The sequence below is a fragment of the Aquabacter spiritensis genome (assembly GCF_004346185.1).
GTDB classification, from domain to species: Bacteria; Pseudomonadota; Alphaproteobacteria; order Rhizobiales; family Xanthobacteraceae; genus Aquabacter; species Aquabacter spiritensis.
This window is the reverse complement of record NZ_SMAI01000007.1, coordinates 112521-227863: the sequence shown is the minus strand read 5'-3', so window position 1 is coordinate 227863 and position 115343 is coordinate 112521. Positions and strand designations below refer to the sequence as shown.

Below are 115343 nucleotides of genomic sequence, written 5' to 3'. Positions count from 1 at the left end.
GGCTCGGCGGGTCCGGCGGGACCGGGTCGCAGGGCGGCCAGGTCCTGGTGAATCTCGACGGTTCGATTTCCACCGCCGGGCACGGCGCGGTCGGCCTCCTCGCCCAGTCGATCGGCGGCGGCGGCGGCAATGCCGGCAGCGCCCGCAACACCGCAACCAGCAAGATCGCCCTCGGCGGCGATCTCGGCGGCTCGGGCGGAAGGGGCGGCGTCGGCGGATCGGTCCAGGTCAATCTCCAGTCGGTTGTGACGGTGGCGACCGCGGGCGACGTCGCGGATGCGGTGCTCGCCCAGTCGATCGGCGGCGGCGGCGGCAATGGCGGGTCGGGCAGCGGCAAAGCGGACGGCACCGGCGGAGATGGCGTCGGCCTCAATCTCGCGCTCGGCGGCACCGGCGGCTTCGGCGCGGACGGCGACCAGGTGAATGTCAGGCTTAATTCCGGCGTCACCATCACGACCACCGGCAAGGGGTCGAACGGGGTGGTCGCCCAGTCGATCGGCGGCGGCGGCGGCAAAGGCGGCGCCACGACGTCGGCCGCGGGCGGAAGCGGCATCGTGGCGATTTCGGCGAGCCTCGGCGGCACCGGCGGCCAAGGCGGCGTCGGCGGTCAAGTCATGGTGCAGAATTCCGCCGCCATCAAAACCAGCGGCGACCATGCCGACGGCATCCTGGTCCAGTCGGTCGGCGGCGGCGGCGGCAACGTCATGGCGGCGTCCAGCCTCGCCAAGGACAAGAAGGCCGACGCCAACGTCGCCCTCGCGCTCGGCGGCGCGGGCGGCCAGGGCGGCTATGGCGGGCGCGCCTATCTCACCAATGACGGCACGGTCGTGACCAGCGGCGCGCTCAGCTTCGGCCTCGTCGTGCAGTCGATCGGCGGCGGCGGCGGCAAGGCCGGCGCGGCGAGCGAGACCGGCACGGGCGGCAAGGCGACGGTCGCCTTCGGACTCGGCGGATCCGGCGGCACCGGCGGCAACGGCAATGACGCGGTCCTGACGCAGTCCGGCTCGGTCGCCACGTCCGGCTCCGGGGCGACGGCGATCCTGGTCCAGTCGGTGGGCGGCGGCGGCGGCGCGGCCGGCAGCTCGAACGCGGCCGCCTCCGGCAAGATCGCGCTCGGCGGCGCGGTCGGCGGCGGCGGCGGCGCGGGTGGCAGTGGCGGCAATGCGAACGCCACCCTCTCGGGCACCGGCACCGTCACCACGGCGGGCAACCGGGCCGACGCGGTCCTGGTCCAGTCGATCGGCGGCGGCGGCGGTCTCGCGGCGATCGGCAAAGACACGGCCGACGGGGCGAGCGGCAGCGATGTCAGTCTCGGCGTGTCGATCGGCGGCGGCGGCGGGTCGGGCGGCATGGGCGGCATGGCGACGCTCCAGATCGGCACGTCCGGCAGCGCGGGGCCGTCGATCGGCACCAAAGGCACCGAGTCCGCGGGCGTCGTGGTCCAGTCGATCGGCGGCGGCGGCGGCAAAGGCGGCGCGGCCTCCGCGGCTTCGGCCGGCAGCTCGAAAGTGGCGCTGTCCGCCGCGGTCGGCGGTACGGGCGGGGCCGGCGGCGATGGCGGCACCGTCAACGCCACGATCAATGCCTCCATCGTGACCCAGGGCGCGGGCGCCGACGGCATCCTCGCCCAATCGATCGGCGGCGGCGGCGGCAATGCCGTCCTCGCCAACAGCATCGGCACCGCCGACAAAAGCGATCTCACGCTCGCGGTCACGATGGGCGGCAGCGGCGGCACGGCGGGCTCCGGCGGCACGGTCAACGTGACGCAATCCGGCACCATCTCCACCACCGGCGCGATGGCGAACGGCCTCGTCGCCCAGTCGATCGGCGGCGGCGGCGGCCGCACCTCGGCGGCGAGTGCGAATGCCGGCAGCGGCGGCACCGTTACCGGGGCGCTCACGCTCGGCGGGGCCGGCGGGTCGGGCAATACCGGCGGCACGGTCAATGTCACGGTGAACGGCCAGATCGTCACCGCGGGATCCCAGGCCTTCGGGCTCTATGCCCAGTCGATCGGCGGCGGCGGCGGCACGGTGCTCGCCAGCGCGGCCCAGTCGGGCGGCACCGCCTCGCTGGCCGTGACCCTCGGCAATAATGGGGGAGCGGGCAATGACGGGGGAGCCGTCAATGCCACGGTGGCCTCCGGCGCCGGCATCTCGACCACGGGCGAAGGCGCCGTGGGCGTGCTCGGCCAGTCGATCGGCGGCGGCGGCGGCGTCGTTGCGGGGGCATCGGCGAGCGCTTTGGCCGGAATCTCCTTCGCCGGGGCGGGCGGCGGCGGCGGCAATGGCGGCACGGTGACCTTCACCTTGGACGGCACCATCTCGACCACGGGCTCGGGCGCGCACGGCGTGCTGCTCCAGTCGATCGGCGGCGGCGGCGGCGTTGCCGGCGACTTCTCGACGACGGTGTTCGGCTCGACCACCACCACGACCGGCACCGGCGGCGGCACCGGCGACGGCGCGCCGGTGCTCGCGACGGTGAACGGCACGATCACCACCACCGGATCGGGCGCGGCGGGCATCGACGTGCAGTCGGTCGGCGGCGGCGGCGGCGTTTCGCAGTCCGGCACGACCGCGGTCGCCAGCAGCGCCGGCGGATCGGGCTCCGGCGGCGGCATCGTGCTCACCGTCGGCGGCACCATCACCGCCAGCGGCTCGGGTTCGCCGGGCATCAATGTCTATGGCTGGGCGACGGAAAATCCGATCGCCAATCTGGTCGATCTGAAGAGCGGCGCGACCGTGACCGGCGGCTCAGGCACCGGCAGCGGCATCACGGTGGCCGGCAATGTGCCGACCACCATCGCGATCGAATCCGGGGCCAGCCTGTCGGCGCTCAGTGGCACGGCGATCTCCGGCGCCACCGGCGCTCCGGTCTCCGTGACTGTCGGCGGCACGCTGTCCGGCAGCGTGGTGCTCGGCACCGCGTCCGGGTTCACGGTCCAGTCGGGCGGCCTGTTCAATTCCGGCGCGACCGTCCAGGTCGGCACCGGCGCGGCGCAGATCGCCGGCACGGTCTCGCCCTTCGGCCTCGGCACGATCGGCACCTCGACCTTCAGCGGCAGCATCGCCACGATACCGACCAACATCTTCCTCATGGATCTCGACGGCGTCAGCCTGACCTCCGACCTCGTGGTCGCGGCGGGCAGCATCACCGGCCCGACGATCCAGGTGAACCCGCTGTCTGTGGTGCCCAACACCACCTTCACTCTGCTCCAGGCGAGCACCATCTCCACCAGTCAGGCTTATGCGAACGACAATTCCTTCATCTTCCAATGGCAGCTCGTGCCCGGAACGATGAACGGGGCGAACACGCTGCTCGCCCAGACCCAGGCGAACTTCGCCCCGGCCGGCGCGGGCCTGTCCGGCAACCAGCAATCCACGGCCAGCCATCTCCAGGCGGCCTGGAATGCGGGCGGCAGCGCCGCGCTCACGCCGGTCTTCACCTCGCTGGCGGGGGTCTCCAACGTCGCCCAATATCAGGCGGCGTTGAACGACCTGTCCCCCGAATTGCTGGGCTCGACCGCCTCGACCCGCACCTCGGAAAGCCGCGCCGTGCTCAACCGCACCATGAGCTGCCCGGTCTTCGCCGACAGCACGACCCTGGTGGTCGAGGACCAGTGCGCCTGGGCGCGGCTGATCTTCGGCCGCACCACCCAGACCAGCACCAATTCCTATCAGGGCTTCACCGCCGACACGCTCACCGCGCAGACCGGGGTGCAGGTCCAGGTGGCGCCGAACTGGTTCACCGCCTTCTCGGTCGCCTATCAGGAGAGCTGGACCACCGGGGCGGGCAACAGCAGCTGGAGCTCCGGCGCCGGCTTCGACGTCAGCGCCGCGCTGAAATACCAGACCGGCCCCTGGCTGTTCGCCGTCGCCGCGGACTTCGGATATATGAACTATGACAGCGAGCGGCTGATCGCCGGCCTCGCCGCCTCGCCCGACAGCTCGTCGGACACCTACAATGTCACCGGCCGCTTCCGGGTCGCCTACGACATGCCGTACAAGGACTGGTATCTGCGGCCCTATGTCGATTTCGACGTGTCCTACGTGAACGTTCCGTCTTACATCGAGAACGGCACCAGCGGCGCGGAGCTGGCGATCAACGGGTCGAGCCAGACCACGTTCATCGTCAGTCCGGCGCTCGAACTCGGCGGCCGGTTCGACCTCGCGGACGGCACGGTGCTGCGGCCTTATGCGACGCTCGGGGCCTCTTTCGCCTCGAACGACAGCTGGACCACGACCGCCGCGTTCATCGGCGCGCCGCTCGGCAGCGGCACGTTCGACACCGTCACCTACATGCCGAGCGTGCTCGCCAATTTCGACATCGGCATTCAGGCGCTGACCGCCAAGAATTTCGAGGTCAAGCTCGACTATGGGCTCAGCGTGGGCGACAATTATGTCTCCCAGGCCGGTATGGCACGAATGGCGGTCCATTTTTGATGAGCACACTTTCCGCTCCGGCGGCGGAGGCGGATCCCGCCCCCGCCCCGGAGGCTTCGGTTGCGGCGCAGGCGCCGCTCGGTGCCACCGACATCACCTGTTCGCGCGGTTTCTCGGGCTGGCTCGCCCAGCACCAGCTCAGCCTCGCCTTCTCCTCCTATCAGACCGGGCAATTGTTCCTGATCGGTCGGATCGGCGACGGCGCGGTGTCGTTCCACCAGCGCGATTTCCAGCGCGCCATGGGGCTTTGGTACGAGCCGGGCCGGCTGTTCCTCGCCTCCATGGTGCAGATCTGGCGGCTTGAGAACGTGCTCGGGGAGAACGAGCGGGCGAACGAGCATTTCGACCGGCTGTTCATTCCCCGCGCGGCGCGGATCACCGGCGATGTCGACGCCCATGAACTGGTGGTGGAGGCGGACGGGCGGGTGGTGTTCGTCAACACCAAATTCTCCTGCCTGTCGACCTTCAGCCTGACCCATTCCTTCCGGCCGCTGTGGAAGCCGAAATTCGTCTCCCGCCTCGCCGGCGAGGATCGCTGCCACCTCAACGGCCTGTGCCTCGAGGGCGGTAAAGTGCGCTACGTGACGGCGGTCAGCCGCTCCGACGTCGTCGATGGCTGGCGCGAGAGCCGCGTCGGCGGCGGCGTGGTGATCGCGGTCGACGACGATGCCGTGGTGGCGGAGGGCTTCTCCATGCCGCATTCGCCGCGGCTGCATAACGGCGCCCTCTACGTGCTCGATTCCGGCCGCGGCTATCTCGTGCGGATCGACCGGGCGACCGGCGCGCGGGAGGATGTCGCCTTCTGCCCCGGCTTCATGCGTGGGCTCGACTTCCACGCCGGCCACGCCATCGTGACCCTCTCTTTGCCGCGCAACCTGAACTTCAAAGGTCTGCCGCTGGAGGATGAAATCGCCAAAAAGGGTGGCCAGCCCTGGTGCGGCGTGCAGATCATCAATCTCGCCACCGGCGACATCGTCGAATGGATCCGCCTCGACGGCGCGATCCGGGAATTGTTCGACGTCAAGGTGATGCCGGGCGTCGCCTGTCCGATGGCGGCCCCGCTCCAGGGGCCGGACCTTGCCAGCATCGTGACCTACGAGGCGCCCCCGCGTCCGCTCGATACCCCCGGCTGGGTGTGAGGCCGGCGCCGCTCAGGCCCGCAGGCGGCGCGGCGGCTCCTCTTCGTCGAACGTTCCCTCGAACACCGAGATCAGAGCGCGCCGGATCGCCGACTGGCGCGCCGCGCCGGTGATCTTCGCGCCCATCAGATCGGTGACGTAGAACACGTCCACCGCCCGCTCGCCGAAGGTCGCGACATGCGCCGAGGCGATGTTGAGATTGAGCCGGGACAAGGTCGTCGTCAGCTCGAACAGCAGGCCGGGCCGGTCGAGCCCCGACACTTCGACCACGGTGTGGCGGTTCGACCAGGCATTGTTGACGGTGACCTCCGGCTCCACCGAGAAGGTGCGGCGCCCCTTCGGCAGCTTGCGGGCGATCACGTCCGGCAGGCGCACCTCGCCGGTCAGGGCATGCTCGATCGCGTCGCGCACCTTCTGGGCGCGGCGCTGCTCGTCGTCGTCCCGGTCGAAGGCGCGGCGCAGCGCGATCGTGTCGAGCGCGAGCCCGTCCGTGGTGGTCGAGATCTGCGCGTCGACGATGTTGGCGCCGGTGGCGGCGCAGGCCCCGGCGATCACCGAGAGCAGCTTGGGATGATCGGGCGCGAGCACGGTCAGTTCCGTGATGCCGCGGCCGGTCTCGAGGTCGGCGCGGGTGGCGAGCGCGGCGCCCTGCGCCTCGGTCTCGGCGACGAAGCGGGCATGGCGCAGCTTGGTGTCGAGGTCGGTCCGCAGCCAATAAGGCGGGTAATGGCGCGCCGCATAGCCGGCGAAGTCCGCATCGGTCCAGTCGGCGAGGGCGTGGCGCAACTGGGCCTGGGCGACCTGGACACGCTTGCCGCGATCGACCTCGGAGAAGCCGCCGGTGAGCACCGGCTCGGTCTCGTAATAGAGCGTCTTGAGAAGCTGGGCTTTCCAGCCGTTCCACACGCCCGGCCCCACCGCGCGGATGTCGGCGGTGGTCAGCACCAGCAGCATCTTCATCCGGTCGAGATTCTGCACGACCGCGGCGAAATTCTCGATCGTCTTGCGGTCCGACAGGTCGCGCGACTGGGCGACCGTCGACATGACGAGGTGCTGCTCGACCAGCCAGGCGACGGTCTCGGTCTCGGCCGCCGTCAGGCCGAAGCGCGGGCACAGCCGCCGCGCCATGCGCGCGCCGGCGATTGAATGGTCCTCGGGCCGCCCCTTGGCGATGTCGTGCAACAGAAGCGCGACATAGAGCAGATTGCGCTGCTTGATGCCGGGCATCAGTTCATTGGCGAGCCCGTTCTCGGGATTGGTGCGGCGCTCGACCTCCGAGAGGATGCCGATGCAGCGCAGCAGATGCTCGTCCACCGTGTAATGGTGGTACATGTTGAACTGCATCATCGCGACGACCCGGCCGAATTCCGGCACGAAGCGGCCGAGCACGCCGACCTCGTTCATCCGGCGCAGCACGGTTTCCGGCGCGTTCTTCGAGCACAGGACATCCATGAAGAGGCGGTTCGCCTCGGGATCGTCGCGCAGCCCGGCGTCGATCAGGCTCAGCGAGCGGGCGGCGAGGCGCATCGCGTCGGGGTGGAAGGCGAGGTCGCGCTTGTCCGCGATGTGGAACATGCGGATGAGGTTGATCGGCGCGCGGGCGAAGGCCTGATCGTCGGCGACGTTCAGGCGCTCATGGTCGATGATGAAGTCCGCGCTGTCCTTCAGCTTGGTGCGGCGCGTGCCGCTGCGCAGCCGCTCCACCATGCCCTTGAGGCCGGGCACCGGCTTGTCGTGGCGGGCTTCGAGGGCGGCGGACAGGATCGCGGTCAGATCGCCGACGTCCTTCGCCACCAGGAAATAATGCTTCATGAAGCGCTCGACGTCGCGCTGGCCGGGATGCTCGGTATAGCCGAGCCGCTCCGCCATCTCGCGCTGGACGTCGAAGGACAGCCGTTCTTCCGGCCGGCCGGTCAGGAAGTGCAGGTGGCAGCGCACCGACCAGAGGAAATCCTCGCAGCGTGTGAACAGGCGCACCTCTTCGCGCGTGAACACGCCTTTGGCGACGAGTTCGCCGGTCGAGCGCACGCGATAGACGTATTTGGCGATCCAGAACAGCGTGTGCAAATCGCGCAGCCCGCCTTTGCCGTCCTTGACGTTCGGCTCGACCAGATAGCGCGACTGGCCCGCTTTGCGCAGGCGCTCCTCGCGCTCGGCCATCTTGGCGGCGACGAATTCGGCGGCGGTGCCCTCGACCACTTCGGTGTCGAAGCGGTGCTCCAGTTCCTCGAACAATTCCTGATCGCCCACCAGGAAGCGGGCTTCGAGGATCGAGGTGCGGATGGTGATGTCGGCGCGCGCCTGCCGCACGCACTCGTCGACCGAGCGGGTGGCGTGGCCGACCTTCAGCCCGAGATCCCACAACAGATAGAGGATCGCCTCGGCGACGCTCTCGCCCCAGGCGGTCTGCTTGTAGGGCAGGACGAACAGGATGTCGGTGTCGGATCCCGGCGCCATCATGCCGCGTCCGTAGCCGCCGACCGCGGCGATCGCCATGCGCTCGGCGCGCGATGGCTTGTCGACGGGATAGAGGATCGTGGTCGCGACCGCGTGCGCGGCGGCGATCACCGCGTCCTGAAAGGCGGAGAGACGCTGCGAGCAGCAGCGCCCGCACCCTTCCTCCAGTAAGAGCCGCTCCGCTTCGGCGCGCACGGCGGCCATTTCCTGCTTGAGACGGCCGATCACCGCCCGCTTCAGCTCCGTGTCCCGGCCGGCATGCGCCCGCGCGATCTCCAGGACTTCGGTCTTCAAACGGGTGCCGAGGAACGGCTCGGAAATGGTTCGGGGAAGCCGGGGCATGCGTCGCGGGGCTCTCGGGCGGTTCGCCACTCGGGAAAGGGTTTTGCCCAGCGCGAAACCGGGATCGTCCCCTGTACCCCAATCCGATGGCCCCGTCATGGCGCGCTGCGGCGAAAATGCTCCCGGCCTCTTCCGCCCCATGGGGCCCGCCGGTCGTGGGGGTTTCCCTCGGCCAGTCTTTTCAGGCGGTCGCGACGCGCCAATCCGCCGCGCCCGGGCGGCAGGCGCACGCCTCCCGCTCTTCGGGGTGCCGACCTTCGATTGAAGTGGTTGCCACACGAGATCGATCACGATAGTCATATCGTAACATTTCACGGAGCACGCATGACGCCGCCATCTCTGACGTTTCACGAGGGGTCAGACGCCGACCTGAAGCGGGACGGCGTCTATGAGCAGATCCTGCTGGACATCATCTGCGGCGAGCTGCGCCCCGGCGCACAGATCGACGAGGTTACGTTGGCCGACGCGTATGCCGCCGGGCGGGCCGGGGTGCGCGACGCGCTCTACCGGCTCGCCCTCGAAGGGCTGATCGATCGTCGGCCCCGCCTCGGCTCCTTCGTCGCGGCGCCCGGCTTCGTGGAATTGCAGCAGGTGTTCCGGCTGCGCATCCAGCTCGAAGGCCAATGCGCGACGCTCGCGGCGCAGAATGCCCGCCCCGCCGATATCGCGGCGCTGAAGAACGCCTATCGCGACGCCGAGCGGGCGATCCAGGATCAGGACTGGCGCGCCATCATCCGTTTCGATCGAGCCTTCCACGGCGCGCTCGCCACCGCCGCGCAGAACCGCTGGCTCGCCCACTGCATCCTGACCCTGCACAACAGCGCGCTGCGCTTCTGGCATTACGCGCTGCCGCGGCGGCCGGCAGACGCCGTGCGCAAGGAAGTCGATCTCCATCTGAAGGTCGCCGACGCGGTCGCGGCGCGCGACCCGCTCGCCGCCGAAACCGCGATGCGCACCGTGCTCGGCGAATTCCCCTCGACGGTGAAGGAACTGTTTGCGGAGGATCTTCCGCATGCCGCGGGCGCGGGGCGATGATGGCTGCCGGCGCCCGTGAAACCGTCATCTCGCTGTCCGGGGTGACGAAGGCGTTCGAGGGCAATGCCGGCCACCTCGTCGCGCTGAAGGACATCGGGCTCGACCTCTATGCCGGCGAAGTCCTCGCGCTGGTCGGTCCGTCGGGATGCGGCAAGAGCACGCTGCTGAACATCGTCGCCGGCATCCAATCCGCCGATCACGGGACGGTCACCGTCTTTGGCAAGACGCCGGGCAAAGACGGCTCCACCGCGCTCGGCTACGTGTTCCAGGAGGACCGGCTGCTGCCGTGGCGCACCGCGCTGCGCAATGTCACCTTCAGTCTGGAGGCCGGGAGCGTGCTGCGCTCAGAGCGCGACCGCCGGGCCCGCGAGGCCCTGGCTCTGGTCGGCCTCGCCGGGTTCGAGGCGAGCTATCCGCACCAATTGTCCGGCGGCATGCGTTCGCGCGTCGCGCTCGCCCGGTCGCTGGTCCTCGATCCCCCCGTGCTCCTGATGGACGAGCCGTTCGGCCGGCTCGATGCGATGACGCGCAGCCAGATGCACGGCGAACTGCTCCGGCTCAAAGGCCTGTTCGGCATGTCGATCCTGTTCGTCACCCACGATGTCGACGAGGCGGTGGCGCTCGCCGACCGGGTGATCGTGCTCCAGCCCCGCCCGGGGCGCATCTCCACCGTGCTCGACGTCGATCTTCCGCGTCCCCGCGACACTGCGGGGCCGGAGGGCGCGGCCGTGGTCTCCAGGCTCAAGAGCCTCATCGGCTCATAAAAAGGGGAACATCACATGCACAGGATCAAGGCGCTTGCGGCGGCGGTCGCCATCATTCTCGCTCCCGGCTTCGCCGCGGCCCAGGAGGTTCGCGTCGGCTATTGGGCCAGCGGTGTTTCGGCCGGTCTCGGCTTCGTGCTGGAGGATGGGAAGTTCCTCGAAAAGGAGGGGCTGAAGCCGTCCTGGGTGCAATTCACCAAGCTCGCCGAGGTGAACCGCGCCTTGATCTCGAAATCGATCGACATCGCGGTTGCCGGCGGCACGGTGCCGAGCCTGCGCCTCGGCGCGGAAGGGGTGCCCGCCAAGATCATCGCCTCCGACATCGTCGCGGACGCGAACTTCGTGGTCCCCGAGGATTCGCCGATCAAGACGCTCGCCGATCTGAAGGGCAAGCGGATCGGATCGACCCCGCCGGGCAGCACCGCCTACGCCCTCGTCGCGACCATTCTGAAGCGCAATTACGGAATGACCGACAAGGATTTCCAGCAAGTGCCATCGGGCGAGGCGCAGCTCCTCACCTTCATGCAGCGGGGCGAGATCCAGGCGGCCCTCATGCGCACCATCACGCTGCGCCAGCTCGGCCCCGCCGCGAAGGTCCGCGTGATCGGCACCGTGCCGCAGGAATGGAAGAAGCTGATCAAAGCGGATTCCCCGCCGGTGCTCGGCGTCGCCGTGGTCGATTCCGCCTTCAACGAGAAGAATCCCGAGGTCACCGTGAAATTCATGCTGGCCTTGATGAAGGCGGTGAAGTGGGGCGCCGCCCACCAGGCCGACGTCGCGGCGATCCTGAAGACGCGCCTCAACATGAATGATGCGGAAGCGACGGCCTACGCCTCCGCCTGGACATCGAACTATTTCGCCTCGCTGGAGGAGGCCGACATCCAGTCCCTGCTGCAGATGGCGGAGGTCTTCAAGGCCGAGGACAATTTCCCCGGCACGGTGACGCGCGACGTCTTCCTGCCCGAACCCTATCAGAAGGCCAAGGCCCTCATGGGATCGGCCAAGTGACCGACGTTGCCGTCCCACCGCCCCGCAAGCCGGCCAAGGGCGTTCCGCTGGTCATCCAGCGGATCGCTCTGGCCGGCGGGTTTCTGCTGCTCTGGCAGATCGCGGCCAGCGGTGTGCCGTCTTATGTCTTTCCGCGCCCGGCGGCGACCTGGGCGGCGATCGAGCACTTGTTCACCACCGGCGTGGTCTGGGGCCATCTCGGCGCCACGCTCTACCGCATCGTCGTGGGCTTTCTCCTGGCCGCGGCGATCGGGGTTCCGATCGGGCTGCTGCTCGGTTCGTCGCGCCGTCTCGGGACCTTCTTCAGTCCGGTCCTGCCGGTGATGAATTCGGTGTCGTCCGCCATCTGGTCGCTGATGGCGGTGGTGTGGTTCGGCCTGTCCGACGCCACGCCGATCTTCGTCGTGCTGACGACCGGTTTGCCGCTGATCATCACCAATGTCTGGCAGGGCACCAAGAACGTGAATGCCGACTGGCTGGAACTGGCCTCCTCGGTCCATATGCCGAAGCACAAGGTGCTGGCGAAAGTCTATCTGCCGGCCGTGCTGCCGGACTTCTTCTCCGGCGCACGCCTCGCCTTCGGATTCGGCTCGCGGGTCAGCCTGGTCGCGGAAGCGTTGGGCTCCTCTTATGGCGTCGGCTTCATGATCGTGCGCGCCGCCGACCTCCTGCAGATGAGCCATGTCATCGCCTGGTCCGTCATCCTGATCGCCACCATCGCCTTGATCGAGAGCGTCGTGATCCGCCCGGCCGAGCGTCATCTGTTCCGCTGGCGCAAGGAAGCCGGCCTATGAGCCGGCTCCGCGCCCTCACCGGCGGCGTCGCCGCGATTTCGTGCAGCCATCCCGCCGCCGCGGTGGCGGGATGGGAGATGCTCGCACAGGGCGGCGGCGTGGTCGATGCCGCGCTCGCCTGTGCCAGCGTGCTGACAGTGGTGCAGCCCCAGGCCTGCTCGCTCGGCGGCGACGCCTTCATCATGGTCCACGAGGCAAAGTCCGGGCGCACCTTCGGCATCAACGCCTCGGGCCGCGCGCCGCAGGCCACCGATCCGGACGCCTTCGGCGAGACCATCCCGATCCATGGCGCGCGGTCGGCGACCGTGCCGGGTGTGGTCGCGGGCTGGGACCTGATGCATGCCCGGTTCGGCCGCCGGCCCTGGGCCGAACTGTTCACCCGGGCGATCGCTGTGGCGCAGGACGGGTTCGCCGTCAGTCCCTATCTCGCCGCCGCAACCCGCCTCTATTTTCCGGCGCTGGCGACGGACCCCGGCGCCGCGCGCCTGTTCCTCGACGGCGGGGCCGCGACGCCCGGCGCGCTGCTGCGCCAGCCCGCGCTCGCCGCGACCCTGGAGCGCCTGGCAAAGGCCGGCGCCCGAGATTTCTATACCGGCGAGACGGCGGCCGCGCTCGCCGCCTGCGTCCGGGCACGCGGCGGCTGGATGACGCGCGACGACCTCGCCGCCTGTTCCGCGGAATGGGTCGCGCCTTTGGCGGCGCGTTTCCGCGGCCTTGAAGTCAAGGCGATGCCGCCCAATTCCTACGGCCTCTACATGCTGCTCCAACTGGCGGCGCTGGAGAGCCGGCGGCTCGACGATTTCGATCCGCTCGCGCCGGACCGTTTCGCGGCGCTGATCCGGGCCGCCCATGCGGCGTTCGCCATGGGGGCGCCCTGGGTCGCGGACGGCGGGCGCGACGACGATCCGCTCGCCGCCCCCAACCTCGCCGCGCTGCGTGCCGGCTTCGCCGACGAGATGGCGGCCGGAGCCGACAATAAAGGCGGCACCTCCGTCGTCGCTGTCGCCGACGCCGCCGGCAATGCCGCCGCCATCGTCCAGAGCGTGTTCATGGTCTATGGCGCGGCCGTCGCCGATGCCGCAACCGGCATCCTGCTCAACGACCGGATGATCGGCTTCACCACCCGCGCCGGCCACCCCAACCGGATCGCGCCGGGCAAGCGGCCGGCCCATACGTTGAATCCCTGCATGACCTTCGACGAAGGCCGCCTGCGCCATGTTCTCCTCACCCCCGGCGGGCCGGGCCAGACGCTCACCCTGACCCAGGTGCTCCAGGCGATGACCGACCACGGCCTTTCGCTCGCGGCGGCGGCCGCCCTGCCGCGCTGGAGCATGGATCTGACGGGCGCGAGCGTCGTCGAGGCGGCGATGCCGCAGGCGACGCTGGACGGGCTTGCCGGGCTGGGGCTCGCCGTCGGGCGCGGCGCGGACAATTCGCCCTTCTTCGGCTCGGTCGAGGCGGTGATGCGCGATGCCGAGGGGCGCCTCACGGCAGTCGCGGACGATCGCCGCGAAGCCTTCGCGCTCGCTCTGTGAGGTTTGGAATGTCCGCTGCGTCCCCCGCCGACCTGATCCTGCACAACGGCCGCATCCTGACGTTCGACGCGGCGGACCGCATCGTCGATACGCTGGCGGTCGGCGGCGGCCGAATCCTCGCGGCCGGCAGCTATGAAGAGGCCGCGGCGTTCGCCGGCCCGAGCACCCGCATCCTCGATCTCGGTGGCGCTGCGGTGATGCCGGGCCTCGTCGACGGCCATGCTCATATGGATCGCGAGGGGCTGAAACGGGTCTATCCGAGCCTCGAGGGTGCCCGGTCGATCGCCGACATCAAGGACCGCATCGCCGATCTCGCCCGCGGCAAGCGGCCGGGCGAGTGGATCGTCACCATGCCGATCGGCGATCCGCCTTATTATTGGAACGTCCCGGAAAGTCTCGCCGAAGGCCGCTGGCCGACCCGCCACGACCTCGACGCGGCAGCGCCGCACAATCCCGTCTTCATCCGCCCGATCTGGGGCTTCTGGCGCCACACCACGCCGCTCGTCACCTGCGTCAACTCGCTGGCTCTGGCCCGCGCCGGCATCAGCCGCGACACCCGCTCGCCGAGCGCGCAGATGGAGATCGAGACCGATTCCGCGGGCGAGCCCACCGGCATCTTCCGGGAATGGGAGCTGCAGCCGATCGCGGAACTCCTGTACTTCCGGCAGATCCCCGGCTTCAGCCATGCCGACCGTGTCGCCGCGATCCCGGCCGGGGCGCGGGCCTATCATGCGGTCGGCACCACCAGCATTTTCGAGGAGCACGGCGCGGCGAGCGAACTGATCCGCGCCTATAAGGACGCGCATCGCGCCGGCACGCTCACCATGCGCACGTCCCTCGTCGTCAGCCCGAACTGGCGGGCAATCGGCCCGGTCGATCCCGATGCCTTCCTCGAGGCGTTCGGATGGGCGCTCGGCGAGCCCGCGCTCGGCGACGGCATGCTGCGCGTCGCCGGCCTGTTCGTCGATATCGAGCCGACACTGAACAATGCGCTGCGGGCCGAGGCGCTGCCTTATACCGGCTGGGCCGGGTTCAATTACGACACCGCCGTCGACCGCGAGCGCGCCAAAGCGATCCTTCTGGCCTGTGCCCGCAACGACATCCGTGCGATCGCGATCTGGCCGAACATGATCGACCTTCTGGAGGAGGTCGACCGGGAAATCCCGCTTGCCGGGCGGCGCTGGATTCTCGGCCACATCTCCACCCTGAGCCCGCGCGACATCGAGCGGATCGCACGCATGGGGCTGGTGATCACCACCCACACGAACCGCTACGTCTACAAGGAGGGCCATCTCCTGAAGGGGCGCCTTCCGCCCGAGCGTCACCGCGAGATCGTTCCGTTGCGGGACCTCATCGATGCCGGCGTCACCGTCGCCCTCGCCACCGACAATGTGCCGACCTCGCTGTTCTGGCCGGTCTGGCAGGCGGTGTCGCGCACCAGCCTCTACAGCGAGGAGACGGTGGTGCCGGACCAGGCGATCACCCGCCGCGAGGCGCTGCGCTGCGCGACCGTGAACGGCGCCCGCCTGTCCTTCGAGGAGGACGTCAAGGGCGCTCTCGCGCCGGGCATGGTGGCCGACCTCGCGGTTCTGAGCGCGGACCCGCTCAGCGTCGCGGAGGCGCGCATCCCGGAAATCCATGCATTGATGACCATGGTTGGAGGCCAGATTGTCTATGAACGTCCCGGCTGGACCGCTGCCGAAGGCAGGCCGATCCCTGTCTGAGGAGATCGGCACGCCGGCCTTGCTGGTCGACGCCCGTGGTCTCGACGCCAATATCGCCGCTATGGCCGCGGCGTGCGCGGGCCGCCGCCAGCGTCTGCGCCCGCACGTAAAGACCCACAAATGCGCCGAGATTGCCCGCCGGCAGATCGCGGCGGGGGCGGTCGGCGTGTCCTGCGCCAAGCTCTCGGAGGCCGAGGCGATGGCGGATCACGGCATTGCCGACCTTCTGATCACAACGCCGGTGGTCGGGGCGGGCAAGCCGCGCCGCCTCGCCGCGCTCGCGACCCGGGCGCGGGTGATCGCCGTCGCCGACAGCGAGGCCTGCATCGCTGCTTATGCCGCGGCCGCCGCGGCTGCGGGCGTGGTGCTGGAGACGCTGGTCGAGGTCAATGTCGGACAGGACCGCTGCGGTGTCGCCCCGGGTCCGGCGGCGGCGCATCTCGCGGCCTTCATCGGCGCCTTTCCGGCGCTGCGCTTCGCCGGCCTCCAGGGCTATCAGGGCCGCGCCCAGGGCATTGGCGGATTTGCCGAACGCAAGGCGGCGATCGCGCGGGCGGCCGATCTCCTCACCGTGGCGGCCGATGCGGTGCGGGCGGCGGGCCTTCCGGTTGGAATCCTGACCGGCGGGGGGACCGGCAGCCTCGCCTTCGATCTTGCGGGGGATCTTCTGACCGAGCTGCAGCCGGGCAGCTACGTCTTCATGGATACGAGCTATCTCGGCCTCGATTGGGACGGCGCCGGCGCACCGCCGCCCTTCGCAAACGCGCTCACGGTGCTGACGACGGTGGTCAGCCGCGTACGTCCCGACCGCGCCATCGTCGATGCCGGCTGGAAGGCGATCAGCTCGGATTCCGGCCTGCCGGCCGTGATGGGGCGGGACGACCTCGTGTTCGACTTCGCCGGCGACGAGCACGGGACGCTCGCGCGGCGCGACGGCGGCCCGCTGGATCTCGCCGTCGGCGACACGGTCGAACTGGTTCCGAGCCATTGCGACACCACCGTAGCGTTGCATGACCGGCTTTTTGTCGTCGCCGCCGACGGCGGCATCGCCCGGTGGGCGGTGGACGCGCGCGGCCGGTTCGACTGAGGCGGCCACGCCCCGTGCGGCTCCGGCGGCCATCCGTCTGCCCGGTTTGCGCGCCGCGGTGCCGGCGGGCAAAGTGATGCGGCGCGGCACGTGCCGCGAAGATGGAAACGGCATTCCCATGAATCTGTCCCCGATCGGTGCGGAAGGCGCGCGGCCGCAGCTTTCCACCCTCGATGTCGTCCGCACGGCGCTCGCGCCGGTGGCCGACGCGGCGATCCTCGATGTCGGCTGCGGCGGCGGCGCGCTCGCCCGTGCGCTCGGCGATGCGGGTGCGCGCGTCACTGGCATCGACCCGCAGGAGACCGCGCTCGAGGCGGCCCGCCGCCGGGCGCCGGCGGCCACCTTCCTGCGCGCGACGGCGGAGACTTTGCCGTTTGCAGATGCGCAGTTCGACCGCGTGGTGTTCCTCAATTCGCTCCACCACGTGCCGGAGCAGGACATGGCGCAGGCCTTGGCGGAAGCCGCGCGGGTGGCGCGGGGAACCGTTCTGATCGTCGAACCTTTGGCGGAGGGGCCGTCCTTCCAGACGATGCTGCCGATCGAGGACGAGACCGCGATCCGCGCCGCCGCGCAGGCCGCGATCGCGCAGGCGGTTTCCGCCGGCCTGCTGTCGCCCGTGTCCAGTGGGGACTATGACGATCCCCGCATCGTCGCCGATGTCGATGCCTTCCTTGCCCGGGCGGTGGCGGTCGATCCGGCGCGCGGCCCGCGCGCCGTTCGCGAGAAGCCGCAGGTCGGCGCCCTTCTCGCGCAGTTCGGCGTGCCGGTCGCGGGCGGCTTCCGCCTCTCGCAGCCGCATCGGGTGCACCTGCTGCGGTCCAGCCGCGGCTGACGCCATTCCGGACGCGGCGCCGTCCGTTATAAGGGCGCTCGGCGGCACGCCGCGGCACAGCGTGCACGTCGCGTCCGGCCCGAAGCGGCGATGCGGGAGCGGCGGCGCCAAGAGCAGAACGTTAGGGAGCGATGACGTGACCTCAGCAATGGATGCGGACGACGCCTATGGCGAAATCCGCGCGTCGGTGCGGCGCCTGTGCGCCGATTTTCCCGGTCCTTATTGGCGGGCGCTGGATCGCGATGCGGTCTATCCCACGGCCTTTGTCGATGCCTTGACCGCGTCCGGCTTTCTCGCCGCTCTGATCCCCGAAACCTATGGCGGGGCCGGCCTGCCTTTGTCGGGGGCAGCGGCGATTCTCGAGGAAATCCAGCGCTCCGGCTGCAACGGCGCGGCCTGCCATGCGCAGATGTACATCATGGGTGCGTTGCTGCGGCACGGCAGCCCTGCCCAGAAGGTGCAGTATCTGCCGGCCATCGCCTCCGGCGCCCTGCGCCTCCAGGCGTTCGGCGTGACGGAGCCGACCTCGGGCACCGACACCACCGCCCTCAAGACCACGGCGCGCCGCGAGGGCGACGTCTATGTGGTCAACGGCCAGAAGATCTGGACCAGCCGCGCCGAGCATTCCGATCTCATGCTGCTTCTCGCCCGCACCACGCCGCGCGAGGCGGTGGCGAAGCGCACCGAAGGCCTGTCGATCTTCCTGCTCGACATGCGCGAGGCGCGCGCGGCCGGCGGGCTCACCATCCGCCCGATCCGAACCATGATGAACCACGCCACGACCGAGGTGTTCTTCGACGATGTGCGGGTGCCGGCCCAAAACCTCGTCGGCGAGGAGGGCAAGGGTTTCCGCTATGTGCTGTCCGGCATGAATGCCGAGCGCATCCTGATCGCCGCAGAATGCATCGGCGACGCGAAATGGTTCATCGAGAAGGCGACGGCCTATGCCCGCGAGCGGGTGGTGTTCGGGCGGCCCATCGGCCAGAATCAGGGCATCCAGTTTCCCATCGCGCGGGCCTATGCGCAGATGCGCGCCGCCGATCTGATGGTGCGCGACGCCGCCGCTCTGTTCGAGGCCGGCAAGCCCTGCGGCGCCGAGGCGAACATGGCCAAGATGCTCGCCTCCGAAGCGTCCTGGGCGGCGGCGGAGGCCTGCGTCCAGACCCATGGCGGGTTCGGCTTCGCCGAGGATTACGACGTCGAGCGCAAGTTCCGGGAGGCGCGGCTCTATCAGGTGGCGCCGATTTCCACCAATCTCATCCTCAGCCACATCGCCGAGCATGTGCTCGGCCTTCCCCGCTCCTATTGAGCCGCCCATGCCCGCTCTCGACCTCGACCATCTGCGCCAATGGATCGGCCGCACCGAAACGGCCGACGATCTGATCACCCCCCGCGCCGTGCGCGAGATGCGGGTGATCCTCGACCGCGAGCCCGGCGATCCCGCCGACGGGGAGGCGGCGACTCTGACCGCCCATTGGTGCCTCGCGCCGCCCGCCGTGCGCCCGGCCGGCCTCGGCCCCGACGGCCATCCGGCACGTGGCGGCTTTCTGCCACCGGTCCCGCTGCCGCGCCGGATGTGGGCGGGCGGTCTGCTCACCTTCCACGACCCACTGCGGGTCGGCGACCGGGTGCGGCGCACCTCGCGCATCGCCGACGTCGCCGTGAAGGCGGGGCGGACCGGAAAGCTGTGCTTCGTCACGGTGGAGCACGATTATGCCACCGCGCGCGGCAGCGCCCTGACCGAGCGGCAGGACCTCGTCTATCGCAGTGTGGAGGCCGCGCCCGGCGGTGCCGGCCGGGCGGAGGCGCCGCGCGCGCCGGCAGTCCAGGAGAGCATCGCGACCTCGCCGGTTCTGCTGTTCCGCTATTCCGCCGTGACCTTCAATGGCCACCGGATCCATTACGATCGATCCTATTGCGTCGCGGAGGAGGGCTATCCCGGCCTCGTGGTGCACGGGCCGCTTCAGGCGACCCTGCTGTGCGAACTCGCCGGGCGGCTGCTTGGCCGCGCTCCGGTCCGTTTCGCCTTCCGCTCGGTGCGGCCGGTGTTCGACGGCGCGCCGATGACATTGAACGCGGTGCCGGCCGGGGACGGGTTCGAGCTGTGGACCGCGGACCGGGATGCGCGCCCCTGCATGCTCGCCGAAGCGCGCTGAGGTCTCACCGCCCGCCGGGATGGCCGAGTTCGCTGGAGAATTTGTCGGCCGCCTGGAGCAGGATCGCGCGCTTCTCTTCGACCCGTTGCAGCGTCAGGCGCCAGATCGGCCCGGAAATGCCGAGCGAGCCGATGGTGCGGCCGGTGAAGTCGCGCACGGGGACGGCGATGCACCGGACCTCGGTGTCGAATTCCCCGTCGTCATAAGCGACGCCGTGCTTGCGGACCCGCTCGATATCGGCGCGCAATTCCGCGGGGTCGGTGATCGATTTCGCCGTCCAGGGATCGAGCTTGGCCGTCGCCAGATAGGCCTCGAAGGCCTCCGGCGTGAGCGCGGCGAGCAGCACCTTTCCAAGGCCCGTGCAGTGCGCCGGGCGCAGTCCGCCGGCCCGGTCGACCAATTGGAAGGCGCCCGGCCCGAGCGCTCGCGCCGCCACGACGACGTCGTCGCCGGAGCGGAGGGCGAAATGTGCGGTCTCGCCGGTGTCGCGGGCGATCTGTTCGAGGATCGGGGTGGCGACGCCGACCAGTTCGATCTCGTTCAGCGCATTGGCCGCGAGGCTGAACACCATGCCGCCCAGGTGATAGCGCTTGGTGTCCCGCTCCTGGCGCAGATAACCGAGGCTCACCATGGTCTTGGCGAGATGGAAGGTGGTGCTGTTGTGGAGCCCGATCGCCTTGGCGAGCTCCGCGAGACTGATCCCTTGACGGTGCCGCGCCACCTCTTCCAGGATCCCGAACGCCCGCTCCAGGGATTGGACGCCGCCGGTTTTGGGTTCGGGGTCGGCGGGGGGGGAGGCGGGGGGGCGCAGCATGGGAGCTCCTCGGGCGGCGGGTCAGACGCCGCGCCTTTCACATTATGAAATAACGCATTGCGCCAGGCCGTCAACCCGGCGGCCCCTCCGCGGCGATCGCGCGGGCCGCGAGGAAGGCGAAAGCGAGCGCCGGACCGAGCGTGATTCCCGGCCCGGGATAGCGCCCGCCCATCACCGAGGCGGCGTCGTTGCCGGCGGCATAGAGGCCGGGGATCGGGCGGCCGGCGGCGTCGAGCACGCGGGCCGCCGGATCGACCGCCAGCCCGGCGGCGGTGCCGAGCGTGCCGGGATGGAGCGCGACGGCATAGAAAGGCGGCCGCAGGATCGGCGCGACGCAGGGATTGGGCGTCACCGCCGCATCCCCCATCGCCCGCTGATAGGCGTCGCCGCCGCGGCCGAAGGCCGGGTCAGCCCCCGAAGCGGCGGCGGCATTGAAGTCCGCCACGGTGCGCTGCAGCGCCGCCGGATCGACGCCGATCGCGGCGGCCAGCGCCGCCAGGGTCGCGCCGCGCTTGAGATAGCCGGTGCGCCGTTCGGCGCGGGTCGAGAGCGCGAACGGCTTGATCGTGCCGAGGCCGTAGGTCCACAGGAAATGCGCGTCGCAGACGAGGTGGCAGGGCAAAGTCGGCCCGGCGGCTTCGGCGGCGAGCATGTCCTCGACGAACTGGTGGTAGGAGCGCGCCTCGTTGGCGAAGCGGCGGCCATGGCGGTCCACCGCGATCACGCCCGGCTTGCCGCGGTCGGTGACGGTGTGGGGATGCGGGCGGCCCGCGCCGGCCCCGTCCGGCAGCGAGACCGGCACCCAGAAGGCGTTGCCGTGCGGCCCCGCGCGCACCCTGGCGCCGGCCGCTTCGCCGAGCCGCAGCCCGTCGCCGCCGGCGCCGGGATCGGCCGCCGAGCGGCCCCGCGCGGCCGGCGGCAGCAGGTCCATGCGGGCGGGATCGTGGGGGAAGCCGCCGGTCGCCAGCACCACGGCGCGCCGGGCCCGCAGGGTCCGGCCGTCTTCGAGGACGACGCCCCGCACGCGGCCGTCCGCCTGCACGAGCGCGCGCGCCGAAACGCCGGTTTCGACCCGCCCGCCGGCCGCCAGAACGGCCGCGAGCAGCCGCGCCACCAGAGCATTGCCGAGCACGAGCGAGGTGCCGCGGGGATGCGCGAGGCGCTGGCGGGCATGGCGCAGCGTGAGCCGCGCGACCCGCAGGAAAGCGGGCAGCGAGCGGCCGGCGCGGCGGAAATGCGGGATGTCCGCGCGGTCGACCATCATGCCGCCGAGCAACGTGAAGGCCGGCAGCGGCGGCTTCAGCCGGGCGAACCAGGGGCCGAGCGCGGCGCCGTCGAACGGCAGCGGTTCGAGCACCCGCCCGCCCAAGGTGGCGCCGGGCAGATCGGGATAATAGTCGGGATAGGTCAGGACCGGCCGGAAACGGACGAGGCCGCCGGCCTCCAAAGCCGCGATCGCCTCCGGGCCGGCCGCCAGAACCGCCTGGAGCTGCGGGGTGTCGGGCACGCCGAGGTGCGCGAGATAGCGCGCCGCCGCCGCCGGCGTGTCCGGCCGGCCGTGGCGCGCCATAAGGGGATTGTCGGGGATCCAGACCATGCCGCCGGAAATCGCGGTGGTGCCGCCGATCGCCCGGTCCTTCTCGATCACCTGGACCGAGAGGCCGCTGCGGGCGCAGAACAGAGCGGCGGCGAGGCCGCCCGCGCCGGAGCCGATGACCAGGACGTCGGGTTCGGTCGGGGTGTCAGTCCGCATGGCGATTTTCGGTATTGTGAAACACCGGTTCACGATATCGCGGACCGCGCCGCCTGCAAACCCCGCCGGAACAGCCCCCTTAGTCCCGCTGTTCCGCCCCGAAGACGGGCCGAACAGGCGCATCAAACGCCCGAACCCGGCCGACATCTGTTACGGCTGCGCTGAAACGGCGCTTTTCGGGCGTGGTTTTCGCGATGGGGGGTGGGGTTTCGCGGTGTGAAAGGGGGGCGGAGTCGCCGGAGACAGCCGCTGTGCGGGGCGGGGAGTTTGAAAGTCGCGGCCTCGAAGGGAATGGAATGTGGGCGGCCTGCATGCCACACGGGAGCACGCGTTCGGCCGCGCAAAGGCTGCAATCAATTCTGAGCGAGATCAGATCACCAAAGTATCGGCATCGAACCGATCCAGCTCTTCTTCGTGTGCGAGCGCGTGGTCTTTTGCCCGGACGGCGATATTCGTCATGGCCCGGATATGCTCATCCGTATGATCCGCCATGACCTGCATCCGCCAGCGGCAGGCGTTGCGGGCCACGGCGGGAAATTCGACCAGGTTGACGATCCCGCCCATTTCGGCGGCATACTTCGTCATCAATCGGGAGACCGAGGCGTTCCCCAGAGCCACCGGAACGATCGGGCTTGGCTGCCCCATAACCTTGAAACCCGCGTCGGAAAGCCGATTCCGCAGCGATGTTGCATTGGACAGCAAGCGAAACCTACGGCCTTTGCCTTCAGCACTCTCAATGATGGTCAAGGCCGCATCGATGACCGCGGCCTGAATCGGTGTCATTGCATTGGTGAACGTCGATGGGCCACAACTCGACCGAAGGGCAAACTTCAGACCCAGATCATTGCAGGCGACGAATCCACCAGGCGAAGCGAACGTCTTGGAGAAGGCGCCCATTAGAATGTCGACCTTGCCGACCATGTCCTGGCTTCCCAGAACGCCGTGTCCGTTCTCGCCCAGGGCACCGAGGTCGTGGGCGCAGTCTACCAGAAGCGTGGCATCGTATTGTCTACAGAGGGCCTGCACGGCAGCGATGTCCGGAACATCGCTGTCCATAGAGAACAAGGTTTCGGTGACGACGAGAATGCCGGCCTTGGGATCGCTCTCCCGGATACGTTTGAGCCTTTTCTCCACGCCGTCGGTCGACAGGTGGGGAAAACGGTGCACATTGGCGGTCGCCGCGTTGGCGCCTTCCTGCAGGCAGGCATGCGCCAGGACATCGATCACAACGTGGTCCGTTTCCCGAATCAGGGTCTTGATGACGCCATAGCCAGCAGCCCAGCCAATTGGAAACAGGGTGCAGACGTCGTAGCCGAGATACCGAGCCAAGCGATTTTCAAGGGCGACCGACATCGATGTGTTGCCCATCAATGCCGCCGATCCAGCGCTATGGACCCCGACCGCCTCAATTGCGCCAATCGCGGCTTTTGCTATGTCGGGATGGCTCGCCAATGAGAGATAATCCTGACTCGCGAAATTTACACCTGAAATTGGTGTTCCGTCTCGCAGGAAGCCGCGCATTTCCGGCCCGATGGGGCCATCAGCCACCTTCTGATACGGGTCCAGGCCCGCCGCGCCGCGCACCAAAAAGTAATCGCCGACAGCCGCCCAGCGGGCGATAATATTTCTGTCCGATGGATCAATGTTGGGTATTGATGTAAATCTTACATCCCTCGCGATGTATTGTCTCATGGGGCGCCCATATCTTAATATTCGGTTTTGTAAAAACGGTACTATAGTTTTACAATAAATTTGCATCCATATTTATATCTTGCCCCTATCCTTAAAATTTCATTTTCCCAGCTGGTCTTTTCCCATGAATCAATTATGCGATACGCTTTTCCTGGGTAGTTTTTTGCAGCAAAACCAGCGCACTGTATCTCTCTCGCGCTCCCGCCGATCCAGTCAGTCTCATAGGAAACTTCCTTATATCCTTTCGGGGGCCAGGGAAGATTTTGAGCAAAACTCAAGCTTGGCGCCGAAATTATCGTAATGGACAAGCAGACATGCGCAAGCCAGAGGCCGTATAATGCCTTTCTCATTTCGCTGCTCCAAGATGAGGGCAAATTGAAACGTCTGTGCAGGAAGATACAGATCTCACAAAAGGACCACATACTCCAAATGGAGTATTGCGCCGCTTTGAGGCATGCCTCGTGAGCTTCGGGGTGATTCTGCGCTTTCCCCCAGGAGGGAAGCCGGCGGGCTCTGTTGGGTGTTTCGGGGAGGAACGGTCATCGCGCGAGCAGGCAGACCCTCTGCGCCATGTTCTTCTCAAGGGTCGACAATCCCTTGCCCGCGGGCGGCTGGGGGCACTGGCAAAGTCGCTCCGGCATGGCACAGGATCGCCTTCGTGCCGGTTGCCGCCAGCGCATCGATTTCCTTGACGGCGCGCGGCAAAGCCTGCGGAGGCGGCGGTTCGCACGCCAGACGAACCGCCTTTGCGAGACCGGCGACACCGTTACACCAATCGTAGCGGCACAAGCGCCGACCAAAGCCAGGGAGCGCGGCCCGTAGAGAAAGCGCAGCGCCGCAATATCCCCCATCCCCCGCGCGCCCAAATCCATGTTGACGCCGCCGACCCGAACCGCCTAGCCTCGGCGGGACGGTTCCTTCACGGGATCAAAAGGGAACGCGGTGGGGGCGGGGTCCGGAATGGATCGTGCCCGATGCCGCGGCTGCCCCCGCAACTGTAAGCGGCGAGTGCGTCGTCATCAGCCACTGGGCCTCGGCCTGGGAAGGCGACGATTGCATGGTGACCCGCGAGCCAGGAGACCTGCCGTCAGCCGTGGTCACGCGCGAGCACGTCGGGCGGGGTGTCCTGATCGTGGTTAGTCCCGGCGGCCGTTCGGCCGCCAGGCGGCCTCGTTCGCGGTGACGTGCCACTCGTCCCGCCGAGGCTTTCATGCCGACCGTTTCCGCTTGTCTTGTTCCCGGCGCCGCGCGCGCCGCCGGCCTTCCCGCGCCAACCGCGTCTCTCCCCGCCCCCCTCCGCGCCTCCCTCCGCGCCTCCCGGCTCGCCACGCTTCTCGCCACCCCACTCGTCTGCATCTCCGCCGCCGCGCTGGCGCAGACGGCCGACACGGCCCAGAGCATCGACCTGCCCGAAATGGTGGTGAGCGCCACCGGCATCCCCACCCCGGCCGACCGGATCGCCTCCTCGGTCAGCGTCGTCACCGCCGAGGAGATCGACCGCCAGCAATTGCGCACCCTCCCGCAGGTGCTCCAGACGCTGCCCGGCCTCAATGTGGTGCAGACCGGCGGGCCGGGCGGCCAGACCTCGGTGTTCATCCGCGGCACCAATTCCAACCACGTCAAGGTGCTGATCGACGGCATCGACGCCGGCAATCCCTCCACCCCCAACGGCGCGTTCGATTTCGGCCAGCTCCTCGCCACCGATCTCGCGCGCGTCGAGGTGCTGCGCGGCCCGCAGAGCGGGCTCTACGGCTCGGATGCGATCGGCGGCGTCATCTCGGTCACCACCAAGAAGGGCGAGGGGCCGCCGAAGGTCTTCGGCTTCGTCGAGGGCGGCGCGCTCGGCACCTTCAACCAGGCGGCGGCGGTGAGCGGCGCGACCGAGCAACTGGCCTATTCCTTCAACGTCACGCATTTTTCGTCCACCGACATCCCGGTGACGCCGCCGAACATCGTCCCGCCGGGCAGCCCGATCCATCCCAATTCCTACGACAACTGGACCTATTCGACCCGCCTCGACCTGCAGATGACGGACGCGCTCGCGTTCAATTTCGTCGCCCGCTACATCGACAGCCAGCTCGCCTTCACACCCGACATCTATCCTCCGCCGTTCTATTCCGGCATCCCCGCGCCGCAGCGCTCGACCAGCGGCGCCAGCCTGTTCTTCACCAAGGGCGAGGGGGTGTGGACCGCGCTCGACGGGCGGCTCGCCACGACCTTCGGGGTGAGCGCGATGAATACGTCCAACCCGACCACCGGGCCGAATTCCGGCGTCAACGGCCAGTATGACGGCGACCGGCAGGTCTATTATCTGCGCTCCAACTTCGCGGTCGCGGCGGGCCAGACCCTGCTCGCCGGCATCGAGCGGCGCGACGAAAGCATGACGTCCTCGACCGCTTATACCGATCTCTCCGCCAATACCGGCGACACCGGCGTCTACGGCGAATGGCAGGGCACGTTCGACCGCGTCTTCTATGCCGCCAATGTCCGCTATGACAGCGACGACACGTTCGGCGACCACACCACCTTCCGCCTCGCGCCGGGCCTGCGCATCCCGGAGACCGGCACCACGCTGCGCGGCAGCATCGGCACCGGCTTCAAGGCGCCCTCGCTCTATCAGCTCTACGCGCCCTATTATGGCAATGCCGATCTGAAGCCGGAGGAAAGCACCGGCTACGACATCGGCTTCGCGCAGGAGGTGTTCGGCGGCCGGGTGACCTTCGGCGCCACCTATTTCCACAACGACATCACCAATCTGATCAGCTACGACCCGGTGACCTACGCGAACGTCAATATTTCCAGCGCCACCACGCAGGGCGCCGAGACCTTCTTGGCGGTCGCGGTCACCGAGCGGCTGAAGCTGCGGCTGGATTACACCTACACGTACGTCGTGGGCTATATGCCGCCGGGCGAACCGTTCGGCGCCGCCTGCGCGCCGCTGACGCCGACCTCCTGCACGCCGCTCCGCCGGCCCAACACCAAGGTGAGCGTGACCGCCGACTGGAATCCGACCGACGCCCTCACGCTGTCGGCGAGCCTGATCTATGCCTCGTCCTGGTGGGACATCGTGCGGCTCTCCAGCGAGACGATCGACCAGCCCGGCTATACCGTGGTGAACCTCGCCGCCAATTATGCCCTCGGCCCGGCGGCGACCCTGTTCGGGCGGATCGACAATCTGTTCGACCAGACCTACGAAAATCCCAACGGCTTCCTCGCCCCGGGCTTCGGCGCCTATGGCGGGATCAAGTTCACCTATTGAGGCGGGCGATGCGGCATCTCCTGCGGCGCGCGGGCGCCTGGCCCGGGACCGGCGGGGCCGCAATGCGCGGCGGCGCCGGCCTTCTCCTCGCGGCGGCGCTGGGGAGCCTGTGCGCGGGCGCATCGGCCAAGGCGGAGGCGCCGCGGCCGATGCGCATCGTCTCGCTCAATCTGTGCGCGGACGAACTGGTGCTGCGCCTCGCCGATCCCGACCAGGTGGCGTCCGTCACCTATCTCGCGCGCGATCCGCGCAGCTCGAACGTCGCGGACCGCGCCCGCGACGTTCCGGTCAATCGCGGCCTCGCCGAGGAGATCGTGGCGCTGCGGCCGGACCTCGTGATCGTCGGCGCCTTCACCACCCGCACCACGACCGCGCTGCTGCGGCGGCTCGGTTTGCCGGTCCTCGAACTCGGCGTACCGGACAGCCTCGCCGCGGTCTACGACCAGATCCGCGGCGTGGCGGAGCGGATCGGTGTGCCGGAGCGGGGCGCGGCGATGATCGCCGGGATGAAGGCGGCCTTCGCCGGCCTGCCGCCGGCCCCGCCGCAGCGCCCGACCGCCATCGTGCTGCGGCCCAACGGCTTCACCGCCGGGCGCGGCTCGCTGGTGGACGAGATCCTGGGCCTTGCCGGGTTCGACAATCTCGCGGCGCGGCTCGCGTCCGACCGGATGGGCCAATTGGCGCTGGAGGAGGTGGTCGCGGCGCAGCCCGATCTGCTGGTGATCAATGCCGCCTCCGACGCCCCGCCCTCGCTGGCGGACGAGCTGCTCCATCACCCCGCTCTGGCGGGCCGGCGCACCCTCGGCCTGCCGACGCGGCTCTGGGCCTGCGCCGGGCCGGAACTGGCCGAGGCCGCGCGCCGGCTCGCGGCCCGAGCGGGCCGCCCCGAATGACCCGCCTCGTCGCCGCCCTCTCCGGTCTGGTCCTGCTGCTCATGGGGGCGTCGGTCGCGATCGGCGCTGCGCCGCTCGATGTCGCCGCGGCGCTGCGCGACCTTCTCGCGGGGCGGCGCTCGCTCGACGCCTTGATCCTCGCCGAACTGCGCCTGCCGCGCGCCGTGCTCGGGGCGGCGGTCGGCTTCAGCCTCGGCCTCACCGGCGCGGCGCTGCAGGGGCTGATGCGCAACCCGCTCGCCGATCCGGGCCTCGTCGGGGTGTCGGGCGCGGCGGCGCTCGGGGCGGTCGTCGCCTTCTATTTCGGGTTTTCCGCGCGTTTTGCTTTGGCGCTGCCGCTCGGCGGGCTCGCCGGGGCGGGGCTGGCGACCGCGGTCCTGCTGCATCTCGTGCGGCGCGGCGCCGGGACCGCGACGCTGATCCTCGCCGGCGTCGCGGTGAACAGCCTCGCCGGGGCGCTGACCGCGCTCGCCCTCAACCTCGCCCCGAGCCCCTATGCCGCGCTCGAACTGGTGTTCTGGCTGATGGGCTCGCTGTCCGATCGCAGCCTGCTGCACGTCGCGCTGGCGCTGCCCTTCATGGCGCTCGGCTGCGCCCTGGTGCTCGCGACCGGGCGCGCGATGGATGCTCTGACCCTCGGCGAGGAGACCGCCGAGAGCCTCGGGGTCTCGCTGCGCCGCGCCCGGCTGCTGGTGATCGGCGGGACCGCGGCGGCGGTGGGCGCGAGCGTCGCCGTGGCGGGCGCGATCGGCTTTGTCGGGCTGGTCGTGCCGCATCTCATGCGGCCCTTCGTCGGGCACCGCCCCGGCCGGCTGCTGCTGGCGAGCGGGCTGGCGGGCGCCGCGCTGACGCTTTCGGCCGACATCGCCGTCCGGCTCGTGCCGACCCGGCCCGAACTGAAGCTCGGGGTGGTGACGGCCTTGATCGGCGCGCCCTTCTTCCTCGCGCTGCTGCGCCGGCTGAAGGCGGGGGACGCATGATCCTCGCGGCCCGCGACATCGCGATCGTGCAGGGCGGCGCGCGCCTTCTCTCGGGGGTCTCGCTCGACCTGCGGGGCGGCGAGATGCTGGGGCTGATCGGTCCCAACGGCGCCGGCAAGACCACTTTGCTGCGGGCCCTGTGCGGGCTCGCGCCGCTGGCGGCGGGAGCGGTCACCTATGACGGGCAGCCGCTGGCGGATCTGGGCGCCGCCGCGCGCGGGCGCAGCGTCGCCTATCTCGCGCAGGACGGGCGGATCCACTGGCCGCTGCCGGTCGAGGAGGTGGTCGCGCTCGGCCGGCTGCCGCACGGCGCGGCGCGGATCGACGCCGCCGTGCTGCGCGCTTTGGAAGCTGCGGACCTGCTCGGCCTGCGCAGCCGGGCCGCGGGCACGCTGTCCGGCGGCGAGCGCGCCCGCGTTCTGCTGGCCCGCGCGCTGGCGGTGGAGGCGCCGCTCCTGCTCGCCGACGAGCCGGTGGCCGCGCTCGATCCCTCCCACCAGCTCCAGATGATGGAGGCGCTGCGCGCCGCCGCGCGCGGCGGCGCGGCGGTGGTGGTGGTGCTGCACGATCTCACCCTCGCGGCGCGCTTCTGCGACCGCCTGCTGCTGCTGAAGGCCGGCCGCGCCATCGCCGAGGGCCGGCCCGCCGAGGTCCTCACGGCCGGGCGCGTCCTGGACGCCTATGGCGTCACGGTCGAGAGCGGCGTGCGCGACGGCGAGCTGTATGTCATTCCCTGGCGGCGGCGGGAGCCGGGCGCCTGAGCATGGAGCCGGACATGATCTCTCCCGACGACACGCCCTTCGCCCGCCTCGCCCGCCATGTGCGGGACGCCGGCACCGGCTGGAGCCTCGGCATTTTCGGCGCCATCGCGGAATTCATGCGGGCGCCCGACGAGCCGGTCCGTCTGGATGTCGCGCCCGACGCCCTCACCGCCGTCACGGCGCGCGGCGGGCTCCGGGTCCTGGCGCATGGCGAGACATTGATCGTCGATTATGCGATGCCCTCGCGCCATGCCGAGCGCCGCGTCCCGGCCGCCGCCGCCTGCCTGCCCGCCGCCCACGCGCAGCGCGCCGGGCGCACCACGATCACGGAACTCGGCCCGGATGCCGCCGCTTTGCGGGCCGAGGATGACGGCGCCCTCCTGTTCGATCTCGGCATCGGCCTCTCCAGCGTCGAGGCCTGCGTGCGCACCCGCGCGCCGGATCTGATCGCGGCGCTGCGCGCGGCCGAGGGGCGGCCCCTTCTGGCGCCGGACGGCCCGATCGGGGCCATCCTGGCGCACGGGCCGCACCGGGTGTTCGTGTCCGCACTGGGGCGGATCGAGGTGTTCCAGCCGATCCCGCCGGCCGGCGGGCGCAGCCCGGACGGGCCGCACACCCATGTCCTGCCGAAACTGCTCGCCCATGGGCGCACCCATGCCGCGAGCATTCCGATCCCCGCCGGGCTGGTGCCCTGCCTCTCCCTCCACCCACCGGCCGCCGCCGGCGGCACCGGCCGCGCTTAGGGCCGCTTTATCCGATCGGGTTGCGATGCAAGCCGATCGGCGCGGCACCTATCCCTCCCCCTCGTGCCCGGGGGCCGTATGCACGAGCTGCGTTTCGGGCGAATGGACGAGGTGCAGATACCGTTCGAACTGCACCAGCACGTCGGTGATGATCTGGTCGGGCGTCATGCCCATCACATCATAGCCGCGTCCGCCGCTGGAGAAATATGTGCGGGCCTCGTAGCGGTATTCCGGCTTGCCGGCGCTTGCCGTGAGAACCGTCGGCAGGCGGTGGGCCACGGCACTGACCCCATAAACGAAATCGCGCACGTTCTCGGCCGGGGAGCGCAGCGCGACGGCGCCATTGTCCTCGTCTTGCACCTGCGCGACACGTCCACGGCGCGTCAGTTCCTTCGCCACCTGCTCCAAAGCGGGGCGCACCTCGGCAGCCATGAACCGCGCGATCTCGGCCTGGGTCGGCGCGTGGAGAATCAGCGCGAGCCGTCTTTGCCAGGTGACGCCGGAGGCCGGCGCGCTCGGCACGGCGAAGGGCTGGCTGGCTTGCGCGCGCTGCTGGGCGAGATCGGCCCGCATGCCCACGACGAGCGCCCAGACCAGGGCCAGCATAACGAAGGTGAAGGGCAGCGCGCTGGCGATGGTGGCCGACTGAAGCGCACCCAGCCCGCCCGCCAGCAGCAGACCGGCGGCGACCGCGCCCTCGAGCGCACACCAGAACACACGCTGCCCGGTGGTCGTCTGCGTCTCTCCGCCGGCCGCGATCGAATCGACGACGAGCGAGCCGGAATCCGAGGACGTGACGAAGAATACCGCGATCAGGATGATCGCAAGGGTCGAGGTGACCGCGGGGAGCGGCAGATATTCGAAGAACTGGAACAGCCCGACCGAGACGTCCGCCGCCACGGCCCGTCCGAGTTCGCCGGCGGCCACGCTCGTATCGATGAAGATGGCGGTGTTGCCGAATACGGTCATCCAGAAAAAGGTGAAGCCGGCCGGAATGAAGAGCACCGCGACCACGAACTCGCGCACCGTGCGGCCCCGCGAGATGCGGGCGATGAACATGCCGACAAAGGGCGACCAGGAAATCCACCAGGCCCAGTAGAACAGGGTCCAGCCGTCGATCCAGGGCGTCGGCTGATAGGCGTAGATGTTGAAGGTGCGAAGGACGAGCGTATCGAGATAAAGCCCGATATTCTGTACGAAGTCGCGGAACAGAAGCTCGGTCGGCCCCACCACCAGCACGAAGAGCATGAGCAGGATCGCGACGGCGAGGTTGAGCTCGGACAGAATCCGCACGCCCTTGTCGAGGCCGGTGACGACGGAGACCGTGGCGAGGCCGGTGATGACCGCGATCAGCGGCAACTGGACCTCGGGACCGACGGGCAGGCCGATGAGATAATTGAGCCCGGCATTGATCTGACTCACGCCGAGGCCGAGCGAGGTGGCGATGCCGAACATCGTGCCCACGATCGCGAAGATGTCGACGGCGTGGCCGATTGGCCCGTTGATGCGCTCTTTCAGCAGGGGATAGAGGCCGGAGCGGATGGTCAGGGGCAGATTGTACCGATAGCCGAAATAGGCCAGGGACAGGCCGACCACCGCATAAATGGCCCAGGCATGAATGCCCCAATGGAAGAACGTCACCGACATCGCCTCGCGCATCGCCGCGATGGAGCGCGGTTCGGCGGTGGGCGGCTGCATGAAGTGGGTGATGGGTTCGCCGACGGCGTAGAACATGAGGCCGATGCCCATGCCCGCCGCGAACAGCATCGCGATCCAGGACGAGAACCGGAAGTCCGGCGTGGAATCGTCCGGACCCAGCTTGAGCCGGCCGAAGTCTCCAAGGCAGAGCAGCAGCACAGTGGCGAGGAATATGCCTACCGACAGCAGGTAAAACCAGCCAAATCCAGCCAGAATCTTCGCCTGCAACGCGCCAAACAGCGTGCCGGCCTGCTCGGGCATCACGATGCCGACCGAGAGGAACAGGCAGATGATGATAACGGATCCGAAGAAAACGGGCGGATTGATGATGAATGGCTTGAACACGCTTGCTCCTTCCATGCGAGCCTTTCATTGAGCCGCCAAGGCGAAGCCATCAGGCCTCTTTTGTGACCGTATGCGCCGCTTCCGCGCGTATCGTGTCATCTGGCGCCCAAGCGGGTCTCCGGCTCAAACGGCCTCGGCTGACTGAAGAAATGCGAGATCTCTCTCTCGCAGGGGTCCTTGTTGCGCCGCTGGGACCCCGGCCCTCTTCGAGCCTGTGCACAAACTTAAGCCATTATGACGGTTATGGCCAAGCCCCGGTCACCACACGCCTTCACATCGGAAGGTTCGGCAAACCGGGTGGGGCGTATTGCAGCGCCGCTGCATACGTCTGCTTCCCAGGGCGGTCGATGCCATCACCGCCGCGCGGAACACGAGGTTCCGAGCGGAGGAGTCCATCCAGCAGAGCCTGATCGGCTCAGATTGAAATCGACGGATCGGCGGATACGCTACGCCCCGCCCACATAGACCGCGGTGTCGCGGCCGAGGGCGGGCATCGGGTGGCGCACGCGGGGGGGTGTCGCCGCGAGGCCGATCGGGGTCTTCAGCAGCGGCCAGTCGCGGCCTTCGGCGGCGACGCGGACATAAAGGCCGCGGGCCGCCGGCAGCGGCTGGGCGAACATTTCGGCGACGCCGAGGACCGGCGCCGCCGGGATGCCGGCCGCCTCCAGCGCGGCGACGAGCTGGGCGCGCGGCAGGTCCCGGCCCTCCGCCAGCGCGGCGGGGGCGGGATCCGCGCGCGGCGCGCGCAGCATGACATAGCCGTCGGCGCAGGCTTCGAGCCGCCAATCGGCGCCGAACCGCGCGCCGTTCCAGGCCCATTGCGTCAGCCAGGCGGTGATGTCCTGCATCGAGAGGTCGATCCACTGGCCCTGGCCGGTCGCGTCGCGATGCTCCAGCGCCGCCAGCATGGCGAGCAGCGAGATCTGGGCGCCGAGCAGGTCCGAGGTCGAAATGCCGGTCTTCATCGGCACGCCGTCGGCGCGCACCACGTCCATCAGGCCCGACATGGCCTGGATCACGGTGTCGAAGGCGGGGCGGCCGGGATAGAGGCCGCGCGCGCCGAAACCGGAGACGCTGCAATAGACGAGGCGCGGATTGAGCGCGTGCACCGCCTCCGGCGAGAAGCCGCGCTTGGCGAGCGCGCCGGGCTTCAGATTTTCCACCAGGATGTCGGCGGTGGCGAGCAGCGCGCGCAGCGATGCGGCGCCGGCCGGCGTGCCGAGATCCAGGGTGACGCTCTTCTTATCGGAATTCATATAAGTGAAGAAATAGCCCTGGCCGTCCTGGGTCGGCGGCCAGGCGCGGGTGGCTTCGCCCTCCGGCGGCTCGATCTTGATCACCTCCGCGCCCAGCGCGGCGAGATGCTTGGTGGCGAGCGGGGCGGTCGTGTAATGGCCGATCTCGACCACGCGCACCCCGGCGAGCGGCGCTTCGGGCGGCGCCTCCGGCGGCGTCGCGGGCCGCGCGCCGGCCGCAGCCGCGGGGTGCGCCGTGGCGAGGAGGCGGTCGATGTCGGCCCGGCCGGAATCGGGCGCCGGCAGATCCTCCGGCACCCGGCCCGGCGTCGCGTCCATCTGCAAGGGCGAGCCGGGGAGGAACAGCGCGTGCCCGCCGGCCGCGTCCCGCACGCGCCGGACCAGACCGCGGGCGTCAAGGTTCGGCTCGACGGGATGGCCGGAAATCTCCGCCACCGGGCCGCAGGCGATGGCGATCTCGCTCAGCCGCGCGATGCAGGCCGCGACGCTCTGGGTCGCCGCCCAGGCTCCGACCTGCGCATCCACCTCCGCGGCATGGCGCACCCGGTCGGCGATGTGGGCAGTGCGGGGGTCGTCGGCCAGATCCGGGCGCGCCATCAGAGTGCACAGACGCTGCCATTGCTGGTCGGTGCCGGCGCAGATCAGCACCCAGCCGTCGGCGGCGCGGAACACGTTCCAGGGCGAGATCATGGCGTGGCGGTTGCCGATCCGCTCCGGGCTGCCATCCTCCCCGGCGAGCAGGCGCGGCAGGAAGGTCGCCATGGCGGCGAAGGCGCAGTCATAGAGAGCCATGTCGATGGTCTGGACCAGGCCGGTGCGGCGCGCCACCCGCAGCGCGGCGACCACCCCGGCGGCGCCATAGGCGGCGGTCATCGCCTCGACCACCGGCAGATCCACCGGCACCGGGGCGCCGCCGGGATCGCCGGTCGTGTCGATGATGCCGGTCAAGGCCTGGATCTGCGCCTCGGCGACCGGCACCGTCCCGCGCGGCGTGGCGGCGCCGAAGGCGGTGAAGTCGCACACGATCCGGCCCTCGGTCCAGCCCTCGGGCAGGAAAGCGCACGGGCCGTCCATGTCGCTCGAAATCAGCACCACGTCGGCCCGCGCGGCGAGCGCGGCGAGCCGGGCGCGGTCGGCCGGGTCCGACGCGTCGAGGCGCAGGCTCAGCTTGCCGAGCGCGATCTGCGCGCGCGCGTCCCATTTCGCGCCCGGCCCGACGACCGGCAGCCCCTCGACCAGGACCACCGTCGCGCCGAGCTGGGCGAGCAGCGATCCGCACGCGCCGGCCGCCACCCGCGCGCCGAGTTCGAGGACGACGATGCCGTCGAGTGCGCCGGTTTCCATGCCTTCTCCCTGCTGGTTCTTGCCGTGCCGCACGCGGCGCGGATCAGTCGTTGAGCGCGGCGGAGAGCATGCGGATGGTCTTCAGCCCGCTCCCGCTCTCGCCGCCGAAGTCGCGCAGGCTGTCGAAGATGGCCTGCGTGCTCGCGCCGGCCACCGGCTCCACGAGGCCCTCGAACTTGGCGCGCATGTCGTCCCAGGTCATGGGATTTCCGGGATGGCCCTTGGCCTCGGGAATATGGATCCGGCGCGCCGGCGCGCCGTCGAACACCACCTCGATCGCCGCCGAGGCATAGCCGCAGGCGGGGTGGCTCGCCGCCGTCATCTTGTCGACGAGATCGGGGATGCGGGGATCCTCGGGGAGCGGGTCGACGAAGTCGGCGGCGGAGATGGGCCGGCCGGTGAGCGCCAGAGCGACGCAATATTTCAGGTCGAACTTCGCTTCCATCGGACCGGGCGGCGCGCCGCTCTTCTCGCCGGTCACCTGGTGGGCGAGCGCGCCGACATCGATGCGGATCGCCTTGGCGCGCGCCATGTCCGCGGCGGTGAGGCCGAGTTCGCGCGCGGCGTCGATCGCGGGATGGGTGAGATGGCAGGCGGCATAGGGCTTGAAGCTGTTGCCGAGGATCTCCCAGGAGCTGAAATCGGCCGGCGTGATCGACACCGCCTTGTCCTGGATGATGGCGGTGTCGAACCCGCCGCCGGGATCGAACAGATGGGTCGCGGCCTCGAAGCCGGCGGCGGCGAGCTGGGCCGAGAGCACGCCGTCCATCGCCGCCTTTCCGGCATGGAACGGCTTCGACATGGTTCCGAACGAGCCGACGAGGCCGCTCGCCTGGGTCGCCGCCACGCCCAGAGCGTGCTGCGCCGTGCGGGTCTCGAGCTTCATGAGCGCGGCGCAGGCGGCGGCCGCGGCGAGCCGGCCGAACACGCCGGTCGCGTGGAAGCCGCGCGCCGTCACCGCCTCACCGAGCCCGTAGCCGATCCGCGCGGAGACCTCGAAGCCGGTCAGGAAGGCGCAGAGCATTTCGCGCTCGCTCGCCCCGACATCCTCGCCCATCGCCAAGGTCGCGGCCCAGAGCGGCGCGCTGGTATGGGTGTTGGCCTTCACATAGGTGTCGTCGAAATCCAGGCAGTGGGCGAGCGTGCCGTTGCACAGCGCCGCCCCCACGGCGCCCGATGCGCCGCCGAGCAGGAGCGTCGAGCGGCCCTGCGCGTTCCAGCGGCTGGCGACGTCGCGCACCACCCGCCCGACCGGCTCGCCTTGGGCGCCGGTCGCGACCGCGACCCAGTCGACGAGGCACATGCGGGCCGCGTCGAGCACCGCCTCCGGCGGCCGGCGGGTGCGGGTCTCGGCCACGAACTGCGCGATCGTGCGGCTGTTCGAGACGACATCGGCTTTCATGGCATCTCCCTCCCTATATTCGCTCTTCGGCGCGCCGGGCGTGCGGGCGCGGCGTCCATCGGCCGGTCTTGACCATGGTCTGGGCATGGGCGCGCACCATTCCGGCGAGCGCCCGCGAGGCGCCGGTGATCGGGCGCACCGTGGAGGAGGCGAGCACCAGCTTGCGGGCGATGGTCGGCTCGGTGAGGTGCCAATAGCGCAGCCGCTTCGCCTCGACGAGGTCGTGGACGCAGGGATAGGACAGCACCGTGTAGCCGATGCCGGCTTCGACCATCTGGAGCGTGGAGTGCATGGCATCGACCTCGATCACCACATTGGGCGCGCTGCCGCCGAGCCGCGCGAGATAGCCGTCGACGAGCAGCCGCAGGCCGTGCGGCCGGCTCGGCAGGATCAGCGGGATCTCGCTCAGCGCGCTGGTGGCGACGGTGTCGCCGCCGATGCCGTGCGGATCCTCCATGGGGCCGAGCAGGAACAGTTCGTCGGTCCACAATTCGTCCGCCATCAGCGACTTGCTCTGCGGCGTGTCGTACAGGACCGCGACGTCGATCTGGCCGGCCAGCAGCCAGTCCAGCACATGGGCGCTGAAGCCCTCCATCACCCCCATCAGGACCTTGGGATAGGCCTGGCTGAAGCGCTGCACGATCGGCGCGGCGAGGATCGCCACCACCGAGGGCGGCATGCCGATGCGCACCGAGCCGGTCGGCGAAAGGCCGAGGGAGGCGATGTCCTTGTGCGCCTGCGCCGTGGTTTCGAGGATGGTCCGCGCATAGGTCTCCACCATCTTGCCGGCCTCGGTCAGGGCGACGCCGCGGCCGGTGCGGTGATAGAGCTTGGCGCCGAACTCGTCCTCCAGCGCCTTGATCTGCCGGCTGAGCACCGGCTGCCCGACCGCGAGCTTCAGCGCGGCGCGCGAGAACGCCGCCGAATCGGTGATGGCGAGGAAATATTCCAGCTGGCGAAGTTCCATGGCGCGTCCGTCCCGTTATTGGCGCCGGCCCGCCGCAGGCGGCCGAACGCGATAACGGGAAGGGTCGCCCTGTACAGGCGTGCGTGGCAAGGCACCTAAGGCAGGGGCCCGGCCCGGACTGCAACCGCCGCCCCGGCGCCCGGCCCGAGCGCCGGGACTTCCGGAGAGGGATCCTGTGCAGTCTGCCGGGCCGGGCACGGCGTCAGGCCGTGTCTTGGGTGAGGAAGCGGTTGATCTCGGTATGGTCCGCGAGATCCCCCAATGTGCGCGCCGCTTCGTCCCACAGATCGGCGCAGCGGCCCCCGAGCGGGGTGGCGACGCCGAGTTCTTCGGCGAGGTGCTGCGCGGTGCGGATGTCCTTGGCCATCAGGCCGATGAAGAAGCCGGAATTATAGGCTTCCGAGAGGACGAACTGCTTCAGCTTCACCTCGGTCGAGTTGTTCTTGCCGGTCGAGGCGTTGAGCACGTCGACCAGCATGTCGGGATCGAGGCCGAACGCCTTGCCGACGCTCACCGCCTCCAGCGCGGCGACGAGGCCGGCGCCGGAGACGTAATTGTTGAGCGCCTTCACGGCGTGTCCCGAGCCCAACGCGCCGGTGCGGAAGATCGCCCGCCCCATCGCCTTCAGCAGCGGCTCGACGATGTCGAGGGTCGCGGCATCGCCGCCCGCCATGATGGCGAGCGAGCCGTCGATCGCGCGCCGCACGCCGCCCGAGACCGGCGCGTCGACGAAGCCGAAGCCCTTCTCGGCCATGGCTTCGCCGAGCCGGCGGGTGGCCATCGGCTCCGACGAGCTCATTTCGACGATGATGGCGCCCGGGGAGAGGTGCGGCGTCATCGCCGCGACCACGGCCGCGACGACCTTGCCGTTGGGCAGGATCGTGACCACGGCCTTTGCGCCGTCGACGGCCGCCTCGAGGCTGTCGGCGGCGGTGCGGCCGGTCTCCTGCGCGAAGCGCTCCCGCATGGCGGGGGCGCTGTCATAGCCGCGGACGTCGTAGCCGGCCTTGGCGAGGCAGGCCGCCATCGGCCGGCCCATATTGCCGAGGCCAATGACGGCGACCTTGGCAGGGGGCGTGAGGGGGCGCGCGGCCGGGTCACTCACCGTCCATCTCCTTGAAGGCTTCGCGGGCGAGGCGGAAGCTGTCGATCCCGGCGGGGACGCCGGCATAGACCGCGACCTGGAGGAAGATCTCCTTGATCTCGTCCTTGGTCAGGCCGTTCTTGAGCGCCGCCTTGACGTGCAGCTTCAGTTCGTGCGGCCGGTTCAGCGCCGCGATCATCGCGAGATTCACGATGCTGCGGCTGCGCCGGTCGAAGCCTGGACGGCTCCAGAGCGCGCCCCAGCAATAGGCGGTGGACCATTCGGCCATGGTGCGGGTGAATTCGTCGGCCCCGGCGATGGACTTCTCGACATAGTCCGCGCCCAAGACTTCCTTTCGGACAGCCAGCCCCTTGTCGAACAGGCTTTCCTCAGTCTCGTCGCTCATCGTCTCTTCCTTTCCTGCGGCCAATCCCGCGATCCCCGAATAAGCGGGGACCCGGCACGCGGTTCAAGCATATTGTCTGACCGGCCGACAATCATCCCACTTCGACGGGGTCGCGCACGGGGCGCCGTTCCGGTGCCGGCTCGGGGGTGAGCGGCAGGACGATCTCTTCCACCACGTCCGCCACCGTGTCGAGATCGAGCAGGCGCGCGATCAGCCGTTCCAGCGTCTCGGGTGCGATTTCCATCGCCGCATGCCCGGCACAGCGCCGCACCTTGGCGACGACCTCCTCGACGCTCAAAGGATTGTCGGGATGGCCTTTCTCGATCGTGTATTCGCCGGTGATCACCCGTCCGTCCTTCAGGCGGGTCACGATGCGGGTGCCGAGCGGGTCGAGTGTCGCATCGAGTTCGGCGGAGATGCGGGTCATGAAGGCCCGCACGTCCGGGCGCCGGCGCGCCTCGGGGGTGTAGGCGTCGAGGAAGATGCCGCGGTCGTGGGCGACGCTGGACAGGATGTAGGGCAGCGAGAACTGGCATTGCGGAACCGTCTGCGGGTTCCATTTCTCCGCCTTGGGCAGGGCCACGACGGTCCAGTTCAGGCTGCCGACGGCGAGCGCCAGCTCGTCGATGTCGGCGACGCCGAAGCCGTGCTGCGCCATCTGGCCGAGCAGGCCGTCAATCCCGGTATGGGTGCATTTGCAGGCCGAATGGGCCTTCATGCTGGTGCGCGTCATCTCCCAATGGCGGCCGAGATCGCGGGTGACGATGTCGAGGTCCACGGTGCCGGCGCGGGTGAAGATGGCGTAATAGCCGCGTGCGCCGCCGAGGATTTCCTGCGTCGGGCCGGTGATGCCGCGCCGCGTGAGCAGGCAGGCATTGATCGCGTCCTGGGTGACGAAGCCGTGATGGACGCGGATCATCAGGGCGCCTTCGGCATACATGGTGGAATCGTGCGGCTGGGTCATCAGCCGGGCGATCCCCAGGGCGTTCATCAATTCCTCGAAGCTGAAGCCGAGCAGCTTGCCGACCGCCGCGACGGCGCCGAAAATATAGTGCCCGCCGTTCGAGCCGGCGGGCAGTTCGCGGCTCTTGAACTGATTGCCCATGCCCACCCGGATCATCAGTTCCTGGGCGAGGATGAAGGCTTCGAGAAAGGCGCGGCCGGAGACTTTCGGCAGCAGGCCGCACGCCGCGAGCAAAGCCGGGATGGTGTATTCGGCGCCGTGCCCGGCCTCATAATGAGTGTCGCCCATGTCCATGGCGCGGGCCATCGGCGCGACCGCGAAGGCGGCCATCGCGGCCGGCACCTTGCCGCCATAGAACAGGATCGGGCTCTCCGGCGTGCCGCCCTGCGCGCGCACGAAATCGACCACGGCAGGGATGCCGTCCATCTTCGACCCGCCCATCGTCACCCCGACAATGTCGAGGATCTGCTTCTTGGCGAAGGCGCGGGTGTCTGCGGGGATGTCGTCATAGCCGGTCTCGACCACCATGCGGCAGAGCGTGGCCATGGGATCTTCTCGCGGATCCTCTCGGGGATCCTCGCGCGGCTCGGCGGGCGTCATCGGGCGATCCTCCGTGCCGCCCGATTGGTCCGGGCGGTCGTTTCGTCGGTTCAGGCGCGGGCGGGGCGGGGAGGACACGTCCTCCGGGACCCCGCAGGGTCGGCGGCGGGCGCGATCATCGTTTCTTTTCCGCGTCTTATTGCGCGCCACGGTAGCTGGAATGGGCGCCGCCGCCAGGGGCGGCGGGGACATATCAGCCTCGCCATAGGCAACATAACTGCCGCCTCACCGCCGCCCGTCCGGGATCGGCGTGCGCGGCGGCAGATCGAGCCGGGCGACGATGCCGGCGAGGTCGGGCGCGGCCGGCGGATAGGCGCGCATCACCTCGGGATCGTGGCCGGGAATGAGGAAATCGAGGCTCGGCACGGTGGCGCGCACCGCATCATAGGCGCGCAGCATGGCCGAGACGTCGACCGCCGCGACGAACGGGCGGTGCCGGCGGAGATTGTCGAAGAAGGAGACGACGTCGCCCGCCAGCGTCACCCAGCCCCGCGCGGTGTGGATCCGCAGATATTGCAGGCCCACCGAATGGCCCGGCGCGACCCCGACCTCGAGACCCGGGCCGAGGGCGTAGGGGCCGTCATGCAGCGTCAGCCGGCCGGCGAAATTGAGCCGAACCATGGCGAGGACATCCTCGATTTCGTAGCCGAGCGAAAAATACCGGTAGCGCATGTCCGGCCCCACCACGAAGCGCAGTTCGCTCTCCTGCAAATGGAAGGTCGCGCCGGGCAGGAGGTCGGTATTGCCGGCATGGTCGTAATGCAGATGGGTGGTGAGGACCTCCGTCACGTCGCCCGGCGCGAGTCCGATCAGAGCGAGCGACGCGATCGGGCAGCGCAGCACCGCGCGCTTGCGGCGGGCGGCGGTGGCGGCGGAGAAGCCGGTGTCGATGAGGAGGGTGCGGGTGTCGGACACCGCGACCCAGACGACATAATCCATGTTCAGCGCTTCGTCGCGCGTGTCCCCGCCGATGAAGTGCTCGGCCCGGCGCGCCGCCCGCTCGGCATATTTGATCGCATAGAGCCGGTAGCACGGCAGATCCTGGTCCATCGCGTCTGCATCCCTTTGCGGGGCCGGTCAGCGGCCGGTGAAGATCGGCGCGCGCTTCTCGAAATGGGCGCGCAGCCCCTCGGCATAATCGGCGGAGGCTTCGAGCGGCCGGCGCAAGGCCTGGTTCATCTCGGCCGCTTCTGCGAAAGGCAGGTCGCTCGCCTGGTTGAGCATCTGCTTGGCGCCGGCAAAGCCGAGCGGGCTGGTGCTCTGCGCGATGCGGTGGGCGCGTGCGCATGCGGCGGCCAGCAGCGCGTCCGGCGCGGCGATCTCGTCGACGAGCCCGAGGGCCTGCGCCTCCGCGGCATCCGCCCGCTTCGCCTCGTAGAAGAACGGCCGGGCGGCGGTGCGCCCGATGCGGCGCGGCAGCAGCACGGCGCCCCCCGCGCCGGGAAAGGCGCCGAGCGTCATTTCGGGAAAGCCGAACCGCGCGTCCGGCGCCGCGAGGCGCAGGTCGCAGGCGAGCGCCAGTTCGAAGCCGCCGCCGAGGCACCAGCCCCGGATTGCGGCGATGAAGGCCTTCGGCGAGGTCCAGATCGCGGCATTGACCGCGAACAAAGTCGCCGCCTGCGCCCATTTCTCGTCCGCGCTCATGGTGCGGCGCTCCTTGAGGTCGGCGCCGGCGCAGAACGCCGCCGCGCCGGCCCCGGCGATGACCACGCACCGCGTCGCCGCATCCGCCTCCGCGGCACGGATCGCGGCGAGGAGGTCGGCCGCCAGCGCGCCGGTCAGGGCGTTCATCGCCGCCGGGCGGTTCAAGGTGAGGATGCGGACCGGGCCGTCCTGCGCGCTCAGAAGATCCATCGCGCTCACCGGCCCTGAAACGCAGGGCGGCGCTTCTCCAGGAAGGCCCGGGTGCCTTCCGCATAATCGGCGCTGCCGAAACAGGCGGCGATCGCCGCTTCCACCGCCGCGTCCGGCGGGGCGTTCGGCTCGGCCAGCAGCGCGGCGGTCGCGCGCTTGACGGCGCGCAGCGTCAGCGGCGCGTTCTCCGCCACCTGCGCCAGCCAGGCGTCCGCCTGGGCGTCGAAGTCCGCGGCCGGATAGACATGGGCGACGAGGCCGATGCGACGGGCCTCCGCGGCGTCGAAGAAGCGGGCGGAGAACAAGATGTCCATCAGGTTCTGCGGCCCGAGCAGCGGCAGCAGGCGCTGGATCCCGGCCGTGGGATAGCCGATGCCGATGCGCGCGGCGGGGATGCGGAAGCGCGCATCGTCGGCGCACAGCCGCACGTCGCAGGAGGCCGCGAGCCCGACGCCGCCGCCGATGCAGATGCCGCGGATCTTGGCGATCACCGGCTTGTCGCAGCGCCCGGCGGCGAGATGCGCCGCTTCGACCGCGTCGTTGTAGATTTTCTGGGCGTCCGGGCCGGTGCGCTGGCTCTCGAACTGGGAAATGTCGGAGCCGGAGACGAAGGCCTTCTCCCCGGCGCCCTCCAGCACGATCACCCGCACGGCGGGATCGGCGTCGAACGCGGCCAGGACGTCCGGCAGGCTGCGCCACATGTCGAAGGTCATGGCATTGTGCTTGGCCGGGTTGGACAGGACGACCGTCCCGACGCCTTCGGCCCTGCGCGTGATGAGTTCCGCCACGTTCGTCCCCCTCAATAGCCGGCGGCGAGTTCGCGCGAGATCAGCAGCTTCTGGATCTCGTTCGTGCCGTCATAGAGCTGGAACACCATGGCGTCGCGGTAGAGCTTTTCCAGCGGGAAATCGTTGAGGAAGCCGTAGCCGCCATGCATCTTCAAGGCGGCGGAACAGACCCGCTCGCACATCTGGGACGCGAACAGCTTCGCCATCGACGCCTCCTTGACGCAGCGCATGCCGGCTATTTTCAGCCGCGCCGCATGGGCGCAGAGCTGGCGGGCGCATTCGAGGTCGGTCGCCATCTCGGCGAGGGTGAAGGCCACCGCCTGATGGTCGAAGATCTTCTTGCCGAAGGTCTCGCGCTCCCTCGAATAGCGCAGCGCCGCGTCGAACGCCCGCTGCGCCACCCCGATCGCCTGCGCGGCCACGACGACCCGCTTATATTCCAGGCCGGACAAGGCGATCTTGAGCCCGTCGCCCAGCGCGCCCAGCAGGTTGGCGGCGGGCACGACGAGGTTTTCCAGCGCGATCTGGCAGGTGTCGTTGGCGCGGTGGCCGAGCTTCAGCTCCTTGCGCACCACCTTGTAACCCGGCGCGTCGGTCGGCACGATGAAGGCGGAGATGCCCTTCTTTCCGGCGGCCGGATCGGTGACGGCGATCACCAGCGACACGCCGGCCGTGGCGCCGGACGTGATGAAGCATTTGCTGCCATTGATGACATAGGTGTCGCCCGTGCGCACCGCGCGCGCCCGCAGGTTCGCCGCGTCCGATCCGGCCTGCGGCTCGGACAGCAGCATGCAGGCGACGTCGCGGCCCGAGGCGACCGGGCGCAGGAATTCTTCCTTCTGCGCCGGCGTGCCGAAGGCGAGCACGTTGTTGGCGAAGGAATTGGTGGCGTTCACCGCATTGCAGAGCCCGGCATCGCCATAGCTCAGCTCCTCGGTGACCGCGAGATAGGACGGGAAATCCGCGCCGGCGCCGCCCCATTCCTCGGGGATCGTGACGCCGAAAAAGCCGAACGATCCCAGCTTGCGCAGGGTCTCGACTGGGACTTCGGCGGTGCGGTCCCAGTCCGCGGCGAACGGGATCACCTCGGCGCGCACGAAGTCGCGCGCCATGTCGCGCATCGCGGTCTGGTCTTCAGTCAGTTGCGTCACAATCCTGTCCTCGAGCTGTTTTTCTTTGAAATGTCTTGAGCGCCGTCGATCTATCCCGGCATCGCGTAGCCGCCATTGACGCTGCAGATCTGTCCGGTGATGTGGCCCGCCTGCGCCGAGGCGAGAAAGGCGACGAGGCCCGCCGCATCCTCCGGCGTGCCGATGCGGCGCATCGGATAGGCGCGGCGGATCTTCTCCTCGCGCGCCGCGACGCCGTCCGCGCCGATCCGCTCCGCCAGCCGCTCCAAGGCGGCGCGGCGCAGCGGCGTGTCGGTGGCGGCCGGAGAGACGGCATTGACCGTGATGCCGTCTTGGCCGACTTCGCGCGCCAGCGACTTGGTGAAGGCGATCACCCCGCCTTTGGCGCTGGAATAGGCGACCTCCTTTTCCTGCCCTACCCGCGCCGCGTCGGAGACGATGTTGACGATCCGGCCGTGCCGCCGCGCCGTCATGCCCGGCAGCGCGGCGCGGGTGCAATGCAGCGTGCCGAACAAGGCGACCGCGATCTCGCGCGCGCAATCCTCGGGCCGGGTGTCCACAAACCGCGCGGAGGTCAGCAGCACGGCGGCGTTGTTCACCAGAATGTCGACGCCGCCGAGCCCGGCCGCGATCGCGGCGAAGCCCGCCGCCACGGCACCGGCATCGGCGACGTCGAAGGGAGCCGCCACGGCCTCGTGGCCGGCTTCGCGCAGCAGCGTCACGGTCGCGCCGCAGGCGGCCGCGTCGCGGTCGTTGACGGCGATCCGCGCACCCTCGGCGGCGAGCGCCACGGCGATCGCCCGGCCGATCCCCGAGCCCGCGCCGGTGATCAGCGCGACGCGTCCTTCGAGCCCCAGATTCATGGCGTGACGGTCTCCGTTTCAGGGCGGCGGGTCAGGCGTCGCGGGTCGCGCGCAGGAAGTCGCGGCGCCGCATCGAGGGGTGGGAGCGGGCATATTGCGGCGGGAAATAGGCGTCCGCGCCGAGCTTTTCCGCCGCCTGCCACGCCCAGCGCGGCTGGTACATCATCGCCCGGCCGAGCGCGACGAGATCGACCTGCGCCTCGGCGAGCGCCTGCTCGGCCTGGTCCGGCTCGGTGATCATGCCGACGCCCATGGTGGCGATGCCGGTCTCGCGGCGGATCCGGGCGGCGAAGGGCAATTGGTAGCCCGGGCCGACCGGGATCTTCTGCGCGTCCGAGCTGCCGCCGCTGGAGGCGGTGACATAGTCGCAGCCGCGCGCCTTCAAGGCCGCGGCGAAGACGACCGAGTCCTCGATCGTCCAGCCGCCCTCGGCCCAGTCGGTGGCCGAGAGGCGCACGCCGATCGGCTTGCCCGCCGGCCAGACCGCGCGCACCGCGTCGAACACGTCGAGCGGGAAGCGCATGCGGTTCTCCAGCGTGCCGCCATACGCGTCGGTGCGGGCATTGCTGAGCGGCGACAGGAAGGAATGCAGGAGATAGCCATGGGCGTTGTGGATCTCCAGCAGATCGAACCCGATCCGCCCGGCGCGTTCGGCGGCCGCGACATAGGCCGCGCGCACCGCCGAGAGATCGTCGCGGGACAAAGCGCGCGGCGCCGACCGGCCGGGATAGGGAAGGTCCGAGGGCGACACCGTCTCCCAGCCGCCCGCCGCCGGCTTCAGCTCGCTCTGGCCCTGCCAGGGGGCGGAGACCGAGCCCTTGCGTCCCGCATGCATCAGCTGGATGCCGAGACTGGCCCCGCCATGGCGCCGGCAGAAGGCGATCGCGCGTCCGAGCGCGCGTTCGTGGGCATCGCCCCACAAACCGAGGCAATAGGGACTGACCCGCGCCTCCGGGGAGATCGAGGTCGCCTCGATAATGACCAGACCGGCGCCCGACACCGCGAGATTGCCCATATGCATGAGGTGCCAGTCGGTCGCGACGCCATCCTCGGCGGAATATTGCGCCATCGGCGAGACGACGATGCGGTTGGCGAGCGACAGATCGCGCAGGCGCAGGGGAGAAAACAGGTGGCTGGACGTCATGTTCGCTGTCTCGTTCCGGGGTGCAGCGGGCAAACTGTATCCCAGCCATCGGCCGATCTGGCCAGGGGCGCAAGCCGCGGTCGGCGCCAGCCGCCCGGTCGGGCGTGACGATATAAGTATCTGATTTTGAATAATAAAATATCTGTCCGCAAGGCCACGTCAACGCCGGTATGCCGGCATTGGGGATGCTGGTATGTCGGCGAAGATAATGTCGCCGGCCGCCCGGGACGTGAGAAAGGTTCTTCACAACAAGAGCGGTGGCGTTCGCGCCGCCGCCCGTCCAGGGAAGGAAGAACCGTGCGTCTCACATCCTCACTTCGCGCCATCGCCGCCGTCGCGCTGGCGCTCGCCGGAAGCGCCGTCCAGGCGGCCGAATGGAAGCCCGAGCGGGCGATCCGGCTCGTCGTGCCGTTCGGCCCCGGCGGCGCGACCGACCTCGTCGCGCGTGTGCTCGCGGCCAACATGTCCGTCACGCTCGGCCAGCCGGTCGTGATCGAGAACCGGGCCGGCGCCGGCGGCGTGACCGGCACCGCGGCGGTGAAGGACGCGGCGCCCGACGGCTATACGCTGCTCGTCGCCACGATCGGCTTCTCGGCCAATCCGGCGCTGTTCCGCTTCAAGAAGCTGCCCTTCGATCCGCTGAAGGACTTCACCTTCATCAGCCAGCTCGACGTCGTGCCGACCATCCTGGTCGTGCCGCCTTCGCTCGGCGTGACGACGGCCCAGGGCTTCATCGATCTCGCCAAGGCCAATCCTGACAAGATCACCTTCGGGTCGGCGGGCTACGGCACGATCAACCACCTCGCCGGGGAACTCGTGAAGGCCCAGACCGGGGTGAAGATCGTCCATGTGCCCTACCGCTCCGGCGGGCAGTCGGTGGCCGCGGTGGTGTCGGGCGAAATCTCGGCCTTGTTCGCCACCACCCCCACCGCCGCCGGCTATGTGAAGAGCGGAACCCTGGTGCCGCTCGCCACCAGCGGGGCGAACAGGGTGCCGATGCTGCCGGACGTGCCGCCGATGAGCAAGACGATCCCCGGCTTCGACGTGGTCGAATGGCAGGGCATCGTCGGGCCGGCCGGCATGCAAAAGAACGTGGTCGACACGCTGCACGCGGCGATCATCACGGCCCTGAAGGATCCCGGCGTCGTCAAGAAGCTCGCGGATCTCGGCGCCGAGACGGTCGGCAGCACGCCCGCCGAGTTCCAGGCCTTCGTCAAACAGGAGGTCAAGATGTGGTTCGACGTCGCCGAGAAGACCGGCATGCAGGCCGAGGACTGACACCCGCGCGCCCGGCGCGACCGCACCGAGGCGCGACCAGGGCAAGTTAAAAACAAGGCGGGCGCCGACAGCGCCCGCCTTTTCGCGTTCCGGCGGCTCAGAAGCGGTAGGAGATGCGTGCCGAGCCGGTGTGCGAGACGTAATCGGTGCCGACCTGGGTCGCGTAGTTCAGGCGGAATTCCAGGCTGTCGCCGCGCATCCATTGCAGCCCGATGCCGAAATCGCCGAGCACGTCCGGCATGTCGACGACGGTGGTGAAATTGCCGGTCCCGATCGGCGCGTTCTGGAGCGCGGCATCGACCTGCCAGGACGAATTGGACAGGAAGGTCGCGCCGACCGTCGCATAGGGCCGGAACACGGTGCCGTCCTCCAGGTCGAAGCGTCCGCCGAATTCGACAAAGGGGCCATAGGCGAAGAGCAGATTGTCGGACTGCGACATGGCGAGGTTGAACGGCCCCGATCCGCCTTCCGAGAAGCCCGGCACATAGGCATAGACCACGTCGAGCTGGCCGTAGGGCCGCAGATACCAATATTCGAACGGGATCTCGTATTCGACGCGGAACCGGCCGGAGACGGTGTAGACGTCGTAGCCGCATTCCGACAGGAAGGACGTCGTGCCGAGGACGGTCTGGCGGTTGAGGTCGTAGGTGGCATAGCCGGCATGCACCGCGCCGGAGAACAGCCACGGCCCGATCTCGCGCTTGAGCGAGGCGGCGATGTCGACGCCCTGTCCGTCGCTGGTGGAATAGCCGGAATCGGCATCGAACCAGCCGGCATTGTAGGCGGCGGAGGCGCCGAAGAACCAGCCCGGCGCGATCTCCTTCTGGGCGCCGATCCGGTAGGTCAGGGTGCTGGCGGTGAAGCCGCTCAAGTCGGACGGCGTATAATTCACGACGCTCGCATCGATCCGCGCCCAGGTGCATTCGCCCTGTTCCAGCAGGGTGCCGGTGGCAGCGAAATGCGGACAGCTGAGCACCGATCCGAGCGCCTCGCGCGAGGTCGTCATCCGGGCGATGGGGCCTGCGGCGACGCTGGTCGGGCTGCCGGTGGTCAGGGCCTGGAGATAGCTCGCCGCCGAGGTCAGATTGACGAGATCGGCATAAGCCGGCCCGAGCCCGCCGCCGCCATTGTTCCAGCTCGCTTGCAGATGCTGGGCATAGGCCAGCTGGTTGGGTGTCATCGTGAGGTTCTGCGGCAGGAAATTGACCTGCGGCGACACCGACAGCGTGGTGTCGGTGGGGGTGCCGGTCCAGGCGACGGGCAGGTAGGTGCCCGGCGCCTGTGCGATCGAGAGGCGCTGGATCGCCGTGGTCAGCGGCACCGTCGTCGTGGTCTGGGCGAGCACCGTATAGGATTGCGGCAGCAGCGAATTGACCGCGCTCAGATAGACGAAGCCGTTGAGGTTGCGCACGGCGGTCGCGGTCAAGAGGTCGGCCGTCGGGGTGCCGGAGGCGTCGACGTCGATCATGAGCATGCCGCTCGTGGTCTGGGTGAAGGTGCCGGTCACGGTCGCGGTGCTGATCTGGCCGGTGCCGGCGATGACAAAGCTGCCCTGGTTGGAGAAGCTGCCGGCGGTGGTGCCCGTGCCGAGGTCGATCGTGCCGGCGGGCGCGGTGATGAAGGTGCCGCCGGCGAGATTGTTGAAAAGCGCCGATCCGGTGGTGGCGCCGTCGGTGGCGAGCGTGACATTGCCGACCACGGTGCCCGAATTGTTGACGGTGTTGTCGCCCCACGGGGAGAAGATGGCGAGGCTGGACGCCGCGCCGACCACTGTATTGGAATTGACGGTGATCGTGTTGCTGCCGCCGCCGTCGATCATGATCGCGGCGCCGCTGCCGCTGCCGCCGGCGATGGTGCCCCCGCCCACGGTGATCGAGATCGCGCCCGAGGTGACGGTCGAGGCGGTCCGGTCGATCGCGCCGGACGTGCCCTGGACGCCGCTCTGCGCGAAGATCGCGACCGAGCCCGCGCCGGAGGTGGAGATCGAGCCCTCATAGACGACCGTGATCGCGCCGGGGGCGAAGCCGGAGCCGAAATCGTAGCCGGTGCCGCGCGTCGTATTGCCGGTATTGCTGGGCATCAGGATGCCGGCGGGCACGCTGGCGGAGCCTGCGGTGCCGACCAGTCCACCGCCGCCGCTCAGGCTCTGGGCGAACAGGCCGTGGGCATTCGCGCCGGTGGTCGTGATCGTGGTCGCGCCGAGCGAGGTGAGCGTGACGGGGCCGCCCCCGGTGTTGGCGTTCAGCGCCAGACCGAAGCCCGCGCCGGAGGTCATGAAGGTCTGGTAGGCCGGCACGGTGCCGTCGATCGCCCCGGTATAGCCGCCGCCGCCGCCGATCGACTGGGCGACCACCGCCGTCGCACCCGCGCCGCTTGTTTCGATCGAGCTGTTCGGGGCGAACTGGACGACCACCGCTCCGCCGCTCTGATCGACCGAGCCGTCGCCTTTATTGCCGAAGCTGCCGGTGACGGTGAGCGACGCCATGCCGGTGCCGCCGCCATCGGTCGCGAAGCCGCCGCCGCCGCCGATCGACTGGGCGAGAATGCCGAAGGCCGCGACGCCGGTCGTGGCGATCGTTCCCTCATTGGTGATGGTCACGGTGTTGCCGCCGCCGAGGCCGTTCGCCTGACTGGATGAGGCCTGGGTGCCGCCGAGGGTCAGAGTGAGCGTCCCGGACGAGATGGACACCTGGCTCTCGAAATAGGTCTGCATGTCGGCGAGCGTGTTGTACGGGCCGATCGGGAAATAGGTCTCGAACTGGGCGAGCAGCGCCTCCTGGTAGCTGGCCTGGCCCAGCAGCAGGGAATTGGCCGGATTGAGGAAGGCGAGGCCGCCGCCGCCGCCGACCGATTGGCCGACGATCGCGTGGGCCTCGACGCCTGCGGTCGAGACCAGGGTGCTGGAGATGGTGACGGTGCCGCCGCCCGATCCGTCGGCATTGTTCGCGAGGGCGCCGCCGAGGCTCAGGCTGCTGCCCATCGAGAGCTGCGAGGCGCCGGTCGCGAGCCCGCCAATGCCGCCGCCGCCGCCGATCGACTGGGCGAGGATACCGAAAGCGGAATCGCCCTCGGTGATGATCGCCCCGGACGAGGTCACGCTCACCGTTCCGCCTTTGCCGTAGGCGCCGCCATTGCCGCCCAGGGCGACATCGCCATTGACGATGCGGGCGCCCGCCACGGAGGCGTGGCCGCCGACCCCGCCGCCGCCGCCGATCGACTGGGCGAAGATGCCGATCGCAACGTCGCCGCCGGAGGCGACCCCCGCGCCGGTGAAGATGTTGCCGAAATTCTGGATCGTCAGGTCGCCGCCCTTGCCGCCGCCGCCGCCTTTGCCGCCGATCGCGACGCTGAGGCTGACGCTCGCCGGGAAGTCCGGGTGCAGCCCGATCGCGTGGGCCGCCTCCGCCGCGTAATAACTGATCGCCTGTTCGAGCAGATTGTTCACGACCAATTGGCCGAGCGCGGTGAGTTCCGAATCGAAGGCGTCCGCCGACGAGGTGCCGGCCGAGCCGCCGCTGCCGCCGACCGACTGGGCGAAAATGCCGTGCGCGCCGTCCGACATCGTGGTGATGGTCGCGCCCTTTTCGTTGGTGACCTGGACGGTGCCGCCATTGCCGCCGCCGCCGCCATTGCCGCCGACATTGACGTTGATCGTCATGGTCGCGGAGGAGGAGCCCTGACCTGCCGCGGCAATGCCGCCGCCGCCGCCGATCGACTGGGCGACGATGCCGCGCGCATCGATGCCGGCGGTCGTAATGTCCATGCTGTTGGAGAGCGTCAGGTTTCCGCCGACGCCGCCGCTGCCGCCGTCGCCGCCGATCGAGACCGAGGCGCTGTAGGTGCTGCCGAAAGGGATCGGCAGATAGTCGAGATACTGGCCGACGACGGGCAGGGTGGTTTGGATATAGGACGTGCCGGTGCCGCCGTTTCCGCCGCCACCGCCGATGCTCACCGCCTGCAGGCCGTCGGCGGCGAAGCCGAGGGTCGAGATGGTGCCGTCATTGTTCGCGAGCGTGATGTTGCCGCCATTGCCGCCGGAGCCGCCCGACCCGCCGATGGAGACCGAAATGTCGATCTGGGGGGAGGTGCCGTAGGAATAGATGTTGGTGGTCGCGTTGCCGCCGTCGCCGCCGCCGCCGCCGATGCTGAGCGCGAAGATGCCGGACGCCTGGTCGGCGGTGGTGATGATCGATCCGACATTGGTGATATTGACATTGCCGCCATTGCCGCCGGTGCCGCCGCCGCCGCCGATCGAAATGCCGACATTGATGGAGGGCAGCGGCTTGTAGAAGCCCAGCGAGAAGCTGGTCGAACTCGCCGACCCGCCCGCTCCGCCCGCCCCGCCCGCGGTGAAGGCGCGCAGTCCCGCCGAATCGAAGCCGCTGGTGGTGATGTCGCCGTAATTGGTGAGGGTGATCGTGCCGCCGAACGCGCCCGATCCGCCCTTGCCGCCCACCGTGATGTTCACCGTGGGAAAGCCGAACGATCCCGAGAAGGAGGAGACGCTGCCGCCGATGCCGCCGCCGCCGCCCATGCTGAAAGCGGAGATGCCGTTCGAGCTCATTCCGGAGGTGGTGATGGTCTCGTAATTGGTGATGTTGACCACGCCCGCGGCGGCGCCCGGGCCGCCCGCGCCGCCGGTCGCGAACACGATCAGGCCGGCGGCGTCGGCGCTGCCGCCGGTCGCGCCGCCGCCGCCGATCGAGATGCCGAGAATGCCGGAGCTGTTGTCGCCGCTGGTCTGGATCGTGCCGTGATTGGCGGCATAGGCGTCACCGCCGGTGCCGCCGGCCTTCGCCGCTCCGCCTTTGTCGCCGCCGTCGCCACCGATCCCACCATTGCCGCCGAGGCTGGAGACGCTGATGCCGGAGGAATAGGAGCGCTGCGTCGAGAGATTGCCGAAATTCACCACCGACACGCCGTAGCCGTTCGCCGCGGCGGCCGTTCCGCCCGCCCCGCCGTCGCCGCCGTCATCGTCGCCGTCGGCGCCGTTGCCGGCATTGCCGCCGGCGCTCTGGGCCTGGATGGCGGGGGAATAGAGGCCCGTGGTCGCGATGTTGGCACTGTTGGTGATGGTGATGACGCCGGCCGCGCCGCCATTGCCGCCATTGCCGCCGGCAAGGGAGTTCCGCGTCCCGCCCGCGCCGTTGCCGCCATTGCCCCCGATGCTGGAGGCCTGGATGCCGGGCGAGAACACGCCGTGGGTGGAGATCGTGACGTTCGCCCCCACCGTCGCGGTAATGTTCGACCCCGCCCCGCCGGGCCCGCCATTGTTCACATAGTCGATGTTGTAGGTGGCCGTGCCGCCATTGCCGCCGCTTCCGCTCAGATAGATGGCGGGGGAATAATTGCCTTGGGTGGAGAGGGCGAGGGTGGTTCCGGCGGTCAGCGGCTTCACGGTGATGGCGATGGTTCCGCCGGCGCCGCCGGGCCCGATGTTCACATAGCTGTTGGGGACCGTGCCCGTTCCCCCCGCCCCGCCGCTGGCGACGACGCTGATCGCCGGCGACATGACCTGATAGGGATTGGATTTGGGCGGGTTGTCGGTGCCGTAGGTCGCGACCGAGCCGTAGACGAACACGGTGGCATTGCCCCCCTTGCCGCCCTTGCCCGGGGTGTAAGCGGTCCCGCCGCTGCTATTGACCAGGATGCCGCCGGCCATCTGCGGATTGGTCGCCGTGATCGCGCCGTAGCTGTGCAGCGTGATACTTCCGCCGTCGCCGGCATTGGTCGGCGACACGAAGGGGGCGGAGGTGCCTGTGGATCCCCCCATCGTGCTGACCGCGATGCCGGAGGCGCCATAGCCCTGGGTCGAGATCGTCGCCTTGCTGGTGACGGTCGCGCTTCCGGCGGTCCCGCCGCCGCCGCCGACACCGACATTGCCGGAGGGATCGACCTGGGCCGCACCGCCAGTGCCGCCGTTCGCCACAACGGAGATGCCGATGGAGCCGTCGCCGGTGGTGGCGATCGTGCCGCTGACGTAAACCGTTGCGGTTCCGCCGGATCCGCCGGATCCGCCGTTCCGGCCAACGCCGCCCGCCCCGCCGGCCACGTTCACCAGCACGCCGGGGGAATTGGCGCCCTGGGTGGTGGGAGTGCCATTGGGCCCCGGGGCGAGGGCCGCCTGGACTTTCGCATATCCGCCATTGCCGCCGGACAGGCCGCCATAGCCGGCAATTTTCTTCAGCATGACGCCGGCCGCGCCGCCGGAGGCATTGGCATAGATGGCGGCGGCGGAGGCGCCGTTCGTCAGCGCGACGCCGCTATGGTAGATGAAGACCGTGCCGCCCGCGCCGCCGGCGCCGCCTTGGTTGGAGTAAAAGAAGTCCGCACCGTAGCCGGCCGCGCCGCCCGCGCCGCCGACGGCCCCGCCATAGACCGCGTTCGAGCCCGTGCCGGACGCCGAGATCGATGAGCCGGATATGGTGCGGATCGTGACGACGCCGGCATTGCCACCGGAGCCGCCGGCCCCGCCATAGGAATAGCCGCCGCCATAGGGAAGGGGGCCGTTATAGCCGCCGGCCCCGCCCGCGCCGCCGTTCGCCACGGCGCCGACGCCGCGCGCCAGATCGCCGGACGCGACGATGGCCCCGGAATTGACGGCATAGGCACCGCCGCCATTGCCGGCCGCTCCGCCGTTATAGTTCGTCTGGTTGCCCGCCGGCCCGCCAGCGCCGCCCGACGCGAACACCCAGATCCCGGAGGAATATTTGCCGTTGGTGGTGAGGGCTCCGGAATTGTTGACCGAGGCGGAGGCGAGGCCGATCGTGATCGCCTTCTGTTGGGCGACGCTGGAATTCAGATAGGCATTGCCGCCGGCGCCGCCCGATCCGTACGAGAAAGTCGAGTTCTTGAAGCCCGATCCCGCGCCGCCGGCGCCGCCCGCCGCGACCGCCAGCAAGGCGATGCTGTAATTGCTCTGGGTGGTGACGCTCGCCGAATTGACGATGGCAGCCGTTCCGCCGGTGCCGCCTTTGGAACTCGGGCCGGAGAAGGACTCCCCGCCATTGCCGCCGCCGATGCCGCCGACGCCGCCGCTGGCGATGGCGAAGATGCCGGCGGAAGAGGCCGCCGCGGTGGAAATGCTGGCGGTATTGGTCACGCGGACGGTGCCGCCCGTATTTCCGAGCCCGCCGGGCTCGCCGCCATTGTCGCTGCTTCCGTCGCCGCCTTTCCCGCCGGTGCCGCCGATCGCGGTGGCGAAGATCGCAGCGCCCGGGTTGGCGGCGAGCGCCGTGATCGCCCCGCTATTGGTGACCGTCACGCTGCCGGCCGTCCCGCCATTGCCGCCGGTGGACGCGCTTTCGAAGAAGCCGGCATTGTAGCCTTCGCCGCCATTGCCGCCGTTCGCGGAGCCGGAGATCAGGATGCTGAGCGGCCCCGGATTCACGATCGCCACGGCCGCGCCGGGGTTGCCCGGCCCGCCGCGGTCGTCGGTATCGTCGCTGTTGGCGCCGTTGGTGCCGTTCCCGTCGACCGAGACCGCTGTGGCGCTCACGGTGCATGCGACGTTGGCGGAATCGACCCAGCAACTCTGCGCCTGGGCCGCACTGGGAAGCGCGGCGACGCCGACGATCGGACCACTCAGAATGGTGGCCTGCAGCAGCAGGTTGCGCAACGACCGGTTCTGACGCATGTTTCCCACCACACCCTGCACGCTCATGCCGAAGCGTGCGTGGCCGGGAACGGACGGGTTGCATTCACGCGCCGGCGCGGCGCCTTCCCCGCGCCGCGCCGTCAACGCATGCTCCAGCCTGCTGCCCTTGCCCCGCAGCATTCAAGCTTGACCGAAGGTAGCCGAGGGCATCCGCCCTCCACAAGGGGGAGGTCTTCAACTTTCGGACAGATCGGGGGAGCCGGAGGCAGGCGGAATCTGGGTTTGCCGGAGCCCAAACGCATCCGGCCGGATCGCGGAACGATCCGGCCGGCGCGGGAACTGGATGCTTCCGGCGGGGCCGGGGCTCAGAACTTGTAGTTGACGCCGAGCTTCACGACGTTGAGCTGGGTGTCGGCGCTGATCGAGCCGAGCGTGCCGGGAATGGTGTAGCTGCTGCCTTCCAGGTCGATATATTGGTATTCGATCTTGGCCGTCCAATTGTTGGTGATGGCGTATTCGACGCCGCCGCCGACGGTCCAGCCCCAATTGGTCTTGGAGGTGTCGACGCCGTAGATGCTGCCGTAATCGGTCGTGCCCCAGGCGAGACCGCCGGTGACGTAAGGCAAAACGCGGTCGAAGACATAGCCGAGGCGGGCGCGCACCGTGCCGTAGACGTCGAGGCTGGCGGAGGACACGCCGGCGGCGAACGGGCCGGCCGGAACGATCACGACGCTGCTGGAGCCGAGATCGGCCCATTGCACGTCGGCCTCGATGCCGAGCACCACATTGTTCACGAACTGCCAATTGTAGCCGGCCTGCAGACCGCCGGTGAAGCCGTTGGCATCGCCGATGCTGATGCTGGTCGGCGGGATGCCGAACGCCGGGGAGACCGACAATTCGTTGTTGAGCCAGGCCCAGCCGACATTGCCGCCGATATAGAAGCCGGTCCACGAAAAGACCGGGACGGCGACGGGGGCGGCGGCCTTGACGGGGTAGCGGGCGAGATCGGCGGCGGCCGCCGGCGCGGCCAAGGCCAGAAGGGCGGCGCCGGACAACAGGATCTTTTTCATGGGACGCTCCATCCGAGGGGGATCGCAGGCACAACGGCGCAGGAGCGGTTTGGGTCGACGGGTTTCACGCCCGACGCTGCATTTCATCTCGCCATGGCATAATTGCCACAGATGCGGCGCCGGGCGCGCCCGGTCTCAGTCGGATTTGGACGCCTCGTAGCGCGCCTTGGTCTCGGCATTCATGGGATAGAGGCCGGGCAGCGCGGCGCCGTTCAGCACTTCGCCCATGATCCATTCCTCCATGCGCTCCTGCTCCGGCGCCTCGGCGAGGACCTCGCCGACCAGAGCCTGCGGGATCACCACGGCGCCGTCACCATCGGCGACGATCACGTCGTCCGGGAACACCGCGACGCCGCCGCAGGCGATCGGCTGCTGCCAGGCGACGAAGGTGAGGCCGGCCACCGAGGGGGGCGCCGCCGCGCCCTGGCACCAGATCGGCAGGCCGGTCGCGAGGCAGCCCGCGAGGTCGCGCAGCACGCCGTCCGTGACCAGCGCCTCGACCTTCCGCTGCTGCATGCGGGCGCACAGAATGTCGCCGAAGATCCCGGCATGGGTGACGCCCATCGCGTCGGCGACCGCGATACAGCCGTCCGGCATCGCCTCGATCGCGGCGCGGGTGGAGATCGGCGAGGCCCAGGAGGCGGGCGTGGCGAGGTCTTCGCGCGCCGGCACGAAGCGCAGCGTGAAGGCCGGCCCGACGAGCCGGGTCTGCCCCGGCTGCAGCGGGCGGGTGCCGCGCAGCCAGACGTTCCGCAGGCCCTTCTTCAGAAGAATGGTGGTGATTGTTGCGGTGGAGACGGCGCGCAGCGTCTCGATGACCTCGGGGTCCAGCGACATGGGGGCATTCCTGGCGGTCGAACGGGGGAGACTTCGTAGGCCCGGACGCGCCGGCGCGCAATCGCGCGCGGGCGCGCCGCGCCCCCCGACAGTGGGGAAAGCAGGCGCCGCGCGACGGCCCTCCCGCCGCCCGGCGGCGCCTTCGCTATGCCGAAAACGCATCCTCGCACGATCAATTATTATGAGAGTGCATGCGCCGCTTCTCCTAAGCTGCCGATCAAAGCGCCGGTCAAAGGCGCGAAAACGATATCGGGAGGCCGGGACATGGGCTGGATTGCACGGAATTCGAAGGGGTTGCTCGCCTGTGCCATGCTGGCTCCGGCGCTTCTCGGGGCGCCGGCGCAGGCCGCGGACGATCTGAAGATCGCGCTCATCGCGCCGGTCTCCGGCCCCATGGCCCGCCAGGGCGACCTGATGCGCAAGGGCGCGGAACTGGCGATCGCCGACATCAATGCCGCCGGCGGCATCAAGGCGCTCGGCGGGGCGAAGCTCACGCTGCTCGTCGAGGATGCCGGCGACAAGGTGGAGACGGCGAAGAACGCCGCCCAGCGTCTGGTCGCAAACCGCCAGGGCGTGGTCGCGGGAACCGGCGCCTGGAGCTCCTCGCTCACCCTCGCCGTGACCGAAGTGACCGAGCGGGCAGGCCTGCCCTGGGTGACGCTGTCTTATGCCGACCAGATCACCGACCGCGGCTTCAATTATGTCGTCCAGACCGTGCCGGTGGCGAGCCAGCTCGCGCTCAACGCCATGCCGACCGTGCTCGACATGGCGCAGACCGCCTCCGGCAAGCGGCCGACCAAGGTCGCGATCATCTCCGACAGCACCGCCGCCTCGCAGGCCTTCGTCACGCCGTTGCGCGACGGCGGGTTCCAGAAGCTCGGCGTGCAGGTGGTGGCCGACGAGGTGTTCACGCCGCCGCTGAACGACGCGACCTCCATGGTGCAGAAGCTGCGCGCCACCCGGCCGGACTTCCTTCTGTTCTATTCGACCGGCTTTCCCGACGCCAAGCTGGTCCTGACCAAGATGAACGAGTTCGGCCTGGGCAAAGGCAAGCTGCCGACCGTGACGGTCGGGGTGCAGTTCGCCAGCCCGGAAATGCTGAAGGCGGTCGGGCCGGAGCTTCTGGAAGGGCTGATCCTGGTCGCCCCCAACTGGCCCTCCAAGTCGCAGGCGGCGGCGCTGCCGGGCCTCACCAGCCGCAGCGGCGAGCCGTGGCTCGGCCAGGACACGATCAGCACCTATGGCGACGTGATGCTGATCCGCGACGCGCTGGAGCGCGCCGGGTCCGCGGACGGCGAGAAGGTGATGCAGGCGCTGCGCGCCACCGACCGCAAGGACGGCCCGGCGGACTTCTATCTCGGCGACAAGCTCGCCTTCGACGCCAAGGGGCGGCGCATCGGTGGCGCGGTCGGGCTGATCCAGTGGCAGCAGGGCCTGCCTTATCTGATCTGGCCGAAGGACGACGCGGTGCGCAGCCCGGTCTGGCCGAAATCCTGATCCGCGGGAGCACGCGCCGGTCAGCCTGCACCGCAAGCTGACCGGACCCGGCTCCAGCCCCGCCCGCGCGCCCGGGCCGGCCCTGCGTCGGACCGGGCGGACCCGGCATGCCCCGCGCTTCGGCGCCGACCCTCGGCCGCGCCGCAGGAGAAGAAGCTCGCAATGACCGATTTGCTGCCCAGCCTCGAGACCGTGCTCCAGACCCTCGCCACCGGCCTTCTCGTGGGCTGCACCTATGGCCTGATGTGCGTCGCGCTCGGCCTCATCTTCGGCATCATGCGGCTGATCAATTTCGCCCAGGGCGATTTTCTGATGCTGGGCATGTATTTCGGCCTCGCCGTTCTGTCCGGGGCGGGGCTCGGGGCCACGATCGGGCCGCTGCCGGCCTTGATTTTCGCCGGCCTCGCGGCGATCCCGGTCTTCTTCGTGCTCGGCTGGGTGATCCATGCGCTGCTGCTGGCGCGGATCGCGCAGCGGCGCGGCGCCACCGAGGGCGAGGCCCACCAGACCCAGCTCATCATGACGCTCGGCATTTCCCTGGTCCTGTCGAACGGCGCGCTGATGGCGTTCGGCTCGACCCCGGTCTCGCTCAACGTGCCGTTCGCGTCGCAGGCCTTCATCCTCGACCCGCTCGGGGCCGGCGACGTGCTGGTCTTCCTCAACGAGGCGCGGGTGCTGGCGGCGGTGGCCGCGCTCGCCGCCGCCGGCGGGCTCTATGCGCTGCTGCACCGCACCGATCTCGGCCGCCAGTTGCGCGCCTCGGCCGACAATCCCCTGGCCGCGACTTATATGGGGATCGACGTGGTCTGGTCCTACCGGGTGACGTTCGGCCTCGGCTTCGGCCTCACCGCGCTCGCCGGGGTGATGGTCGCGACCTATTACCCGTTCCAGCCTTATGTCGGGCTCGACTTCGTCATCGTCATGTATGCTGGGGTGGTGCTGGGCGGGCTCGGCTCGGTGATGGGCTCGTTCTGGGGCGGGGTGATCATCGGCCTGGTCCAGCAATTGTCCACGCTGGTCCTGCCGCTCCAGCTCCAGGGCACCACGGTGTTCGTGGTCTTCCTGCTGATCCTGCTGATCCGGCCCCAGGGCCTGTTCGGCCGCAGCGTGGAGCGGGCCTGATGCTGTCGGCACATCCCCGGCGGGTCTATCTCGCCGTCGCCCTCCTCGCCGCGCTTTACGTCGCGGCGATCTTCCTCACCACCAATTCCTATTACCAGCTCATGCTGGCCCTGGTGCCGGTCTGGGCGGTGATGGGCCTGTCCTGGAACGTCTTCTCCGGCTATTCCGGCCTGGTTTCGTTCGGCCACGCGGCCTTTTTCGGGCTCGGTGCCTATACCACCACGCTGCTGTTCGCGAAGCTCGACGTGACGCCCTGGCTCGGCATCCCGGCGGCGGCGCTCGTCGGCAGCCTCGCCGGCCTGCTGATCGGCGCCATCACCTTCCGCCTGCGCGGCCATTATTTCGCGCTCGCCATGCTCGCTTATCCCCTCGCCATGCTCTACGTCTTCGAATGGGCGGGCCTGCAGGAGGTCTCCTTCCCGATGAAGCGGGAGGACGCGGCGCTGTTCATGCAGTTCCACGACCAGCGCTGGAACGCTCTGATCGCGCTCGGCCTCCTGGTGATCGCGCTCCTCGTCTCGCTGAAGGTGGAGCGCTCGCGCTTCGGCCTGTCGCTGCTCGCCATCAAGCAGAACGAGATCGCCGCCGAGGTCGCCGGCATCGACAGCTATCGCTGGAAGCTGAAGGCGATCGCCGTGTCCGGCGCGCTGGCGGGCGCGGCGGGCGGCTTTTATGCGGTCGTGCTGCTGGTGGTGACGCCCTTCACCGTGTTCGGCCTCGCGACCTCCGCCCAGGCGCTGATCGTCACCATGTTCGGCGGCGTCGGCACGGTGTGGGGGCCGATCGTGGGCGCGGCGATCCTGGTGCCGGTGGCGGAGATCCTGCACGCCGAACTCGGCGGAAAATATCCCGGCATCCAGGGCGTGGTGTTCGGCCTCGCCATCATCCTCGTCATGATGAAGATGCCGCAGGGCATCGTCTGGGCGGTGCGCGACCGCTTCTTCGCCGGGGCCGGCCGGCCGGCCGCGGTCGGGGTGGCCCCGCCGCCGGCCCGGGCGCCCGCCTTCCTCGTCGCCGAAGATGCCGAGGTGCTGCTCGCCGTCACCGGACTCTCCCGCCGCTTCGGCGGGGTGAAGGCGCTGACCGACGTGACGCTCCAGGTCCGCCGCCAGGAAATCCTCGGCATTATCGGCCCCAACGGCGCCGGCAAGACCACTTTGTTCAATGTCCTGAACGGCCTGGTCGCGCCCGATGCCGGCAGCATCCGGCTCGCGGGGCGGCCGCTCGACGGGCTTCCCGCCAACCGGATCTGCGCGCGCGGCGTCGGCCGCACCTTCCAGGTGGCGCGGGTGTTCGCGCGCATGTCGCTGATCGAGAATGTCGTGGTCGGCGCCTTCGTCGGCACGGGGCGCGATGCGGCGGCGATCAAGGGCGCGCAGGCGGCGCTGACCCGCGTCGGCCTCGGCGGCCTCGCGGCCGCTCCGGCCGACACGCTGACCAATTACGAATTGCGGCTCATGGAACTCGCCCGCGCGCTCGCCGGGGGCCCGGATTTGCTGCTGCTGGACGAACCGTTCGCCGGGCTCGATGCGGCCGAGGTGCGCAGCTTCATGGCGCTGCTGCGCACGCTGCGCGACGAGGGCATGACCATCGCCATCATCGAGCACACGATGCAGGCCATGGTGCAATTGGTGGACCGCTTCGTCGTGCTCGACCATGGCTGCGTGATCGCCGACGGCCCGCCGCGCGAGGTGGTCCGCGACCGTGCCGTCATCACCGCCTATCTCGGCGACAAATGGGTGCCCGATGCTGTCGCTTGAAGGTGTGAGCGTGCGCTATGGCGGTCTGTCCGCCCTCACCGACGTCTCGCTCAGCGTGGGCGAAGGGGAATTCGTCACGGTGATCGGTCCGAACGGCGCCGGCAAGACGACGCTGATGAAGGCGATTTCCGGCGTCGTGCCGCTGTCCGCGGGGCGGATCCGGCTCGGCGGACAGGATCTCGCGGCGGTCCCCGCGCAGCGCCGGCCGCATCTCGGCCTCGCCCATGTCCCGGAGAACCGCCAGGTGTTTTCCGGCCTGTCGGTGCTGGAGAATCTCGAACTCGGCACGACGCCGCTCGCCGACCGGGCGCAAAGCGCGGGGAACATCGAGCATGTGCTCGATCTCTTCCCGATCCTGCGCGAGCGCACCGCCCAGCTCGCCGGTACCCTGTCGGGCGGGCAGCAGCAGATGCTCGCGATCGGCCGCGCGCTCGCGTCCACGCCGAAGGTGCTGCTGCTCGACGAGCCCTCGATGGGCCTCGCGCCGAGCATCGTCGACATGATCTTCGAGCGCATCGCGCGGATCCACCGCGAGACCGGCGTCACCGTGGTCCTGGTCGAGCAGCGGGCGATCGAGGCGCTGGAATTGTGCACCAGGGCCTATGTGCTCACCACCGGCCGGGTGGTGGCGAGCGGCAGCGGGCGCGATCTGATGCGCAGCGAGGAGGTCAGCCGCGCCTATCTCGGCGCCTGACCGAAAGAGGGAGACGGCGATGTGCGAGGGGTGTCCGCGGCCGGGCTCGGGCTGGCGCGGTTTCATGGATCTGCCCGCGCAGCGGCGGCTGACGCCGGCGGGGCCCTGGATCGACCTGTCGCATCCGCTGAGCGCCGACATGCCCTGCGCCTCGATCTTCCCCACCCCACGCTTCGAGCGGCTGCGGGAGGTGCCGAAGGACCCGTTCAACGTCACCCAGATGACCTTCGTCAGCCATGCCGGGACCCATGTCGATTCCCCGCGGCACTATTTCAACGACGCGCCGGGCTTCGAGGGGATCGGGCTCGATCGGCTGAGCGGGGAGGGGGTGGTGTGGCATCTGCCGCAGCAGCCCGATGCCGTGATCCCGCTCGCGGCGCTTCAGGCCGCGACCCCGGTGCTGCGGCCGGGGGACATTCTCGCCATCGATACCGGTTGGGCGGCGAAGGCGGGCACGCCCGATTACGAGCGCCATCCGAGCCTCTCGGTCGCGGCGGCGCACTGGCTGGTGGCGCAGCGCATCAAGCTGTTCGCCTGCGATTTCGCCACCCCGGACCTGGTCTATCATCTGCGCGCGCCGGGCTTCGACTGGCCGGTCCATCACGCGCTGCTGGGCAACGGCATTCTCGTCTGCGAGCATCTGACCGGGCATGCCGTGCTCGCGGGGCGGCGGGTGGAGTTCGTGTTCGGCGCCCTCAATGCGGTCGAATGCGACGGCGCGCCCGCCCGCGTCCTGGCGCGCCTTCTGGCTGATTGACGCCCCAAGCGCGGGAACCTTCAGTCCACCGTGAGCCGCAGGTCGCCGGTCTCGACATGGGCGCGGAACCAGCCATAGGCGTCCGCGAGCCCGCTCTTCAAATCGAAATGCGGCCGCCAGCCCGACGCCGTCAGGCGCGAGACGTCGAGCAGCTTCCGCGGCGTGCCGTCGGGCTTGGTCGGATCGGTCTCGATGCGGCCGGAAAAGCCCACCGTCTCGGCGACGAGATGCGCGAGTTCGAGGATGGTGACGTCGGTGCCCGAGCCGACATTGACGTGGCCGTCCGCCGAATAGGTCTTCAGCAGATGCACCAGCGCGTCGGCGGCATCGTCGACATGCAGGAATTCGCGCAGCGGCGTCCCGCTGCCCCAGATCACCATGGCGTCGTCGCCCCGCGCCCGCGCCTCGTGGGCCTTGCGCAGCATGGCCGGGATGACATGGCTCTTCTGCAGGTCGTAATTGTCGCCCGGCCCGTAGAGATTGGTGGGCATGGCGGAGATGAAGTCGCAGCCATGCTGGCGGCGATAGGCCTGGCAGAGCTTGATGCCGGCGATCTTCGCGACGGCATACCATTCGTTGGTCGCCTCGAGCGGGCCGGTGAGCAGCGCGTCCTCGGTGAGCGGCTGCGGCGCGAGGCGCGGATAGATGCAGGACGAGCCGAGGAACAGCAGCTTCTCCGTCCCGTGGCGGTAGGCCGCCTCGATCACGTTCGCCTCGATCATGAGGTTGTCGTAGAGGAAATCGGCGGGATAGGTGTCGTTGGCCAGGATCCCGCCGACCTTCGCGGCGGCGAGGATGACCGCATCCGGGCGGGTCCGCGCGAAGAAGGCGCGCACGCTCGCCTGGTCGCGCAGATCGACCGCGTCCCGCCCGGCGGTGAGGGTCTCGCAGCCCTCGCGGCCGAGCCGCCGCACCAAAGCGGCGCCGACCATGCCGCGGTGCCCCGCGACCCAGACGCGCTTGCCGTCGAGCGAATAGAGCGGGGACGCGGTCATGCGGCGTTCCTTATTCGGCCGCGCGGTCGCGGCGCCGGATCCAAACCTGAAAGTCCCGCCCTGCCGTCCCGTCATGGACCCTGCGCCGTCGGCGGATCCTCGAACGGCGCGGCGGATGCCTCCGACTAGCCCAACGCGGCCGGGAGATCAACGCGGCCGCACCGGCCGCGCCGTCACAGCGGCTCGATCCGCAACCCGGTTTCCGCGTCGAAGACGTGCAGGTGCCGGGGCGGCAGATGGACCGAGAGGCCGGCCGCGCCGGGGGGCGGGCCGGGGCGGCGCACAGAGAGGATCTGGCCCCCGGCGAGGCGTCCGGTGAGAATGCATTCCGATCCCAGCGGCTCGACCAGGTCGACGGAGAAGTCCGCGCCGCCCGGCGCCACTTCGATATGCTCCGGCCGGATCCCGATCTGGAGCGCGCGGCCCTCTTCCCCCGCGCGCCGGCCGTCGCCGAACGGCAGGACGGCGCCGCCCGCCAGCACCGCGGCGCCGCCGCCAGGACCGAGGCGCGCCGGCAGGAGATTCATCGCGGGCGCGCCGATGAAGCCGGCGACATGGGTGCTGGCGGGGCGCTGGAACACCTCCAAAGGCGGCGCGAGCTGGACCGCCCGGCCGTCCTGCAGCACCAGGAGCCGGTCGGCCAGGGTCATCGCCTCGATCTGGTCGTGGGTGACATAGAGGCTCGTCACGCCGAGCCGGCGCTGCAGCCGCTTGATTTCCACCCGCATGCCGAGCCGCAGCTTGGCGTCGAGATTGGAGAGCGGCTCGTCGAACAGGAACAGTTTCGGCTCGCGCACGATGGCGCGCCCCATGGCCACCCGCTGGCGCTGGCCGCCGGAGAGCTGGCGCGGCTTGCGCGCCAGCAGATCGGCGAGGCCGAGAAGGTCGGCGGTCGCGGCGACCTTGGCGGCGATTTCGGTGCGCGCCAATCCGCGGATGCGCAGGCCATAGGCCATGTTGTCGAACACGCTCATGTGCGGATAGAGCGCGTAGCTCTGGAACACCATAGCGATGTCGCGCGCGGCCGGGTCGTGCCCGGTAATGTCGCGCCCGTCCAGCAGGACTCGGCCGGCGCTCGGGGCCTCCAGCCCCGCCACGAGGCGCAGCAAAGTGGATTTCCCGCAGCCGGATGCCCCGACGACGACCAGAAACTCGCCCGCCGCGACCGCGAGGTCGATGCCGTGCAGGATCTCGGTCCGGCCGAACCGCTTGCGCAGCCCCTGAAGCTCCAGCGCGACGCTCATTTCTCGCCGTCCGTCAGGCCTTTGACGAACCAGCGCTGCATCGCCAGCACGACCAGGACGGGCGGCAGAAGGGCCAGCATCGCCGCCGCCATCACCCGGTTCCATTCGGTGGCGCTCTCGGTGCCGATCATCTTCACGATCCCCACCACGATGGTTTCCTGCGCCGGGTGGGTCGCCACCAGAAGCGGCCAGAGATACTGGTTCCAGCCATAGACGAACAGGATCACGAACAGCGCCGCGATATTGGCGGCCGAAGTCGGGATCAGGATGTCGGTCAGGAAGCGCCACGGGCCGGCGCCGTCCATCCGCGCCGCCTCCATCAATTCGTCGGGCACCGCGAGAAAGGCCTGCCGGAACAGCAGCGTCGCGGTGGCGGAGGCGAGGAGCGGCACGACCAGGCCGCCGAACGAATTGATCAGGCCGAGCCCGGCCACCACCTCGAAGGTCGGGATGATGCGCACCTCCACCGGCAGCATCAGGGTCGCGAAGATCACCCAGAAGCAGACCATGCGCAGCGGAAACCGGAAGAAGGCGACGGCATAGGCCGAGAGCACGGAGACGACGATCTTGCCGGCGGCGATGGCGAGCGCCATGGCGAAGGACAGCGCCAGCATCGGCCAGACCGGCCGGTCCGCGCCGGCCGGGCCGGAGCCGAACAGCACGTCGCCGAAAATCGACAGGCCGTCGCGCCGCGGCAGGAGCGCGATCTCGCCGCGATTGATGGCGCCGACATCCTGGGTCGCGGCGCAAAAGACGAGCCAGACCGGCAGCAGGAACAGAGCGGCGCCGAGCGCCAGCATGGCATGGACCAGAAGGCCGCGTCCGCCCGTCATATGGCGTCCCCGCGCCGCCGGAGCAGGCGGAACTGAAGGAGGGTCAGCAGCATCACTCCGGCCATCAGCACCACCGACTGGGCCGAGGAGGCGCCGAGGTCGAGATTGACCACGCCGTCGCGATAGACCTTCACCACCAGGGTCTGCGTCGCCTGGGCCGGGCCGCCCTGGGTCAGCGCCTCGATCGTGCCGAAGGTCTCGAAGGCGGAATAAGCGATGTTGACGGTCACGAGGAAGCCGGTGGTCGGCGCGAGCAGCGGGAACAGGATGGTCCAGAAGCGGCGCAGCGGCCCGGCCCCGTCCATGCGCGCCGCCTCGACGATGGCGGCGGGGATCGACTGGAGGCCGGCGAGGAAGAAGATGAAATTGTAGCTCACCTGTTTCCAGGCCGAAGCGAGGATCACCGTGATCATCGCCTGGGTGCCGTCGAGGCGGTAGTCCCAGACGATGCCGAGCCGGCTCAGAAGCGGCGGGAGCGCCCCGATCTGCGGGTGCAGCAGGAGGATCCACACCACCGCGGCGATCACCGGGGCGACGGCATAGGGCCAGATCAGCGCGGTGCGGTAGAAGGCGCGCCCGCGGATGGCGCTGTCGGCCAGCACCGCTAGGACGAGGGCGAGGCCGAGCGACAGCAGGCTGACCGCGCCGCAGAACAGGAGGGTGCGGCCGACCGCCGCGAGATAGAGCGGATCGGTGAAGAGTTCGGTGAAATTGTCCAGCCCGACGAAGCGGGCCGACAGGCCGAACGGGTCGCCGCGCATCAGGCTGGCCTCGATCGCGCCGGCGGCCGGCCACAGGAAGAATAGGGCGGTCAGCAGCAGTTGCGGGGCGAGCAGCAGCAGCGGCAGCCGCCAGCCGGGAAAGATCGTCCGCCGCTCGCTCATCCCTCGTCCCGCCGGGGCCGGATCCGCGCGGGTTCAGCCCCGCATCGACTTCTCGAACTCCCGAAGGACCTTGTTGCCCCGCGCGACGGCGGAATCAAGCGCCGCCTGCGCGCCTTGGCGGCCCTGGAGGGCGGCTTCGAACTCTTCCTCGATGATAGTGCGGATCTCCGGCAGGCGGCCGAGCCGAAGGCCTTTGGAATTCTCCGTCACCGCGCCGCGATTGAGCTGGCGGATGGCGATGTCGGCGCCGGGGGTGCGGGCATAATAGCCCTGGGCGAGGCTCAGGCCGGCGCCGGCGAGGGTGACGGGGACATAGCCGGTGGCCTTCGACCAGCGGGCGTCGGAGTCCGGCTGGGAGATGAATTTCAGGAAGTCGGCCACGGCTTTGTATTCCGCCGGGGTGCGGCGCGGCGCGGTCATGGTCCATAGGCTGGCGCCGCCGATGATGGAATTGTTGGGGCTCGCGCGCACGCTCGGATCGTAGGGCAGGAGGGCGGCCGCGAAGCGGAATTTGGCATCGCGCGAGAAGGCGGCGCGGACGGCGGAGGAATTGAAGGACAGGCCGGTCTCGCCGACCGGGAAGATCTGGTCGCCGGCCGCTCCGCGCCCGCCATAGGTGAAGGTTCCCGCCTTCGCCATGTCGAGCAGGCGCTGGATCTGGGCGACGTAAGGCGGCGCGTTGAACACGAGTTCGGCGTCCAGCCCCTCGAAGCCGTTCGCCTTGGTGGCGTAAGGCAGATCGTGCAGCGCGCCGAAATTCTCCATCATCACCCAGGTCGGCCAGGCGGTGGTCATGGCGACCTTGGCCGACGCCTTGGTCTTGAGCGCGTCGGCGGCGGCGGCGACCTCCTGCCAGGTGGCCGGCGGGGCCGCGGGGTCGAGCCCGGCGCGCTCGAAGAGATCGGCGTTGAGCCACATGACCGGGGTCGAGGAATTGAACGGCATGGCGGCCATGCTGCCGTCCGGCAGGCTGTAATAGCTGCGCACCGCCGGCATATAGGCGGCGGGATCGAACGCGATCCCGGTCTCCTGCGCGAGCTGCCAGACCTGCCGCACCGCCGGACCGGCGCCGAGCATGGAGCCCGTGCCGACCTCGAACACCTGGACCAGATGCGGCGCTTGCCCGGCGCGGAAGGCCGCGATCGCGGCGGTCATGGTCTCGCCATAGGTGCCCTTGAAGACCGGCGCGACGGTCACGGCCGATTGGGCGGCGTTGAACGCGTCGCAGACCTTCTTCACCTCCTCGCCGAGCGGGCCGGACATTGCGTGCCAGAAGGTGACGACGGGGCGGTCCTGGGCGCGCGCCGGCGCGGCGAAAGCGGCGGGCAGGGCGGCCGCGGCGGTCAAGGCGGCGGCACCGGCGAGCAGGTGGCGGCGATTCATGCGAAGGGCCTCCGGGGCAATCGGAATATCCGGTACGCCGACGCGGCGCACGCTGAAGGCAGACTGCACCCGCAACATCATAGTTTGATGTAGCCGGCGCGTCGCCCGGTCCGAGGGCCCGGAGCGGCGCGAGATTTCTGCGTCGCGCGTCTGCCGTGCCCCGTCCGGGCAGGCAGAACCCGGGCCGGTGCATTCCGCGCGCATATGTCGGGATGGACGACCGGACGCAGGATCCGGACGGCGCAGGCCGCGTCCCGGCAGACCGGCGCAAGCGCCATCGTCCCCGGCCCGGAGGAAATCCGCCGATGCGGGATCCGCCGCGGTTCAGCCGGTCCCATCGGAGCGGGCTGTGCCGGAGACATCCCACATTTCGATCCGGTCGCGGCCGCCGTTCTTGGCGCGGTAGAGCGCTTCGTCGGTGCGCCGCAGCAACTCCGCCATGCCGAGGGCGCCGGGGCGGTCGAGATAGCAGATGCCGATGCTGACCGTCAGGCTCTCGAGCGGTATATGGACCTGCTGCCAGGGTTCGCGCGCCATGCTCTCGCGGATCTTCTGGGCGATCGCGATCGCGCCGTCGGCGGGGGTGCCGGGCAGGAGCACCGCGAATTCCTCGCCGCCATAGCGCGCGACCAGATCCCCCGGCCGCTGGACGCAGAGCTGGATGAGCTGCGCGACGCGGGCAAGGCATTCGTCGCCGACGACATGGCCGTGCCGGTCGTTGACCGCCTTGAAATGGTCGACGTCGATCAGGAGCAGGCTCATGGCGTGCCGCTCGCGCGCGGCGCGGCGCCATTCCTGCTCGAACACGGTGTCGAACCGCCGCCGGTTGGCGAGCCCGGTCAAGGCGTCGGTCGAGGCCATGGAAGAGAGTTCGTCATGGGCGAGCTTCAGCGCGCGCTCCGCCAGGACACGCTCGGTGGCGTCCCGGAAGCTGCACACGAAGGCGATCGGCGACCCGCCGGCCGGCCCCTCCGGCAGCAGGCCCATCGAGGCCTCCATCCAGATCCACCCGCCCGACGCGCCGCGCACCCGGCAGGTGAAGGTCGCGTGGCTCTGGCTTTCGCCGTCGGCGCGTGGGCGCGGCACGGAAAATGCCGCGACGTCGTCGACATGGATCAGCGCGGCGAGGGACGTGCCGACGAGCGCATCCGCCGACCAGCCGAGCACCCGCTTCACCGCGGGCGAGACGAAATGGATCGCGAGGTCCGCGCCGGCGGCGACGATCACGTCGCTCGAATTCTCCGCCAGCATCCGGTAGCGATATTCTTCTTCCCGCGCGCGCCGCTCGGCCGCCACCAGGTCGCTTTGCTGGCGTTTCAGCATCGTGATGTCGGCGTGGCTGAAATAGCCGATGCCGTTCGCGGTGCGGCGGGCGATCACGCGCCGCCATTCGCCGCCCGGCAGCTCGATCTCGAACGGCGCTCCGGAAAAGCGGATATGGTCCTTCATCCCCGTCTCCGCCGCCTCGGGCCAGACGTCGCCCTGCGTCGCCCAGGCGCCGCGCACCACGTCGGTCAGGGCGGAGCCGATCACCGACTGGTTGAGCGGCACGCCGTAGAGCATGCGGAACTCCTTATTGGCGGCGATGATGCGGTCGTTCTGATCGAGAACCGTCGCCCCTTCCGCGATAAGGTCCAGCAGATCGATGGGAAAATGACGCCAGATCGGTGCGGCCTCCGCGCCCGCCGCCTCGGGGGCGAGATCCTGCCAGAGCCGGATCCGCCCATCGGCGGTCGGCAGCGACGCAACCCGCAGACGCCGCCCGCGGTGCAAAAAGACGAAGGGCCGGGTCTGGTTGCGGTGGCGGTCGATCGCCTCGGCGATATACTGCTCGATATTGACTTTTTCTTCGGCCGTCAGCCGGTGCTCATAAAAGCGCTTCAGATTTTCGCGGTACGGCTCGCCGCTATGGACATGGCCATCGTGCTCCGGAAAAAAACGGATGAAACATCGGTTCCAAAGTACGGCACGGTCTTGGGAATCGAACAGACAAACCGCGATATCCAGAGAATCCAAAATACCGGCAAAGAAGGCGTATTGATCGCTGCCTGGCACTTTTACTTGTTTCCTCGCCTGTTTTGCGACTCAGTGACATTTTCATTGTGCAAGCAAGCGGAATCTGGGCGCGCGGTCGCTCCGCACGCCGAATTCCGGGGCGTGCGGCGGCGCGGCTGGGATGGGGGCGTCCGCGGGAACGATCCATACGATCATATCCCGCCCCGAGTCGTGGCGCGGTGGTGCGATTGTGCCGGCTCAGTGCGCCTTGTTTTCGAACCAGGTGACGACGTAAGACGCGGCTTCCAGGACATGCTCGATCATCAGGCGCCGCGCGCGTGCCGCATCGCGCTTTTCCAACGCGGCGAGAATCGCGCCGTGATGGCGCGCGAGGCCCTCCAGACGGGTCAGGTCCATGGCGATGACCGCGGTCGCAACCGCCGCTCCGGTATAGCCCGCGCGCATCTCGGCGATCATGCGCTCGAGATTTCGATTGCTGGACGCGGCGGCGATCAAATCGTGGAATTCGGCATTCATCGCCGCCCATTCGAGCGGCCCGTCCTTGCGCCGCGCCGCCGGGCGGCGGGGCTTCGCGCCTTTCTGGGCGGCGCGAAGGGTGTCGATCACACGGATGAAGCGGTCGTGGGAGGCCCGCAGCCGATCGAGCGCCTCGTCGCTGATCCAGCGGGCGGCGAGCCCGGCGGCCAGGCCCTCCAGCTCGGCGCGGATCTGAAACGTTTCGGCGATGTCGCGCGGCGAGGGGGTGCTGACCACGGCGCTGCGCCGCTGCTCCTGCGCCACCAGACCCTGGGCCTGAAGGCGCGAGAGGGCCTCGCGAATCGGGGTGCGGCTGACGCCGAACTCTTCCGCCAGCATTTCCTGCTTCAGCCTCTGGCCGGGCGCATAGGCGCCGGAAACGATCTTGGTCCGAATCGAAGTTGCAATCTCGTCGATCAGCTTTTGAGACGTCGCGGGTGTCATGCTCGAATCCGAATGGCGTCACGCAATGAAAGACGGCCGTCCAGGCAAGTGGAGGCGTCTCGACTGGCGCGGGCGCCCCGCGCCCCCGCGCACGGCAAAATCCGCAATTCGTCATATCAGGGTGCGGCTACCTCCATCAAGTGTCGCACACGCATTGCGGGTGGAGGGACGCGGTGCGCCGATCAGACAACGCCGGCCCGCAGCAGATCGTGGATGTGGATGATTCCCACCGGGCGGCCGTCCTCGACCACGAACAGGGACGTGATCGCGGCTTCGTTGATCGCCGCCAGGGCTTCGAGCGCGAGGAGATCGGGCGGCACGCTGCGCGGGGCGCGCGTCATCGCCTCCGCGACGGGACGGTCGACGAAGCCGGCCTGGAAGGCGCGCCGCAGATCGCCGTCGGTCACGGCGCCGACCAGAAGGCCCGCGCCGTCGACCACGCCGGTAATGCCGAACCCCTTCGAGGTCATTTCGACGATCGCCTCGGACAGCGGGACGTCGAGCGCGACCAGCGGCACCGCCGCGCCGGCATGCATCAGATCGGCCGCCTTGCGCAATTGCGCGCCGAGCTTGCCGCCCGGATGGAAGTCGCGGAAGGCATGGGCGGAAAAATTGCTCAGGGACAGGAGCGCGACCGCGAGCGCATCGCCGAGCGCCATGCTCATCGTGGTCGACGTGGTGGGGGCGAGGCCGTTGGGGCACGCTTCGGGCATCGCCGGCAGCACCAGCGCGATGTCGGCCGCGCCTGCGAGGGCGGCATCGGCCTGCGCCGTCAGGGCGATCAGCGCGACCCGGAAGCGGCGGGTATAGGCGATGATGTTCGCGAGTTCGGCCGCCTCGCCCGACCAGGACAGCGCCAGCACCACGTCGACGGGGGCGATCATGCCGAGATCACCGTGGCTCGCCTCGCCGGCGTGCATGAAATAGGCCGGCGTGCCGGTGGAGGAGAGCGTCGCCGCGATCTTGCGGGCGACGTGGCCGGACTTGCCGACGCCGGTGACGATGACGCGGCCATTGCCGCGCAGCGCGGCGCGGATCGTCTCGACCGCCGCTTCGAGCGCAGGGCCGAGCCCGGTCTCCAGGGCGGCACGCAGGGCCGCCATGCCCGCCGCCTCCAGATCGAGGGTGCGGCGCGCCACGTCGATGGTTGAGGGGCGGGGATCGGGAAGGTCGGAGGCCTGCGTCATGGCCTCTCCCTAAAGCAAAGTCCCGGGCAGTTGAAGGCTGTCTCAGGCGGCGCGGTCGAAGCCGGTCGATAGGACCACCCGGTCGCGGCCCGCCGCCTTGGCCTCGTAGAGGGCGTGGTCGGCGCGCTCGATCACCGCGTCGACGTCGCGATCGTCCGGCCGCGCCAAGGCGGCGCCGAAACTGACCGTGACGCGGATCTGCCGGTCCTCGAACGCCACCGACGTGCTGCGGATCGCGGTGCGGATGCGTTCCGCCAAAGCGAGCATGTCGCGTTCGGAGATGTCGAGCAGGAGCACCACGAACTCCTCGCCGCCGAAACGCGCGACGCGGTCCTGGACCCGAAGCGCGTCGCCGATGCAGGCCCCGACATGGCGGATCACCGCGTCGCCCGCGGCATGGCCATAGGTGTCGTTCACCACCTTGAAGTGATCGATGTCGGCCATGAGGATGCCGAGCTTGTCGCTGCTCCGGGTGCCGCGCAGGGCAGTGTCGGCCACCGACCGGAAGGAGCGGCGGTTCATCAGCCCGGTGAGAGGATCGCTGTCGGCGAGCTTGCGCAGGGCGGCGAGGTCTTCCTGATATTGCTGGGCGGTCTGCACGACGCGGGTCTCGGCGCTGCCGAGCCGGCGCATCAAGGCGCGCAGCGCGCCGGACAGCTGGATCACTTCGAGATTTCCGCGCAGCCGCGGCAGCATGGTGACGCGCGGATCGCGGCCGATCTCGCCGGCCGCTTCCGTCAGCGCGTCGAGCGGTCGGGTGATGAGGCGCGCGACCAGGACCGAGAGGATCAGGCTCACCAGCAGCACGCCGGTGCCGATGGCGATGATGGTCGCGCCGACGCGGGTCGGGATCGCGAACGCCACCGAGGAATCCTGGCGGGCCACCACGATCCAGCCGAGGCCGGGATAGTCGCCTTCGCCGTCGGCGACGGCGAAGCCGGTGAGGATCGCGGTGCCGTCGCGCGTGTCCTCGAAGGCCCCCGAGCTCGCGCGCCGCATCTCCGCGACGCGGGCGGGCGGAAAAGGCGGGGCGGCGAGATCCGGCCCGAGCAGGATGGCGCCGTCCTGTGACAGCAGCCAGATGTCGGTGTCGCCATGGCTGCCGAGCGCGCCCTGACGCAGCCGCTCGGCCCATTCGAAGGAGAGATGCGCGCCGAGCACGCCGAGCAGGCGCCGGTCCGCCGAATAGACCGGAAAGGCCACGTCGACGAAGCGCATCGGCTCGCCGGAGGGCGCGGTCTCCAGAAGCTTGGCGAGCAGCATCGCCTCATGGACGTCGCCGACGAAGGCGCCCTTCAGTCCGGCGGCGAACCAGGGACGCGCGGCGACCGAGGCGCCCTCCAGCATCCCGCGCGTCGCCGCCGCCACGGTGCCGTCGGGACGGGCGAAGCCGATCCAGGAATAATTCGGCAGATTGGTCTGCAACTGATCCAGGAGCGCGCGCACCCCTGCCGGATCGCCTTCCCAGAGCGGGGCGATGGCGGCCATTCCCGCAAGCTGCCGGACATCGGTGAAGCGCTCGAACATGTCTGTGTCGAGCTGGCGCGCCAGGGTGCCGGCGGTGTCGCGCATGTCCGACGTGATGCGCCGTATCATCTCCTGCCGGCTGAGCCCGGCAGAGGACAGAGACAGCGCTGCGATGCCGGTGAGCGAGACCACCGCCGTGACGATGCTCAATTGCTGCGCCACCGACATCCGATCCTGCAGCCGACGAAGGCGGTCGCGAAGGGCTTTCAGCACGCTATTGTGTCTCCGTGCCGGCGCACCGGCGGCCTCGATGCCCCCCGCCGCATAGTGCAGAGCACAAGGCGTGGATACAAGAGTCCGGACGCATGCGCCAACAGGTCGCGATGACGGCAATTGGTTTTCAGCTTATATTATAAGGTGAGCATACTTTATGAATGACTGGATATGAAAGAGCCACCTCTGGGATTCCTGCTGGTCGACACCGCGCGGCTTTACCGCGCGCGGATCGACCGCGCCTTCGAGCAGGCTGGCCTCGGCTTGACCGCCGGTGAAGCGCGCACGCTGGCGCACGTCAATATCAATCCCGGGCTCCGGCAGACCGCCCTCGCGGTGCGCATGAGCGTGGAACCGATGACCCTCGTCGGCTTCCTGGACCGGCTCGAGGCGCAGGGCCTCGTCGTCCGCGAACCTGATCCTACCGACCGGCGCGCCAAGATCGTCCGGCTGACCGAGGCGGCGGCGCCGCTGCTCGTGCGGGTCGCCGCCGCGGCGGCCAATGCGCGGGAAGAGGCGCTGACCGGCTTGAGCGAGGCGGAGCGCGACGTCTTCCGGACGATGCTGGAGCAGATACGGGCGAATCTTTGCGAGTGTCAGCGGGCGGAGGCCTGATGCGGCCCGTGATGTCCGAGAACCGCACCGCCATCATCGGCGCGGCGGTCATCGTTCTCGGCCCGCTGAGCATGGCGCTCTACACGCCGGCTCTGCCGATGCTGGTGGATGCATTCCACACCACGCCGTCGGTGATGAAGCTGACCCTCAGCGTCTATTTCGGCGGCTTCGCGATTTCGCAACTGGTGTGCGGCCCGCTGTCGGACGCCTTCGGCCGGCGGCCCACCGCGCTCGCTTTCTTCGCCCTCTATGTCGCCGGCAGCCTGGTGGCGGCGTTTGCCGCCGACATCAACTGGCTGATGCTGGGACGTATCCTCCAGGGCATCGGCGTTGCGGCGGGGCCGGCGATCGCGCGGGCGATCGTGCGGGACCAATTTACCGGCCAAGCCTCCTCGCGCATCCTCAATCTGATCGGCTCGATGCAGGCGGTCGGCCCGGCGCTGGCGCCGAGCGTGGGCGGGCTGATCCTCGGCGTCGCCGGCTGGCAGCCGCTTTTCTACGTGATGGTGCTGTGGGGCGCGATGGTGCTGGCGCTGCTCGGCTTTTCCGTTCCGGAAACCAATCCGAATCCGGACGTGCGTCAGGCCATGCCGCGGCAGATCCTGCGCAATTACGGCTCGCTTTTGCTCAATCCCGGCTTCATGCGGGTGAGCCTCGTCGTGGGCTGCGGGGTGGGCGCCATTTATTCCCTGTCCTCGATCCTGCCCTTCGTCCTGATCGAGACCGTGCGCCTCACCCCCACCCAGTTCGGGATCGGCATGGTGTGCCAGACCGGATCCTTCATCGTCGGCACGCTGTTCGCCGCCCGCATGATGCGCACGCTCGATGCCAACCGGCTGATTCCGATCGGCCTCGGTCTCGCATCGATTTCCGCCTTGGGCCTCGCCCTTCTGCCCTTCCTCGCGGATATCAGCTTCCTGACGGTGATGGCTCCGGTCGGCCTGTGGGCGTTCGGCATGGCGCTGATCCTGCCGGGCTGCACCACCACCGCCTTGTCCGGCTTTCCCACGATGGCGGGATCCGCCGCCGCCTTGATGGGCTGCCTGCAGATCGGCGGCGGTTTTCTCGGCTCGGCGGTGGCGAGCCTGTTCGCGCAGCCGACCGACGCTCTGGCCGTCGTCATCCCGTCCATGGGGGTGATCGCGGTGCTGTCCTACGTCCTGCTTCGGCCCGCCCGGCCGCTCCCCGTGTCCGCCCCGATCGAGGAGGCGGACGTCGAGGTCGCGGCCGATCCGGCCGGACTGATCGGCGCGGCGGGCGACGAGATCGAGGCGCGGATCTACCGCAAGTCCGCCTGAGCGGCGGCCGGCCGGCGCACGCCGGCCGGGATCTGCCTAATCCGGGATCTTCCGGGCGCGGGCGCCGTAGGTGCGCAGGCGCAGGGCGTTGAGCTTGATGAAGCCGGCGGCGTCGCGGTGATCATAGGCGACGGCACCTTCCTCGAAGGTCACAAGGTCCTGATTGTAGAGCGAATACGGGCTCTCGCGGCCGACCACCGTGGCATTGCCCTTATAGAGCTTCACCTTGACCGTGCCGGTGACGAAGCGCTGCGAATGGTCGATCGCCGCCTGCAGCATCTCCCGTTCGGGCGCGAACCAGAAGCCGTTATAAATCAGCTCGGCATAGCGCGGCATCAGCTCGTCCTTGAGATGCGCCGCGCCGCGGTCGAGCGTGATGCTCTCGATGCCGCGATGCGCGGCCAGCAGGATGGTGCCGCCGGGCGTCTCGTAGATGCCGCGCGACTTCATGCCGACGAAGCGGTTCTCCACCAGATCGAGCCGGCCGATGCCGTTGGCGCGGCCGAGCTCGTTGAGGCGGGTGAGCAGGGTCGCGGGGCTGAGCAGTTCGCCGTCGATCGACACCGCGTCGCCCTGCTGGAAGCCGATCTCGACGAGGGTCGCGACATCGGGCGCGGCCTCGGGCGAGAGGGTGCGCTGATAGACGTAATCCGGCGCGTCCTCGGCGGGATCCTCCAGCACCTTGCCCTCCGAGGAGGAATGCAGAAGGTTCGCGTCGACCGAGAAGGGGGCTTCGCCGCGCTTGTCCTTGGCGATCGGGATCTGGTGCGCCTCGGCGAATTCCAGCAGGCGGGTGCGCGAGGTGAGGTCCCATTCGCGCCACGGCGCGATCACGGTGATTTCCGGCTCCAGCGCATAATAACCGAGCTCGAACCGGACCTGGTCGTTGCCCTTGCCGGTGGCGCCGTGGGACACCGCGTCGGCGCCGACCCTGCGGGCGATCTCGATCTGCTTCTTGGCGATCAAGGGGCGGGCGATCGAGGTGCCGAGCAGATACTGGCCCTCATAGAGCGCATTGGCGCGGAACATCGGGAACACATAGTCCCGCACGAATTCCTCGCGCACGTCCTCGATGAAGATATTCTCCGGCTTGATGCCGAGCAGCAGCGCCTTTTCGCGCGCGGGGGTGAGTTCCTCGCCCTGGCCGAGATCGGCGGTGAAGGTCACCACCTCGCAGCCATACGTGGTCTGGAGCCATTTCAGGATCACCGAGGTGTCGAGCCCGCCGGAATAAGCAAGCACCACCTTCTTCACGTCGCGGGCCATCGCGCCTCTCGGAAACAGACTTGGAAAAGTGGCGCGGACTATAGGCCCGGGCGGCGCCGTGACAAGTGGGTGCGCGCCGCCGCATAGCCGGCTTTCGCCGCCTTGGCCGCGCCGCGCGCCAGCCCGCGCACCAATGCATGGAGGGCGCGGCCGATTCCGGCGATCGCCCGTTCGACCGCGGCATCGTCGGGCGCGCGGCGCCGGTCGTAGAGCAGCAGCCGTGTCACAGCGATGAGGAGGAGGGTGAGGACGGCGGAAAACACCACGTCGGTGAAGAAATGTCCGCCATAGGCGATGCGCAGCCCGCCCGCCGCGGTGCCGAACAGCGCGGCCGCGGCGATGGCGGGCCCGCGATAGGGCGGCGGCAGGAGGCTCGCCGGGGCGACCAGCCAGAAGCCGAGCGCGCCCTCCCCGGAGACGAAGGAGCAATTGCCGGGGCAGGTCCCTTCGGTCGAGTACCAGGGATTGAACACGTCCTTGCCGCCGAACGTTTCGAGATGCACCGGGCGCGGGCGTCCCCAATGTTCCTTCAGGATGCCGTTGACGACGAGACCGGGTCCGAGCGCCATGGTCAATGCGAGCAGCACCGCCGCGCGGGCCGGCAGCAGCATGGGGCGCGCCGGCCAGATCAGCTTGATGAGGATGGCGGCGAAGGCCGGCCCGGCGAACAGCCAGGGCACGATATTGGCGGCCGAGCGGAAGGTGCGGCCCCAGGACAGCCCGGAATAAGGGAAGGTGCGGGTCGCCGCATCCCAGAACCAGGCGGTGATGGCGAGGTCCCATTGCGGGAAGACGGTGAACAGGATCGCGACGGCCGCGCCGGTGACGAGTGCGAGAAAAATGGCGATCTTCAAAGGGGCACGCGCCTCATGAGCCGATCCGGTTCCTTGATCCAGGGTGTTGATCCGGGATCTTGATCCAAGTCCTTGCGGACGGCGTCCGCTCCGCACCACACTTGCGTCGATTTACCCCGGAGAACACCCGATGGCCAGGGGACGCCTCGATTTCTATTACGAGTTCGCCTCGACCTATTCCTATCTCGCCGCCGCCCGCATCGGGCCGCTGGCCGAGGCGGCGGGGGTCGAGGTGACCTATGTGCCGTTTCTGCTCGGCCCGATCTTCGCGGCGCAGGGCTATTCGACCTCGCCGTTCAATCTCTATCCCGAGAAGGGCCGCCACATGTGGCGGGATCTGGAGCGCCTCGCGGCGCATTACGGCCTGCCGCCGATCGTCCGCCCGGCGACCTTTCCGGCCAACGGGCTTCTGGCCGCGCGGGTCGCGACCGCGCTCAACGACGCCTCGCGGCCCGGCTTCACCAAAGCGCTGTTCCTGCGCGAATTCGCCGAGGGCCAGGACATTTCGGATCCCGCGGTGATCCGGCAGGTTCTGGCGGGTCTCGGCCATTTCTGCGACGCGCCGATCGAAGCGGCGCAGAGCCAGGCCAATAAGGACCGGCTGCGCGCCCAGACCGAACGGGCGCAAGCGGCGGGCGTGTTCGGCGCGCCGAGCTTCGTCACGCCGGACGGCGAACTGTTCTGGGGCAACGACCGGCTGGAATTGGCGCTCGACCACGCTGTGCGCGGCGCCTGATCGGCCTCACGGCGGCGGCAGAGCGCCGGGCGTCGCGGCCGGCGGCGGCGGGGCCATGTCCCGAGGCCGGTCGCGCACCGGCTTCCAGAAGCCCGCGCCCCAGCCGGCGACGAGCCAATAGGCCAGCCCGCCCGCCAGCCCCGTCGCGAGGACGTAGAACGGATCGGCGAGCGGCGCAGGCTCGTCGGTCAGAGCCGGGAAGAGCTGCACCGCAAGGAAGGCCGAGACCACGCCATTGCCGATGTGGAACACCCAGGAGCGGACCGCGAAGGCCTCGGAAAACAGGATGCCGATGGCGGCGAGGCACCAGATCAGCGCCACCAGCAGGGTGGCGAAAAGGCTCGCCGCGAGAATCGCGCCGAACACGTCGGCGCCGTCCAGCATCCCGTTGTCGAGCGCCGCGGCGACCTCGCCGATGCGCCATTGCCCGATCAGAACGACGGCGAGCTGAAGGGTACCGCCGACCAGGATCGCGACGGGGATCAGGAACAGGCGGAGGATCAGGCGGAGAAACGAATCCATGGGTCAGCCTTCCGCCCGGCAGACGGCTTCGCGTTTGCTTCCGTCGGGAGTACGGGCGACGGGCGCGCGCGCGGGATCGCGCGTCGCCGGCCCGATATGATCGACCATGGCGGCGCTATTCGGCCGCCGCCGCCATCGCCCGCAGCGCCAGGCGCTCGCGCGCGGAGAGCTTTTCGGTCTCGCTCTTGAGCTGCCCGCAGGCGGCGAGGATGTCGCGGCCGCGCGGCGTACGCACCGGGCTCGCATAGCCGGCGCGGAAGACGATGTCCGAGAAGCGTTCGATCGTCTCCCAGTCCGAACATTCGTATTTCGTGCCGGGCCAGGGATTGAACGGAATGAGATTGATCTTGGCCGGCACGCCTTCGAGCAGCTTCACCAGCGCCTTGGCGTCGGCCGGGCTGTCGTTCACGCCCTTCAGCATGACATATTCGAAGGTGATGCGCTTGGCGTTGGAGGCCGCGGGATAGGTGCGGCACGCCTCGATCAGCGCGGCGATGGGGTATTTCTTGTTGATCGGCACCAGGACGTCGCGCAGATCGTCGCGCACGGCATGCAGCGAGATGGCGAGCATGGGGCCGACCTCGCGGCCGAGACGCTCGATTTCCGGCACGATGCCCGAGGTCGAGACCGTGATGCGGCGCTTGCCGAGGCCGAGCCCGTCGCCGTCCGACAGGATCTCGATCGCCTCGGCCACCGAATCATAGGCATAGAGCGGCTCGCCCATGCCCATGAAGACGATGTTCGTCACCAGCCGGTCGCCCTCGGTCGGCAGACCGGGGCCGGTGGCGCGGGCGCGGCCGGGATAATCGCCGAGCCGGTCGCGGGCGACCAGCACCTGGGCGACGATCTCGGCGGCGGTGAGGTTGCGCACCAGGCGCTGGGTGCCGGTGTGGCAGAACGAGCAATTGAGGGTGCAGCCGACCTGGCTGGAGACGCACAGGGTGCCCCGGTCGCTCTCGGGGATATAGACCGTCTCGACCTCGTGCGGCCGCTCGCCCGGCGTTTCCGCGGGCAGGCGCAGCAGCCATTTGCGGGTGCCGTCCTGCGACACCTGCTCGACGACGATCTCCGGACGCGCCAACGTATAGGCGTCCGCGAGGTGGGCGCGCAGATGCTTCGAGACGTTGGTCATCTCGTCGAAGCTTGTGGCGCCGCGCAGATAAATCCAGTGCCAGAGCTGGGTCGCGCGCATGCGGCGCTCCCGCTCCGGCACGCCGGCATCGGCGAGCGCCGCGATCAGCCGGTCGCGGCTGAGGCCGGCGAGGCTGAGCGGTGCGGGCGCGGCGGGCGCCGGCGCAATCCTGTCGAGGGCGAGGGTCATGGCCCACACATAGCGGTTTCGCGCCCGGCTCGCCACCGCCAGCGCGCGTTTGTCGCCGCCGGGCGCTCAGATGTGACCGAACCGGCCGTTCCCGCCGATGCGCATGCGCCTCAGCGGCATTCCTGCGCCACCCGGTCGAGCGCCTGGGCGATTCCGCCGAGAGAGTATTTGTCGGTGGTGACGTTGCCGCGCGTGGAGGTGGAGGCAACCGTCAGGTCACGGCCCTTGCGCATGGCCTCGATGAGCTTGCTCTCCTCGGCGACGTTGCGCACCCAGGCGCCTTCCTCCTTGGTGTAGAGCATGAAGGTCTGCGAACCGATCGTCAGCTTCGATTCGCTGCCGTCCTTCATCGGAAAGCCCATGGTGAGGCTGACCTCGTTCACCACCTTCTCGCCGGGCCGCGTGCTGACGAAGAAGAAAGCGGGGTCGCGGTTCAGCCCGCCGGGCAGCCGGTCCTTGGGCTGGGAGAGGGCGTAGCACACCTTCGCGCTGCCGCTGGTGCCGGTATAGACGCTCCAGTCGCCGAACTGGGCCACCGCCTTGGGCTGGGCCTGGGCCAAGGCGGGACCCGCCGACATGAGGAGGGCGGCGCCGAGGAGGGCTGAGCTTGCGCGGAACGGGGCCATGGCTTCTCCTATCGGATCAATGACGAGCGCTTCGAACTTGGCCGCAGCGACTGCCAACGCCCCTAAAGGTGGACGCAGACAAAAAAATGGCACACAGACGGGTTGCCGTTTCCTTAACATTGGTCGGCGAGACCCAGATCCGCCCCTCAGATCCCGAACAGAGCAGCGCGATGAAGGCAATTCTGTGCGAGCGCCACGGCCCTCCCGAAGCTTTGGTCCTGCGTGATATTCCCGATCCCGTGCCGGGGCCGGGCGAGGCGGTGGTCGAAGTGGCCGCGATCGGCCTCAACTTCTTCGATACGCTCATCATCCGTGATCTCTATCAGGTCAAGCCGCCATTGCCGTTTTCCCCCGGCGCGGAGTTCGCCGGCCATGTCTGCGCGCTCGGCGCGGGGGTCGAGGATCTGAAGGTCGGCGATCGCGTGGCGGGGTACATGACGTCGGGCGCGGCGCGCGAAAAGGTGAAGGTCGCGGCCGCGACGCTCGCGCCGGTGCCGGACGGGCTCGATCTCGTGAAGGCGGCGGGGCTCATCGTCACCTACGGCACCGCGCTCTATGCGCTGCGCGACCGGGGCGCGCTGAAGACCGGCGAGACCCTCGCTGTTCTCGGCGCGGCGGGCGGCGTGGGGCTCGCCGCGGTGGAACTCGGCAAAGTGTTCGGCGCGCGGGTCATCGCGTGTGCCTCCTCGCAGGACAAGCTCGATTTCGCCCGCGCCCACGGCGCCGATGCCGGGATCAATTACGTCCACGAAGACCTGAAGCTGCGCCTGAAGGAAGTGGCGGGCGAAGGCGGGCTCGACATGGTGTTCGACCCGGTGGGCGGCGACCAGTCCGAACAGGCGCTGCGCGCCCTCGGCTGGGGCGGCCGGCACATGGTGATCGGCTTCGCCGCCGGCGCGATTCCCAAGCTGCCGCTCAATCTGCTGCTGCTGAAGAATTGCGATGCGCGCGGCGTCGCCTTCGGCACGCAGGCCCGCAAGGATGCCGCTTGGATCGGCACGGCCGTCCGCGAACTGATCGGCTATGCCTGTGCGGGGCGGATCTCCGCCCATGTCGACGCGACCTTCCCGCTCGCCCGCTGCGCCGACGCGCTCGACGAGATCGCCGCGCGCAAGGTCAAGGGCAAGCTGGTGCTCACGGTCGGCACCTGAGCCCGGCGGTCAGACGCGCGCGGAGCCCTCGGCGGCGGACGCCTCGTCGAGATCGTCGATCGCCGCACGCGCCGCGGCACGATGGTGCGGCAGGATGCTCGCGGACAGCATCTGGATTGCGCCGAACAGGACCGCGGCATCGTCGCCGAAACCGAGCACCGGCAGGAAATCCGGCATCACGTCGGTGGGCACCAGGAAATAGGCCAGGGCGCCCATCAGGCCGGCGCGCACCCGCAGCGGGGTGGCGCGGTCGAAGGCGGCATAATAGGCCGCCACGGCGTCCTCGGCGAACGGCACGGCGGCCGCGTGGCGCCGCAGCTTGCTCCAGAAGCCGCGGCGCACCTTGCGCTCGTCCTGCTCGGCCTGCCGCTTCTCGTCGGCGCCGAGCGTGCTCCAATTGATCGGGTCGGTGTGGGTCATGTCCTTGAGATGGGGACCCGAACCGGCGCCGCAAGACCTCCCGCACCCTGACCGGCGCACCGGCCCTTTCAGCGCGGCAGGAAGGGATTGTTCGCGCGCTCGTCGCCGATGCTGGTGACCGGCCCGTGGCCGGGCAAACATACCATCGCGTCGCCGAGCGGGAGCAGCTTGCCGACGATGCCGGCGATCAGGAGATCGTGGTCGCCGTAGGGAAAATCGGTCCGCCCGACCGAGCCCTTGAACAGCGTGTCGCCGACCAAAGCGACGCGGCTCGGACGGTGCACCAGCACCACATGGCCGGGCGTGTGGCCGGGCACCTCCAGCACGTCGAGCGACAGGTCGCCCACAGACACCGTCTCGCCCTCCGCGAGATAGCGGTCCGGGGTGACCGCGCGCGCCGGCGGGAAGCCGTATTGCGCGGCGACTTCGGGCAAGGCGTCGAGCAGCGGCTGATCGGCCCGGTGCGGCCCCTCGATCGGCACGCCGAGCCGCTCGGCGAGCGCGCCGGCGCCGGCCGCATGGTCGACATGGCCGTGGGTGAGCAGGATCTTCTCGATCCGCACGCCGGTCTCGGCGATGGCGCTCTCGATGCGGTCGAGATCGCCGCCCGGGTCGATCACGGCGCCCGCATTGGTGGCGGTGCACCAGAGGATCGAGCAATTCTGCTGAAACGGCGTCACCGGCACGACGGCGATCTGGAGCGGCGGCGAAGACTGCGACATCGGACCTCGCGGGAGCGGGAGGGCAGGAGACTGGCGCCGGGCCGTTACGGCCGGGCGGCGGCGGCACGCGCCTCGGCGACCAGAGCGGCCACCATGGCGGAATCGGGGTTCACCATCTCCTCGACCACGGTGAAATGGTTCGCCCCGGCGACTTCGTGGGACACGGCGCTCGCGCCCCGGCCCGTCCAGGCGGCGGCGAGGGCGTGCGACTGTCGGCGGAACTCGTCGCTCTCCGCGCCGCCCACGAAGGCGTGGAAGGTGCGGTCCGGCGCGATCTCCCACAAAGCGGGGGACAGCCCGCGCGCGGCCTCCTCCGACAGGTGCAGCTTCTCGTTCATGCTGGTGTGGACCAGCGGCTCGACCTCGTAGACGCCGGCAATGCCCACCCCGCCGGTGACGAGATCGTCGGGGCCGCGCGCATCGAGCGCCTGCCAGGACGTGGCGGTCAGCGCCGCGGCGAGATGGCCGCCGGCGGAATGGCCGGCCACCGCGATCCGGCGCCGCACGCGGTGGTGCAGCGTGACCGCCGCCGCGCGGGCCTGTCGGACGATGGTGTCGAGCTGCACGTCGGGCACGAGATCGTAGCCCGCCAGCGCTACCGCCACGCCATGGGCGAGGCAGCCGGCCGCCACGAAGGTCAGGTCGCGCGGGTGCATATACTGCCAGTAGCCGCCATGGATGAAGAGCGCCACCGGCGCATCGCGCCCAGTATCGGGCCAGACGATGTCGAGGATCTGGCGGCGGCTCGGCCCGTACGGGATGCCGAGATCGGCGGCGACGGCCGCCGCCCGCTGCGCCGCCGACCGGCGGGCCCAATCGGCGAAAATGTCCTGCCAACCGGGGACGCGCGCGCGGTTGTTGTATTCGTGCTCATAGTCCAAGGGCGTTCTCCGAACCGGACGGGAAGTCCTCACAGGTGGCGGACGATGTCCGGCGCGCACGGCGCCGGCAATGATTCATTCGTGATCCCCATGCGCGCGGCGGATCCGCCGCACCATGCCCCAGACCGCCAAGACCGCGACCGGAACCGCGAGCGCGGTGACGAGGCCCGGATCGACCGGAAATCCGGCTCGGCTGTCCAGACCGCTCTCATGGAGGCCATCCGCGAGCAGATGGACCAAGCTTGCCACGTAATAACTGATCGCGGCGACCGAAAGCCCCTCCACCGTGCGCTGCAGGCGGAGCTGGAGCCGCGTGCGCTCGTTCATCGAGGCGAGCAGGTCGCGATTCTGCTGCTCGACCTCGACATCGACGCGGGTGCGCAGCAGATCGGCGGCGCGGGCGAGCTTGCCGGACACATTGGCCTGGCGTTGTTCGATGGCGGCGCAGGTGCGCATGGCGGGGGCCATGCGCCGGTCGAGAAATTGCTGCCAGGTGGGAAAGCCCGGCACCGCGACCTCGCGGATCGTCGCGAGCCGCAGCCGCACGATCTCCTCATAGGCCCGGCTCGCGCCGAAGCGGAACAGCGAGGCGGCGGCGCCCGCCTCCAGCTCTGCGGACACCGCGACCAGGTCGTCCAGCATGCGGCTGTTGGCGGCGAGGCCCTCGGACTGGCGCATCGCGTCGGTGACCTGCGCGAGCTGGGCCTCGATCCGGGCGATGTCGGGGGCGAGGCGCTGGGCCTCGGGCAAACCGAGCAACGCCAGAAGCCGGTAGGTCTCGATCTCCAGCACGCGCTGCACCAGCGCCCCGGCGGCATCCTTGTCGAGGCCGCGGTCGCGCACCAGGATGCGCACGAAGCCGGCCGGGTCGGGCTTGAAATCGGTGGCGATCTCGGCCGCCCCGTCAGTCACGTCCGAGCGGGCGAGGCTGGCGCGGTCGAACAAGGCGGCGAGCGGCACGTCCTCGGCCGTATCGGGCACGAGGTGCAGGTCGACGGCCACCAAAAGCGGACCGGGCTGGGGGATCTCGCCGAGCACCCCGGCGAGCATCGCCGCCGCAGGATGGAACGGCAGGTCGCCCGGGCCGGGCGCGGCGGAGGGAAAGTCCCAGGTATAAGTGGCGAATTCCGCGTGGCTCTCCCAGCGCAGCGTGGCGCCGCCGAGTTCGACGCGGTGGTGCTTGGCGCCGCCCGCCGGCGCCGCGACCGCGCGCGCCGCGCAGAAGGCCGCGACGCCGCTGCGCGCGGCCTGCGCTTCCAGGGGGTCGGTCAGATAGGCGACGTGGAGGAAACGGCGCGGCGTCGCAGCGGGAAAGAACGGCCGGGCATGCAGTTCGGAGAGCAGCGCCGCGCGCTTGGGATGCGCCGCGATCGCGCGCCCCTCGCCGATGCCGATATCCGCCGGACCCCCACTCATGCGCATTGCCCTCCCGCTTTCGTGCTGGCACGCCCGCGCGCGGGTTTCAAGCGGCTGGGACGATGATGTCGCGGGACGCTCAGCCGGCCGGCGGCGTCCGGCGGCCCCGGCGGCGCGGCGCCGCCGGGTCGGCGGCCGCGTCCACTTCGACGGCGAATCCGGCTTCGACCACCTGTTTGCTCTTGTTGCTCAGATGCTGCTTCAGGATCGCGGCGAGGGTCGCGCCGTCGCGCCGGACCAGCGCGTTGAGGATTCCCTCGTGTTCATCCATCGCCTGGTCCCAGCGGTCGAACGGCATGGCGGCGACGAAGCGCGCGCGGCGGATCCGGGCGCTCACCTGCTCGTACAGGCCCTGGAGCACCTTGTTGCCGGAGGCCTGCATGATCGCCTCGTGGATGCGCCGGTTGAGCGCGTAATAGGCCGGCAGGGCCCGCCGGGCATGCTCCTGCGCCATTTCGGCGTGCAGCGCGCGGATTTCGGCGATCTCCGCATCGGTGATGCGCGCGCAGGCGAGCTCGCCGCCCAGCGCCTCGAGCCCGCCCGAGACCTGAAACAGCTCCTCGACGTCCCGGGTCGTGAGCCGGGTCACGCGCGCGCCTTTGTTCGGCAGCAGTGCGATATGGCCTTCGGCGGCGAGCACTTTCAGCGCCTCGCGCAGCGGCGTGCGCGAGACCTCGAACTTTGCGCACAGCTCGCGCTCCGGTACGCGGGTCCCCGGCGGCAGAACGCCGTCGACGATCATGGCGCGCAGATGCGCGACCAGTTCGTCGTGCAGCATGGCATTGCCCGCACTTCCCACGCATGACCTCCGTCTGTTCCCGCCGCCCCGCCGTCTCGTCTACGAGATTCTGCATGCATTTTGTACCTTTTCTGGCCAGCCTTGGGGACTTGACTCGCAGGAGAACGGGCGCGTTCCAAAATTGAATTCATTTTTGCATATTTTCGCTTGATTGACGGCGTTGCCGGACATATTTTTCAAAAAACGCATTCAATCATCCGCCATAGCGCGGAGCGAACCGCCAGGGAGGCAATATGTCGACGGCAGCACAGCGTGTGGAGGATCCGGACCTCGCCGGACGCATTCATTTTGACGACGAGACGTTTCCGGATGCGATGGGCTGGCGCGCCAAGTTCGGCGTCCTGACCCCGGCGCCCAACACCATCGTCGAGAGCGAATTCCACGAAATGGCGCCGAAGGGCGTCATCAATGTCGTCAATCGCTATTACGTGCCCAACCAGAAGGTGCGCTCCGACGACGATTGGCGCCTGATCATGGCGCACACCCGCCGCAACGTGGCCGATGCGGTCGATGCGCTGGTCCAGGCGCAGATCGACCATCTGATCATGGGGATGTCGTCCGAGAGCTTCATGGGCGGGGTCGAGGGAAGCCTCGCGCTCCGGCGCGAACTGAGCGCGCGCGCCGGCTGCGAGGTGACGGTCGGCGCCGAGGCGGCGGAACGCGCCTTCGAGGCGGTCGGGGCGCGCCGGATCGCGCTGCTGACGCCTTATTATCCCGTGATCGACCAGAATGCGGTGCGCTACTTCACCGAGCGCGGCTACGAGGTCGTCGCGGTCGAGGGGCTCAAATGCAAGAGCATCATCCATGTCGGCTCGCAGCGGGCCGACACGCTGATCCCCGCCGTGCGCAAGCTCGCCGAGGCGCGGCCCGACGCGATCATCCAGCTCGGCACCAATCTGCGCTTCGCGCGGATCGCCGACGAGGCGGAGCGCTGGCTCGGCCTGCCGGTCTTTTCGGTGGGTACGGCGATCTATTGGACCGCATTGCGCAAGCTCGGCATCACCGATCGCTTCAGCGGCTTCGGAAGCCTGTTCGAGCAGCACTGACACGCCGGCGCGCCTGCGGCCGCCTGCGATCCTCCGCTTGAAGACCCTGGAACGGGCGCGGCGCCGCGACAGTCCGCGGCGCTGACAAGCCCGAACTCACAGACTGGAGACGCCCCATGTCCAAACGCCTTTCGCGCCGCGCCGGCGCCATTGCTTGTGCCTTTGCCGTCCTCACTTTGCTCGGTCCTGCGGTCGCGCAGGAGAAATATCCCAGCCGGCCCGTGACCCTCATGGTCGGCTTCTCGCCCGGCGGCGGCACCGACATCATGGCCCGCATCCTCGCCCCGAAACTGTCGGAGGAACTCGGCCAGCCGGTCGTGGTGGAGAACCGGGTCGGCGCCTCGGGCACGATCGCCGCCGCGGCCGTCGCCCGCGCGAAGCCCGACGGCTACACCATGCTGATGGGCCATGTCTCCTCCAACGCCATGGTCCCGGCGGTGATGAAGGTGCCCTACGACCCGCTGAAGGACTTCACGCCGATCGTGATCGTCGGCACCGTGGCCCAGATCGTGACCGTACCGGTCGGATCTCCGGCCAAGACGCTGCCGGACTTCATCGCTTATGTGAAGAGCGGCCAGAAGAAGGTGAATTATGCCTCTTCGGGCACCGGCACCCAGCAGCATCTGGCGGCCGAACTGTTCAAGCAGGCGACCGGAATCGAGATGCTGCACGTCCCCTACAAAGGCAGCGGGCAGGCGGTGAACGATCTGATCGCGGGGGTCGTGGACGTCAATTTCGACACCATTCCCTCCGTCCTGCCGCATATCCGCGCCGGAACGCTGCGCGGGCTCGCCGTGACCACGGCGCAGCGCACCGCCATCCTGCCGGACCTGCCGGACCTGCCGACGGTCGCCGAGGCGGGGGTGCCCGGCTACAACGTCGACACGTGGTACATGGTGATGGGACCCGCCAATCTGCCGGCGCCGATCGTGGCGCGCTGGGCGGCGGCGGTGAACACCGCGCTTCAGGATCCGGCGATCCGCAAGCGGCTGACCGACCTCTCGACCGAGATCGGCGGCGGGACGCCGGACGAGGCGGCGCAGGTCCTGCGCACCGACGTCGCCAAATGGGCGCAGGTCGTCAAGCAGGCCGGGATCCGCGACGGCGACTGAGATCCGCCGGGCGGCCCCGGCGGCGCGGCGCCGCCGTCAGATCCCGTCGAGATGCGAGACGTCGTTCAGCCGCACCAGCTTGGCGGCGTCGCCGGACCATTCGAGCAAAGTGAGGTTGCACGGATCCTGGGCGAGGCGCCAATAGAGCGCGGCGGGAAGGTCGAGCAGATGCCCGAGCAGGACCCGGTTGACGCTGTCGTGTCCGACCAGCACCACGCTCGCCCCGCTGTGGCGGGCGAGGACGAGGCGCAGCAGGTCGGCCGCGCGCACCGCCACGTCCTGCAGGGATTCGCCCTCGGGAAAGCGCACCAGATGGGGCGCCGTGCGCCACTGGGCATAGCGTTCCGGGTCGTTCGCGCGGACCTCGTCATGGGTCTTCCACTGCCACGCGCCGTAATCGATGTCGCCGAGGCCGGGCGCGATTTCGGCGGGGATGCCGCAGGCCTGAGAGATCGCCGCGCCGGTGGCGATGCAGCGGCCGAGGTCGCTGGTATAGACCGCGGCGGGCGTGAAGCCGGCGGCGATCCGGGCCGCCAAGGCGGCCGCCTGGCGTTCGCCCCGCGCGGAGAGCGGCACCTCCATGCGGCCGCGGAACCGCTCGGGATGGATGCCCTCCACATGGCCGTGGCGGGCGAGAATCAGGGTGGTGGTGGTCACGGCGCGTCCCCTCCGGTCGGCACGACCATAGAACAGCGGACGCCGGTTTGGCAGCGCCGGGCGCGCGGTAAAACAGTCGTCAGGTGACGCGTGGGAGGCGAGAGCGCCCGGTGGGTCCGCGCCGGGGTGAACCCTGGCTGCGGCGGCTGCCGACGGCGCTGGGATCCGCGCTGCGCCGGCAAGACGCAGGTGTCAGTTGCGGTCCTCGGGGAGGACGGGGAGGGGAAACACCTCGACCTCGTCCTCGCGCAGCGACTTGACCTCGTCCGGCGTCGCCTCGCCATAGATCGAGCGCTGCTCGACCTCGCCCTCGTGCATCTTGCGGGCGAGCGTTGCGAAATCGTCGCCGACATAATCGGCGGTGCGGGTGACGTGGTCGCGCAATCCGCGCAGCAGGCGGCGGAATTCCTGCTCGCCTTCGCCCATCATGGCGACCGGGGCGGGGGTGGTCTCGCGCGGCGCTTCGGGCTCCGCGGCGGCCCGCGCGCCGCGGTCGGTGCGCGCGACGGAGGGCGCCATGATCGCCTTTTCCACCGCCGTCACGCCGCATGTCGGGCAGGCGACGAGCCCGAGCGCGCGCTGGCGTTCATAGCTGTCGGACGAGGGAAACCAGCTCTCGAAGGCGTGACCCTGGGCGCAGGTGAGGGCGTAGCGGATCAATTCGGTTTCTCCACCAGATGCAGGTGGCCGGCATGTCCGGGATCCAGCACTTCGAAGCGGCGGCCGTGGCGCAGCGAGGGGATGCGGCGGCGCGCGGTCTCGACCTCGCCCATGTCGAGTTCGGCGAGCACGATGCCCGGGTCCGTGCCGCCCTCGGCGATCACCCGGCCCCAGGGATCGACGATCAGCGAATGGCCGTAGGTTTCGCGGCCGTTCTCGTGCCGGCCGCCTTGGGCGGCGGCGAGGACATAGGCGCCGTTTTCGATCGCCCGGGCGCGCAGCAGGATGTGCCAATGGGCTTCGCCGGTCGGCCGCGTGAAAGCCGCCGGCACGGTGAGGACGCGGGCCCCCGCCTCGGCCAGAGCCCGGTACAGCGCCGGAAAGCGCAGATCGTAACAGATCGTCAGGCCGATCCCGATGCCGTCCACGTCGGCGGCGACCGCCTGCTCGCCGGGCCGGTAGGCGGTGGATTCCCGATAGCTCTCGCCATTGTCGAGATCGACGTCGAACATGTGGATCTTGTCGTAGCGCGCGGCGATGGCGCCGTCGGGCCCGATGAGAAAACCGCGATTGACGGCCCGCTGGGCGCTCACCTTCAGCGCGAGGGACCCGACATGCAGATGGATCGAGAGCGCGCGGGCGAGGTCGCGGAAGGCCGCCAGGGCCGGGTCGCTCTCCTCCTCGTGCAGCGTCTCGAACAGGCGCGCACGGTCCAGTTCCATGAGATTGGTGGTCTCGGGCGTCTGGACGTAGCGCGCCCCGGCTTGCGCCGCCTCGCGCACCAGCGCGGCGGCGGTGTCGATGCTGGCGGCGGGGGTGCGGCCGGTGCGCATCTGCACGAGCGCGACACGCAGGGTTTCGGAGGTGGAGCTCATCTGGTCTCGCTCGCTGGAACGGGAGTGAGGCGAGCCGGAGGCCATCTCATGGACGGGGCTGTCAGGCAAGCCGGCTCGCGGTGCGCGACGTCACGCGGCGAGCGCGTCGAGGTGCCCCGCACGCTCCAGAGCATAGAGATCGTCGCAGCCGCCGACATGGGTCTCGCCGATGAAAATCTGCGGCACCGAGCTGCTCCCGCCAGAGAGGCGAGTCATCTCCGCCTGGCCCGCGGGATCCGTCGTGACGTCGATCTCGGTGAAGGTCCAGCCCTTGCGTCGCAACAACTCCTTTGCGGCATGGCAATAGGAGCACCAGCTTTTGGTGTAGATCGTGATGGCTTTCATGCAAACCCCGGCGGGACGGAGCAAAACGCCGTCACCGAACTGTTGCATTATAAGCGGTCTCCCGCGCTTTCGACAACCCGGGCGAAGGTCAGCGCGTCTACACCTTTTGCACCGCCGCGACGCAGAATGCGGGCGCAGGCGTCCAGCGTGGCGCCCGTGGTCATCACGTCGTCGATCAGCAGGATGCGCCGGTTCTTCACGAAGACGGGAGCGGGAGGAGAGAGCGCGAACGCGCCCGCGACATTGGCGTGCCGCGCGTTCCGATGCAGCGCGACCTGGGAGGGCGTGGCGCGGATCCGCCGCAGCAGGTCGGCGCGCACCGGCACGCCGGTTGAATCCGCGATGGAATGCGCCAGCAGCGCCGCCTGGTTGAAGCGGCGCCGCCACAGCCGGAACGGGTGCAGCGGCACCGGCAGGATCAAATCGGCCTCGCGCAGAAGGTCGGCACCCGCGCGGACCATCAGACGGGCCATGGGCGCGGCGAGGTCGAGCCGGTCGCCATATTTCAGCCGGTGGACGAGATCGCGCGACACGTCGCCGAACAGGACGGCGGCGCGGGCGCGATCGAAGGCGGGCGGATCGTCGCGGGCGGCGGCCGAGAGCGGCGGATCGTCGCCGAGCTGGGCCGGGGCGAACGGAAAGGGCGTGCCGAGCCGGTCGCAATAGGGCCGCTCGATGAAGCTCATACGCCGCCAGCAGGCGCCGCAGAGCCCGCCGGGCTCGCGGATCAGCGTGCCGCAGCCGATGCAGGTGGGCGGCAGAACGAGGTCGAGAATGCGCCGGGCGACCGCCGAAGCCACGCGCCCCGCCGGCCGCGCGCCCGAAAATGCCAGCCTCAGCCGCGCTGATGCCATCTTCCCCGTCCCCGCGGGCCAGGATGGGCCGACCGCCGCCTCGGTTCAAGCGTCGGTTCAAGTCGGGCGCGGGTCAGGGACGGCCCGGCGGGCTCCAGCGGCGCAGCAGAAGGGCATTGGCGATCACGCTGACCGAGGACAGCGACATGGCGGCGGCGGCGAACACCGGCGACAGAAGCAGGCCGAAGGCGGGATAGAGCAGCCCGGCCGCCACCGGGACGCCGAGCGCGTTGTAGCCGAAGGCGAAGACGAGGTTGCGGCGGATGTTGCGCATGGTGGCGCGCGACAGGGCACGGGCGTCGGCGATGCCGGCGAGGTCGCCGCCGAGCAGCGTGATGCCCGCGCTCTCGATGGCGATGTCGGTGCCGGTACCCATGGCGATGCCGATATCGGCGGCGGCGAGCGCCGGGGCGTCGTTCACCCCGTCCCCCGCCATCGCCACCACATGGCCGGCGCGCCGCAGGCGGGCGACGTGCTCCGCCTTTTGCGCGGGCAGGGTCTCGGCCTCGATTTCGGTGATGCCGAGGCCGGCGGCGACCGCCTCCGCGGTGGCGCGGTTGTCGCCGGTCAGCATGATGACGCGCACGCCGTCGGCGCGCAGCGCGGCGAGCGCGGCGGGGGTGGAGGCCTTCACCGGGTCGGCGATGGCGATCAGACCGGAGAGCCCGCCATTCACCGCGACGAACACGACGGTGGCACCGTCGCGGCGCAGCGCGGCGGCCTCGTCGGCGAGCGGGGCGAGGTCGATGCCACGATCCGCCATGAGGGCCTGCTGGCCGATCGCGACCTCCGCGCCGGCGACGTGCCCGGTGACGCCCTTGCCCGTGGCGCTCGCGAAGTCGCGCGCCGCGGCGGGGGTGAGGCCCCGCGCGCGGGCTTCGGCGAGGATGGCGCCGGCGAGCGGGTGCTCGCTGGCGGCCTCGAGGCCCGCCGCGATCCGCATCAGCGCATCCGCGTCCCCGTCGAGGCTGCGCACCGCTACGACCCGCGGCTTGCCCTCGGTCAGGGTGCCGGTCTTGTCGACCAGAACCACATCCACCTTTTCCAGGATTTCGAGCGCTTCGGCGCGGCGGACCAGGATGCCGAGCTGGGCGCCGCGCCCCACCCCGACCATGATCGACATCGGCGTCGCGAGGCCCAGTGCGCAGGGACAGGCGATGATCAGGACCGAGACCGCCGCCAGCAAAGCATGGCTCAGCCGGGGATCCGGCCCGACCAGGAGCCAGAGGCCCAGAGCGAGCGCCGCCACCGCCAGAACCGCCGGGACGAACCAGGCCGACACCCGATCGGCGAGACGCTGAATCGGCGCCCGCGAGCGCTGCGCCTCCGCCACCATCTGCACGATGCGGGCGAGCAGCGTGTCGCGGCCGACCTTCTCGGCGCGCATCACGAAGCCGCCGCCGGTCGCGAGGCTGCCGGCGATCACCGCGTCCCCGGTCTCCTTGGTGACCGGCAGCGCCTCCCCGGTGACGAGGGATTCGTCGAGCGCGCAGCGACCCTCGGCGATGATGCCGTCGACCGGCACCTTCTCGCCGGGGCGCACCCGCAACAGGTCGCCGACCGCGACCTCCGCCAGCGGCACGTCCGTCTCCGTGCCGCCGGAGATCCGGCGGGCGGTGGCCGGCGCGAGGCCGAGCAGGGCCTTGATCGCACCCGAGGTGCGCTCGCGGGCGCGCAGTTCCAGCACCTGCCCGAGCAGGACGAGGACGGTGATCACGGAGGCCGCCTCGAAATAGACCGGCGGCAGTCCGCCATGCTCCCGCAGCGCCGGGGGAAACAGGCCGGGCGCGAAGGTCGCGGCGAGGCTGTAGAGATAGGCCACCCCGGTGCCGATGGCGATCAGGGTGAACATGTTGAGGTGGCCGGTGCGCACGGAGGCCGCGCCGCGTTCGAAGAACGGCCATCCCGCCCACAGCACAACGGGCGTCGCGAGCGCGAACTGGACATAGGCCGAGGTGGGTGCGGCGAGGATGTGGAGCCCGAGCAGATGCTGGCCCATTTCCAGCACGAAGACCGGCACGGCGAGCGCGAGGCCGATCCAGAAGCGCCGGGTCATGTCGACGAGCTCGGCATTCGGCGCGCTGTCGAGGGTCACCATGTCCGGCTCGAGCGCCATGCCGCAGATCGGGCAGGATCCGGGGCCTTCCTGGCGGATCTCGGGATGCATCGGGCACGTGAAGATCGTACCCTCGGGCACCGGCTCGGACGGCGCCGGCTTGCCCGAGAGATAGCGCTCCGGGTCGGCCTCGAACTTGGTCTTGCAGCCGGCCGAGCAGAAGAAGACGGGCTGCCCGCCATGGCGCGTCCGATGCTTGGCGGTGGCCGGATCGACGTCCATGCCGCAGACCGGGTCCTTGGCGAGACCGGGGCGGGGCACGGCCGCCGCGGCGCCGTGGCCGTGGGCGTCGGCCGCGCCGCCGCCGCAGCAGGCGGAGACGGGCTTCGGCGGATCCAGCGGGGCGGGGCCGCCGCAGCACCCGGCAGCGGGGTGGGGGTGGGAATGGTCGCTCATCTCGGCATTACAGCCCCAGCGGGCTGCCCTCGCTTTGCGGCGCCGCAAGTCGGCGCCCTCGGTGCCCTGAAAGCGGAAACACCCCAGGGGGGTATGTGGATTGTCTTTTATACCCGCAGGGGGTATATGGCAAGCGATGGGACCCACCGCCAAAGCCGCCGTCGCAAAACGCCTCAGCCGCATCGAGGGCCAGGTGCGCGGCATCGCGCGCATGGTCGAAGAAGATCGCTATTGCATCGACATCGTCACCCAGATCGCCGCCGTGCGTGCCGCGCTGCGGCGGGCGGAGGAGGAGGTGCTGCGGGACCATGTGGCGCATTGCGTCGCCCATGCGATCCGCTCCGGCGATGCCGAGGAGCAGAGCCGCAAGGTCGCCGAACTGATGGACGTGCTGGTGCGGTCGGAACGATAGGCCGCGCAGCGCCTATCCCGCGAGCGCCGCAATCACCGCATTGAGCACGGGAAAGCCGGCCGGCGTGGCGCGCAGCCGGTCGCCGGTGCGGACGACCAGGCCTTCGGCTTCCAGCATCGCGATGCGCGCCGCGTCGATCGGCGCGCCGGCGAGCCGCGCATGGCGGGCGAGATCGATGCCTTCGGCGAGGCGCAGGCCCATGAGAAGCAGCTCGTCGGCCTGGATGTCCGGCGCGAGCAGGTCCTCCCCGACGATGCCGTGACCCTGTGTCTCGACCCGCTGGAGCCAAAGCTCGGGATGGCGCTCGGTCAAGGTCGCGCGCCGGGCGGTTCCCGCCGCGAGGCGGCCATGCGCGCCGGGGCCGATCCCGGCATAGGTGCCGTAGCGCCAATAGACCAGATTGTGCCGCGCCTGCGCGCCCTCGCGGGCATGGTTGGAGATTTCATAGGCCGGCAGCCCGGCCGCCGCCGTGATCTCCTGCGTGACGTCCCACAGCGCCCGGCCGTGCTCGTCGTCGGGCAGGATCAGCTTGCCGGCCGCGTAGAGCCGCTCGAAGGCGGTGCCGGGCTCGATGGTGAGCTGGTAGAGCGAGAGATGCTCGCAGCCTTCGGCGATGGCCCGCGCGAGTTCGCGCGCCCAGTCCTCCGGCCGCTGGCGCGGGCGGGCATAGATCAGATCGAACGAGACCCGCGCGAAGACGGCGCGCGCGACCGCGACGGCGGCCAAGGCCTCCTCGACCGTGTGCTGTCGCCCGAGCGCCTTGAGTTCGGCATCGTCGAGCGCCTGGACGCCGAGCGAGACCCGGTTCACGCCGGCCGCGCGATAGCCACGGAACCGCTCCGCCTCGACGCTGGTCGGATTGGCTTCGAGGGTGATCTCGGCGTCGCCGGCCAAGGGAAAGGTCGCGTCGATGGCCTCGATCAGGCCGGCGACGGTCGCCGGCGCCATCAGCGAGGGCGTGCCGCCGCCGAAGAAGACGGTGTCCGCCCGCGCCGGGCCGTGCAGAGCGCGCATATGCGCGAGTTCGCGGCGGAAGGCGGCGAGGTAGCGGGCCTCGTCGGGCGGCGCGTGGCGGACATGGCTGTTGAAGTCGCAATAGGGGCATTTGGCGCGGCAGAACGGCCAATGCACATACACCGCGAAGCCGCCCTCGGACGGCGCCGGATCTGGCGTCGCCGAACTTGGCGTCGCCGAACTTGGCGTCGCCGCAGGCCGGTCGGCCACGCCGCTGCCGCCCTGCGCGCTCATCCCGCGGCGTCCGCCGGCGGCGCGAGGCAGGCTTCGGCGAGCTTGCGGAAGGCGCGGGCACGGTGCGAGAGGCCGAGCCCCAAGGGCGGCATGGAATGCTTCTCCTCCGCCGTCATTTCGGCGAAGGTGCGGGTATAGCCTTCCGGCACGAACATCGGATCGTAGCCGAACCCCTTCTTGCCGCGCGGCGGCCAGACCAGGGTGCCGTCCACCACGCCTTCGAACTCCTCGACATGGCCGTCCGGCCAGGCGACGCACAAAGCGGACACGAAATGTGCGCGGCGCCTGTCGGCGGTCAGCGCGTCGACCGTCACGAGCAGCGCCTGGACATTGTCCATGGCCATCTCGAAATCCTTCTCCGGTCCGCCCCAGCGCGCCGAATAGATGCCCGGCTGGCCGCCGAGGCTGTCGACGCACAGGCCGCTATCGTCCGCGAAGGCGGGCAGCTCGGCGGCGCGCGCCGCCGCCTGCGCCTTGATCCGCGCATTGGCGGCGAAGCTGTCCCCGGTCTCTTCCGGCTCCGGCAGCTCCAGCGCGCCGGCCGAGACCGCCTCGATCCCGTGCGGCGCCAGAAGGTCCTGCATCTCCTTCAGCTTGCCCGGATTGTGGGTGGCGATGACGACGCGACCCGTGAGACGGCGGTGCGGCATCAGCCGACAGCCTGCTTCTGCAGGGCGACCAGCTTGTCGACGCCGGAGCGGGCGAGGGCGAGCAGCGCGAGGAGTTCGTCCTGGGAGAAGGGGGTCTTTTCGGCGGTACCCTGGATCTCGACGATGCCGCCTTCGCCGGTCATGACGAAATTGGCGTCGGTCTCGGCCACGCTGTCCTCGGCATAATCGAGGTCGAGCACGGGCTTGCCCTCATAGATGCCGCATGAGACCGCGGCGACGTGCTGGCGCAGCGGCAGCTCGCGGAGCATCGAGCGCGACTTCATCCAGGACAGGCAATCGTGCAGCGCCACCCAGGCGCCGGTGATCGCGGCGGTACGGGTGCCGCCATCGGCCTGGATGACGTCGCAATCGAGCGTGATCTGGCGTTCGCCGAGGCCGACGAGGTCGGTCACCGAGCGCAGCGAGCGGCCGATCAGGCGCTGGATCTCCTGGGTGCGGCCGGACTGCTTGCCCTGCGTCGCCTCGCGCCGTGTGCGCTCCAGCGTGGCGCGCGGCAGCATGGAATATTCCGCCGTCACCCAGCCGCGGCCTTGCCCCTTCAGCCACGGCGGCAAGCGCTCTTCCAAAGTCGCGGCCACCAAAACGTGGGTATCGCCGAATTTCACCAGGCAGGACCCCTCCGCGTGGCGCAGCACGCCCCGTTCGAAGGAAACGGCACGCATTTCATCGCTGGCGCGGCGGCTCGGGCGCATAAGGGAAACCTTTTTCATAATCGCGGGCGCCTCTTTTAGTGCGCCAGCGCACGGCATGGAAGCTTGAATGCCGACCCGCGAGTGGACACATATAAGATCTTCGCACTCTCCGGGGCCATTCGACGAGATGCTGCCGCTTTTGACCGCTCCCCTGGCCCAGATCGACGAGCGCGCCCGGGAGATTTTCCGGCAGATCGTCGAAAGCTATCTCGCGACCGGGGAGCCGGTCGGGTCGCGCAACATTTCGCGCCTCATCCCGATGACGCTGTCTCCCGCCTCGGTCCGCAACGTGATGGCGGACCTCGAGGCGGCGGGTCTGATCTACGCCCCGCACACCAGCGCCGGGCGCCTGCCGACCGATCTCGGCCTGCGCTTTTTCGTCGACGCGCTGCTGGAGATCGGCGACGTCAGCGAACGGGACCGCTCCTCGATCGAGGCGCAGGTGGCGGCGGCGGGCAAGGGCTATACGGTCGACGGGGTGCTGCAGGAGGCGTCCTCGCTGCTGTCGGGCCTGTCGCGCGGGGCGGGCGTGGTGACGACCACCAAGACCGATCCCCGCCTCAAACATGTGGAATTCGTCCCGCTCGATCCGTCGCGCGCGCTGGTCATCCTGGTGTCGGAAGACGGGCAGGTGGAGAACCGGGTCCTCCCCTTGCCGACCGGACTTCCGGCCTCCGCTCTGGTGGAAGCGAGCAATTTTCTCAACGCCCGGGTGCGCGGCCGCACCTTGCGCGAGGCGCGCGGGGAAATGGAGACGCTGCTGCATGAATTGCACGGCGAACTCGACGATCTGACCGCCCGCGTGGTGGAGGCCGGGCTCGCCTCCTGGTCCGGCGGGGAAGCCTCCGAACGCCGCCTGATCGTGCGCGGCCAGGCCAAGCTGCTGGAGGATTTGCGGGCGCTCGAGGATCTGGAGCGCATCCGCCTGCTGTTCGACGACCTGGAATCCAAGCGCGAACTGGTCGATCTGCTCGGCCTCGCCGAGGAGGCGCAGAGCATGCGCATCTTCATCGGATCGGAGAGCAAGCTGTTCTCGCTGTCCGGCTCCTCGACCATCGTCGCGCCCTATCGCGACGGGCAGGGGCGGGTGGTGGGCGTGCTCGGTGTGATCGGTCCGACGCGGCTCAATTATGGCCGCATCGTCCCCATGGTGGACTTCACCGCGCGCGTGGTCAGCCGCGTCCTCGGTGCGCCCGGCACCGATGCGGCTTGATTTTTGCCGGAGCCGCCCCGATATGCGTGGCGAAATCGTGTTCCCCGTGGCCGGAGCTGCGGACCAGTCAAGAATGAGGTGACGCGCATGAGCGAGAAGGGTGGCACGCCCGAGGCCCACGGCTCCAATCCGGCGGTCGATCCCGAAATCGCCGAGATGGAAGAACTGGGCGCGGCAGAGACCTTCCGGGCGGAGCGCGAGCGCCTGGAGGGTGAAATCGCGGCCTTCAAGGACAAGTTTCTGCGGGCCTTCGCCGAAGCGGAAAATATCCGGCGGCGCGCCGAGAAGGAGATCGCCGACGCCAAGACCTATGGCATCGCCGCCTTCGCCCGGGACGTCCTGAACGTCGCGGACGATTTGTCGCGCGCGCTCGGCACCGTCGATACCCAGGCGGCGGAAACCGCCGAAGGCGGCTTCAAATCCCTGCTCGACGGTCTCGAACTGACCGAGCGCGGCCTGCACAAGGCGCTCGAAAAGCACGGCATCCGCAAGATCGATCCGATGGGCGGGCGCTTCGATCCCAACCTGCACCAGGCGATGTTCGAGGTGCCGGACGAAAGCGTGCCGGCAGGAACCGTCGTCCAGGTGGTGCAGTCCGGCTATGTGATCGGCGATCGGGTGCTGCGGCCGGCGATGGTCGGCGTTTCGCGCGGCGGCCCGAAGGCGGCGCCCGCAAAAGCGGGTTCGGATTCCGGCCAGCAGGTCTGAGCGACCGAGCGGTCGGATGAGGCGGGGCCGGGCGATCCGGCCCCTTTTCAGTTGGTCGTGACGCCGTCGCGGATCGCGCGCAGGCGGGGGTAGATCTCCGGAAAATCCCCGGTTTTTACGATCGCCACCATGCGCAGGTGGGCGTTCTGCCCGAAGCGCAGCCATTGCACGATTTTGACGTCGTCCTGGCCGCCCATGTCCTTGCCGTCGGCGAGGATCTCGAATCCGGGCTGGCCGGCAATGCGCATCGCTTCGGCGCGTTCGATGCGCATGTCCTTCACCCCCGGCACCGAGGACAAGGCCCGCAGCGCGAATTGGCGCCGATCGTCCTCCCGGGGATTGCCGGCTGCGACGCCCGCGACGAAGATGGGCTGTTCCGCCCCGTCGATCACATCCTTCGGACCGTCGGTCAGGATCGCGGCGGAATTCCCCACCACCTTCACCAGCCGGAAGCCGGAGCGGTCGCCCAACCGAAACGGCAGAGTCGCGAGCAGGTCCTCGGCCGAGGGCGGCGGACGGAAGGCGAGGGTCGCGAGGGTCTCGCGCACCTTCTCGTCGGTCAGAGCGTCACCCGTCCCCACGGGGACCTGAATCGTCACCAGCGCCGTCGCCTGGTCGGTGCCGGCGAGCAGCACCCATTTGCGCGCGGCGAGGCTGCCGGCCTGCTGGCGGCCGGTGACCAGCAGCGTCTTGGCGTCCTTCAGCGCCGGATCTCCCAAAGCGAGCGTGCCCCGGGACTCGACGGTGATCCCCTTGGTCGCCAAGGCCGCGTCGGTGAAGCCGGCAGCGACCTGCTCATAGGCCTGAGGCGGCATCTCCACGATCAGGATGGAGGACTGGGTCGCGGCATCCTGGAAGCCGGAAAACGCATGGCTTTCCACCATGCCGACCGGCGGCACGAGACCGACCGTACTGCCCTTGGGAAAGACCGGATCGGCCGCCGCGGCGAGGCCGCCGGACAAAACGAGGGCGGCGAGGGCGAGCGCGAGGCGCATGGCAGTCTCCCGAAACATGATCCAGCCTCTTGTCGGGCAAAGCGGGCGGAAGCGTGACGCGGCGCGTCGCACGGCGTCACGACGGCGACATCAGGGCGGCGTGACCCGCCGCAGCGTGAGATTGAAGCGGCCGGGTGGCCCGATCAGGGTCGAGGTGCCGGGAATGATGCGGTCGACGCCGTGGAAGGCGAGCCGGCTCGGGCCCGAAAGCAGCAAGGCGTCGCCGGATGCGAGGCGGATCGAGCGCGTCGGATCCCGCCGCTGGGCGCCGCCGATCCGAAACACCGCGGTATCGCCGAGCGACAGCGAGAGAACCGGGGCGGTGAGATCGCGCTCGTCGCGGTCCTGATGCAGACCCATCCGCGTGCCGGGCTCGTACCAATTGATGAGGCCGGCCTCGGGCGGCGGGGCATCATCGCCCGCGAGCGCACGCCACGCCGCAATCAGGGCCTCCGGCATGGCCGGCCAGGGGGCGCGGGTGTCGGGGTGAAAGCTCTGATAGCGATAGCCGGCCTCGTCCGAGACCCAGCCCAGCGGCCCGAAATTGCTCATCCGCACCGAAAAGGGCTGGCCGGTGCGCGGCATGCTGGGGGTGAAGAGCGGCGCGGCGGCGAGCGCGGTGCGAACATCCGCAAGCAGCGCCTCCTGCGCCGCCCGGTCGAGAAAGCCGGGCCACCAGAGGCACCCGGGTTGCAGTTCGAGCGCCTGCTGCATCGAAGCCAGATCTCCGGCTGGGGGTGACTTGGGGTCTCTTGGGGGTGTCATGGCGTGCCGGTGCCGTCGGCGCGTCGCGTCGACGGCGCGCAACAGGTGTGGGACGCTCGCGCGTCGCGGAAGCGGGAGCATCGTCCGGGCGGTCCCCGTCCAAACGCCTGTCATCAATCCCTGCGCACGCGCCCGGTTCCGGAACGAAATGGAGGTCGTGGCACCGCATGTGTCGCCCTGGCGGAGCGGGAAAGCAGAAGCGTTTCTGTGGCAGAATCAGCATTTTCCGGGGGAATTGTGCGGCTTATTTCGACACCTCGCATCTTAAGGGCGGTCAGGGAGTGAACCAAACTCGTTCGCTCTCTAGCGCCCGCCCGGAGGACAGGCGGGCGCAACCCTCACAGCCCGAGATCGGCCGAGCCGATGATCCGCACGCCGGCTTCGGCCATGTCGGTATGGGCGCGGGCGAGCGAGCCGTCGACATCGATGGCGCGGCACGCATCGGCGATGACGAAGGTGCGGAATCCGGCGCGCACGGCGTCGACCGCCGACCACGCAACGCAGAAATCGGTCGCGAGCCCGAGGAGATAGACCCGTTCGATGGACCGCTCGCGCAGGTATCCGACGAGCCCGGTCGGCGTCGTCCGATCGGCCTCATAGAAGGTCGAATAGCTGTCGATCGTGGGATGCACGCCCTTGCGGACGATCATCTGGGCATGGGGCATGTCGAGCGCGTCGGAGAGCCGTGCGCCGAGCGTGCCCTGGACGCAATGGTCCGGCCAGAGGATCTGCGGTCCGTAGGGCAGAGCGATGCGCTCGAGGGGGTGTCGGCCGGGGTGGGAAGAGGCGAAGGAAACGTGGCGCGGCGGATGCCAATCCTGGGTCAGGACCAGATTGCGGAAATGCGCGGCGACGCGGTTCGCGAGCGGCAGGATGGCGTCGCCATCGGGCACCCCGAGACTCCCGCCGGGCAGGAAATCCCCCTGGAGATCGACTGCCACGAGAACGCTGCGCGGGTCTTCGCCGGCGTTCAGAAGAGGGGCGCCTGGAAACGGCATGGGTGCAACCTCACGAAGCTTTGAAAAACCGGCGGAGCGGCGCCGGACACGCCTTGCGGCGGCAAATCACCCCTCCTATATCCGCCACGAACGTCGTGACCACGACGTACCCTATTTCAACGGGGGCCGGCGGAGAAAAGCGGGAGGGGCCCGCAGGATCCCTGGCGGGCGCTGCACAGGCCCGGCCGGTCTGCCGACAAGGAGAAGTACATGGCCAAGATTATCGGCATCGACCTCGGCACCACCAATTCCTGCGTTGCGGTGATGGAGGGGGCCTCCCCGAAAGTCATCGAGAATGCCGAGGGCGCGCGGACCACGCCGTCCATCGTCGCCTTCACCGAGGATGGCGAACGGCTGGTAGGCCAGCCGGCGAAACGGCAGGGCGTCACCAATCCCGAGCGCACCTTCTTCGCAGTGAAGCGCCTGATCGGCCGCCGCTACGAGGACCCGACCGTCGAGAAGGACAAGAAGCTCGTCCCCTACAAGATCGTCCGCGCCGACAATGGCGACGCCTGGGTCGAGTCGGACGGCAAGAAATATTCGCCGTCGCAGATTTCCGCCTTCATCCTTCAGAAGATGAAGGAGACGGCCGAATCGTTCCTCGGCGAGAAGGTCGAGAAGGCGGTCATCACCGTCCCCGCCTATTTCAACGACGCCCAGCGTCAGGCCACCAAGGATGCCGGCCGGATTGCGGGCCTGGACGTGCTGCGGATCATCAACGAGCCGACCGCGGCCGCGCTCGCTTACGGCCTCGACAAGAAGAACACCGGCACCATCGCGGTCTATGACCTCGGCGGCGGCACGTTCGACGTGTCGGTGCTCGAGATCGGCGACGGCGTGTTCGAAGTGAAGTCCACGAACGGCGACACGTTCCTGGGCGGCGAAGACTTCGACATGCGGCTCGTCAATTATCTCGCCGACGAGTTCAAGAAGGAGCAGGGCATCGACCTGCGCAACGACAAGCTCGCCCTGCAGCGCCTCAAGGAGGCCGCAGAGAAGGCGAAGATCGAATTGTCGTCCGCGACCCAGACCGAGATCAACCTGCCCTTCATCACCGCCGACGCCTCCGGGCCGAAGCATCTGACGATGAAGCTCACCCGCGCCAAGTTCGAGGCCCTGGTGGACGACCTGATCCAGCGGACCATGGAGCCGTGCCGGCTCGCGCTGAAGGATGCCGGCCTGTCCGCCGCGCAGATCGACGAAGTGGTCCTGGTCGGCGGCATGACCCGCATGCCGAAGGTCCAGGAGATGGTGAAGCAGTTCTTCGGCAAGGAGCCCCATAAGGGCGTCAATCCGGACGAGGTGGTCGCCATCGGCGCCGCGATCCAGGCGGGCGTGCTGCAGGGCGACGTGAAGGACGTGCTGCTGCTCGACGTGACCCCGCTCTCGCTGGGCATCGAGACGCTGGGCGGTGTGTTCACGCGCCTGATCGACCGCAACACCACGATCCCGACCAAGAAGTCCCAGGTGTTCTCGACCGCGGAGGACGGCCAGACCGCGGTGACGATCCGCGTGTTCCAGGGCGAGCGCGAAATGGCGGCGGACAACAAGATCCTCGGCCAGTTCGACCTGCTGGGGATCCCGCCGGCGCCGCGCGGCGTGCCGCAGATCGAAGTGACCTTCGACATCGACGCCAACGGCATCGTCCAGGTCTCTGCGAAGGACAAGGGCACCGGGAAGGAGCAGCAGATCCGCATCCAGGCCTCGGGCGGGCTCAATGACGCCGACATCGAGAAGATGGTGAAGGACGCCGAGAGCCACGCGGCCGAGGACAAGAAGCGCCGCGCCTTGGCGGAAGCCAAGAATCACGGCGAGGCGCTCGTCCACTCCACCGAAAAGGCCCTCGCCGAGCACGGCGACAAGGTCGGCGCGGCGGAGAAGGGCGCGATCGAAACGGCGCTCGCCGAACTGAAGACGGCGCTGGAAGGCGGCGATGTCGACGCCATTCAGGCAAAGACCCAGGTGCTCGCGCAGGCGTCCCTCAAGCTGGGCGAAGCGATGTACGCCTCCCAGCAGAGCGGCGGCCCGCAGCCCGACGCGAAGCCGGACGACGTGGTGGATGCGGAGTTCACCGAAGTCGACGACGACAAGAAGAAGTCGGCCTGATCACAAGGTCGGGCTTTGGATGCCGAGATCTGACGTGTGATATTCCCCCGGCCGTAAGGTCGGGGGGCTTTCATGCGCAGGGTTTGGCTTTTGGGGGGCGGCGCCCTCCTGCTGCTGATCTTCGGAACGGAAATGGTCCTGCGACTGGGGCTGGGGCTGGGAGATCCGCCCTTGTCCGTCCGAGACCCGAAGGTCGATTATCTCCTCAAACCGTCTCAAACCTATCAGCGGTTTGGCATGGTCTATTCCGTGAACGCCTACGGCATGCGGGCGCGCGATCCCTCGCCGACGAAGGAGCCCTGCGAATTCCGGGTTCTCGTCGTCGGGGACAGTGTGCTCAACGGCGGGGCCGTGGTCGACCAAAGGGTCATCGCAACGTCGGTCGCCGAGCGCAAGCTCGCGGACGCGCTTCGTCGGCCAATTTGGGTCGCCAATATCTCGGCCGGCGGATGGGCCCCGGAGCACCAGAAGGCCTATCTTGAGCGGTTCGGATGGTTCGACGCCGACGTCGCGGTGTTCGTCCTCAGCACGCATGATCTCCATCAGCGTGCGGCGTTCCACCCGGACATGGGGCCGAATTTCCCCGCCCAGGCGCCGCCGCTCGCACTGTTCGAGGCGGTCGAGCGGTATCTTCCCCGCTATGTCCCCTTCGTCGCTCAATTCCTGCCGGTTCCGGAGGAGGGGATCGCGCGGCCCGGGGTGGACGACCCAAAGGCGGCCGAGGCGATCCTCACCGACCTCCTGGCGGAGGCGCGGAGCAAGACGAAGCAGGTCGTCGTGCTCCATCACCGGACCCTCGAGGAGCTGAGCGGGGACGCGCCGCCAGACGAGATAAAGGACGGGGAAAGGCTGCGAGAGATTGCACTTGCCGGCGGCGCTGCTTATCTGGATCTCGGGCCGGTGGAGCGGAACCCGCCTGGCGGGGAAACCCTCTATCGCGACGGCATCCACCTGACGGCGGCGGGTCAAGCGGTTCTCGAAGGCGCGCTCACCTCGGGTGTGATCGGGGTTCTGGCCGAGCTTGCCGCCGGACAGCCCGATTCCTGCCGTGCGGCCCCCGCCTTATAAGCGTTCCGGCCGGAACGAGAGACAGCATGTAGGAAGCCATGGCGAAGCGCGATTATTACGAGGTTCTCGGCTGCGAGCGCGGCGCCGATGAGACGGTGCTGAAAGCTTCCTATCGCAAGCTTGCGATGAAATGGCATCCCGACCGCAATCCGGGCAATGCGGAGGCGGAGGTTCAATTCAAGGAAGTCAGCGAGGCCTATGAGGTCTTGAAGGACCCGCAGAAGCGCGCGGCCTATGATCGGTTCGGCCACGCCGCGTTCGAGAACGGCATGGGCGGGCCGGGCGGGCCGGGGTTCGGCTCCGACTTCGCCTCGACCTTCGCCGACATTTTCGACGATCTGTTCGGTGGACAGATGGGCGGGCGGGCGCGTGGCGCATCGGGCGGCCGTGGGCGCGGGGCGGACCTGCGCTATAATATGGAGATCAGCCTCGAAGAGGCCTATGCCGGCAAGACGGCCGAGATCCGCATCCCGACCTCCGTGGTGTGCGAAACATGTTCGGGAACCGGCGCCAAGCCCGGCACCCAGCCCAAGGTCTGCCGGACCTGCGGCGGGGCCGGGAAGATCCGCCACGCCCAGGGCTTTTTCACGCTGGAGCGCACCTGTCCCGCCTGCCAGGGCCGGGGCAGCCTGATCGAGGATCCCTGCACGTCGTGCGGCGGCGCGGGACGGGTGACGCGCGAGCGCAACCTGTCGGTTCAGATTCCGGCCGGGGTCGAGGACGGCACGCGCATCCGGCTCGGCGGCGAGGGCGAGGCCGGCATGCGCGGCGGCACGCCGGGGGACCTCTATATCTTCCTGTCGATCGAGCCGCACCCCTTCTTCCAGCGCGAGGGGGCGGACCTTTACTGCCGGGCGCCGATCTCGATGGTGACCGCCGCGCTCGGCGGTACCGTCGAGGTGCCGGCCATGGACGGCGAGAAGACCAAGGTGCGCATCCCCGAGGGGACGCAGTCCGGCAAGCAGTTGCGGCTCGCCGGCAAGGGAATGCCGGTGCTGCGGTCGCGCACGTTCGGCGACATGTACGTTCAGGTCGTCGTCGAGACCCCCCAGAACCTCACCAAGCGCCAGAGGGACCTGCTGGCGGAATTCGAGCGCGAATGCTCCTCCGACACCCATCCGGAATCCAACGGCTTCTTCGCCAAGATGAAGGATTTTTTCCAGGGCGCTTCGGACGACTGAAGCGCGCGGATCACGCCGCCGCGATGAAGCGCGTGACCACCTCCACGACGTGGCGCCGCCGGATCGCCCGCTCCTCGGGGGTAGCGAGGTCGCGGCCGAAGGCGGTGGAGAGGGTCGGCGTGTTGGAGAAGTAGAAATAGCTGATCGCCGAGATGGTCATATAGAGGTGCAGCGGGTCGATGCCCGATCGGACGGACCCGTCCTGCGCCCCCTGGGCGAGGATCGCCTTCAGCCGCTCGATCAGTGAAATCTGCATCTCCCGCAGCCGCGTCGACCGGCGCAGATATTCCCCGCCCAGCATGTTCTCGCCGTTGAGCAGCGTAATGAGATGGGGATGGGCGGCGGGATAGTCGAACTTGAATTCGACCAAGCGGGTGATCGCCGCCACCGGCGGCAGGTCCTCGAGTTCGAGCTCCGCCTCGGCGACGCGCATGTCGGTATAGACGCGCTCGAGGACCGCGACATAGAGGTCCTCCTTGCTGCCGAAATAATAATAGATCATGCGCTTGTTGGCGCCGGCCTCCTCGGCGACCAGATCGACCCGCGCCCCGGCGAGCCCCTTTCGGGCGAACTCGGCCTGCGCGGCTTCGAGGATCCGCATCCGCGTCTTGTCGGCGTCGCGCGTCACCACCTCGCGCACCGCCGGCTTCGCACCGGCGGGCCGCCCGTCTTTCCCCGTGCCGGCCGGCGCATCGCCGCTCTGCGCGCCCGAGGGCTTGGCGCGGGGGGCGGGCTTCCGGCGGGTGGCGGGATCGGGGACGGTCATCGGGCCTTTCGGGGAAGCGGGCTCGCGCGCACTCAGGCGCTGAGTCGCGACCGGGACGCATGGGCGGGAGGTTGCGCCAGCTTCAGGCGCTGTTCAAGCCCGATCGGGCCGGGGCGAAACAGCCCCGCGTCCATCGTCCGCAGGTCTTGGGCGATGGCCGGGCGGAAGGCCATCTGCTCCAGGACGTCGCGGGCGAGGTCGATGCCGGGTGCGACCTCGCTCAGCTCCAGACGGCCGGCGGGATTGCGCCGGAACACCGCACGCTCGGTGACATACAGCGCCTCCTGGCCGATGCTGTTGGCGTACCGGCCGCTATAGGTGAGTTGCTGGAGCGCGGCGACGAACTTTCGGTCACGCCCCTCGCGGCGGATCGCGGTGCGGCCCTCGGGCCAGACGATGTCGAGCCCGCCGGAGGTGAAGGTGCCGGAGAAGATCACCTTCTTGGCATTCTGCGAGATGTTGATGAAGCCGCCCGGGCCGATGATCCGGTCCGAGAAGCGCGAGACGTTCACGCTGCCGTCCGCGTCGACTTCCGCGAAAGAGAGGAAGGCGAGGTCGAGCCCGCCGCCGTCGTAGAAGTCGAACTGATAGGGCTGGTCGATCATCGCGTGATAGTTGCGGCTGGCGCCGACCTCGTTCCCTGAGGCCGGCGCGCCGCCGATCAGACCCTGCTCATTGGTGAGCGTGATTGCGTCGAGGCAGCCCTCTTCGGCCGCGACGGTCGCGATCCCGGTCGAAATGCCGGAGCCGAGATTGCAGACGGCACCGGAATAGAGTTCCAGGGCCGCCCGACGGGCGATGACTTTGCGCGGATCGAAGGGCAAAGGATCGATGGCGGACAGGGGGATCTTGAGCTCCCCCGCATAAGCCGGGTTGTAGTCGGAGACATAGGTCTGGGTCTGCGCCGGCTCGACCACGACCAGATCCACCAGGATGCCGGGGATCTTGACCTGCTTGGGATTGAGCGTGCCGCGCCGGGCGAGGCGCTTCACCTGGACGATCACGGTGCCGCCGGCCCGCCGCGTCGCCTGGGCCATCGAGATCATCTCGCCGAAGATCGCCTCCTGCTCCATCGTCACATTGCCGTCCTCGTCCGCCGTGGTGCCGCGCAGCAGCGCGACGTCCGGCACGAAGGGCTTGAAGAACAGCCATTCCCGCCCGGCGAGCTGGACCAGTTCGACCAGGTCCTCGGTTGCGCTGGGGCTCTGGCGGCCGCCGCCCAGCCGGGGGTCGACGAAGGTGTTGAGACCGACATGGGTCACGAGGCCGGGCCGGCCGGACGCCATTTCGCGGGTGAGCTGGGACAGCGCGCCCTGCGGAAGGGTATAGGCCTCGACGCGATCCTCGAGCGCCATCCGTTCCACGGGCGGGGAATCGACCAGAGTCCCGCACACCACGCGCTTTAAAAGACCGTCATGGGCGAGATGGCCGATCCCGCGTGTCTTGCGGTCGCCGAGGCCGACCGGATGAACGGTGGTGAGATTGCGCGGGGCGCCCTCCGCCTGGAAGCGCGCAGCGATCGCCGCGATCAGGGCGTCCGGCACGGCATGGCCGCCGCCGGAGCCGCCGATGAGCAGGGTGTCCCCCGATTGGACCATACGCGCCGCATCCTCGGCGCTGACCACCCGCATTCCCATCGAAGCCTCCCAACGCCGCGCTTCGCCGCCGGTATGAAAGGCGAGCGGGTCTCTCATCTTGTGTAACTCACTAGTTAGTTATATAGCTGCCGACCTGAGACGGTCAATTCGTCCGCCCGCCGCGGCCTGCGCCGAGTCCATCGCAACGCCATCCGGTACCGACCATGAGCAATTTCGACCACGAAGCCGTGCTCTCCGTCCATCACTGGACCGACACGCTGTTCTCCTTCCGCACCACGCGCAGCCGCAGCCTGCGCTTCATCAACGGCCAGTTCACGATGATCGGCCTCGAAGTGGAAGGCCGCCCGCTGGTCCGGGCCTATTCCATGGTCTCGCCGAACCATGACGAGCAGCTCGAATTCTTCTCGATCAAGGTCCAGAACGGCCCGCTCACCTCGCGCCTCCAGCACCTGAAGGTGGGCGACACGATCCTGGTCGGACGCAAGCCGACGGGCACGCTGATCCACGATAATCTCCTGCCGGGCCGACATCTCTATCTGCTCGGCACAGGCACCGGTCTCGCGCCCTTCATGAGCATCATCCGCGACCCGGCGACCTATGAGCGGTTCGAGAAGGTCGTGCTCGTCCATGGCTGCCGCACGGTGTCCGAACTCGCTTACGAGGATCTCATCACCCGCGATCTGCCGGAGGACGAATTTCTCGGTCCGGCGGTGCAGGAGAAGCTGATCTATTATCCGACCGTGACGCGCGAGGCCTTCCGCAATACCGGGCGGATCACCGACCTGATGGCGTCGGGGAAGCTGTATGCCGATCTCGGTCTGCCGCCGCTCGACATCGAAAGCGACCGCGTGATGATGTGCGGAAGCCCGGCCATGCTGAAGGACGTGCGCGGTCTCTTGGACGCCCAGGGCTTCAGGGAAGGCAGCATGTCCGAGCCCGGCCATTTCGTGATCGAAAAGGCCTTCGTCGAGAAATAGGACGAGCCGCCGCCGCCGGTGGCCCGATCCGGGCCGTCAGGCGGCGATGCCGTGCGCCGCGAAGACCGGCCGCGCGCGTGCCGCCGCAAGATCGGGATCGCGCAGCAGGCCCGCCGCATCGGCGAGGCGGAACAATTCCGCGAGGTGCAGGGTGGAGCGCGCGCTCTCCTGGCCGCCGACCAGCGTGAAATGATCCTGGTGGCCGTTGAGATAGGCCATGAAGACGATGCCGGTCTTGTAGAAGCGCGTCGGCGCCTGGAAGATGTGGCGCGAGAGCGGCACGGTGGGCGCGAGAATGCCGTGGAAGCGCTCCTCATCTCCCGCAGCCAAAGCCGTCAGCGCCGCGGAGGCGGCCGGGGCGATCGCGTCGAAAATGCCGAGCAGCGCGTCCGAATACCCCTGCGCGTCGCCGGCGATGAGTTCGGCATAATTGAAGTCGTCGCCGGTATACATGCGCACGCCTGGAACGAGACGGCGGCGCATCGCGATCTCGAAATCCTTGTCGAGCAGCGAGACCTTGACCCCGTCCACCTTGGCTGCGTTGCGGTTGATCACGTCGAGGGCCGTGTCCTGCGCTGCCTGCGGCGCCCGGGTGCCCCAATAGCCGGCGAGGGCGGGATCGAACATGTCTCCCAGCCAATGGATGATGACCGGCTCGCGCACTTGCGACAGCACCCGGTCATAGACGAAGCCATAATCCTCGGCGCCGCGCGCGACCCGCGCGAGCGCGCGCGAAGCCATGAGGATGATACGCCCGCCGACCGCCTCGATCGCGGCGATCTGCTCCTCATAGGCGTGGATCACGTCCTCGAGCGTGCGCGCCGCCTCCGGCGCGAGATGGTCGGTGCCCGCGCCGGAATAGACCCCCGCGCCCCGCGCCTTCGCGGCGGCGACCGAGCGGCGGATCAAGTCCAGCGAGGTCGGCCAATCGACCCCCATGCCGCGCTGCGCGGTGTCCATCGCTTCGGCGACCTGGAAACCGAGGTCCCAGAGGTGTTCGCGATAGGCGATCGTGCGGTCCCAGTCGATCGCCGCGTCGAGCCAGGGATTTTCCGATCGGAGCGGATCGGCCACCACATGGGCGGCCGCGAAGGCGATGCGGGTGAACGGACCGGACTGCCGGGTCGGGAACGGCGAGGCGGCGCCGGTGCGATAGGCCTCCAGGCGGCCGGAAGCGGTGGGCAGATGGATCGCGGGCATCAGTCGAACCATTCGTCTTGAGGATCGAACGCAGGCACGGGAATGTTTAGGATGCGCATGCGCCCGATGGCGCGGTGGCGGCATCCCGGCTTGATGAAGATCGAGGTCAGGGGCGAGACCGGCACGCGTTCGCCGTCCAGCTCCATCTCGCCCTCGCCCTCCAATATGACGTAAATCTCGGTCATGTGCTTGTGGTAGTGGACCCGCGCATCCTCGGTAATGTCGGTGAGGTGGACCGTCGCGGTCGTGTTGTCCGGGCTCGCGAAGGCGCGGCGCGCGAACCCGCACGGGCAGGGCACGGCGGGCACCGTATCGAGGCGGGCGATCATGTAGTTGGCGGGCTGCGGGCTCATGCATCCTCCCCGGCGCGTGCGTCGGCGCGCCTCGAAACGGGGGCCGCCGCCTTCAGCGGCGGCAGGCGCGACCAGTCCGGATGGACGGCGCAGGCGAAGCCCGGTCCCGCGAGCGGCGCGATGTCCAGGGCGCCGGACGCGGTCGCGAGCCGGATTCCGTCCGGCGTCCGCAGATAGAGGCCGGGATGGGCGGCGAGGAAGGCATCGGCCTCAGCCCCCCCGGCAAAGCCGTCGGCATAATGGTGGCCGTTGCGCTCGGCATGGGCGAGGCCGAGAAAGGCGGCGAGGGCGGTGTCCTGCTGCACGGCGAGACCCGCCTGGCAGGTCAGATCTTCCGCCGTGAGGAAGCCGCCGGACTGGGCGGCGCGCGCGCCGTTCACCAGCGACTTGTAGATCCCCTTGCAGGATTTGGAGGACACGCCGGCATAGCCGAGCCCGCGCGCCGCCGGGAAGGCGCCATAGGAATCGTCCGCCTCGTCGATGATGACGGGACAGGGCAGAGCGGGCAAAGGCGCGGCGAAGGTCAGGTCCCGCGGCAGCGGCTGTTCGAGATAGAGCAGGCGACCGCGGAGCCGGGCGAGGGTGGGATCTCGCGCAATCAGATCGCCCAGCGCGGAGAGCGCCGCCGGATCCGCATATTGTTCGTTGGCATCGAGCGAAACCGCGCTCTCCTCCGGAAGCCGGGCGGCGAGGGCGCGAAGCCGGTCGCGGTCGGCATCGAGCGCGCCGGAGAGCTTGATCTTGAAGAAGCGGGCGTTCTCTCGGTCGCCGAGCGCCGCGATGCCTTCGGGACCGTCGAGCGGATCCATCATCCCGACCGTATGGCGCAGCGCGACGCGGGCAAGCGGCCGGCGGCCGGCGAGGAAGGCTGTGAGCCCCGTGTCGGACAGGTCCGGCGACAGACGCGCATCGAGGCCGGCGACGTTGGCATGCAGGCCGTCGAACACCGAAAGGCCGAGCGCCCGCAGCACGGCGTCGAGGATGGCCTTGTCGATCTCGGCTGGACCGAAGGCGGCGGCGAGCGCCGGAAGTCCGGCGGCTGTGCAGTTCGCCTTGTGGGCGTCGTGGATCGCAGCATGCAGGCCGAAAGCGGTGTCCGTCCCCGCATCGAGATAGAAAGACCGGGCCAGTCGTAGCGCCGCCCGAAGGCCCTCGACCGTCTCCTCGGCGGTGAGATGCGGTCGTTTATCGAACCATTTCGGCACCATCAGCTCGGCGGTTCCGCCGATTGCGCGGCGCCCATCCGCCAGCTCGACTTCGACCCGGACAAAGGCCTGGGCGGCGCTCTCGACGGTGACGGCGCCGAACCGGAACGGCGTGCGGAAGGGGACCCGGCGCTCGAACAGCGCGATGTCGCGGACGCGGAGCCGGGGCGCGTCCATCAGTCGAGGCCGCCTTGGGCGTAGAAATGGTGGCGGATCTTCTGGGTCAGCGCAACGAAGCGGGGATCGGCCATCACGTCGAGCGTGCGGGGCCGTTCGAGCCCGACCTCGTAGACCGCGGCAATGGTTCCGGGCCGTTCGCTCATCACCAGGACCCGGTCGGCGAGGAACACCGCCTCGGGGATGGAATGGGTGATGAACAGAACGGTCTTGCCGGTCGTGCTCTGGATGCGCTGGAGTTCGACGTTCATCTTTTCGCGGGTCATCGCGTCGAGGGCGCCGAACGGTTCGTCCATGAGGACGATCTTGGGATCGTGCACGAGGGCGCGGCAGATCGAGGCGCGCTGCTGCATGCCGCCGGAGAGCTGCCAGGGATATTTGTTGGCGAAGTCGCCGAGGCCGGTCATTTCGAGCAGCTCGGTGGCACGCCGGCCATAGATTGTGCGGTCGAGACCCTTCACCTCGACCGGCATCATCACGTTCGCGAAAACGCTGCGCCAGGGAAGCAGAAGAGGCTGCTGGAACACCACGCCGACGCCGGGATGCGGCTTGGTGATGGTTCGGCCCTCGACGCGGATCTCGCCCGCACTCGGCGGCAGCAGCCCCGCGACCATTTTCAGGAGGGTGGACTTGCCGCATCCCGACGGGCCGACGACGACCAGGAACTCGCCTTCATTGATGGTGAAGTCGATCGGCTTCAACGACGGCACGTCGCCATCTCGGGTGCGGTAGGTCTTGGAAACCCCGCGCATCTCGATGATGGGACTGGCGCTGAGGGGCGCCGGAGCTTCGCTGGCGAGCCGCAAATAGGGTCGGGACATGCACTCTTCCTCGCGCGACCAACCGTGACCGTCTGGGCGGCGTGCCGCCCGGCTCATCGCACCCGGCCGCCTTCGCCGCCGGGAATTCCGCCTCAGGCGGCGACCAGGAAATCCCGCCTCTGGCTGGCATGCCAGGGGATGACGAGGCGCTCGACCACATCCACGAACCAGAACAGGATCACGCCGATCAGGGACAGGACGACCAGGGCCGCAAACATCATGGGCAGCTCGAAATTGCCGATGGAGCGCTGCAGCACGTAGCCGATGCCGGAATTGGAGCCGACGAACTCGCCGACCACCGCGCCGACCACCGCGAGCGTCACGGACACTTTCAGCCCGGCGAAGATGGCCGGCGTGGCGAAGGGCAGGCTCACCATGCGAAACGTCTGGAAACGCTTCGCCTCCATCGCCCGGGCAAGGTCCAGAAGGTCCGGATCGACGGACTTGAAGCCTTGGACGGCAGCCACCACGACCGGGAAGAAGCCGAGCAGAAAGGCCGAGATCACCTTGGGGAAAATCCCGAAGCCGAACCACACCACGAACAGGGGCGCGATCGCGATCTTGGGAATCGACTGGGAGAAGACCAGCAGCGGATAGACATAGCTCTCGACCGTCTTGGACGAGGCGATCAGCATCGCGATCGGGATGCCGAAGACGGCAGAGAGGACGAAGCCGGCAATCGTCGCTGTGGTGGTCGGAACCGCCTCTCGGAGCAGCAGCGGCCACTCCTGATAGAGCGTGACGATGACGTCGAGCGGCGAGGGCACTTGATAGGCCGGAATGCCGAACAGATGGATGGCCGCATCCCAAAGGACGATGAGGCCGATCAGAAACAGCGCCGGACGCACCCAGGGTGCCTGCAGCCTGTCCCAGACCGAGCGGCGTTTCGCTTGGGTCATGAACGCTCCTCCCTGGAGCCGGTGCTCTTTGCACCTTTATTAACTCGATAGTTAATAGAAGCCCGGCGAGCGCGTCAATAGCGCCCCCAGCCCTTAATTCCACCCGGTGGCCGCCGAAAGCCGCGAGAAATATCGCAGCAGGCGGAACCGTAGGCCCGCTCCGGAATTGTGCACATCGGGGAGCAGGCGGGGGAGATGAGACGCGCTCTGGAAAATTCCGGTCAAAACCGGCGGCCAGCCACGATTCTTGTTGTCGAGGACGAGGCGCTCGTGCGGCTCGCGGTCTGCGAGGCCCTGCGTGACGAAGGATTCGTCGCGGTGGAGGCGGCGAACGTCGAGGAGGCGCTGGCCGTGCTCGAAGTCGGCCTCGGCATCGATCTCGTCTTTACCGACGTGCGCATGCCCGGCGCAGTCGACGGTCTTCAGTTCGCCCGGAGGCTGAAACAGGAGCGTCCCTTTCTGCCGGTGGTCGTTACCTCCGGTCACCTCGAGAGGGTGGCGCTGGCATGGGTCTCGGGCTTTCTGCCGAAGCCCTATCTGCCGGATCAGCTGATCGCGATGATCGGAACTTTGCTGCCGAAGGAGGAAGGCGAATGACGGCGGATCCGACGCAGGCCGAACGGCGCCCGTGCGTGCTGTTGCTGGACGCCGACGTCGTGGTGCGTCACGTCCTCGCGGAATATTTGCGTCATTGCG

The 115343-nt window shown here is 69.2% G+C and carries 96 protein-coding genes and 1 riboswitch (2 of these 97 cut by a window edge); of the genes, 38 read left to right on the top strand and 58 right to left on the bottom strand.

The window, feature by feature from the left end:
* Together EDC64_RS13090 and EDC64_RS13085 are read left to right on the top strand one after the other, a co-directional pair.
* Positions 1-4439 carry the end of an autotransporter outer membrane beta-barrel domain-containing protein gene (locus tag EDC64_RS13090; RefSeq protein ID WP_132031994.1) on the top strand. It extends 5929 nt beyond the left edge of the window, so only the last 4439 of its 10368 coding nucleotides appear in the window; its start codon lies off the left edge, out of view; its stop codon occupies positions 4437-4439.
* Positions 4439-5578 (top strand): TIGR03032 family protein, encoded by a 1140-nt coding sequence (locus EDC64_RS13085; protein WP_132031992.1) that lies wholly within the window; start codon positions 4439-4441, stop codon positions 5576-5578. Before EDC64_RS13090 ends, EDC64_RS13085 begins: the two co-directional genes overlap by 1 nt.
* Positions 5579-5590: 12 nt before the next feature.
* On the opposite strand, the gene EDC64_RS13080 is transcribed toward EDC64_RS13085, so the two are convergent.
* Positions 5591-8377: a [protein-PII] uridylyltransferase gene (locus EDC64_RS13080; protein ID WP_132031990.1), complete on the bottom strand. Its 2787-nt coding sequence runs from the start codon at positions 8375-8377 to the stop codon at positions 5591-5593.
* A gap of 324 nt (positions 8378-8701) precedes the next feature.
* On the opposite strand from EDC64_RS13080, the gene EDC64_RS13075 reads away from it, so the two are divergent.
* The 10 genes from EDC64_RS13075 to EDC64_RS13030 all read left to right on the top strand — a co-directional run bounded on the left by EDC64_RS13075 (position 8702) and on the right by EDC64_RS13030 (position 19312).
* Positions 8702-9412, top strand: coding sequence for a GntR family transcriptional regulator (locus tag EDC64_RS13075; protein ID WP_132031988.1), 711 nt, complete (start codon positions 8702-8704; stop codon positions 9410-9412).
* Entirely contained in the window at positions 9409-10176 is a 768-nt protein-coding gene (locus EDC64_RS13070) for an ABC transporter ATP-binding protein (RefSeq protein ID WP_132031986.1), read from the top strand. Before EDC64_RS13075 ends, EDC64_RS13070 begins: the two co-directional genes overlap by 4 nt.
* Positions 10177-10191: 15 nt before the next feature.
* Positions 10192-11184 carry an ABC transporter substrate-binding protein gene (locus EDC64_RS13065; RefSeq protein WP_132031984.1) on the top strand — a complete coding sequence of 331 codons (993 nt, stop codon included), beginning with the start codon at positions 10192-10194 and terminating at the stop codon, positions 11182-11184.
* Entirely contained in the window at positions 11181-11978 is a 798-nt protein-coding gene (locus EDC64_RS13060) for an ABC transporter permease (RefSeq protein WP_132031982.1), read from the top strand. Before EDC64_RS13065 ends, EDC64_RS13060 begins: the two co-directional genes overlap by 4 nt.
* A complete protein-coding gene (locus tag EDC64_RS13055) occupies positions 11975-13513 on the top strand; it encodes a gamma-glutamyltransferase family protein (RefSeq protein ID WP_132031980.1) in 1539 nt (512 codons plus the stop codon). Before EDC64_RS13060 ends, EDC64_RS13055 begins: the two co-directional genes overlap by 4 nt.
* A gap of 8 nt (positions 13514-13521) precedes the next feature.
* Entirely contained in the window at positions 13522-15237 is a 1716-nt protein-coding gene (locus tag EDC64_RS13050; RefSeq protein ID WP_132031978.1) for an amidohydrolase, read from the top strand.
* Complete coding sequence (locus EDC64_RS13045) at positions 15188-16324, top strand: DSD1 family PLP-dependent enzyme (RefSeq protein WP_245504686.1); 1137 nt, start codon at positions 15188-15190, stop codon at positions 16322-16324. The genes EDC64_RS13050 and EDC64_RS13045 overlap by 50 nt, the downstream gene beginning before the upstream one ends.
* Before the next feature lie 118 nt (positions 16325-16442).
* Positions 16443-17156, top strand: a complete 714-nt coding sequence (locus EDC64_RS13040; RefSeq protein ID WP_245504681.1) for a class I SAM-dependent methyltransferase — start codon at positions 16443-16445, stop codon at positions 17154-17156.
* A 148-nt stretch (positions 17157-17304) separates the two neighbouring features.
* Complete coding sequence (locus tag EDC64_RS13035) at positions 17305-18465, top strand: acyl-CoA dehydrogenase family protein (protein WP_132032059.1); 1161 nt, start codon at positions 17305-17307, stop codon at positions 18463-18465.
* A 7-nt stretch (positions 18466-18472) separates the two neighbouring features.
* Positions 18473-19312, top strand: coding sequence for an HTD2 family dehydratase (locus EDC64_RS13030; protein ID WP_132031972.1), 840 nt, complete (start codon positions 18473-18475; stop codon positions 19310-19312).
* Between the two features lie 4 nt (positions 19313-19316).
* Here the strand turns inward: EDC64_RS13030 and EDC64_RS13025 are convergent, their stop codons facing one another.
* The 3 genes from EDC64_RS13025 to EDC64_RS13015 form a co-directional block, all read right to left on the bottom strand.
* Entirely contained in the window at positions 19317-20126 is an 810-nt protein-coding gene (locus EDC64_RS13025; protein WP_132031970.1) for an IclR family transcriptional regulator, read from the bottom strand.
* Between the two features lie 70 nt (positions 20127-20196).
* Positions 20197-21879 carry an FAD-dependent oxidoreductase gene (locus EDC64_RS13020; protein ID WP_132031968.1) on the bottom strand — a complete coding sequence of 561 codons (1683 nt, stop codon included), beginning with the start codon at positions 21877-21879 and terminating at the stop codon, positions 20197-20199.
* Positions 21880-22248: 369 nt separating this feature from the next.
* Complete coding sequence (locus EDC64_RS13015; RefSeq protein WP_165933749.1) at positions 22249-23571, bottom strand: aminotransferase class I/II-fold pyridoxal phosphate-dependent enzyme; 1323 nt, start codon at positions 23569-23571, stop codon at positions 22249-22251.
* An 894-nt stretch (positions 23572-24465) separates the two neighbouring features.
* Positions 24466-24674, top strand: a riboswitch (cobalamin riboswitch).
* Between the two features lie 107 nt (positions 24675-24781).
* On the opposite strand from EDC64_RS13015, the gene EDC64_RS13010 reads away from it, so the two are divergent.
* From EDC64_RS13010 to EDC64_RS12990, 5 genes are read left to right on the top strand one after another with little or no spacing between them, the layout of a single operon-like run.
* Positions 24782-26830, top strand: a complete 2049-nt coding sequence (locus EDC64_RS13010; RefSeq protein WP_132031964.1) for a TonB-dependent receptor plug domain-containing protein — start codon at positions 24782-24784, stop codon at positions 26828-26830.
* An 8-nt stretch (positions 26831-26838) separates the two neighbouring features.
* Complete coding sequence (locus EDC64_RS13005) at positions 26839-27723, top strand: ABC transporter substrate-binding protein (RefSeq protein WP_245504680.1); 885 nt, start codon at positions 26839-26841, stop codon at positions 27721-27723.
* Positions 27720-28703, top strand: a complete 984-nt coding sequence (locus EDC64_RS13000; RefSeq protein WP_132031962.1) for a FecCD family ABC transporter permease — start codon at positions 27720-27722, stop codon at positions 28701-28703. The genes EDC64_RS13005 and EDC64_RS13000 overlap by 4 nt, the downstream gene beginning before the upstream one ends.
* Positions 28700-29464, top strand: a complete 765-nt coding sequence (locus EDC64_RS12995; RefSeq protein WP_132031960.1) for an ABC transporter ATP-binding protein — start codon at positions 28700-28702, stop codon at positions 29462-29464. Before EDC64_RS13000 ends, EDC64_RS12995 begins: the two co-directional genes overlap by 4 nt.
* Before the next feature lie 14 nt (positions 29465-29478).
* Entirely contained in the window at positions 29479-30207 is a 729-nt protein-coding gene (locus EDC64_RS12990; RefSeq protein WP_132031958.1) for a DUF6925 family protein, read from the top strand.
* 48 nt (positions 30208-30255) lie between these two features.
* Here EDC64_RS12990 and EDC64_RS12985 read toward each other — a convergent pair whose 3' ends face one another.
* The 13 genes from EDC64_RS12985 to EDC64_RS12925 form a co-directional block, all read right to left on the bottom strand.
* A complete protein-coding gene (locus tag EDC64_RS12985) occupies positions 30256-32250 on the bottom strand; it encodes a BCCT family transporter (protein ID WP_132031956.1) in 1995 nt (664 codons plus the stop codon).
* A gap of 446 nt (positions 32251-32696) precedes the next feature.
* A complete protein-coding gene (locus EDC64_RS12980; protein WP_132031954.1) occupies positions 32697-34850 on the bottom strand; it encodes a CaiB/BaiF CoA-transferase family protein in 2154 nt (717 codons plus the stop codon).
* Between the two features lie 43 nt (positions 34851-34893).
* Positions 34894-36252, bottom strand: coding sequence for an MmgE/PrpD family protein (locus EDC64_RS12975; RefSeq protein WP_165933748.1), 1359 nt, complete (start codon positions 36250-36252; stop codon positions 34894-34896).
* A gap of 13 nt (positions 36253-36265) precedes the next feature.
* Positions 36266-37219: a LysR family transcriptional regulator gene (locus EDC64_RS12970; protein WP_132031950.1), complete on the bottom strand. Its 954-nt coding sequence runs from the start codon at positions 37217-37219 to the stop codon at positions 36266-36268.
* 202 nt (positions 37220-37421) lie between these two features.
* A complete protein-coding gene (locus tag EDC64_RS12965; protein WP_274594950.1) occupies positions 37422-38324 on the bottom strand; it encodes an NAD(P)-dependent oxidoreductase in 903 nt (300 codons plus the stop codon).
* Positions 38317-38709, bottom strand: coding sequence for a carboxymuconolactone decarboxylase family protein (locus EDC64_RS12960; RefSeq protein WP_132031947.1), 393 nt, complete (start codon positions 38707-38709; stop codon positions 38317-38319). The genes EDC64_RS12965 and EDC64_RS12960 overlap by 8 nt, the downstream gene beginning before the upstream one ends.
* Positions 38710-38800: 91 nt before the next feature.
* Positions 38801-40219 carry an MmgE/PrpD family protein gene (locus tag EDC64_RS12955; protein ID WP_207916054.1) on the bottom strand — a complete coding sequence of 473 codons (1419 nt, stop codon included), beginning with the start codon at positions 40217-40219 and terminating at the stop codon, positions 38801-38803.
* A 279-nt stretch (positions 40220-40498) separates the two neighbouring features.
* Positions 40499-41323, bottom strand: coding sequence for an N-acyl homoserine lactonase family protein (locus EDC64_RS12950; RefSeq protein ID WP_132031943.1), 825 nt, complete (start codon positions 41321-41323; stop codon positions 40499-40501).
* Between the two features lie 27 nt (positions 41324-41350).
* Complete coding sequence (locus EDC64_RS12945) at positions 41351-42127, bottom strand: enoyl-CoA hydratase/isomerase family protein (protein ID WP_132031941.1); 777 nt, start codon at positions 42125-42127, stop codon at positions 41351-41353.
* Positions 42128-42132: 5 nt separating this feature from the next.
* Positions 42133-42915, bottom strand: coding sequence for an enoyl-CoA hydratase (locus EDC64_RS12940; RefSeq protein ID WP_165933747.1), 783 nt, complete (start codon positions 42913-42915; stop codon positions 42133-42135).
* Between the two features lie 11 nt (positions 42916-42926).
* Positions 42927-44066, bottom strand: coding sequence for an acyl-CoA dehydrogenase family protein (locus EDC64_RS12935; RefSeq protein WP_132031937.1), 1140 nt, complete (start codon positions 44064-44066; stop codon positions 42927-42929).
* 50 nt (positions 44067-44116) lie between these two features.
* Positions 44117-44908: an SDR family NAD(P)-dependent oxidoreductase gene (locus EDC64_RS12930; RefSeq protein WP_132031935.1), complete on the bottom strand. Its 792-nt coding sequence runs from the start codon at positions 44906-44908 to the stop codon at positions 44117-44119.
* 31 nt (positions 44909-44939) lie between these two features.
* The gene (locus tag EDC64_RS12925) at positions 44940-46052 is read right to left on the bottom strand and encodes an NADH:flavin oxidoreductase/NADH oxidase (protein WP_132031933.1); all 1113 of its coding nucleotides are present in this window, start codon (positions 46050-46052) and stop codon (positions 44940-44942) included.
* Between the two features lie 297 nt (positions 46053-46349).
* Between EDC64_RS12925 and EDC64_RS12920 the strand changes: the two genes are divergently transcribed.
* Complete coding sequence (locus tag EDC64_RS12920; RefSeq protein WP_132031931.1) at positions 46350-47330, top strand: Bug family tripartite tricarboxylate transporter substrate binding protein; 981 nt, start codon at positions 46350-46352, stop codon at positions 47328-47330.
* A gap of 97 nt (positions 47331-47427) precedes the next feature.
* Here EDC64_RS12920 and EDC64_RS23540 read toward each other — a convergent pair whose 3' ends face one another.
* From EDC64_RS23540 to EDC64_RS12910, 3 genes are all read right to left on the bottom strand, one after another.
* Positions 47428-54993 (bottom strand): autotransporter outer membrane beta-barrel domain-containing protein, encoded by a 7566-nt coding sequence (locus EDC64_RS23540; protein WP_165933746.1) that lies wholly within the window; start codon positions 54991-54993, stop codon positions 47428-47430.
* Between the two features lie 299 nt (positions 54994-55292).
* Complete coding sequence (locus EDC64_RS12915; RefSeq protein ID WP_132031929.1) at positions 55293-55997, bottom strand: outer membrane protein; 705 nt, start codon at positions 55995-55997, stop codon at positions 55293-55295.
* Between the two features lie 135 nt (positions 55998-56132).
* Positions 56133-56834 carry a ribonuclease activity regulator RraA gene (locus tag EDC64_RS12910; RefSeq protein WP_132031927.1) on the bottom strand — a complete coding sequence of 234 codons (702 nt, stop codon included), beginning with the start codon at positions 56832-56834 and terminating at the stop codon, positions 56133-56135.
* A gap of 264 nt (positions 56835-57098) precedes the next feature.
* On the opposite strand from EDC64_RS12910, the gene EDC64_RS12905 reads away from it, so the two are divergent.
* The 5 genes from EDC64_RS12905 to EDC64_RS12885 all read left to right on the top strand — a co-directional run bounded on the left by EDC64_RS12905 (position 57099) and on the right by EDC64_RS12885 (position 62664).
* Positions 57099-58331 carry an ABC transporter substrate-binding protein gene (locus EDC64_RS12905; protein ID WP_132031925.1) on the top strand — a complete coding sequence of 411 codons (1233 nt, stop codon included), beginning with the start codon at positions 57099-57101 and terminating at the stop codon, positions 58329-58331.
* Between the two features lie 162 nt (positions 58332-58493).
* Positions 58494-59453, top strand: a complete 960-nt coding sequence (locus EDC64_RS12900; protein ID WP_132031923.1) for a branched-chain amino acid ABC transporter permease — start codon at positions 58494-58496, stop codon at positions 59451-59453.
* Positions 59453-61213, top strand: a complete 1761-nt coding sequence (locus EDC64_RS12895) for a branched-chain amino acid ABC transporter ATP-binding protein/permease (RefSeq protein ID WP_132031921.1) — start codon at positions 59453-59455, stop codon at positions 61211-61213. The genes EDC64_RS12900 and EDC64_RS12895 overlap by 1 nt, the downstream gene beginning before the upstream one ends.
* A complete protein-coding gene (locus EDC64_RS12890) occupies positions 61200-61907 on the top strand; it encodes an ABC transporter ATP-binding protein (RefSeq protein WP_132031919.1) in 708 nt (235 codons plus the stop codon). Before EDC64_RS12895 ends, EDC64_RS12890 begins: the two co-directional genes overlap by 14 nt.
* Positions 61908-61971: 64 nt before the next feature.
* Positions 61972-62664 (top strand): cyclase family protein, encoded by a 693-nt coding sequence (locus EDC64_RS12885; RefSeq protein WP_165933745.1) that lies wholly within the window; start codon positions 61972-61974, stop codon positions 62662-62664.
* A gap of 20 nt (positions 62665-62684) precedes the next feature.
* Here EDC64_RS12885 and fcl read toward each other — a convergent pair whose 3' ends face one another.
* The 9 genes from fcl to EDC64_RS12840 all read right to left on the bottom strand — a co-directional run bounded on the left by fcl (position 62685) and on the right by EDC64_RS12840 (position 73906).
* Positions 62685-63659, bottom strand: coding sequence for a GDP-L-fucose synthase (fcl, locus tag EDC64_RS12880; RefSeq protein ID WP_132031915.1), 975 nt, complete (start codon positions 63657-63659; stop codon positions 62685-62687).
* A gap of 173 nt (positions 63660-63832) precedes the next feature.
* Positions 63833-64903, bottom strand: coding sequence for an ABC transporter ATP-binding protein (locus tag EDC64_RS12875; protein WP_132031913.1), 1071 nt, complete (start codon positions 64901-64903; stop codon positions 63833-63835).
* Positions 64900-65736: a sn-glycerol-3-phosphate ABC transporter permease UgpE gene (gene ugpE, locus EDC64_RS12870; RefSeq protein WP_132031911.1), complete on the bottom strand. Its 837-nt coding sequence runs from the start codon at positions 65734-65736 to the stop codon at positions 64900-64902. The genes EDC64_RS12875 and ugpE overlap by 4 nt, the downstream gene beginning before the upstream one ends.
* Positions 65733-66620, bottom strand: coding sequence for an ABC transporter permease subunit (locus EDC64_RS12865; RefSeq protein ID WP_132031909.1), 888 nt, complete (start codon positions 66618-66620; stop codon positions 65733-65735). Before EDC64_RS12865 ends, ugpE begins: the two co-directional genes overlap by 4 nt.
* Before the next feature lie 33 nt (positions 66621-66653).
* A complete protein-coding gene (ugpB, locus tag EDC64_RS12860) occupies positions 66654-68003 on the bottom strand; it encodes a sn-glycerol-3-phosphate ABC transporter substrate-binding protein UgpB (RefSeq protein WP_132031907.1) in 1350 nt (449 codons plus the stop codon).
* Positions 68004-68327: 324 nt separating this feature from the next.
* Positions 68328-70058 carry a diguanylate cyclase gene (locus EDC64_RS12855; RefSeq protein ID WP_132031905.1) on the bottom strand — a complete coding sequence of 577 codons (1731 nt, stop codon included), beginning with the start codon at positions 70056-70058 and terminating at the stop codon, positions 68328-68330.
* A 198-nt stretch (positions 70059-70256) separates the two neighbouring features.
* Positions 70257-70979: a GntR family transcriptional regulator gene (locus tag EDC64_RS12850; RefSeq protein ID WP_132031903.1), complete on the bottom strand. Its 723-nt coding sequence runs from the start codon at positions 70977-70979 to the stop codon at positions 70257-70259.
* 182 nt (positions 70980-71161) lie between these two features.
* Entirely contained in the window at positions 71162-72166 is a 1005-nt protein-coding gene (locus EDC64_RS12845; protein ID WP_132031901.1) for a KpsF/GutQ family sugar-phosphate isomerase, read from the bottom strand.
* Between the two features lie 42 nt (positions 72167-72208).
* Entirely contained in the window at positions 72209-73906 is a 1698-nt protein-coding gene (locus EDC64_RS12840) for a sensor domain-containing diguanylate cyclase (RefSeq protein WP_132031899.1), read from the bottom strand.
* 171 nt (positions 73907-74077) lie between these two features.
* On the opposite strand from EDC64_RS12840, the gene EDC64_RS12835 reads away from it, so the two are divergent.
* Both EDC64_RS12835 and EDC64_RS12830 read left to right on the top strand, forming a co-directional pair.
* Positions 74078-74521, top strand: coding sequence for a MarR family winged helix-turn-helix transcriptional regulator (locus EDC64_RS12835; protein ID WP_132031897.1), 444 nt, complete (start codon positions 74078-74080; stop codon positions 74519-74521).
* Positions 74521-75819, top strand: a complete 1299-nt coding sequence (locus EDC64_RS12830; RefSeq protein ID WP_132031895.1) for a multidrug effflux MFS transporter — start codon at positions 74521-74523, stop codon at positions 75817-75819. Before EDC64_RS12835 ends, EDC64_RS12830 begins: the two co-directional genes overlap by 1 nt.
* 36 nt (positions 75820-75855) lie before the next feature.
* Here the strand turns inward: EDC64_RS12830 and EDC64_RS12825 are convergent, their stop codons facing one another.
* Together EDC64_RS12825 and EDC64_RS12820 are read right to left on the bottom strand one after the other, a co-directional pair.
* Positions 75856-77085 (bottom strand): argininosuccinate synthase, encoded by a 1230-nt coding sequence (locus EDC64_RS12825; protein WP_132031893.1) that lies wholly within the window; start codon positions 77083-77085, stop codon positions 75856-75858.
* Between the two features lie 38 nt (positions 77086-77123).
* Positions 77124-77939, bottom strand: coding sequence for a phosphatase PAP2 family protein (locus tag EDC64_RS12820; RefSeq protein ID WP_132031891.1), 816 nt, complete (start codon positions 77937-77939; stop codon positions 77124-77126).
* Positions 77940-78069: 130 nt separating this feature from the next.
* Here EDC64_RS12820 and EDC64_RS12815 point away from each other — a divergent pair, with 130 nt between their 5' ends.
* On the top strand, positions 78070-78675 hold the full coding sequence (locus tag EDC64_RS12815) for a 2-hydroxychromene-2-carboxylate isomerase (protein WP_132031889.1): 606 nt from the start codon (positions 78070-78072) through the stop codon (positions 78673-78675).
* Between the two features lie 6 nt (positions 78676-78681).
* Here the strand turns inward: EDC64_RS12815 and EDC64_RS12810 are convergent, their stop codons facing one another.
* From EDC64_RS12810 to EDC64_RS12800, 3 genes are all read right to left on the bottom strand, one after another.
* Positions 78682-79197: a hypothetical protein gene (locus EDC64_RS12810; protein WP_132031887.1), complete on the bottom strand. Its 516-nt coding sequence runs from the start codon at positions 79195-79197 to the stop codon at positions 78682-78684.
* A 115-nt stretch (positions 79198-79312) separates the two neighbouring features.
* Positions 79313-80518 carry a dual-specificity RNA methyltransferase RlmN gene (gene rlmN / locus EDC64_RS12805; RefSeq protein ID WP_132031885.1) on the bottom strand — a complete coding sequence of 402 codons (1206 nt, stop codon included), beginning with the start codon at positions 80516-80518 and terminating at the stop codon, positions 79313-79315.
* A 110-nt stretch (positions 80519-80628) separates the two neighbouring features.
* Entirely contained in the window at positions 80629-81144 is a 516-nt protein-coding gene (locus tag EDC64_RS12800; protein ID WP_132031883.1) for an invasion associated locus B family protein, read from the bottom strand.
* 170 nt (positions 81145-81314) lie between these two features.
* Here EDC64_RS12800 and EDC64_RS12795 point away from each other — a divergent pair, with 170 nt between their 5' ends.
* Entirely contained in the window at positions 81315-82295 is a 981-nt protein-coding gene (locus EDC64_RS12795; protein ID WP_132032055.1) for an NADPH:quinone oxidoreductase family protein, read from the top strand.
* Between the two features lie 9 nt (positions 82296-82304).
* On the opposite strand, the gene EDC64_RS12790 is transcribed toward EDC64_RS12795, so the two are convergent.
* The 5 genes from EDC64_RS12790 to EDC64_RS12770 form a co-directional block, all read right to left on the bottom strand.
* Positions 82305-82715: a YkvA family protein gene (locus EDC64_RS12790; protein ID WP_132031881.1), complete on the bottom strand. Its 411-nt coding sequence runs from the start codon at positions 82713-82715 to the stop codon at positions 82305-82307.
* Between the two features lie 68 nt (positions 82716-82783).
* Complete coding sequence (locus EDC64_RS12785; protein ID WP_132031879.1) at positions 82784-83437, bottom strand: MBL fold metallo-hydrolase; 654 nt, start codon at positions 83435-83437, stop codon at positions 82784-82786.
* Between the two features lie 44 nt (positions 83438-83481).
* The gene (locus tag EDC64_RS12780; protein ID WP_132031877.1) at positions 83482-84318 is read right to left on the bottom strand and encodes an alpha/beta hydrolase; all 837 of its coding nucleotides are present in this window, start codon (positions 84316-84318) and stop codon (positions 83482-83484) included.
* A 75-nt stretch (positions 84319-84393) separates the two neighbouring features.
* Positions 84394-85734, bottom strand: a complete 1341-nt coding sequence (locus tag EDC64_RS12775; RefSeq protein ID WP_132031875.1) for a DUF3422 family protein — start codon at positions 85732-85734, stop codon at positions 84394-84396.
* A gap of 79 nt (positions 85735-85813) precedes the next feature.
* The gene (locus EDC64_RS12770) at positions 85814-86533 is read right to left on the bottom strand and encodes a GntR family transcriptional regulator (RefSeq protein ID WP_245504679.1); all 720 of its coding nucleotides are present in this window, start codon (positions 86531-86533) and stop codon (positions 85814-85816) included.
* Positions 86534-86766: 233 nt separating this feature from the next.
* Here EDC64_RS12770 and EDC64_RS12765 point away from each other — a divergent pair, with 233 nt between their 5' ends.
* Together EDC64_RS12765 and EDC64_RS12760 are read left to right on the top strand one after the other, a co-directional pair.
* Positions 86767-87579, top strand: a complete 813-nt coding sequence (locus EDC64_RS12765; RefSeq protein WP_207916052.1) for a maleate cis-trans isomerase family protein — start codon at positions 86767-86769, stop codon at positions 87577-87579.
* A 116-nt stretch (positions 87580-87695) separates the two neighbouring features.
* Positions 87696-88691, top strand: coding sequence for a Bug family tripartite tricarboxylate transporter substrate binding protein (locus tag EDC64_RS12760; RefSeq protein WP_132031873.1), 996 nt, complete (start codon positions 87696-87698; stop codon positions 88689-88691).
* Positions 88692-88727: 36 nt separating this feature from the next.
* Here the strand turns inward: EDC64_RS12760 and EDC64_RS12755 are convergent, their stop codons facing one another.
* The 6 genes from EDC64_RS12755 to EDC64_RS12730 form a co-directional block, all read right to left on the bottom strand.
* On the bottom strand, positions 88728-89348 hold the full coding sequence (locus tag EDC64_RS12755; protein WP_207916051.1) for a histidine phosphatase family protein: 621 nt from the start codon (positions 89346-89348) through the stop codon (positions 88728-88730).
* A gap of 192 nt (positions 89349-89540) precedes the next feature.
* Complete coding sequence (locus EDC64_RS12750; RefSeq protein ID WP_132031871.1) at positions 89541-90008, bottom strand: DUF1178 family protein; 468 nt, start codon at positions 90006-90008, stop codon at positions 89541-89543.
* Positions 90005-90883 carry a carbon-nitrogen hydrolase family protein gene (locus EDC64_RS12745; RefSeq protein ID WP_132031869.1) on the bottom strand — a complete coding sequence of 293 codons (879 nt, stop codon included), beginning with the start codon at positions 90881-90883 and terminating at the stop codon, positions 90005-90007. Before EDC64_RS12745 ends, EDC64_RS12750 begins: the two co-directional genes overlap by 4 nt.
* 90 nt (positions 90884-90973) lie before the next feature.
* Entirely contained in the window at positions 90974-91228 is a 255-nt protein-coding gene (gene grxC / locus EDC64_RS12740) for a glutaredoxin 3 (protein ID WP_132031867.1), read from the bottom strand.
* 47 nt (positions 91229-91275) lie between these two features.
* Positions 91276-92082, bottom strand: coding sequence for a ComF family protein (locus EDC64_RS12735; protein ID WP_132031865.1), 807 nt, complete (start codon positions 92080-92082; stop codon positions 91276-91278).
* 73 nt (positions 92083-92155) lie between these two features.
* Positions 92156-94594: a heavy metal translocating P-type ATPase gene (locus EDC64_RS12730; protein WP_132031863.1), complete on the bottom strand. Its 2439-nt coding sequence runs from the start codon at positions 94592-94594 to the stop codon at positions 92156-92158.
* Positions 94595-94730: 136 nt separating this feature from the next.
* Here EDC64_RS12730 and EDC64_RS12725 point away from each other — a divergent pair, with 136 nt between their 5' ends.
* Positions 94731-95006 (top strand): metal-sensitive transcriptional regulator, encoded by a 276-nt coding sequence (locus tag EDC64_RS12725; RefSeq protein ID WP_132031861.1) that lies wholly within the window; start codon positions 94731-94733, stop codon positions 95004-95006.
* 12 nt (positions 95007-95018) lie between these two features.
* Here EDC64_RS12725 and hemW read toward each other — a convergent pair whose 3' ends face one another.
* From hemW to rph, 3 genes are read right to left on the bottom strand one after another with little or no spacing between them, the layout of a single operon-like run.
* The gene (gene hemW / locus EDC64_RS12720) at positions 95019-96254 is read right to left on the bottom strand and encodes a radical SAM family heme chaperone HemW (RefSeq protein WP_132031859.1); all 1236 of its coding nucleotides are present in this window, start codon (positions 96252-96254) and stop codon (positions 95019-95021) included.
* The gene (gene rdgB, locus EDC64_RS12715) at positions 96251-96904 is read right to left on the bottom strand and encodes an RdgB/HAM1 family non-canonical purine NTP pyrophosphatase (protein ID WP_132031857.1); all 654 of its coding nucleotides are present in this window, start codon (positions 96902-96904) and stop codon (positions 96251-96253) included. The genes hemW and rdgB overlap by 4 nt, the downstream gene beginning before the upstream one ends.
* Positions 96904-97617: a ribonuclease PH gene (gene rph / locus EDC64_RS12710; RefSeq protein WP_132031855.1), complete on the bottom strand. Its 714-nt coding sequence runs from the start codon at positions 97615-97617 to the stop codon at positions 96904-96906. The genes rdgB and rph overlap by 1 nt, the downstream gene beginning before the upstream one ends.
* 127 nt (positions 97618-97744) lie before the next feature.
* Here rph and hrcA point away from each other — a divergent pair, with 127 nt between their 5' ends.
* Together hrcA and grpE are read left to right on the top strand one after the other, a co-directional pair.
* Positions 97745-98830 carry a heat-inducible transcriptional repressor HrcA gene (gene hrcA / locus EDC64_RS12705; RefSeq protein ID WP_132031853.1) on the top strand — a complete coding sequence of 362 codons (1086 nt, stop codon included), beginning with the start codon at positions 97745-97747 and terminating at the stop codon, positions 98828-98830.
* A gap of 87 nt (positions 98831-98917) precedes the next feature.
* A complete protein-coding gene (gene grpE / locus EDC64_RS12700) occupies positions 98918-99538 on the top strand; it encodes a nucleotide exchange factor GrpE (RefSeq protein WP_132031851.1) in 621 nt (206 codons plus the stop codon).
* A gap of 47 nt (positions 99539-99585) precedes the next feature.
* Here grpE and EDC64_RS12695 read toward each other — a convergent pair whose 3' ends face one another.
* From EDC64_RS12695 to pncA, 3 genes are all read right to left on the bottom strand, one after another.
* Entirely contained in the window at positions 99586-100551 is a 966-nt protein-coding gene (locus tag EDC64_RS12695; protein ID WP_132031849.1) for a hypothetical protein, read from the bottom strand.
* A 72-nt stretch (positions 100552-100623) separates the two neighbouring features.
* Positions 100624-101247 (bottom strand): alpha-ketoglutarate-dependent dioxygenase AlkB family protein, encoded by a 624-nt coding sequence (locus EDC64_RS12690; protein ID WP_132031847.1) that lies wholly within the window; start codon positions 101245-101247, stop codon positions 100624-100626.
* 389 nt (positions 101248-101636) lie between these two features.
* Positions 101637-102296, bottom strand: a complete 660-nt coding sequence (pncA, locus tag EDC64_RS12685) for a bifunctional nicotinamidase/pyrazinamidase (RefSeq protein ID WP_132031845.1) — start codon at positions 102294-102296, stop codon at positions 101637-101639.
* Between the two features lie 171 nt (positions 102297-102467).
* On the opposite strand from pncA, the gene dnaK reads away from it, so the two are divergent.
* The 3 genes from dnaK to dnaJ all read left to right on the top strand — a co-directional run bounded on the left by dnaK (position 102468) and on the right by dnaJ (position 106651).
* On the top strand, positions 102468-104402 hold the full coding sequence (gene dnaK, locus EDC64_RS12680) for a molecular chaperone DnaK (RefSeq protein ID WP_274594952.1): 1935 nt from the start codon (positions 102468-102470) through the stop codon (positions 104400-104402).
* Positions 104403-104474: 72 nt separating this feature from the next.
* Positions 104475-105470, top strand: coding sequence for an SGNH/GDSL hydrolase family protein (locus EDC64_RS12675; RefSeq protein WP_132031841.1), 996 nt, complete (start codon positions 104475-104477; stop codon positions 105468-105470).
* A gap of 38 nt (positions 105471-105508) precedes the next feature.
* Positions 105509-106651, top strand: coding sequence for a molecular chaperone DnaJ (gene dnaJ / locus EDC64_RS12670; protein WP_132031839.1), 1143 nt, complete (start codon positions 105509-105511; stop codon positions 106649-106651).
* A gap of 10 nt (positions 106652-106661) precedes the next feature.
* On the opposite strand, the gene EDC64_RS12665 is transcribed toward dnaJ, so the two are convergent.
* Both EDC64_RS12665 and EDC64_RS12660 read right to left on the bottom strand, forming a co-directional pair.
* Positions 106662-107417, bottom strand: a complete 756-nt coding sequence (locus EDC64_RS12665; protein ID WP_245504678.1) for a TetR/AcrR family transcriptional regulator — start codon at positions 107415-107417, stop codon at positions 106662-106664.
* Positions 107418-107449: 32 nt separating this feature from the next.
* Positions 107450-109054, bottom strand: coding sequence for an acyl CoA:acetate/3-ketoacid CoA transferase (locus EDC64_RS12660; protein WP_245504677.1), 1605 nt, complete (start codon positions 109052-109054; stop codon positions 107450-107452).
* 164 nt (positions 109055-109218) lie between these two features.
* Here EDC64_RS12660 and EDC64_RS12655 point away from each other — a divergent pair, with 164 nt between their 5' ends.
* Complete coding sequence (locus tag EDC64_RS12655; protein WP_132031837.1) at positions 109219-109992, top strand: ferredoxin--NADP reductase; 774 nt, start codon at positions 109219-109221, stop codon at positions 109990-109992.
* Positions 109993-110028: 36 nt separating this feature from the next.
* Here the strand turns inward: EDC64_RS12655 and EDC64_RS12650 are convergent, their stop codons facing one another.
* The 5 genes from EDC64_RS12650 to EDC64_RS12630 form a co-directional block, all read right to left on the bottom strand.
* On the bottom strand, positions 110029-111192 hold the full coding sequence (locus EDC64_RS12650) for a dihydrodipicolinate synthase family protein (protein ID WP_245504676.1): 1164 nt from the start codon (positions 111190-111192) through the stop codon (positions 110029-110031).
* A complete protein-coding gene (locus tag EDC64_RS12645; RefSeq protein ID WP_132031833.1) occupies positions 111192-111545 on the bottom strand; it encodes a cupin domain-containing protein in 354 nt (117 codons plus the stop codon). The genes EDC64_RS12650 and EDC64_RS12645 overlap by 1 nt, the downstream gene beginning before the upstream one ends.
* Positions 111542-112927 (bottom strand): enolase-like domain-containing protein, encoded by a 1386-nt coding sequence (locus tag EDC64_RS12640; protein ID WP_132031831.1) that lies wholly within the window; start codon positions 112925-112927, stop codon positions 111542-111544. Before EDC64_RS12640 ends, EDC64_RS12645 begins: the two co-directional genes overlap by 4 nt.
* Positions 112927-113748, bottom strand: a complete 822-nt coding sequence (locus EDC64_RS12635) for an ABC transporter ATP-binding protein (protein WP_132031829.1) — start codon at positions 113746-113748, stop codon at positions 112927-112929. Before EDC64_RS12635 ends, EDC64_RS12640 begins: the two co-directional genes overlap by 1 nt.
* 92 nt (positions 113749-113840) lie before the next feature.
* On the bottom strand, positions 113841-114647 hold the full coding sequence (locus EDC64_RS12630; protein ID WP_132031827.1) for an ABC transporter permease: 807 nt from the start codon (positions 114645-114647) through the stop codon (positions 113841-113843).
* Positions 114648-114842: 195 nt separating this feature from the next.
* Here EDC64_RS12630 and EDC64_RS12625 point away from each other — a divergent pair, with 195 nt between their 5' ends.
* On the top strand, positions 114843-115244 hold the full coding sequence (locus EDC64_RS12625) for a response regulator (protein ID WP_132031825.1): 402 nt from the start codon (positions 114843-114845) through the stop codon (positions 115242-115244).
* Positions 115241-115343 carry the beginning of a response regulator gene (locus EDC64_RS12620; RefSeq protein WP_132031823.1) on the top strand. Its footprint extends 308 nt past the window's final position, so 103 of the gene's 411 nt are visible here — the first part of the coding sequence; the start codon lies at positions 115241-115243; the stop codon falls past the right edge of the window. Before EDC64_RS12625 ends, EDC64_RS12620 begins: the two co-directional genes overlap by 4 nt.

What these genes read in the sequence shown, in the direction of transcription:
- EDC64_RS13085 (WP_132031992.1), top strand. Translation starts at nt 4,439, where the DNA reads ATGAGCACACTTTCCGCTCCGGCGGCGGAGGCGGATCCCGCCCCCGCC.
- EDC64_RS13080 (WP_132031990.1), bottom strand. Translation starts at nt 8,377, where the DNA reads ATGCCCCGGCTTCCCCGAACCATTTCCGAGCCGTTCCTCGGCACCCGT.
- EDC64_RS13075 (WP_132031988.1), top strand. Translation starts at nt 8,702, where the DNA reads ATGACGCCGCCATCTCTGACGTTTCACGAGGGGTCAGACGCCGACCTG.
- EDC64_RS13070 (WP_132031986.1), top strand. Translation starts at nt 9,409, where the DNA reads ATGATGGCTGCCGGCGCCCGTGAAACCGTCATCTCGCTGTCCGGGGTG.
- EDC64_RS13065 (WP_132031984.1), top strand. Translation starts at nt 10,192, where the DNA reads ATGCACAGGATCAAGGCGCTTGCGGCGGCGGTCGCCATCATTCTCGCT.
- EDC64_RS13055 (WP_132031980.1), top strand. Translation starts at nt 11,975, where the DNA reads ATGAGCCGGCTCCGCGCCCTCACCGGCGGCGTCGCCGCGATTTCGTGC.
- EDC64_RS13050 (WP_132031978.1), top strand. Translation starts at nt 13,522, where the DNA reads ATGTCCGCTGCGTCCCCCGCCGACCTGATCCTGCACAACGGCCGCATC.
- EDC64_RS13045 (WP_245504686.1), top strand. Translation starts at nt 15,188, where the DNA reads ATGAACGTCCCGGCTGGACCGCTGCCGAAGGCAGGCCGATCCCTGTCT.
- EDC64_RS13040 (WP_245504681.1), top strand. Translation starts at nt 16,443, where the DNA reads ATGAATCTGTCCCCGATCGGTGCGGAAGGCGCGCGGCCGCAGCTTTCC.
- EDC64_RS13035 (WP_132032059.1), top strand. Translation starts at nt 17,305, where the DNA reads ATGGATGCGGACGACGCCTATGGCGAAATCCGCGCGTCGGTGCGGCGC.
- EDC64_RS13030 (WP_132031972.1), top strand. Translation starts at nt 18,473, where the DNA reads ATGCCCGCTCTCGACCTCGACCATCTGCGCCAATGGATCGGCCGCACC.
- EDC64_RS13025 (WP_132031970.1), bottom strand. Translation starts at nt 20,126, where the DNA reads ATGCTGCGCCCCCCCGCCTCCCCCCCCGCCGACCCCGAACCCAAAACC.
- EDC64_RS13020 (WP_132031968.1), bottom strand. Translation starts at nt 21,879, where the DNA reads ATGCGGACTGACACCCCGACCGAACCCGACGTCCTGGTCATCGGCTCC.
- EDC64_RS13015 (WP_165933749.1), bottom strand. Translation starts at nt 23,571, where the DNA reads ATGAGACAATACATCGCGAGGGATGTAAGATTTACATCAATACCCAAC.
- EDC64_RS13010 (WP_132031964.1), top strand. Translation starts at nt 24,782, where the DNA reads ATGCCGACCGTTTCCGCTTGTCTTGTTCCCGGCGCCGCGCGCGCCGCC.
- EDC64_RS13005 (WP_245504680.1), top strand. Translation starts at nt 26,839, where the DNA reads ATGCGGCATCTCCTGCGGCGCGCGGGCGCCTGGCCCGGGACCGGCGGG.
- EDC64_RS13000 (WP_132031962.1), top strand. Translation starts at nt 27,720, where the DNA reads ATGACCCGCCTCGTCGCCGCCCTCTCCGGTCTGGTCCTGCTGCTCATG.
- EDC64_RS12995 (WP_132031960.1), top strand. Translation starts at nt 28,700, where the DNA reads ATGATCCTCGCGGCCCGCGACATCGCGATCGTGCAGGGCGGCGCGCGC.
- EDC64_RS12990 (WP_132031958.1), top strand. Translation starts at nt 29,479, where the DNA reads ATGATCTCTCCCGACGACACGCCCTTCGCCCGCCTCGCCCGCCATGTG.
- EDC64_RS12980 (WP_132031954.1), bottom strand. Translation starts at nt 34,850, where the DNA reads ATGGAAACCGGCGCACTCGACGGCATCGTCGTCCTCGAACTCGGCGCG.
- EDC64_RS12975 (WP_165933748.1), bottom strand. Translation starts at nt 36,252, where the DNA reads ATGAAAGCCGATGTCGTCTCGAACAGCCGCACGATCGCGCAGTTCGTG.
- EDC64_RS12970 (WP_132031950.1), bottom strand. Translation starts at nt 37,219, where the DNA reads ATGGAACTTCGCCAGCTGGAATATTTCCTCGCCATCACCGATTCGGCG.
- EDC64_RS12960 (WP_132031947.1), bottom strand. Translation starts at nt 38,709, where the DNA reads ATGAGCGACGAGACTGAGGAAAGCCTGTTCGACAAGGGGCTGGCTGTC.
- EDC64_RS12955 (WP_207916054.1), bottom strand. Translation starts at nt 40,219, where the DNA reads ATGGCCACGCTCTGCCGCATGGTGGTCGAGACCGGCTATGACGACATC.
- EDC64_RS12950 (WP_132031943.1), bottom strand. Translation starts at nt 41,323, where the DNA reads ATGGACCAGGATCTGCCGTGCTACCGGCTCTATGCGATCAAATATGCC.
- EDC64_RS12945 (WP_132031941.1), bottom strand. Translation starts at nt 42,127, where the DNA reads ATGGATCTTCTGAGCGCGCAGGACGGCCCGGTCCGCATCCTCACCTTG.
- EDC64_RS12930 (WP_132031935.1), bottom strand. Translation starts at nt 44,908, where the DNA reads ATGAATCTGGGGCTCGAAGGACGCGTCGCGCTGATCACCGGCGCGGGC.
- EDC64_RS12925 (WP_132031933.1), bottom strand. Translation starts at nt 46,052, where the DNA reads ATGACGTCCAGCCACCTGTTTTCTCCCCTGCGCCTGCGCGATCTGTCG.
- EDC64_RS23540 (WP_165933746.1), bottom strand. Translation starts at nt 54,993, where the DNA reads ATGAGCGTGCAGGGTGTGGTGGGAAACATGCGTCAGAACCGGTCGTTG.
- EDC64_RS12915 (WP_132031929.1), bottom strand. Translation starts at nt 55,997, where the DNA reads ATGAAAAAGATCCTGTTGTCCGGCGCCGCCCTTCTGGCCTTGGCCGCG.
- EDC64_RS12910 (WP_132031927.1), bottom strand. Translation starts at nt 56,834, where the DNA reads ATGTCGCTGGACCCCGAGGTCATCGAGACGCTGCGCGCCGTCTCCACC.
- EDC64_RS12905 (WP_132031925.1), top strand. Translation starts at nt 57,099, where the DNA reads ATGGGCTGGATTGCACGGAATTCGAAGGGGTTGCTCGCCTGTGCCATG.
- EDC64_RS12900 (WP_132031923.1), top strand. Translation starts at nt 58,494, where the DNA reads ATGACCGATTTGCTGCCCAGCCTCGAGACCGTGCTCCAGACCCTCGCC.
- EDC64_RS12895 (WP_132031921.1), top strand. Translation starts at nt 59,453, where the DNA reads ATGCTGTCGGCACATCCCCGGCGGGTCTATCTCGCCGTCGCCCTCCTC.
- EDC64_RS12890 (WP_132031919.1), top strand. Translation starts at nt 61,200, where the DNA reads ATGCTGTCGCTTGAAGGTGTGAGCGTGCGCTATGGCGGTCTGTCCGCC.
- EDC64_RS12885 (WP_165933745.1), top strand. Translation starts at nt 61,972, where the DNA reads ATGGATCTGCCCGCGCAGCGGCGGCTGACGCCGGCGGGGCCCTGGATC.
- fcl (WP_132031915.1), bottom strand. Translation starts at nt 63,659, where the DNA reads ATGACCGCGTCCCCGCTCTATTCGCTCGACGGCAAGCGCGTCTGGGTC.
- EDC64_RS12875 (WP_132031913.1), bottom strand. Translation starts at nt 64,903, where the DNA reads ATGAGCGTCGCGCTGGAGCTTCAGGGGCTGCGCAAGCGGTTCGGCCGG.
- ugpE (WP_132031911.1), bottom strand. Translation starts at nt 65,736, where the DNA reads ATGACGGGCGGACGCGGCCTTCTGGTCCATGCCATGCTGGCGCTCGGC.
- EDC64_RS12865 (WP_132031909.1), bottom strand. Translation starts at nt 66,620, where the DNA reads ATGAGCGAGCGGCGGACGATCTTTCCCGGCTGGCGGCTGCCGCTGCTG.
- ugpB (WP_132031907.1), bottom strand. Translation starts at nt 68,003, where the DNA reads ATGAATCGCCGCCACCTGCTCGCCGGTGCCGCCGCCTTGACCGCCGCG.
- EDC64_RS12850 (WP_132031903.1), bottom strand. Translation starts at nt 70,979, where the DNA reads ATGACACCCGCGACGTCTCAAAAGCTGATCGACGAGATTGCAACTTCG.
- EDC64_RS12845 (WP_132031901.1), bottom strand. Translation starts at nt 72,166, where the DNA reads ATGACGCAGGCCTCCGACCTTCCCGATCCCCGCCCCTCAACCATCGAC.
- EDC64_RS12835 (WP_132031897.1), top strand. Translation starts at nt 74,078, where the DNA reads ATGAAAGAGCCACCTCTGGGATTCCTGCTGGTCGACACCGCGCGGCTT.
- EDC64_RS12830 (WP_132031895.1), top strand. Translation starts at nt 74,521, where the DNA reads ATGCGGCCCGTGATGTCCGAGAACCGCACCGCCATCATCGGCGCGGCG.
- EDC64_RS12825 (WP_132031893.1), bottom strand. Translation starts at nt 77,085, where the DNA reads ATGGCCCGCGACGTGAAGAAGGTGGTGCTTGCTTATTCCGGCGGGCTC.
- EDC64_RS12815 (WP_132031889.1), top strand. Translation starts at nt 78,070, where the DNA reads ATGGCCAGGGGACGCCTCGATTTCTATTACGAGTTCGCCTCGACCTAT.
- EDC64_RS12810 (WP_132031887.1), bottom strand. Translation starts at nt 79,197, where the DNA reads ATGGATTCGTTTCTCCGCCTGATCCTCCGCCTGTTCCTGATCCCCGTC.
- rlmN (WP_132031885.1), bottom strand. Translation starts at nt 80,518, where the DNA reads ATGACCCTCGCCCTCGACAGGATTGCGCCGGCGCCCGCCGCGCCCGCA.
- EDC64_RS12800 (WP_132031883.1), bottom strand. Translation starts at nt 81,144, where the DNA reads ATGGCCCCGTTCCGCGCAAGCTCAGCCCTCCTCGGCGCCGCCCTCCTC.
- EDC64_RS12795 (WP_132032055.1), top strand. Translation starts at nt 81,315, where the DNA reads ATGAAGGCAATTCTGTGCGAGCGCCACGGCCCTCCCGAAGCTTTGGTC.
- EDC64_RS12790 (WP_132031881.1), bottom strand. Translation starts at nt 82,715, where the DNA reads ATGACCCACACCGACCCGATCAATTGGAGCACGCTCGGCGCCGACGAG.
- EDC64_RS12785 (WP_132031879.1), bottom strand. Translation starts at nt 83,437, where the DNA reads ATGTCGCAGTCTTCGCCGCCGCTCCAGATCGCCGTCGTGCCGGTGACG.
- EDC64_RS12775 (WP_132031875.1), bottom strand. Translation starts at nt 85,734, where the DNA reads ATGAGTGGGGGTCCGGCGGATATCGGCATCGGCGAGGGGCGCGCGATC.
- EDC64_RS12765 (WP_207916052.1), top strand. Translation starts at nt 86,767, where the DNA reads ATGTCGACGGCAGCACAGCGTGTGGAGGATCCGGACCTCGCCGGACGC.
- EDC64_RS12760 (WP_132031873.1), top strand. Translation starts at nt 87,696, where the DNA reads ATGTCCAAACGCCTTTCGCGCCGCGCCGGCGCCATTGCTTGTGCCTTT.
- EDC64_RS12745 (WP_132031869.1), bottom strand. Translation starts at nt 90,883, where the DNA reads ATGAGCTCCACCTCCGAAACCCTGCGTGTCGCGCTCGTGCAGATGCGC.
- grxC (WP_132031867.1), bottom strand. Translation starts at nt 91,228, where the DNA reads ATGAAAGCCATCACGATCTACACCAAAAGCTGGTGCTCCTATTGCCAT.
- EDC64_RS12735 (WP_132031865.1), bottom strand. Translation starts at nt 92,082, where the DNA reads ATGGCATCAGCGCGGCTGAGGCTGGCATTTTCGGGCGCGCGGCCGGCG.
- EDC64_RS12730 (WP_132031863.1), bottom strand. Translation starts at nt 94,594, where the DNA reads ATGAGCGACCATTCCCACCCCCACCCCGCTGCCGGGTGCTGCGGCGGC.
- EDC64_RS12725 (WP_132031861.1), top strand. Translation starts at nt 94,731, where the DNA reads ATGGGACCCACCGCCAAAGCCGCCGTCGCAAAACGCCTCAGCCGCATC.
- hemW (WP_132031859.1), bottom strand. Translation starts at nt 96,254, where the DNA reads ATGAGCGCGCAGGGCGGCAGCGGCGTGGCCGACCGGCCTGCGGCGACG.
- rdgB (WP_132031857.1), bottom strand. Translation starts at nt 96,904, where the DNA reads ATGCCGCACCGCCGTCTCACGGGTCGCGTCGTCATCGCCACCCACAAT.
- rph (WP_132031855.1), bottom strand. Translation starts at nt 97,617, where the DNA reads ATGCGCCCGAGCCGCCGCGCCAGCGATGAAATGCGTGCCGTTTCCTTC.
- hrcA (WP_132031853.1), top strand. Translation starts at nt 97,745, where the DNA reads ATGCTGCCGCTTTTGACCGCTCCCCTGGCCCAGATCGACGAGCGCGCC.
- grpE (WP_132031851.1), top strand. Translation starts at nt 98,918, where the DNA reads ATGAGCGAGAAGGGTGGCACGCCCGAGGCCCACGGCTCCAATCCGGCG.
- EDC64_RS12695 (WP_132031849.1), bottom strand. Translation starts at nt 100,551, where the DNA reads ATGTTTCGGGAGACTGCCATGCGCCTCGCGCTCGCCCTCGCCGCCCTC.
- EDC64_RS12690 (WP_132031847.1), bottom strand. Translation starts at nt 101,247, where the DNA reads ATGCAGCAGGCGCTCGAACTGCAACCCGGGTGCCTCTGGTGGCCCGGC.
- pncA (WP_132031845.1), bottom strand. Translation starts at nt 102,296, where the DNA reads ATGCCGTTTCCAGGCGCCCCTCTTCTGAACGCCGGCGAAGACCCGCGC.
- EDC64_RS12675 (WP_132031841.1), top strand. Translation starts at nt 104,475, where the DNA reads ATGCGCAGGGTTTGGCTTTTGGGGGGCGGCGCCCTCCTGCTGCTGATC.
- dnaJ (WP_132031839.1), top strand. Translation starts at nt 105,509, where the DNA reads ATGGCGAAGCGCGATTATTACGAGGTTCTCGGCTGCGAGCGCGGCGCC.
- EDC64_RS12665 (WP_245504678.1), bottom strand. Translation starts at nt 107,417, where the DNA reads ATGACCGTCCCCGATCCCGCCACCCGCCGGAAGCCCGCCCCCCGCGCC.
- EDC64_RS12660 (WP_245504677.1), bottom strand. Translation starts at nt 109,054, where the DNA reads ATGGGAATGCGGGTGGTCAGCGCCGAGGATGCGGCGCGTATGGTCCAA.
- EDC64_RS12655 (WP_132031837.1), top strand. Translation starts at nt 109,219, where the DNA reads ATGAGCAATTTCGACCACGAAGCCGTGCTCTCCGTCCATCACTGGACC.
- EDC64_RS12650 (WP_245504676.1), bottom strand. Translation starts at nt 111,192, where the DNA reads ATGCCCGCGATCCATCTGCCCACCGCTTCCGGCCGCCTGGAGGCCTAT.
- EDC64_RS12645 (WP_132031833.1), bottom strand. Translation starts at nt 111,545, where the DNA reads ATGAGCCCGCAGCCCGCCAACTACATGATCGCCCGCCTCGATACGGTG.
- EDC64_RS12640 (WP_132031831.1), bottom strand. Translation starts at nt 112,927, where the DNA reads ATGGACGCGCCCCGGCTCCGCGTCCGCGACATCGCGCTGTTCGAGCGC.
- EDC64_RS12635 (WP_132031829.1), bottom strand. Translation starts at nt 113,748, where the DNA reads ATGTCCCGACCCTATTTGCGGCTCGCCAGCGAAGCTCCGGCGCCCCTC.
- EDC64_RS12630 (WP_132031827.1), bottom strand. Translation starts at nt 114,647, where the DNA reads ATGACCCAAGCGAAACGCCGCTCGGTCTGGGACAGGCTGCAGGCACCC.
- EDC64_RS12625 (WP_132031825.1), top strand. Translation starts at nt 114,843, where the DNA reads ATGAGACGCGCTCTGGAAAATTCCGGTCAAAACCGGCGGCCAGCCACG.